This is a genomic window from Bacteroides faecium (assembly GCF_012113595.1).
In the GTDB taxonomy this organism is placed as follows: domain Bacteria; phylum Bacteroidota; class Bacteroidia; order Bacteroidales; family Bacteroidaceae; genus Bacteroides; species Bacteroides faecium.
The window spans coordinates 1-115,343 of record NZ_CP050831.1 but is presented as its reverse complement, the minus strand read 5'-3'; the positions used below and the strand labels follow the sequence as shown (position 1 = coordinate 115,343).

Below are 115,343 nucleotides of genomic sequence, written 5' to 3'. Positions count from 1 at the left end.
ACTATTAGTCCTGTTTTTATACATGCCATTGACTATCTGAAGTATATCTGCCAGGCGCTTTTGACTTACATATTGTAGGGGGTTGTTTTTATCCTGATACAATACATGAAAAATGACAGGAAGCTCATAATGATATTCTTCTGTTGTTTCATCGGCTCCTTTTTGAGTTATATTGAACGTTTTGCTGACTTTATTACTAATAATAGTGACAGTTGCAGTTCTCGAAGAGGATTCCGGATTTATATTGATAGATAAAGTAAGCTTTTCATCGTTTTCTCCTTTATTCTTATCGGGAATACACCATTGCTTGTTACTGACCACAGTCCACGAAGAACTGCAGGTTATGTCTATGGTTAAGGTTTCACCGCTTGCACTAATATCTTCAAATGTTGACTTGGATACCTCTAACGTGGCAGAATCAGAATCTTCGCAACTAGTAGCGAATAAGAATAAGAATGGAAGCAAAAGAATTAGTCTTGTTTTCATAAATAAGAGAGTTTTTTATATAAACGTACGTCTCAAAGATAATGTTTTAATCTGTCAGTCAATTATTTATTTCAATAAATATTCCACTTCCTTAAACATATAACCTCTTTGGTTCTGCGTCTCATCTTCTAAAATCAATCTACCTTCGGGCTCTACACAGACAATTCGTGCAAGAAATTCTCCGTTCGCATCTCTATATCGGTGCATCCCTTCTTTTCTGAAAAGCGACTTTTCATATTGGGTGACAATGGGTGCTGTTTCGTCTTTTTGGAGCAGTTTATAATAAGATTGGATACGCAACATAATATTCTTCAAGACCTCAAAAATATCATATTGTTTTCCTGTGATTTGGTATAGTGAAACAGGATTGGGTGCTAGGCTGTGAAACTCTTCCTGATTGATATTGATTCCGATTCCCGCAATACTCTGATTGATATTCCGTCCCATCAAGTCATTCTCTATCAGTATTCCGCATATTTTCTTCTCTTTCCAGTAAATATCATTCGGCCATTTGATAGAAATATCATCGGTATATGTATTCAATTCTTCCTTGATAGCTAAAGACACAATCTGCGAAATAAGAAACTGGCGTCGTGCTTCCAAAAACTCAGGAAAAAGCACAAAGCTGAAAAGGAGATTCTTGAATGGCTCCGATTCCCACGAATTTCCACGCTGTCCCCGTCCGGAAGTTTGGAAGTCGGCGACTACGGTCGTAAACTCTTCTACTTTTTCTTTGGCACAAAGAGTTTGCAGATAGTTGTTGGTAGAGTTCGTTTCTCTGATATGAATCAATGGAACCGGAAATAATTCAGGGGAGAGCATCATATTCTGCACGTAACTTTTTAGTAAACTTCTTGATTACTTCATCGTAGGAATGGTCTATAAGTTCTTTCATGAACTTGTCATCTACATCACTGTCAAAGCGGACACTATTCCAATACTTCTTGTTGAAATGGTAAGCTCCTTCAATTCCGGAATAATGTTCGCGCAGTTCAATCGCTTTCTCCGGGTCGCATTTCAATGCGATATGATTGGCTTCTTCCAAATCAATAAGAGCAAACATTTTATTCATTACCTTTATAACTAGTGATACGTCGTCAAAAGGAAAAGATTCGGTGGCACCTTTCTTACTCAAGCAATATTCTCTGACAGTTTCTACGTTCATAATAAATCAATTTATAATAAATCTGTGTACACTCTTTATGATTAGCATTAGAATAAGGGCGGATAAAACGCTTCCTTCATATGTTCAATCTTGAAATCCCCATTGTCGTTACCCACTACGGTAATAATATCGAAACGTACAGAGGCATCAATCTGAAACAGTTTCATGTACGTATCCGCAGCACGTACCGTACGTCTTATTTTGGGCAGGTCAACGGCATCTTCCGGTTCGGCAAACTGAGTGTTGCTGCGGGTTTTAACCTCAACTACAATCAACTCATTCTCCTTTGCGGCCACAATATCCAGTTCGAAATGCCCTTTTCGCCAATTCCGGTCACGAATGATATAACCATGCTGTTCGAGATAGGCTACAGCGGCATCTTCTCCGGCTTTACCCAATTCATTATGTTTAGCCATCTTTTTTTGCAAATTTACTGCTTTTATTCTTTGAATTTACAGAAGTAAAAGTAATTTTGCAGAAGATATGAGAAAAAGGAATAAGAAGTGCCTGAAAATGCACGTCGAGTGTACCAAAAGAGAACGACGGATGAGCATTTTGTTGAGCGACGAAGAGCAACTGATAGTTGATCGTTATCTTGAAAAATACAAGATATCGAATAAGTCACGTTGGCTTCGTGAAACCATTCTCATGTTTATCCATAAGAATATGGAAGAAGATTATCCCACCCTTTTCGGTGAACACGATATGAGACGATAAGAATATGCTGGACGATACTTACTTCATGAAACAAGCTTTGATAGAGGCGCGTAAAGCTGCCGACCGGGGAGAAGTTCCCGTGGGAGCTATCGTGGTTTGTAAAGAGCGGATTATCGCACGTGCTCACAATCTGACAGAAACATTGAATGATGTGACGGCTCATGCCGAAATGCAGGCGATTACTGCTGCAGCCAATGTACTTGGTGGTAAATATCTCAATGAATGCACCCTGTATGTCACCGTTGAACCTTGCGTGATGTGTGCCGGAGCTATTGCCTGGGCACAGACAGGCAGACTTGTATTTGGTGCCGAAGATGAGAAACGTGGTTATCAGAAATATGCCGGTTCGGCTCTGCATCCTAAAACTGTTGTTGTTAAAGGACTGATGGCTGACGAGTGTGCCACGCTTATGAAAGAGTTTTTTGCTGCGAAACGGAGATAAGTGATGACGTAAGTGATTAAACTATGTAGTGCAGCTATTAATCACTATTCCTTAATTTCCTCGAAGTCCACATATTCACCATCATCCTGCGTGAATATTTTCTTGTGCCTTCTTCCCGATACATTCTCCGAATATATCTCTTCTTCATTATCCGCCGGGTTCTGTGTTCCCTGATTGTAACTCTGTTGTCCCGTGGTACCATGTCCTGATTCAGCTTGCTTCGGACGCGACGACGATGACGACGAACGACGCCCTATCCCGAATATGGCTCTTAGCAGAAATCCTACAATCGAAAGACCAAATACGACAATGGCAATAATAAAGATGAGTATAAATAAAAGTATATGCATCGGGCTATGATTTTTATATTGTAACTTTGATAAAACTCATAGTACAACAAACGTGCCAAGAGATTGTTTATTTACTTTTTCTTGTAAAAAGTGAAAGTAAAATATACCATACAATAATGGCTGCAAAGCTACTGATTCCCAGGAAAACAAGTAAAGGAATACAAATAATCAAGAAAATAAAACTGACTTTATTGTCAGCCCATGACAGGCTTTTGAATTTCAGGGAAAACATCGGTATTTCGGATACCAGCAACCATGAAGACAGACAAACGAGTATAAAAAGATAGACAGGATGGCAGCTTTCGGAAATCAGCAAGTCATGTGTGCCTGCCACCAAAGAGCCCCAGAATAAAGCATTGGCAGGAACAGGAAGGCCGACAAAAGAGCTTGTCTGCCGGGTATCATTATTGAACTTTGCCAAGCGCAAAGCAGAGAATACGGAAATCAAAAATGCCGCATAAGGCAAGTAGGGAGCTATAAATTCCATATTTGCCGGATAGTACATCTCTTTAAACAAAGAGAATACAATCACTGAAGGCGCAAAGCCGAAGCTGACATCATCAGCCAGCGAATCCAAGTCTTTCCCGATGACGGAATGAGCGTTGAGCACACGTGCCAACAGTCCGTCGAAGAAATCGAAGATAGAGCTTAAAGCGATAAAAAGCAGTGCCAGTTCGTATTTTGCTTCAAAAGCCATGACGCAAGCAATACAACCGGAGAAAAGGTTCAGGCAGGTTACGGTATTCGGGATACTGTTTTTAATAACGTTTGTCATTGTGACAGAATTATTTAAGTTTGGCGATAACCGTTTGGTTACCGGTCGTTAATTGCCCCATGCTGACACAGACCTCTGTACCAATGGGCAAATATACATCCACACGGGAGCCGAATTTGATGAATCCCATGTGTTCGTCGATATAACATTCTTCGCCTACCTCAGCGTAGGTTACAATACGGCGTGCCACAGCACCGGCTATCTGGCGGGTGAGCACTTCCACACCTTCCGGTGTTTCAATCACTACCGTAGAACGTTCATTCTCTGTGCTGGCTTTCGGCAGCCAGGCTTTCATAAAGTTACCATTGTGATGAGCCACCTTCTTGATAGTGCCGTCCACCGGATACCAGTTGGCGTGAACATTCACAATGCTCATAAATATAGAAATCATCAAACGGCGATCATGGAAATATTCGTTTTCATCGACTTCTTCGATTACGACGATTTTCCCGTCGGCAGGTGCAACGACTATTTTCTCAGTGTCCTGCCCGAAGAGACGGATCGGACAACGGAAGAAATTCACCATTAGCAGATAGACTGCAATACTTGCTGCTGCTACCACATAAAATGGAATTTTGCAATCGATTCCCCAATAAAGAGCGGCATTAATCAATAGCAATAGCAAGAAGCTAGCCCATAATATATGTGTTCCTTCACGGTGAATACGTATTTTCTTCAATTTCTTTAGTCGGCTCATGAATGCTGTTTAATGATATTGACTGCAAAAATATACTTAATTTAAAATATCAGCAAGTAAATGGGCATAGAAATGCGAATGTTGATAACTTTTTGAGGATTATTTTTGTTTATAACCCAAGAGGTAGTAATTTTATGCCTTCAATTTAACTACTTATCATTATGCAGGATTTCGTTCATTTACATGTCCATACCCAATATTCTCTCTTGGATGGTCAGGCAAGCGTCGCTCGTCTGGTCGATAAAGCAATGAAGAATGGAATGAAGGGTATTGCTGTGACCGACCATGGAAATATGTTCGGTATCAAGGAATTTACGAACTACGTCAATAAAAAGAATAGCGGCCCGAAAGGTGAAATCAAAGACTTGAAGAAGCGAATAGCGGGAATCGAGGCCGGTACGATAGAATGTGAAGATAAAGAAGCGGAGATTGCCGCTTGCAAAGCCAAGATAGTAGAAGCGGAAAACAAACTCTTCAAACCCATCATCGGTTGTGAAATGTATGTGGCGCGCCGTACGATGGATCTGAAAGAGGGAAAACCCGACCAAAGCGGTTATCACCTGATCGTACTGGCAAAGAACGAGAAAGGTTATCATAACCTTATTAAGCTAGTATCGCACGCATGGACGCGAGGGTACTATATGCGTCCGCGTACAGACCGCAGCGAACTTGAAAAGTATCATGAAGGACTGATGGTATGTTCTGCCTGTCTCGGTGGTGAAATACCGAAACGGATTACTGCCGGGCAATTTGCAGAAGCTGAAGAAGCTATACAATGGTATAAGAACTTGTTTGGTGACGATTTCTATCTTGAGATGCAACGTCATAAGGCGACTGTTCCCCGTGCCAATCACGAATGTTACCCATTGCAGGTGAATGTGAACAAACACTTGATGGAGTATGCGCAGAAGTTCAACATCAAACTGATTTGTACGAACGACGTTCACTTCGTGGACGAAGAAAATGCCGAAGCGCACGACCGGCTGATTTGCTTGAGTACCGGCAAGGACCTGGATGATCCGGGCCGTATGCTTTACACAAAACAGGAGTGGATGAAGACGCGTGAAGAGATGAATGAACTCTTTGCAGACGTGCCTGAAGCACTGAGCAATACATTGGAACTCCTCAATAAAGTAGAATATTACTCCATCGACCATGCACCTATCATGCCTACTTTCGCCATTCCCGAAGACTTCGGAACGGAAGAAGGATACAGGGCAAAGCTAACGGAAAAAGACCTGTTCGATGAATTTACGCAGGACGAAAATGGAAATGTCGTTTTGAGTGAGGAGGATGCGAAAGATAAAATAAAACGTTTGGGAGGTTATGATAAACTCTATCGTATCAAACTCGAGGGAGACTATCTTGCCAAGTTAGCTTTCGACGGAGCGAAGCGGATATATGGTGACCCGCTGTCCGAAGAAGTCAAGGAACGTCTGAACTTCGAGTTGTACATCATGAAAACGATGGGTTTTCCCGGATACTTCTTGATTGTGCAGGACTTTATCAATGCGGCTCGTACAGAGTTAGGAGTGTCAGTAGGGCCGGGGCGTGGTTCGGCTGCCGGTTCGGCAGTGGCCTACTGTCTGGGTATTACGAAAATCGACCCTATCCAGTACGACTTGCTGTTCGAGCGTTTCCTGAATCCTGACCGTATCTCATTGCCCGATATTGATGTGGACTTCGATGATGACGGTCGTGGTGAAGTGCTCCGTTGGGTAACTAATAAATATGGACAGGAAAAGGTAGCCCATATCATCACTTATGGTACGATGGCTACGAAGCTGGCGATTAAGGACGTTGCTCGTGTACAGAAACTTCCTCTTTCCGAATCCGACCGCCTGGCAAAATTAGTGCCGGATAAGATTCCCGACAAGAAGCTGAACCTGCGCAATGCCATCGAATATGTTCCCGAATTGCAGGCGGCCGAAGTATCGCCGGACCCATTGGTGCGGGATACGCTCAAGTATGCCAAGATGCTCGAGGGTAATGTCCGTGGTACGGGTGTACACGCCTGTGGTACGATTATCTGCCGTGATGATATAACCGACTGGGTGCCTGTCAGCACTGCCGATGATAAAGAGACGGGTGAAAAGATGCTCGTCACGCAATATGAAGGCTCGGTGATCGAGGATACCGGATTGATTAAGATGGACTTCCTGGGACTGAAAACTTTGTCCATCATAAAAGAAGCCGTTGAAAATATCCGCCTGAGCCGTAGCATCTTAGTTGATGTAGATAGCATAGATATATGTGACCCCGCGACCTATAAACTATATAGTGACGGTCGAACAATCGGTACATTCCAGTTTGAATCTGCCGGTATGCAGAAGTACTTGCGCGAATTGCAGCCTTCTACATTCGAGGATTTGATTGCCATGAATGCTCTCTATCGTCCGGGACCGATGGATTATATCCCTGATTTTATCGACCGTAAGCACGGACGCAAGCCGATTGAGTATGATATTCCGGTAATGGAGAAATACTTGAGTGATACGTATGGCATCACGGTCTATCAGGAACAGGTGATGCTTTTGTCACGTCTGCTGGCGGATTTTACCCGTGGTGAATCCGATGCTCTTCGTAAAGCGATGGGTAAGAAGCTGCGTGACAAGCTGGATCACATGAAACCTAAATTTATCGAAGGCGGTCGAAAAAATGGACACAATCCGAAAGTCCTTGAAAAGATTTGGGCGGACTGGGAGAAATTTGCGTCCTACGCTTTCAATAAATCTCACGCAACCTGCTATTCATGGGTAGCTTATCAGACAGCTTATCTGAAAGCGAACTACCCTTCCGAATATATGGCGGCTGTAATGAGCCGAAGTTTGTCTAACATTACCGACATCACGAAACTGATGGACGAATGTAAGGCGATGGGTATTCTGACCTTGGGCCCGGATGTCAATGAGAGTAACTTGAAATTCACCGTAAACCATGACGGTAATATCCGTTTCGGGCTCGGTGCTGTGAAAGGAGTAGGCGAAGCCGCCGTGCAAAGTATTATGGAAGAACGTGAGAAGAACGGCCCTTTCACCGGAATATTCGACTTTGTACAGCGTGTCAACCTGAATGCCTGCAACAAGAAGAATATGGAATGTCTTGCTTTGGCCGGTGGTTTCGACAGTTTCCCGGAACTGAAACGCGAACAATACTTCGCCGTCAACTCCAAAGGGGAAGTCTTCCTTGAAACCCTGATGCGCTATGGTAACCGTTATCAGGCGGATAAGTCGGCTGCGGTCAACTCTCTGTTTGGCGGTGATAACGTGATTGACGTGGCAACTCCTGAAATACCGCAAGGAGTGGAACGCTGGAACGATCTTGACCGTCTGAACCGTGAACGTGATTTGGTAGGTATCTATTTGTCTGCCCACCCGTTGGATGAATTTGTGATTGTACTGGATCATGTCTGCAACACGCGTATGGCAGATTTGGAAGATAAGGCTGCGCTTGTCGGTCGTGAAATAACGATGGGCGGAATTGTGACCAGTGTTCGTCGTGGAATCAGCAAGAATGGAAACCCTTACGGCATCGCCAAGATAGAGGATTATTCCGGTTCTACCGAAATCCCATTTTGGGGAAATGACTGGGTGACTTATCAAGGATACCTCAACGAAGGAACTTTCCTGTATATCAAAGCCCGTTGTCAGGCAAAACAATGGCGGCAGGATGAGCTGGAAGTGAAAATTACTTCTATGGAACTTCTCCCGGACGTGAAGGATGAACTCGTACAGAAAATAACAATCATGATACCTCTGTCGGTATTGAACTCCGCTTTAATCAAGGAGCTTGCGTCGTTGACTAAAGAGCATCCGGGCAATACAGAACTCTATTTCAAGGTGACGGATGATGTCGATGTCAATCGTGTGTCGGTCGATTTGATTTCCCGCCCGATCAAGCTTTCGGTAGGCCGTGAGTTAATTACCTATTTAAAAGACCGTCCCGAACTGGGATTTCATATCAATTGATTGGGTGTCCATCCGGACTTGCTTGTTAAAACAAAAAAGAGTATACCTTGACATAAGAAAGGCATACTCTTTTTCAATCTATTATTTCTTTTTCAGCTCCTTATTTTCATTGGAGCCAATCGGCTGCTTGCCAGCAGGAACTCATTATCTAATGTGTTTATCACTTCTTTCACGCTGCGTATCTTATCAGAGAGGAAGGCGTTGCTTCCGGCAAATGCATATCCTCTTTTCATGTTTCCTTTGGCTGCGTTGTACAATGCCTTGATAATGCAATAAGGACTCTTCTGATAGTCGCATGTCTTGATGCAATGGAACGGGCAGCACTTGGGCTTTTCCTGTCCTTTTTCTACATTACGTATAAATTCTCCGTTGATAGCTCTTCCGGGCATTCCTACGGGGCTTTCAATAATGAGAACGTCTTCGGCTTTAGAGTCGATGTACACTTCTTTGAAGGTCTGCGAAGCATCACACTCCAGTGTAGTTACAAAAATACTTCCCATCTGCACAGCCGAGGCTCCCAATTGCATGAACCTCGCAATATCTTCGCCTGTGGAGATTCCGCCGGCGGCAATGACAGGGATATTCTTTTTTTCTTTGTAGCTCGATGCAATCGCTACCACTTCCGGTATCAATGCTTCCAGAGCATATTTCTCATCTTGCAACTGCTCTTTCTTGAATCCCAGATGCCCGCCGGTCTTGGGACCTTCCACTACGATGGCGTCAGGCAGATAATCGTGATTCTTCAGCCATTTCTCACATATAACCCTGGCAGCTCTTGAAGAAGATACGATGGGAACTAGTTTCGTTTTGCTTTCTTGTGTCAGGTATAGGGGCAGGTCAAGGGGTAATCCTGCTCCGGCAAAGATTACATCTATTTTCTCGTTTATGGCAGTGCGTACCATTTCGGCATAATTGGATAATGCCACCATGATATTCACCCCGATGATTCCTTTTGATTTCTGCCGTGCCTTGTGGATTTCTTCTTTCAGCCCGCAAATGCATTTCTCGGTGTAACTACCTTTCCCTTTCGGGTATAGCAAACCTAAGCCTGCGCATGAAATAACACCTATGCCGCCTTCGTTGGCTACGGCTGACGCCAGGCCGGATAATGAAATTCCGACTCCCATTCCACCTTGTATGATAGGTGTTTTTATTTCTATATTTCCAATAAAAAATGGTTTCATATAATTGATGTTGTGATAAGACAATAAGTGGATACATATACTTCCGGTATTCTATTCGTCCGGCAATCTCCTGAAATGTAAATGTTCATTTAAAAAAATAATTAATTGAATACTAAAAAAAGAATGAGGGAGATAATTAAAGGAGAGGTCTGCTTTATAAAAGGATATAAAAAGAAGAACTAAGCGATAACGATTCGTAACTCAAACAGTGGCAAAGGTAACACAATAGGCGGAAACTACAATTTTAAATTCACGATTTATTTGTAAAAAGCGATAATTGTTATTTATTAGCATTTTCTCTTTTCAGGTTGCGTCTCTTAAAAATGCCTGCGGATATAACCAAATGGAATAATTTGATTATATTTGTAGCGCAGTTGAATGCAAAAATATAGTTTAATAATTAATACTTAAAGAAATGGCTTTTGAAATTACAGACAGCAACTATAAAGAGGTGCTTGCAGAAGGCAAACCGGTTGTTGTAGATTTTTGGGCTCCTTGGTGCGGCCCTTGTAAAATGGTGGGTCCTATTATCGAAGAACTGGCAGCAGAGTTTGAAGGACAAGTAATCATCGGCAAATGCGATGTAGACGAAAATGGTGATGTGGCTGCCGAATATGGTATCCGTAACATTCCTACCGTACTGTTTTTCAAGAATGGTGAGATTGTAGACAAGCAGGTAGGTGCCGTAGGCAAACCTGTATTTGCAGAAAAAGTGAAGAAACTGCTCTAAGCGGTAATATTTGATACTTATCACTTAATACTTAAATTATCATGGGACTGGAAGAAGATTTTTTTATGGCGGATGCTGACGACGAAAAGACCGTCGAGTTTATCAAAAACTATCTGCCTCAGGAACTGAAGGAGAAATTCGTGGACGACGAGTTGTATTACTTCATCGACTTGATCGACGAATATTATGCTGAAAGTGGTGTTCTCGATTCTAATCCCGATGCCGACGGTTACGTTGTCATTGATCTGGAAGCGATTGTGGATTACATTGTGAAAGAAGCTAAGAGTGACGGGCAAGGAGAATACGATCCTGAAGAGATTCTTTTTGTGGTTCAGGGAGAAATGGAATATGGAAACTCTCTGGGGCAGGTGGATTAAAGAAATCTAGTTTCATTAGTTGATAAAAAGGATGAAAGCCTGAAAGATGAAAATCTTTCAGGCTTTCATCCTTTTTATCGACTGTATAAATAAGTTTCGTTTAAATAAGATGATTTATGCGCGGGATTATACGAACAATACTTTTCATGTAGACTGACAATATCATTATCTCATTAATGCATTGTAAAGAACTGCTGATAAATAGTATAAATTGCATTATTAAATTATGTTATAAGATAATTTCCCTTGTGGGGATAAGAAGAATTACTGTGTATTTATAACATTAAGGAATACTAATAAACTTTCGAACACAATGAAACACACATGGCAACCATTAAATCAAATTGTTCATCATCAATTATTATATAGTAGTTTTGAACGAAATATAGGGATATGTAAAGGCAAGATGGGCACAGTAATTTTATTCTTCCGCTATGCTCATCATACGGATAATAGACTGTATGAGGATTTTGCCGGAGAACTTCTGGATGAAATTTGTCAAAGTATAACTTTTGATACCGCATGGGGATTTGGTGATGGACTGATTGGTATTGGATGGGGAATAGAATATTTGGTACAACAAAAATTCATAGAGGGGGATACTGATGAAATCTTGTTGGATATAGATAAAAGAATTATGGAGAAAGATGTTCAGCGTATAGATGATATGTCTTTTCATAAAGGATTCGAAGGTTTGGCTTTTTATGTTTTAGCTCGTTTATTATCACCACGTGAGAAAGGAACCCCGTTTGATACAGCTTATTTGTCAGACATTGAAAAAAAATGTATTGATAGTTTGGGATTTGCAGGTGAAGGTATGAGACTTCTATTGGATTTTATGCAAGGAAAAAATGTTCACTATCCGTATTCCAGAGTTCTAGATAAAATAATAAGTGAAGATAATATGGAGAAAGAGGCATTGTCTTGGAGTGCTGGTTTGAAATTTCTTTGAAATGTGGAGCGATATACTATGAAACAAAATATATTGAAGTCTTTCTTAAAGAGCTTAGGAGTCAGACATACAAATCAGTTTTCTAATGAAATTTATATGAATCATCCGTATAAATATAGTTTATATGGGATTTCTAAGATGTTGGAAGAATATCATGTGACTAATGTAGGAGTACGGGTTAGTGATAAAGATATTGATAGGCTAAGCATTCCTTTTGTGGCACAATTAGATCAGGACTTTGTTGTAGTTAATCACATAAAGAGGAAAGATGGCAAAGTATGTCTTATGCGAAATGGGGTATTTTCTAGTGTGACGATGAACGAGTTCAAAGAACAATGGTCGGGAGCCGCTTTGATTGCAGAGCCGGATTTGATGTCTGTAGAACCTGAATATTGGAAACATAGGCTTAGTGAACTGATTTCTAAAGGATGCAATCTGCTTATAGGATTAATTGTTTGTGCTATTTTGTGTAGTACTATATATAAAAATTGGAGTTTCTATTCTTTTAAGGAAGCTATTCTGTTTTTCTTGAACTTGGCTGGGGGAGTATGCAGCTATCTATTGCTTTTGAAACAATTACATATTTCAAATGAATATGCGAATAAGTTTTGCTCTCTATTTCATCAAAAAGATTGTAGTAATGTAACAGATTCAAAAGCTGCAAAAATAATGGATATATTTAGTTGGAGTGAGATTGGCTTCGGCTATTTTGTTTCCAATATGATTATATTATTGTTTTTGCCGAAAATGATTACTTATTTGGCTTTAATAAATATGTGTACCTTACCTTATACACTATGGAGTATTTGGTATCAATATAAAAAGATAAAACAATGGTGTGTGCTTTGCGTAATTGTACAAGTCATATTATGGTGTATTTTCGCTGTTAATATACTTGTAAACAATTTCGTTCTATGTGATGTATTCTTCGACCACATTTTAGTTATTTCAGCAATCTATTTATTTCCTTTTTTAATTATAAATTTATTAGCGAGGCTTTTATCTGATAGAAATAAATATAGGACTAAGGCTTGGTTATTGAATGAATTTAAAATGAAAGATGGGGTATTTGAGACTTTATTAAAAAAACAACCATATTATTCCGTAAATAGATCGGATTCTAATCTTATTTGGGGGAATCCGAATGCCCAAATTGGCATAACAGTTTTAACCAATCCGCACTGTGAGCCCTGTGCTGAGGTTCACAAACAACTAAATGAGTTATTGGAAAAAGAGGGAAATAGAATCTATATACAATACATTTTCTCAGCTTTTAGTAATGAATTATTGCTAAGTAATAGATTTCTGATTGCAGCTTACTTTCAAAGTGACAGAAAACAAGCTACCACAATTTATAGTGATTGGTTCGAAAAAGAAAAATATCGTCCATTAGCATTTTTTGAACGATACGATTTCTTATTGAATACTGAGGATATACAGTTAGAAATAGACAACCATTTTCGTTGGAGAATGCACAATCGGCTTGTAGCAACTCCTGTCATACTTATAAATGGTTATAAGTTACCTCCAGAATATAGCATACAAGATTTAGGTTATAAAATAAATGAAATGCAATCAATTGATTGAAATAACTATTGTTATGCTGCAGGACAATAGGCAATGATGAAGCTGATTATTGCAATAATCTGTGGCTCATTTAAATGTAATTAAGATGAAAACTCTAAACAGGATTTTAGTACATGACAAAGTTGAAGTCATGGATGCTTCTGAAATGAAGCAGGTTCTCGGTGGTTCAGGCTCTTCTGGATTGTTGACTTGTGACTGTGTCTGTACACAGCCTAAATCTGGTCAATTGGATAATCAAGGCAAGATTCCTCCTGCTGAATATAGTACGGGAATACAAGCCAAAAGTGCAATGGACGCATATATCAAGTTGTCTAGCGGATATTGTGCGGTATATGATACAGTTAATTGCTCTAATTGCAGAACAAACTAATTGTTAAAAAGACTTTGGCATGCCTGTACTTAATTCCAAGGTTGTATATGGAGAATAGGTTGTAAGGCATGCCAAAATCGTAAAGTAATAATGACTTCAACTAATATTATATTCTATGAATACCAAGTTAATATTTTTATTTTCTTTCTTTTTAATATCATTAAAAAGTTACTCCAATGGAAGTGTTATCGTCTTCAAGACTGATCAAGAGATAACTGTGCGGGTGAAAAGGCCGATATCAGGTATGTATAACTCCTTGTATGTAAATGCTGCCCTGTCATTATTTCCTCATAAAGAAGTGTGTTACCTTTTGTCACCGGGCGACTATGGTTCTGTTTCCTGTGAGTATTCATCCGGTAGAAAGGTGGAATTTTATGTCTTTGAGTCAGATTCCGTTATTGTGAACTATCTGGATGGAAAAATAACATTTGAAGGCGACAATGCGGCAGGTAACCAATATTGGAATAATGGAAGGATTAGAGATGGTTGGAATTTTCAACAACAAATTAAAGGTGCTATCAATGATGCTTTAAAGCAGAATGAAGATTTATCTATTGCCCTGAACAGAGTGGCGCATTCACCTTTTAGTACTGAAACTCTTGCAAAAATAGAGCGAATGGCCACCGATAAGCTGATATCTGAGGACTTTTCAACGTTACTCAATAATTATATGAGGTCGACTTTAGCCAACACAACTTTAGATGAATTGGAAATAAAGTCAATGACAGATTCACTGGGGTCGGAGAAACTAAAGAGGATAGATCAATTAAAAGACTCCATATATCTATCATTGCATGTGGACGACGTGTTGCCTATAAAATTTTCTTCTCTTTATATATCCTCTTATTATCACCGTATATATGATAAGTTAGATAATATGGAAAAAAAACTATTATTAGGAAAGTTTGCTGAAGAAACTTTCGGTCCATATTCTCACTGGCTATTGTCTCCTCCCAAAGTGCAGTATCAAATGCTGTTTGATGTTTTTTTATTTACTCACTACTTTAAGACAAAAGAAATCAGTCTTTTAAAATTATACGAATATCTGAGTGAAAACTTTCCGGAAAGCGAAGCTATGTCTATTATGCTAAAATTCGCAGTAGAAGAAGAGCAAGAGAAGAGAATAAGAGAAAAACCGGTTTTGATAAAAGAACCCATTAAGAGCTTACACGGCTTGACGAACATTAAAGAACTAAAAGGTCAAACACTTTTGATTGATTTATGGGCTACTTGGTGTACACCGTGCAGATTGCAATTTCGCTACTTAGAAGACTTACATAAATTATTGAATAGCTATCAGAATGTTACGTCGATTTTTATTTCAATAGATAAACGAGAACAGGAAAAAGTTTGGGAAAGTGTAGTGAATGAAATGTCCGGTTTTCACTTGAGAGCTTCAGAAAGCCTGATAAAAGATATAAAAGAAAAAGTTTTTGACGGAAAAGAAACAATGCTGATTCCGCGGTATATACTCATTGACCCGACCGGGAAAGTGATAAATGCAAACTTGCCCAGACCTGACAAGCCGGATGAATTGAAATTGGAACTGGATAAATATTTAACACCCAAAAAGAAATGAAGAATATATATATTATTGATGAATCTAGAAGTTCTCTCAAGAATGGCATAGGAACTTTCCTTCAAGAGTTTCTTTTTTGTGTAGAGCGAATGGATACGAATATCTGTCTTGTTAGTTTTAATTCTGAACAATCAGAATTTTCTATAGAAGAAGGAGACAAAATAAGCGAAATGCGTTTTCCTGTTTTTCCTTCCGGCAATTTTATGACTCATCCTGAAGTTGCTATCCGTTTTTTTCGATTATATATAAAAGATTCATCGAATAATGTTTTTCTGATAAACTACTCTCCTTGTATTGCTTTTCTACAATTAATCCGGGAGTTTTTCCCATTATCTAAGATTATGTATATTATTCATGATCTGTCGTGGACATCTGTTTGTTTGGGTGACAAAAAGGAATGGAAAGCTTCGATTAAAGTTTCAGGAGATGATGTTTCCGAAAAGGAGCGTTGGCTGATTAATGCGTTTGAAGAAGAGAAAAAAATGTGCAATATGGTTGATATTGTAGTCTGTCTGTCATTAAGTACTTTCAATGTATTGAAGGAAATATACAAGATTGATGAAAAGTTAATCAGATTAATACCGAATGGATTACGAAAAAAGAATATGAAATTCTTGGATAAAGATTGCTTACGTCGGTCTGTCAATATTGATAAAGCAGAGAAAGTTCTTCTTTTTGTGGGACGAACCACAAAAGTGAAAGGCTTTTCGGCATTGATAGAAGCATTCCGCTTAGTTCTAAAAAAAGTACCCAATGCCAGATTGATAATTGCCGGGGCTATAGTTGATTTAACTTCTTATGGAGATGTTTCGTCAAGAATTACATATCTTGGGCATATTGAATCGGAACATTTAAGGAAGTGGTATCGTATATCGGATATTGGAGTGATATCTTCATACTCTGAGCAATGTAGCTATGCCGGTATAGAAATGATGCAAGCAGGATTACCGATTGTTTCTTCTGATGGCTTTGGTGTGGTTGATATGTTCCATGATGGTATAAATGCAAAGGTTGCTTCGATTGGGAATCGAAAAACAGACAAAGAGTATATTCAAAATATGGCTAAAGCAGTGTTGGATTTAATCGAATCTGAAATTTTGTGTGCAAAGTTGAAAATAACAGAGAGGGAATTAGCTTCTTCGATTTATGGTATCCGACGAATGAAAAAGAACTATCAAAAATTAATTGATGGAATTTGAGAACATAAGTTTTTGGCCGTAATATACAAATAGCTCTAATTAATGTTTGGATGTTAGTTTATATTTGTCAATGTAGTATTCGTCTTTTTCAGTTACTAATTTACTATTGAAAAGCCGATTTTTGTTTCTATAAATAGAAGAAAGTAATGAAGAGTTTTCCCCATTTTCTTCAACGGGATGCCATGGATTGCGGACCGACGTGCCTGCGTATGATAGCGAAATACTATGGTAGGACTTATTCGCTTCAGACACTTCGTGAGCATTCTTTCATCACTCGTGAAGGAGTTTCGATGCTTGGCATCAGCGATGCGGCAGAATCTATCGGCTTTCGGACTTCCGGTGTACGGATTTCATTCAAACAATTGGTGGAAGATGTTCCTCTTCCATGCGTTCTTCATTGGAATCAGAATCATTTTGTAGTTTGTTATGACATCCGTAAGAAGAAAGGTGGCTACCATATTTCTATAGCAGATCCCGCCAGTCAATTGGTGACTTATCAAGAAAGTGAATTTAAGAAATGTTGGCTTTCCACAAAAATGGAAGGAGAAGAAAAAGGGGCAGTTTTAGTATTGGACCCGACGCCAGATTTTTATGATGCGGAAGATGAGAAAAGAGTAGGGGAGCGTAGTTTGACTTTTTTCTTGAAATATTTGACTCCTTATAAGAAACAGTTACTGCAACTTATCTTGGGGATGTTGGTTATCAGTGTACTACAATTAATAGCTCCTTTTCTAACGCAGTCATTGGTCGATGTCGGTATTCATGGAGGTAATCTGTCCTTTATAACTTTGATATTGGTTGCACAACTGGTCGTTTCGGTTTCTCAATTATCTGTTGGCTTTATTCGCAGTTGGATCATGCTTCACATGAATGCACGAATCAATATAGCGTTGATTTCCGATTTCCTTATCAAGCTGATGAAACTTCCACTTCATTATTTCGATACGAAAATGATTGGCGACATCATGCAGCGAATCGGTGACCATGGGCGTATTGAATCATTTCTGACAGGATCGTCTATCAGTACATTGTTCTCGTTTGTCAATTTCTTTGTCTTTTCTTTCGTGTTGGCGTATTATAATTTAGGGATTCTGGCAATCTTTTTAGTTGGTAATGCTTTATACGTCTGCTGGATTCTGCTCTTTATGAAATACCGGCGAGAACTCGATATCCGGCGTTTTGCACAGGCAGCAGGAGAACAGAGTAGCCTGATACAGTTAATCACCGCCATGCAGGAGATTAAATTGAATAACTGTGAGAAACAGAAACGTTGGCAATGGGAGCGCATTCAAGTAAAGTTATTCAAAATCAGTGTGAAAGGATTGGCGTTAGGACAAGTTCAACAGGTGGGATCCGTTTTCTTTAGCCAAACGACCAACATCGTCATTTCATTCATTGCAGCCAAATCAGTGGTGGAAGGAGAAATGACACTTGGTATGATGATGTCATTGACGTATATTATCGGGCAACTTTCCGGTCCGATAAGTTCCTTTATAGGTTTTGTTCAACAATTTCAGGATGCTAAAATCAGTTTGGAGCGCTTGAATGAGGTACATGGTAGAAAAGACGAGGAACAGGATATAGATTCAAAACTGATAGTACTGTCCGAAAGGCGCGAGATACGGATAGAAGATTTATGTTTTAGTTATGATGGCGCCGACAGGGATTATGTATTGAAGGATATGAAGTTGACAATCCCGGAGAGGAAAATCACAGCCATTGTAGGAGCAAGTGGTAGCGGAAAAACAACGCTGCTTAAACTGCTACTTGGATTCTATCAGCCGAATAAAGGGAGGATTACGATCGGAGAAACTCCTTTGAATACTATTAACCCTCATTTGTGGCGTGCCCGCACTGGAGCGGTGATGCAGGATGGAGTTATTTTCTCCGATACTATCGCACAGAACATTGCTGTCGGTGAAGATCAGATTGACATCGAACATCTCCGGCATGCCGTTACGGTAGCTAATATTCGTGATTTTATCGATTCTCTTCCATTAGGATACAATACGAAAATTGGTATGGAAGGCAATGGAATCAGTCAGGGGCAGCGGCAGCGCATTTTGATAGCTAGAGCTGTCTACAAAAATCCTGAATATTTGTTTTTTGATGAAGCTACTAATGCATTGGATGCCAATAATGAAAAAGAAATAATGGAACATCTGAACGATTTTTACAAAGGTAAAACTGTGGTGGTTGTAGCCCATCGATTGAGTACTGTGAGACATGCGGATAAGATAGTGGTATTAGAAAAAGGCAGAATTGTCGAAGAGGGGAGTCATCAGGAATTGGCACAGAAGCAAGGATTGTATTTTAACTTGGTGAAGAACCAACTGGAACTCGGGCAATAAGGATTGAGAAAGGGAGAAAATACATGAAAGAGGAAAACGATACAAAGATTATTAAAGAAGAAGCGAAAAAATATAAAGAAATTGAACTCCGGAGTGAAGAAGTGCAGGAGGTGATGAATCATGTGCCTTCATGGATACTTCGTCAAGGAATCACTGTTTTATGTTGTATCGTTGTCGTTCTGTTGGTCGGTAGTTATCTTTTCAAGTATCCGGACATAGTAGAAGCGGAAATAACAGTGAGTACACAAACTCCTCCTGTATATATAGTGACGAAAGCAGCAGGGAGACTGGAAGAACTCCGTATATCTAACGGTGGAGAAGTAGAAAAAGAAACCATATTGGGCGTAATAGAAAACGCGGCTAAAACCAAAGATGTACTTTGGGTAAAAGAACGAATGAGGCAGTGGGAAACAAAAGACTACTTGTTAAGTGAAGGGAAGCGGCTTTTTGACGGGCGGTATCTTCAACTGGGAGAAGTACAGGCAATCTATGCTGCATTTGTGTTAGCACTGAATGAATATGTGGAATTTGTCGGGCAAGATTATTATAATAGAAAACTGGAAAACAGCCAAAAGAACTTGAGCAATAGAAAAGAGTATTACCGGTTGGCGAAAAAACAATACCTGTTGGCAGCGCAAGATCAAGTGCTGGCAAAACGTATGTATGGTCGCGATTCTATTTTGTACACACGAAAAGTAATCATGGATAACGAATATGATGAAGCGCAACGCAATTATTTGCAGCATCGTCAGACTCATGAAGGGATGTGTATGTCTTTATCCCAGATTGAAATACAGATTGAACAGGACAAGGGAACTTTGCTCGATCTTCATCATCAGGCTTTGACGGAAGAGCAAAAGTATGCGCTTAACCTGAAAAATGCAACTGAGCAATTGCAGGCAGGCATTATTTCATGGGAGCAACATTATCTGCTGGTAGCTCCCATATCCGGAAAGTTAACTTTTATGAGTGTATGGAGTGATAACCAGTATATGACTGCTGGTGAAAGCCTTTTTGTCATTGCTCCTAGAGTGGATTCACTGCCTGTAGGCAGGGCATTACTTCCCGTTCAAGGATCGGGCAAAGTAAAAGCTGGACAGCAAGTTAATGTTCGCTTGAATAACTATCCGGATCATGAGTTTGGTTATGTGAAAGGAAAGGTAATCAATGTTTCTCCTGTACCGACAGAAGAAGCGAAGTATGTGGTAGACATTGAGTTCCCTAAGGGGTTACGCACTAATTATGATAAAGAACTTCCTATTAGTAGAGAACTGAAAGGGAGTGCCGAGATTATTACGGAAGATATGAGATTGATAGAAAGGTTGTTTGCCCCTATTAAAATGTTGAAAGAGCATATTAAATAATCTCTACTATAAAGTTTGAAAAATGAAAAAATATCTGCCATCTGCAACAAAATCGAAATAACGAATTGATATATAGCTGATTATAGCGTTGCAGATACCTGTTGCAGATAGGTTGCAGATACCTTTATCTGCAACACAATATAAGCCTAAAATATTTTTCCACCGGACGGTAAGTTTTGTTCCTATATCCGAAGAGATGATTTCCAGCGTCGAAACTCCCGTTTCCAGCCTGGAAACTGGAGTATCCAAGTATGGAAACGGGAGTATCTGCTTATAGATACTGTAGTTTCTTAGTATGGAAACTATGGGACACTCCTAGCTGTTGTTTTCTTGCAAAGGAGATTTACGAGACTAGCCCCAGTTATATTCTTCCACGTAACCGTCAAAGTATTCTTGTTGAATGACACCAAGCTCTTTGGCTATGGTGATAACCCGTTGTTGCTCTGCCGGAGTAAGATTCATTTCTCCTCTACGTTTCAAATAGTAGTTCTTTCTACCCATATACTCAATCATACGATAGCGGAAAGTATCTGCCGCACGAACAGTAAGTGCATTAATCGTACGCATAAAGCCACGTGCATAACGTACTTTCTCATCGGAGCGGTAATAATCACACGTGCCTTTCATCGTTTTCAGCCGCTTGGGATTCATCATCGACAGGAAAACACGCTCTGCCGGAGCATACTCTAAGGCAATCCGCCGCAGGCAAGTTGCGGCACGCGGGCATTCTTCGGCTGCACACATACCGAAAGTATAGGGGACTAAGGAGTAATCGAACGGTTCTTTCATTGCTTTTTATCGGTTTTATTATTTTAAAATTCTACAAATGTAAGGATAAAAAGGATAAACAGAATAAAATATCGTGTTTATTTGCATGAGCAAACAAATATAGCTAACTTAGCAGAATATTATTAACAAATAAGATAATGAAGATTACTCAGTTAAGAGACAAGGATAAAACTACTGCGCTGACTACAATGGATATGGAAACGTGGATAGAAAAAACACGGACTGAAACTAAAATGCAGCCAGTATCGGCTTTCAGAGAAGTGTTGCGATATTCCCTGCCCGACTCACGCTGCTACGAGGCCGACAAGTTGCCAAAGATTCTTCCGGCTGCGGAATTTCGCAGGACGGAAGGTGGAAAACAATTGAAAAGTTATAACGGAATAGTTGAGCTGACAGTCGGCCCGCTATCGGGCAGATCGGAAGTTTCGCTGGTAAAACAATTGGCTTGGGAACAACCGCAAACCTACTGCGCTTTTACCGGATCCAGCGGGCGGACAGTGAAAATCTGGACGAGATTTACCCGTCCCGATAGTTCGCTTCCACAGAAAAGAGAGGAAGCGGAAATATTTCATGCACATGCTTATCGGTTGGCTGTGAAATGTTACCAGCCCCAAATCCCGTTCAATATTTTATCAAAAGAACCTGCTCTGGAACAATATTCACGATTATCATACGATCCGGAACTTATGTACAGACCGGATTCCGTTCCGTTTTATCTGTCGCAGCCGGGAGGGATGCCCGAAGAACTGTCTTATCGGGAAGTAGTGCATTCGGAAAAGTCTCCGTTGACACGAGCTGTGCCGGGGTATGATACGGAACGTGCCATATTCATGCTTTTTGAAGCGGCTTTGAGAAAGACGCATGAAGAAATCTACAGAGCGGAAGATGAAGGTGCTCTCCAAAGAGATGCAGACTTTCAGGCTGTAGTGACACAACTGGCCGTCAACTGCTTCCACTCGGGCATTCCCGAAGAAGAAACGGTGAAACGTACTATCTTTCACTATTACTTACATCGGGAAGAAACACTTATTCGCCAATTGGTCAAAAATGTATATAGCGAACAGGAAGGCTTCGGAAAGAAAAATAGTTTAGGAAAAGAGCAGTTCCTGTCACTGCAAACAGAGGAGTTTATGAAGCGGCGTTATGAATTCCGTTACAATACCCAAGTGGGCGAAGTAGAATACCGCGAGCGGAACTCATTCCGCTTTTATTTCAACGCAATCGACAAACGGGTGCTGAACAGTATCGCGCTGGATGCGCAAGCCGAAGGTATTCCGCTATGGGACAGGGATATCAGCCGGTATATTTACTCCAACCGCATCCCTGTATTCAATCCGTTGGAAGACTTCCTTTATCATCTTACCGCTTGGGACGGCAAAGACCGTATCCGCGGACTGGCGCAGACTGTGCCCTGCAACAACAAACATTGGGTGGAACTGTTTCACCGCTGGTTTCTCAATATGGTTGTTCACTGGCGTGGAACGGATAAAAAATATGCGAACAATGTTTCTCCCTTATTGGTAGGTGTGCAAGGTTGCCGTAAGTCGACTTTCTGCCGCAGTATCATTCCGCCTGCTATACGTGCATATTATACGGACAGCATTGACTTTTCACAGAAGAGAGATGCCGAAGTTTATCTCAATCGCTTTGCACTCATCAACATTGATGAATTCGACCAGATTAGTGCCACTCAACAAGGTTTCCTGAAGCATATCCTCCAGAAACCGATTATAAATATGCGCAAACGTTATGGCAACGCTGTATTGGAAATGCGCCGTTATGCTTCATTTATCGCAACGAGTAACCAGAAAGATTTGCTGACCGACCCTTCGGGAAGCCGCCGTTTTATCTGTATCGAAGTGAGTGGGACGATAGACACAAACAAGGCGATAGATTATGACCAACTTTATGCACAGGCTATGTATGAACTCGATCATGGTGAACGTTACTGGTTTGATCAGGCTGAAGAACGGATTATGATGGAGAATAATCGTGAGTTTGAGCAAGTTTCACTTGAAGAACAGTTGTTTTACCGGTATTTTCGTCCGGTCAAGGAAGAAGAGGACGGTGAATGGCTTTCGCCGGCAGAGATTCTGGAAGATATAAAGAAAAACAGTGCCATACCGTTATCAAACAAGCGGGTGAGTGTATTCGGACGAATACTCCGCAAACACGAAATACCGTCGAGACGTGTACGTAGCGGTACTGTCTATCATGTTGCCAGGCTTTCATAAAGCAAACGGATGTGTTGCAGATACTGCATCTGCAACACATCTGCAACAGGTATCTGCAACGCTGTAATTTGTTGTGAATAAGAAGAATACGACGGTTTTGTTGCAGATGGCAGATAATTGCTGTTTATATTTTCTTGTGTAGCTCTGAACTTTTACACTTCCCAACATTTATAGCCTTTATTCCCGCATATATATACTACATAGGCTCTGACCTTATAATTCGGAAATTTCCTTTTTGTGTCCGCCGCATATCCTTTCACTTGTTCCACATGTTCTGGAAGCGGTTCGGTGAGTACCAACATTTTTTCGGCTTCTTTATTGTGATAGTATTTGAACTCTACTACCCGGTCGTCCGTATAATAGTCTGTGCCGGGGATACCTGTCATTTCAAAGTCCGACCGGCCGGCAGCATTGTTTTGTTCAATGGCAAATGTGTAGCAACTGCTCAAGTAGCGGGAGATAAGTTCATAGAAAGAGCATCGGATAAAGTTCTCATTTATTTTATCAAATACTTGTGCGGGGAATTGTCCCAAGTATTGTTCGAAATAGTTCTCTATCAATGGTTCCAGGCGACGGTCACTATCATATTTTCGATATACAGGCACATATCGTTGAGCATTTCCTTCGATTTGATTGATTTGATTATAGTAATCCATGTACACGCTACGCATGGTCATGTTGGGTAATGTTGTTACGTAATTATCTTTCAGTGTTGTCATGCCCAGATAAAACAAACTGATGGGATAGAATTCTTTATTGAAGAATTTCTTTTTGTTGAATTTGCTCGAAAGGTCGGCAACGTTATAAGACAGTTCATCATCAATCACCAGTGCGTCCAGCATAGCTTTTGCATTATCCAGTGAAAGAGTGAGCCGACGTATCCAGTTGATATCTGTACGCAGATTCTCATCGACCAGTTCATCCGGTATACTGCCGGCATTGACAGCAAATTTCTTGAAGAAATAAGTCAGAATGGTAGAATTGAAAAGACGTTCTCCGTTGGGACGGAATCGGTAACCGTCGTAATTGTTCACAATCAGTTGCCAGATTTCATCAAAGCGGTCTTGACCGGATGTGTATTTGTCGAGGACGTAGCGCAAGTAGGTTTCCGTCTCCTGATAGGTGAAGCCCAACATGTTCAGGAAGGTAGGCTCCAGTGTCAGTATCTCGGCAATGTTGTATCCGCTGGTCAAATCGTCCATAGTGACCGGCAATACACCTGTACAGAAACAAGTACGAACGCTTCCTTCTCCTATACCTTTCTTTATCACTTTGAAGAAGGTACGCAGGAAACTGTCGTTAGTGGTTACTTCTTCATAAAGCGGATCATTATAAGCAGTGAGCAGTTGGTTGGTGAAGTTATCGTATTCGTCAATCAGGATATAGGCTTTAGGCAGTTCATGGGAACGGGCATACATCAGGACTTCTTCGAGCATTTTTGAAGCATCTCCTTTATTTGTAAATTGGAAGTCTCCGAACAAATCACGATTATGTTCCACCATTACTTCTACAGGAGCGCAATTCAAATCATTGAAGTTTTGGGCCAAGTTTTGCATATTGTTTGCCATTACCATTGCCGAGAAGTCGTAGCGGATAATCATGTAACGATTATGCTCGGGCGTGGGGTGGCTGCCAATCCATGTGCCGCCGAACAACTCTTCGAAACGATGTGCCTTCGTGCGGTCGTAATAACAAGCTAAGGTCGATATTAACAAACTCTTTCCAAAACGGCGGGGGCGCAAAAATACAGGGGCGTTATAATTTTCAAGCCTCGTAATATAGTTCGTTTTATCAACATAGTAGAAACCTCGTTCGCGAAGGTCTACAAAGTCTGCTATTGCATAAGGGATGGTTATTTTATCCATAATCGTTCTGCTTTTATTCTATACGAACAAAGGTAAGGATAAAAAACGAATTATATTTCTTCCAGCGCATAATATTGATAATCCCTCAGCACTGTCTGAAGAAACTTTTCCTGATTGCCCTCTCGCGGAGTAATGGAAAGGAGTGATTGCACTTTTTTTGCAAGTGCCGTGACGCGTCGTGTCCGGTCTTTCTCTCCGGATTCCAATGTCCGGGTAATCACATTCACCTGCTCCAGTGACAAGTCGGCGGATTGCGGATAGACTGGCTTGTAATTTTTTGTCAGGTAATCGAATTCGTCAAGACTGACATGTATCTTGCGATAGTTCTTTTCTTTAATTACCATAGTGCCGGCTGCGAGGTCACCCAGTCGCTGATTGTTTTTGGTGAGTAACACGACCAGAAGCCCTAAACCGCTGGTCAGTGGACCGTCAACTATGAAAAGAAGCCAGCGTAGCAGGTAAGAACTGACGGTAGGAGTGGAGCCGTCCACCTTGACGACGCGTATATTCATCAGTTTTTTTCCGAAGCTCTGTCCGTGATTGAACGTTTCGCACAAAAAAGAATAACCGAGTATCGGTAAATAGATGACACATAAGAAAAAGAATGCCCGGAATCCTGACGGCAACCGTAGTTCCATTAAGAGGACAGCTGTTGCATATACATAAAGTACAATCAGGAAATAATCAATGACTAATGCCAGAAATCGCTCGCCGATACTGGCGGGTGTTTGGCTGATACGGACGAATTGTCCGGTGATTATCGTAGATTCTGCCATTTTGGGTTAAACATTTTTAGGATTCCGTTGCAAATATATCATAATTCTCTTACTTTTGCTTCCGGTTTCGGACAAAACTTATCCGGAAACTATTGAAAAGCATGAAAGAAGTTACGTTTATCCGTCGGAACATTGAAAAATGGAAAGAGACTGAGAAGGTGGTGGAGCAGGCTGCAAACCTGTCCCCTGACCAGCTTGCCGATGCCTATACGGACTTGACTGCCGACCTGGCGTTTGCCCAGACGCATTTCCCGACTTCCCGCATTACGATTTATCTGAATAATCTGGCTTCGGCATTGCACAATGAAATCTACCGGAATAAACGTGAGAAGTGGACACGGATTATCACCTTTTGGACGCAGGAAGTCCCCCGTACCATGTATGACGCACGTCGGGAACTGCTGACTTCGTTTCTTATCTTTGTAGCCAGTGTGCTCATCGGAGTGCTGTCTGCTGCGAACGACCCGGATTTTGTCCGTTTGATTCTAGGAAACGGCTATGTGGACATGACATTGGAGAATATAGCCAATGGCGAACCGATGGCAGTATATGGCGGCTCTTCCGAAGTCCCGATGTTTCTGGGGATTACCCTCAATAACGTAATGGTATCTTTTAACTGCTTTGTAATGGGATTATTGACCAGCTTCGGAACGGGATATATGCTTCTTAGCAATGGGATTATGGTAGGAGCTTTTCAAACTTTCTTTTATCAACACGATTTGCTTTGGGAATCCAGCCTTGCCATTTGGCTGCACGGAACGCTTGAGATTTGGGCGATTATCGTAGCCGGTGCCGCCGGACTGGCTTTGGGCAACGGATGGTTGTTTCCCAGAACATATTCAAGACTGGAATCTTTTCGGAGAGGGGCGAAACGAGGACTGAAAATCGTAATCGGCACTGTTCCTGTATTTATCATGGCAGGTTTTATCGAGGGCTTTCTCACCCGTCACACCGAACTTCCTGATATGTTGAGGCTGGGCGTGATCCTTACTTCTCTGGCATTTATCATTTTCTACTATATTTATTTACCAAATAGAAAAAAACATGGAATCACAGAAACCTAAGATTGCGATGTACGTAAAACGCCCTTTCGGCGAAAAGTTGAACGCTTCTTTTGACTTTATAAAAGAGAATTGGAAACAGTTGTTCAAGTACTCAACGTATCTGGTACTCCCAATCTGTTTGCTCCAGGCCGCAAATTTTAGCGGACTGATGGGCGGTATGACAGACCTCACCGCCATGCAGGCATCAGGAAGTATGGGTGATAATCCTTTCGCAGCCTTGGGACCTACATTTGCATTGAACTATGCAGGGGTTATCTTCTTTTCTTGTTTGGGAGCCTTGTTGCTGACTTCCTTGATTTATGGAATGGTTCGCTTGTACAATGAACGTGAGGAACGCCTGAACGGTATTGTATTCAGTGACATAAAACCGTTGCTGCTTCACAATGTCAAGAGATTGTTTCTCATGGGGGTGGCTGTCAGCTTCTTATTCCTGTTTGTCATCATTATAATGGTGTTATTGGCAGTATTGACTCCTTTTACATTGCTGCTCACTTTCCCGTTGTTGTTTGCATTCATGATACCTATGGCTCTGATGGCTCCTATCTATTTGTTTGAAGATATTTCGCTGATGGAGGCGTTCAAGAAAACATTCCGGTTAGGGTTTGCCACTTGGGGAGGAGTTTTCCTGATTTTGATTGTGATGGGAATCATTGCCAGCGTATTGCAGGGGATTGTTTCGATACCGTGGTATGTTATCTATATCGTGAAAATGGTTTTTGCCATGAGTGACGGTGGTGAAGTCTCTTCGTCCGTCGGACTGAACTTTGCGCAATATCTGTTTTCTATTCTGATGTTGTACGGCTCTTACCTGTCGGCTATATTCAGTATTGTAGGACTGGTATATCAGTACGGTCATGCATCGGAAGTGGTGGACAGCATAACGGTAGAAAGTGATATTGACAACTTTGATAAACTCTAAAATAAATCCGGAATAGATGAATCTTACTTCCCCGGCTGATACATTGGTCTGTGATACGGCGAAGATTGCCCTTTGGCGGTCTGATCCGGCATACGACTATAACCGTGAACTGATTACTCCGGAGCTTAACCTCTTAGAGTGGATCAGTAAGCAGTTCGGGGAACTTCTGCGCAAGATATTCGGCAGCCGCTTTGCGGAAGAGTATTCGGGGCTTATCCTGATATGCATTGCCATCATTCTTCTGCTTCTGATTATCTGGTTCGTTTATAAAAAGCGTCCCGAACTGTTCATGCGTTCGCCTAAGAATGCATTGCCTTATACCGTAGGGGAAGATACGATTTATGGCGTAGATTTTCCGGGAGGAATTGCCGAAGCGCTTTCCCGCCAGGATTATCGGGAAGCGGTTCGTTTGCTTTATTTGCAGACATTGAAACAGCTCAGCGATGCGGAACGCATCGACTGGCAACTTTATAAAACGCCTACACAGTATCTGAATGAAGTCCGTTTGCCGGCTTTCCGCCAACTGACCAATCACTTTTTGCGGGTACGTTACGGAAACTTTGAGGCGACGGAAGAACTTTTCCGTACCATGCAGACGTTGCAGGAGGAAATAGGGAAAGGAGGCGTCTCATGAAAGGAAGCCGCTGGTTTATAATCTTTATTGTAGCTTTTCTGCTGGTTATGTTTGCGGTAGAGTATCATTTGCCTAAAAAGTTTGTGTGGACACCTACTTTCAGCCATTACGATGAGCAGCCGCTCGGTTGTGCGGTGTTCGACAGCCTGCTGTCTTCTTCTTTGCCAAATGGCTATTCCATATCTAAGGAGACGTTCTATCAGATGGAGGGGGATACGACGGACAATGGCAATAAGGGCATACTTGTGATTGCCAATAATTTGTCTATGGTAGAGGCAGACGTGAATGCTTTATTGAAAATGGCAGAACGGGGGAATAAGATTATGCTGGTAAGCAATAACTATCCTAAGTATTTGGAAGATACTTTGCGGTTTTATTGTACATATTCTCATTTTAGTGCGGCTGCTTTCAAGAAGTATGCTTCTTCTATCTTCAGGAAAGACAGTATTTATTGGATTGCCGATTCTGTCTATTCCCGGCAGCTATACCGTTGTTATCCGCAATTCTGTAATTCCTATTTCAGGAGTTATGATTCATTGCCGGTACGGAAGTTGGCGGAGAAAGATATGTCGGACGCTATCGGTGATGCGTTGGCTGATTCTGATTCTGTGAAAGCGTACAATAACTATCATCCGTTGATGGCAATGGTTCGTCCGTGGGGGAAAGGGGAAATCATGCTCGTCTCTACTCCGTTGTTGTTTACGAATTATGGCGTGTTGGACGGGAATAACGCAAATTATATCTTCCGTTTACTGTCGCAGATGGGGGAACTTCCTATCGTTCGTAGTGAAGGATATGTGAAAGCGACGGCACAGGTGCAACAGTCGCCTTTCCGTTATCTGCTTGCGCACCAGCCGCTCCGTTGGGCTTTGTACCTGACGATGATTACTATCCTGCTTTTTATGATATTCACGGCAAAAAGACGGCAACGTGCCATTCCTGTTGTTCGTGAGCCGGCAAACAAGTCTCTCGAATTTACAGAATTGATTGGTACGCTGTATTTCCAGAAGAAAGACCATGTCGACTTGGTTCGTAAGAAGTTTGCTTATTTGGCAGAAGTGTTGCGAAGAGAAATTCAGGTGGATATTGAGGAAGTGGCGGATGACAAACGCTCTTTCGAGAGGATTGCCCGGAAAACGGGGATGGATGCCGAAGATATTGCGAGGTTTATCCATGAAGTCAGACCGGTGCTTTACGGTGGACGCACTATCGACTCTGAACAGATGAAAGTGTTTATTGATAAAATGAATGAAATAATCAATCATATCTAAAGAAGAAATTTATGGAAGAGAATACAGAACAGCGAGTGGATTTAACTCTCTTTTCCGAGAAGATACAAGAGTTGAAAGACCGGATTGCTTCCGTCATTGTCGGACAGGAACAGACGGTGGATTTGGTGCTGACAGCCATTCTGGCTAATGGCCATGTGCTGATAGAAGGTGTGCCGGGAGTGGCAAAGACCTTGTTGGCTCGCCTGACGGCTCGTCTGATTGATGCTGACTTCAGCCGTATCCAGTTTACACCGGACTTGATGCCGAGTGATGTGTTGGGTACGACGGTGTTTAATATGAAAACCAATGGCTTTGACTTTCATCAGGGGCCGATTTTCGCGGATATCGTATTGGTGGACGAAATCAACCGTGCGCCTGCCAAAACGCAGGCTGCCTTGTTTGAGGTGATGGAAGAACGTCAGATCAGTATTGACGGAACTACACACCGGATGGGCGAACTATATACGATTCTTGCCACACAGAATCCTGTGGAACAGGAAGGTACGTACAAACTTCCCGAAGCGCAACTCGACCGTTTCCTGATGAAGATTACGATGGATTATCCTTCCCTTGAAGAGGAAGTGAATATCCTTGAACGTCATCATACCAATGCCGCATTGGTGAAACTGGACAACATAACGCCTTCCATCACCAAAGAAGAACTTCTGTCGCTCCGTGCTTTCATGAATCAGGTATTTGTAGACCGTACGCTGCTCCAATACATCGCATTGATTGTGCAGCAGACGCGTACCAGCAAGGCTGTGTATCTGGGAGCTTCTCCGCGTGCATCCGTAGCTATGCTGCAATCCTCGAAGGCCTATGCACTCTTGCAGGGACGGGATTTTGTGACGCCGGAAGATATTAAGTTCGTAGCTCCTTACGTACTTCAGCACCGCCTTATCTTGACGGCGGAAGCGGAAATGGAAGGATATTCTCCGGTGAAGGTGACGCAGCGCTTGATTGATAAGGTCGAAGTCCCGAAATAATGGGTAGTCGATTATTACCAGACTATGGTCTTTAGTTTTTAATCTTTAATATCTAATTGATAAATTGTACTTAACCCGTCGTTTCTATATTGCCCTTGTCGTAATTATCCTCTTGTTGGGTAGTGGATACGCCTTCGCTCCGCTCTTTGTTATCGGGCAGTGGGTGCTTTTTGCCTTTTTCCTGACTGTATTGGCGGATGGCTATCTGCTTTATAGTGTTCGTGGAATTCAGGCATTCCGCCAATGTGCCGACCGTTTCTCCAATGGGGACGAGAATGAGGTAAGTATCCGGGTAGAGAGTAGTTATCCCCGTCCTGTCGCTTTGGAAATCATTGACGAAATTCCTTTTATCTTTCAGAAGCGTGATATTGATTTTTGTGTCAGTCTTCGGGCAAACGAAGGGAAAACGGTTAGTTACCAGCTTCGTCCTACGCGTCGGGGCGTCTATTCTTTCGGACACATCCGGGTTTTCGTAACCGGGCGGATAGGCTTGGTTTCCCGGCGATATACTTGTGGTGAACCGTTGGATATTAAGGTGTATCCGTCTTATCTGATGCTGCACCAGTATGAATTGCTGGCTATCAGTGATAATCTTACCGAACTGGGAATAAAGCGTATTCGCCGGATAGGTCATCACACGGAGTTTGAGCAGATAAAGGAGTATGTGAAAGGCGATGATTACCGTACGATAAACTGGAAAGCGAGTGCCCGCCGGCACGAGCTTATGGTGAATGTTTATCAGGACGAACGTTCACAACAGATTTATAATGTGATAGATAAAGGCAGGGTGATGCAGCAGGCTTTTCGTGGAATGACTTTGCTCGATTATGCGATAAACGCTTCGCTGGTACTTTCGTACGTTGCGATGCAGAAAGAGGACAAGGCGGGTTTGGTGACTTTTGATGAGCATTTCGATACGTTTGTCCCTGCTTCCAAGCAACCAGGACATATGCAGACCTTGCTTGAGAAACTTTACAGCCAGAAGACTACTTTCGGGGAAACGGATTTCTCGGCTCTATGTGTGCATCTGAACAAGCATGTCAGCAAACGGAGCCTGTTGATATTATATACAAATTTCTCCGGTATATCCAGCATGAACCGTCAGTTGGCTTATCTGAAGCAATTGAACCGCCAACACCGTCTGCTTGTCGTCTTTTTCGAGGATGCCGAATTGAAGGAATACATTGCCACTCCTGCCAAAGATACGGAAGGCTATTACCGCCATGTGATTGCGGAAAAGTTCGCTTACGAAAAGCGGTTGGTTGTTTCTACCTTGAAACAGCATGGAATCTATTCTTTATTAACTACACCGGAGAATCTTTCGATAGATGTGATTAATAAGTATTTGGAGATGAAAGCGCGGCAGCTGCTATGATAAGTCTTTAATGATTTGTTCAACTGTCTCTTTTAAAGGAGGAAGATGTTTTTGTATGACTACCCAAATGATTTCGTAGTCAATATTGGCATATTCATGGGAGATAATATTTCTTAATCCAATAACTTTCGTCCATGGAATTTGAGGATAATCTTTAAGAAAATTCTTTTGTGTTTTATCATCAATCGCCTTGATTGTTTCTCCTATCACTTGAATTCTCATGATACATGCATCTAAGATGGTCATTCCCCAAGGTGATAATAGAAAATCATCTACCTGCTGAATATTCTTACACCTTTCTTCAATGATAGATATTGATTCTGATATTTGAAGAAACTTGTCTTGAATTTCTTCTTTAAGCGTATATTCCATCTTTTTCTATTCTTTGGGAAATGAGTGAACGGAGATTTTTACGTAATCGGAGAAGATCTATTTTGCAGTTACATATCTGTTCCAACTCTTCTTTTATATCGAACATAATAAAAGGATCCGGCTCTTTTAACTCAATAAAAACATCCAAATCGCTCTCTTCATGCTGTTCTCCACGAGCCACAGAACCGAAGATTCCGATAGAAATAATTCCGTATTTCTCGGCAAACTGTTGCTTGAACTGGCGAATCTTTGCAAGATATTCGTTGGTTGTTTTCATTCTTATATTCTCCTTCCAATACAAAAATAGTAAAAAAAGAGAAGATAGCAAATGTATTTCTTCAAAAAGAGATTATACTCCTGATGCTTTCCGTGTTTCCACAAAGAAGAAAATAGCCATGCCGATGATGATAACCCCCAGTATGCCGTAGAATAACCGTGTCCGGTTTCGTCCTACGTTCCGGATAATGGTCTGTGCATTGCGCGTTGTGAAAAACCAGTCCCAGTTGAGCAATGACGCCAGCAGGGAGACAATTCCTGCCAGCGCAAAGATTCCTTGTACGATATATTGTCCGGTCATAGCTTGATAACTCTGCTTCCGTCTTCCAGTTCTTCAATCGTTACTTTTACGGCATCACCCGGCAGCAGCTCTTCTACAAGCTCCGGCCATTCGATAAAGCAAAGGGCGCCGCTGTAGAAATAATCTTCATATCCCATGTCATACACTTCACTCAGTTTCTTGATACGGTAAAAGTCGAAGTGATAAATCAATTCCCCTGTTTCGTCCGAACGATATTCGTTGACGATGGCAAAGGTGGGAGAACTGATAACGTCTTCTACGCCCAATTCTTCGCAGAGTGCTTTGACAAATGTCGTTTTGCCGGCACCCATCTTTCCGTATAAAGCAAATACAGTGTTGTCGCCCATAGCAGCAATAAATTCGCGGGCTGCTTCATGGATACTTTCCAGTGATTGAATTTTGATTTCCATATACTAATTCTATTATGATGACTATTTCCTGCAACAACTCTTTCCTATTTTGCAAACAGCATAAATCAGGATAGAGAAGAATATGATCGAGGCTCCCGAAGGAACTTTCCAATGATAAGAAATAAACAGTCCGCCCAAGCATCCCAAGAAGCCGATACCGATGGACAGCCAGATTATTTTCTTGAAACTATACGTGAATAAGTTGGCAGTCATCTGCGGAATGGTGAGAAGGGAGATGGCTAATACGATACCTACCATGCGCAGACAGGCTACAATCGTCAGCGCGATAAACATCATCAATACATATTCAAATACCTCTACCGGAATCTTCTGTGAACGTGCAAACTCACGGTCGAAGGCGATATATACAATGGGACGGATAAACAGGTAAAAGAATCCGGTCAGCAGCAGTGCCAGTATGCCGAGCATCCATAAGTCGGCTTGATTGATGGTCAGGATATTCCCGAAAAGATAAGCTGACAGGTCGGGAGCGAATCCCGGCGACAGGAAGCTGAACATGATTCCCAATGCCATGCCCAACGTCCAGAATACGGCAATAGCAGAATCTTCGCGCATATCTTTCCGCCTGCTGAGCCATTCGACGCCAAAGGCGGACAATACGGAAAAGACGGCGGCGGAGAGTATCGGGGAAATTCCCGCAAACAATCCTAAGCCTATTCCACCGAAAGAAGCATGGGTGATACCCCCACTGATAAATACCAGGCGGCGGGTAACGATGTATGTTCCTATAATTCCACAGGCGATACTTGCCAGCAGGCTCCCTAGCAGGGCATGTTGAAAGAATGTATATTGTAGTAGATCCACTGATTTAATTTACTAATTACAAGTTCTAATTTACGAATCTGAGAAACTGGGTTTATACTTGTCAGGCTTCTTTCTTCTCTACGACTCTTCTTTCTCCGATAATCAGGAACACTTCGTCTTTAAGCTCGTCCGGCAATTCAATGCCGCGGAGCTGAAGGCTGCGTACCCATCCTGCCACTTCATCATCTTTGGTGGTATACAGTACATCCCGAAACATATCCGTCTCTTCTTCTGCGTATGCATTCCCTTCGCGACCGATGAATTGGTCCAGTTCCTCATCATCGTAATATTCTATTTTCTTGCTGACAGCAGCCAGCAGGCTATCCCGTTCGCATACTTCATGTTGTCCGCAACATTCTGTATCCACTTCCTTCACTTCCGGCATACGGTCCAGTTCGCCTCTCTCTATTTTCTTTTGCAGTCTTCTGTTGCGGATGATTCCGGCTATCAGTGCGATAACACCCAGCAATACCAGACCTATAATGAGTATCCACATAATCGTACTAAATCAAATTTCTGCAAAGTTACTTATAAATTTGCATTCTATAGGCGTATGATATCTATTTCTTTTCTTACTTTTGTGTGTTGCTAACTTAAATATAAAGCCATGAAATTTAATAAATTGTTCTCCGGTCTGGTAGGAATATGCTTGTTTTTCGGATTCACATCTTGTGCGGAAGATAAAAGAATCTTTGGAGATGATATTGAAATTCCTGAATTGACGGACGATAATACGGTGCAGTTTACAGTAGAGGTTGCCAGTGACTGGAAGCAGATAGAAGTGATTGCCGGTGGTGGAAGAATGGCTATTGAATGGGGCGACGGACGTCTGCAAAAGATAGAAGACCCGGGAACGACCGGACCTATCAATTACAAATATGGAAACAAGAAAAGTTATCAGGTAAGAATATGGGCGGAAGAACTGGATTTCCTCAGTATAAGTGGTCTGCTTCTTCCTACAACGAATCTCCGTATGGGATATTTGCCTGGAATAAGGAGTTTGAATCTAAACAGCTTTTCGGGCACCGCGGAACTTGACCTGAGTAGTTCTTGTCCTAATGTGGAAGATATAAATATCGGCAACTGGTCTGACTTGGAACGTCTAGAACTAAACCAGTGCAAGCAACTGGAAAGAGCGGACATCTACACAAATCCCCGATTGACTTCCTTGAATATAGTAAACCTGCCAAGGCTGAAGGACTTGAATTGTGCCGGAAACGGGTTAACCACTCTTTCTTTGAAAGGAACGCCCGCATTGCGGACTTTCTATTGTAATAACAACCCTCTGACTGCCATTGATTTTGAAGAGGATATGGCTATTACCGGATTGTTTATACAAAACTGCGCCTTTAGTTCATTGGCTTTTTTAGAAAAGCTGCCTTTGTTGTCAGAATTTAGCTGTCGCTCTAATAAACTGACAACGTTAGATTTATCAAATCATCAGTCGATTCGTTTTCTGGATTGTAGTTTCAATAGAAAACTGAACTATTTATCAATCCCGGCAAATAATCTGGTACAAATATTACGTTGCCATTCTTGTAACTTAGGGGCGAGTACATTAAATGAAATATTTGAAGTGCTGATTCCCCTTCCCAAGCCACCCACTTCTGAACAGGAAAAGGATTATCGAATATCTTTCTATGACAATCCGGGAGAGAAGACCTGTGATGTGAGCATACTTAAAAATAAATACTGGTACATAGACACAGATAAAAACTGATTATAAACATGAACTTGAATCTAATGAAAAGAAGATTTTATTTACTTATTTCTTTTTTGTTGGGCGGAACGATGCTTATCTCTGCCCAGTCTCCTGTAGACAAAGCCTTGAGTACTATCAACCGCTCTTCTGCTGAAGCCACTATCGGCTTTCTTGCAGCAGATGAGCTTCAAGGACGCGAAGCGGGATTTCATGGCTCGTATGTATCTTCGGAATACATAGCTTCTTTATTACAGTGGATGGGCGTACAGCCTTTGAACGACAGCTATTTCCAACCTTTCGAAGCCTATCGGAAAGAACGCCAGAAGAAAGGGCGTCTGGAAGTTCATCCCGATTCTATTGCCAAACTAAAAAAGGAAGTTCACCAAAAGCTTTCCATGAGGAATGTATTAGGAATGATTCCCGGCAAAAATACTAAGGAATATGTGATAGTAGGTGCTCATTTCGACCATCTGGGAATAGACCCTGCACTCGATGGCGACCAAATTTATAATGGCGCGGATGATAATGCATCCGGTGTATCGGCTGTATTACAAATAGCAAGAGCATTTGTAGCCAGTGGGCAGCAGCCGGAAAGAAATGTAATTTTCGCTTTTTGGGATGGAGAAGAAAAAGGATTGCTTGGTTCTAAATACTTTGTACAGACTTGTCCTTTTGTCTCTCAAATCAAAGGCTATTTGAATTTTGATATGATTGGCCGTAATAACAAACCTCAGCAACCCCGCCATGTGGTCTATTTCTATACGGCTGCCCATCCTGCTTTTGGTGATTGGTTGAAAGATGATATAAAGAAATACGGCTTGCGATTGGAACCGGACTACCGTGCATGGGACAATCCGATAGGCGGAAGTGATAACGGAACATTTGCAAAAGTAGGCATTCCTATCATTTGGTATCACACGGACGGGCATCCCGATTACCATCAGCCGTCCGATCATGCCGACCGGTTGAACTGGGATAAGATTGTAGAAATCACGAAAGCGTCTTTCCTTAATATGTGGAAAATGGCGAATGAGAAGTCATTTTAAAATTATCTGTCATCCTTAACGCGGTAGAAGAGTTCTCCTTTATTTATCAGGAGTGGGGGATTCTTCACTGCGTTCAGAATGACAGATAATCAGGCGATATATTTATAATATTAAGGTCGATTTATTTGTATAACATAACCCCGAAGGTCGGGCTTTAATCATTTTTGGGTTATTCTACTGGTTGTGCACCGGTATCTCCTTCAATCTTCCATCCAGGGTTCTGATAAACGACCGAACTGGCAAAGTCATTCTTATCCGAAGCTGTCTGGCGGAATACTGCCATACCTATCGGATTCAAATAGTGAGCCGGTGTGAAGAGGAAACCTTTCTGCCCTGCAATCAGATTATTCTTCGTAATCTTCTCGTACGGAAGGATATATTTACTTAAATCGGATGAGGACATATTACCTTCTGCCGGGTCTACTTTACATAAATCTTTCAGTTGCTCTTCATATTTACTTCCCCAGTACAACATACCTTCCACACGGTAAGGTTTGGATATCAACTGGTCACAAGCACGCCAGCGTTTCAAGTCTTCCCAGCGCAAGGCCTCTGCGCAAAGTTCGTTGCGGCGTTCGCGACGGATATTATATAATGTCGCATCTATCAGTTGACCGTGAGAATAAGCCGCGAAATCACCTTTGGCTTCTTCACTCATTATTGTTGCAGTGATTGTCTTATTATAGTCTTCATTCACTTTGGCACGTCGGCGTAAAGCCTTCCAATATCCGTCGGCCGTTCCGTCGATTCTACCATTTTTTTCATACGAAGCTTCCATGTAAATCAGCATAGCTTCCGCTGCACGGAAAACAATGCCGCCCGATGTCCCTGAACTATGGTCGTTGGCCATGTGGCTGGAGTAATGCTTGCCTTTTTTGATGATAAAACCTGTTGTCGCAAGGCTTCCCTTGTCGCCATAGATGAAACGGATTGTGCAGTAGCTGGGAGTACCGTCATTGCCGTAGTAGTTTACGTCACCTTTGTTTTCAGTGTTAGCGTCACCCGTTTTTTTGGTAAAGATGACAATACGTGAATCACGATTCTTTAAAGTAGAGTTTATGCCTTCTTTTTCCCATTCGGTATCATAACCCGAACCGGCTGCATAAATAGGAAGCCCGTTACGCATCAGGAAAGAGTTGACCATACCTCGCGTCCATCCGGAACCACCGCCGTTACGTTCCAGTTCCATCTGCAAGTTGCTGGTCACCAGTCCTTCCTTGAACTGTTTCCACATCAATATTTCATCATACCCTTCCATGTTTTCATCGCAGAACATGGTGTAATAAGGGTTGATAGAAACCAGACTGGAATTCATACCTTCGGGGGTGTCGGTATTATCAGCCAGTTTTCCGACGATATAGTCGCCTACTACTTTTGAAGATTTCATAGCTTCGTCAAGGAAATAAGCTATCTCGGTGTCAATATTGAAACCACTTACGTCTGCGGAATTGCCCGGCCATCCTTTTCCACCGGGTACAAATGCTGTTCCCTTATGATACTTCTCCCAGGTAGCTTCGAAGAGGGCGACACGTGCACGCAGCAAGTGTGCTACGTTTCTGCTGATACGATTCTTGCCGCCCGGAGCTTTATCAAGCAGTAACTCAGTCGCTTTCTGCAAATCGTCCAGGATGAAACGTGCTACCTTGTTACGTGGTTGGCGTTTGCTGGATTCAATCAACGTCTCTTCCACATCGGGTAGTGCAGTAGTGACGATAGGCAAATCTCCCAGAGAAGCCAGCAATTTATAATAATTGTATGCACGAATCACGTACATTTCACCGATATAATGTTTCACATTATCCTGATTACCAGTGATAGTACCCGCTTCAAAATTAGGCAAGGTGTTGTCAAAGAAATAGTTGCAGGCACGTATCTTCTTCCAGTCCCATTCGCCTTCACCCGATGGCACTTTCTTCTGTCCGGGTATCCAGAATTCCGGAGAGTCACCGCTGGCTTGGTTATCAGTATCGTTATCTTTGCCGAAGAAGTTGATGCCATACGCGTCCGTCACTGTTTCAAACGGATAAGCATTGATGGTGTATGCAGCCAAATCGCTTTCGGATGCGAAGTATTTTTCGGGAATAACCTTATCCAGTGGTTCCCTGTCCAGAAAATCATTGCAACCGGTCAGTCCGCCCAACAGCAATGTTCCTATTGTCAAAAGTTTGATATGTCTTTTCATAATCGTCTGTCATTTAAAATGTTGCACTTAAACCGAATGATACAGTCTTGGATAGTGGATAGGTACATCCGTCCCAGTTGCCGATACCGACAGTTTCGGGGTCGAACGTGTCAGCCAGGCTGGTAATAGTAAATAAGTTCTCTGCCGAAACAAAGAAACGCAGGTTATTCACACAGAATTTTTCTGTCAGTGATTTAGGTAACGTATAGCCTAAAGTCACATTCTTCAGACGGCAATAAGCTGCATTCTGCAAATAACGGGTTTGCGGGTTGCGGTTTCTGTCGTTTTCAAGAGGACGCGGATAATAACCGCCCAGGTTGGGACCCAACGGATTGGTTGTGCTTTCTCCACGGAAGTAATCCAGATGTTGCTTGAAGAAGTTGGTCTGCCAGTAGCCCACTGCTCCCCAGAACATAGTGGAACCGCCGTCCGGCATATAATCACGTTTCATGGTTCCCTGGAAGAATAATTTCAGGTCAAATCCTTTCCAGGCGGCATCCAGGTTCAGTCCGAAGTTATAGCGTGGCGTGCTGTTGCCTATCTTTTTCAAGTCGCCATGATCCGCCAAGGTTTTGTTCCCTCTGCTAATCTGGCCGTCTCCGTTCACATCGGCATACATGATATCACCGGCTCCCCATCCGGAACCCAGTACATCTTGTGCGCCATTGGTCATGGTGGCCAGATGGTCTTTCATTTCCTGGTCGGTCTTTGCGATGCCGATAGTCTGGAAGCCCCATATGTCGCCTACATGGGCTCCTGCATAATAGGTGTTTTTATTGTCCTTATCCAGAATTGTGTTTGACGGGTTGGGATATCTGTCGATAACAACCTGGTTGTCTGATAGTGACAAGGTGACACCATACTTGAAGTCACGAATCTGGTCGCGCCAGTTTACCTGTATTTCCCAACCTTTGGAAGTCATATCGAGGTTGTTTACTTTAGGCACGTCGATACCTAAGAGATTGGGAAGTTCGGGGGCAGGGCCTACCATATCTTTTGATTTGCGTTGGAAGTAGTCGAATGTCACGTTCAAGCGATTGTTGAGCATGGACAGGTCGAAGCCTAAATCCAATGTTTGTGTCTTTTCCCAAGTCAGCAAGGAAGATACCAATGCAGATTCTTTGGAAATATTCGGTTTTGCGCCATTCACCAGCCAGCCGCCTAATGCGTAATTTCCCCATTGGTCTTTGTTGATGTCGATGGTGCGATAGAACGGATACCAGTTGTCTGTATTCTGGTTGCCCAGTTCACCCCATGAACCACGAATTTTGAATGTGCTGATTAAGTCGGTCAGGTCTTCGAAGAATGCTTCGCGGGCAATGTTCCATCCCAAAGAGAATGACGGGAACAGATTCCAGCGGTTATCTCTGAGGAAACGTGATGTTCCGTCATAGCGCATGTTGACTTCTGCCAGATAACGTCCTTTGTAGTCATAGTTAACACGTCCGAAGAAACCGGCTGTTGCCCATTCGGAATACCCACCTCTGTTTTGTGCATTCGTCTGGGTGGTGTTCAAGGTGGCTACTCCCGACATGATGCCGTCTTGGGAAGCGGTGATATCACGTTGTTTGAATAGCTCGCTCTGGAAACCCAGCATTACTTTAAAGTTATGCCCGCTTTCCAATGATTTGTTGTATTCGGTAAAGATGTTCGGGTTGAAGAAGTTACTCTTATAAGCATATTCTGTAACACTGGAAGTCTGGTTTTCTACTATGTAAGGGTTCTTGTTCACATCATAGCCATAAACGGTTTGTTTGTCGGTATGGTCGAAATCATAGTTGGAACGGTAGTTCAGTTCCACATTGATTTTCCAGTCTTTGATAGGCTCTATAAGGAAAGCAAGTTGATGGGCCATCACGTCTTTCTGTGATTTATAGCGACCGCCTTCTGTCAATTGGTAAATCTTGGATTCAACGGTATAGTATCCATTCGGGTCTACTACCGGAATGACAGGCCAGTAACGGCATGCATCGAAATAGAATACATTACTCTTGATTTCACCCCCGGCATAGGAAGGCGCTTCATAGTCTGTACGGTTGAAACGCATACTATAACTAATCTTCAACCATTTGGTAAGGTCGGCATTGATTTTTGCCGTAAAAGAATAGCGTTGTTTGTTATCGTCGCCATACTCCAACAAACCGCCTTGGTCCAGATAATTGGCAGAAAGATAATATTGTATTTTATCCGTACCGCCGTTTACGCTCAGTGAGTGTTCGTGAGTGAAACTGTCGCCAAACAATGTTTTCAGCCAGTCGGTATTGCCGGTAGGCATCACATCCTTGCGTTGGGGGTCATCGAATGAATTCCATCTTCCTGCGTCGGTCGCCCACATATACTGTGTGCTTTTTCCTGCCTGATAATCCAGGATTTGTTGCAGTTTGGTGGAGCTATACATCGGTGTTTGTCCGCCATTGGTCAACTGGTCGTTGATGGCAAGGGCGAAATTGTAAGAATCTGCCATCTCCGGCATATTCAAAGGAGATACAAAGCGGAAGTTGTTGTTATAGTTGACAACTGTCTTTCCCGCTTTACCTTTCTTGGTTGTAATCAGGATAACGCCACCCGGTGCACGCGAACCATAGATGGAAGAAGCGGCAGCATCTTTCAGTACGGAAATATTCTCAATGTCTTGCGGATTGATGGCGTTCATGTCTCCTTCCATGCCATCAATGAGTACCAATGGTTCTACCTTCGAGCCGGCACCGATTGTTCCGACACCGCGGATGTTGAATTTTTTGTCAGAACCCAGGGAACCGCCGCCATCACCGGTTGAGATGTTCATGCCCGGAACTACTCCTTGTAGAGCTTCGATAGTAGAATTAACAGGACGTGCCGCAATTTCTTTCGCTCCTACGGTAGATACGGCTCCTGTCACATTCACTTTCTTTTGTGTACCGAAGGCGACAACGACAACTTCATCAAGTGTCTGTGTGTCGTCTTTTAGAATGATATTCAAGGATTGTCCTGTAAATTTGACTTCTTGAGTCTGATAACCTACGAAAGAGATTACGATAATGTCTCCTGTATTTACATTGTTTAAAGAGAAATCACCGTCAAGTCCGGTAATCGTACCGTTCGTTGTGCCTTTCACTACAACGGATGCGCCGATGATGGTTTCACCTGTTGCGTCTTTTACTACGCCTTTACAGACACGATTCTGCTGTACTGTGGAAACTTTGAGCGTGCTTCCACCAGTCTCCGAATAAACTGTTCCTGCCGGCACTGCCAGTAGAAACAGCAACATGCTAACTGACTTTAGTTGTTTTAACATAGCATTGAATTTAAAGTTTTTCCTGGAATCCGGAATTGCCTTTTAATAAGTTCTTCCAGAACTTATTACCCATCCTAAATGCGGAATCAACAAACTTAAATTCAAAAACTTAGTGCTCTGTCAGCCTTTTTTTTCGACTTGTTTTCTACCCATTTTATATCTATTTTCTACTTGTTTGTTTCGAATGAGATAATAATTATATAAAAAATGAAGGTCTACTAACAGCAAAAAAATATTGCAAAATCGACATTATAGTGCCATAAAAGAGAAATATAGTTGCTTAAATTGATATTTATTTCGTAAATAAGTGCGATGTATTAAAATATATTATATATTTGTGGTGTTAATTCTAATTTAATCAATCATCCTAGTTCTGGAAGAACTTATTACCCCGAAATTAATTATTGAATTTGTAAATCTATCCTATTTGTGATAAGATTGTTTCTTTGTGGATTAAGTGTAATTGTTGTAGATGATTTTCTGTTAGGGCTTCGGTCATGACTGGAATCTGGTAGCTACTGCTATCCATTTGAATAGTCAGGTTAGATGTTTTTTAAGAGATTAACTTGGACAACATACGATTTGAGGACGCTTGTTATTACATCCGGCAATAAATAGCTGATGGCAAATGGCGGAATAGAATAGCTACATATCTCCACCTTTTGGAGATGAAAGCCACTTTCCTTTTTTTGCGGATAGCTCTTTTTATCTGTTTCACGGCTTTGTCTACCGGGGTGACCCAAAATAATCCCTCTCCTTTTGCCATCGCGGTGTCTACAAATCCCGGACGGATATCTGTTGTGTGAATAGGGTAAGGGGACTTGGTTGCTTTCTGTCTTAATCCTTCCATATAGTTGATTTGATATGCTTTTGAAGCATTATAAGCAGGAGCTTCACCACTGCCACGCGTACCGCCTACGGAAGAAATAGTGACTAAATGTCCGCTTTTCTGCTGCTCAAAGTGCCGGAATCCCCAATCGGCTATGTTGGTGAACCCTATTACATTGGTCAATAAAGTAGGTTCTTCCAGTTGGTAAGAAAGTTCGGGGTTGAGTTCTCCCGTTCCGGCACAGATAATCAGTATATCCATTCCGCCCATTTCCTGTACGAGCGTTTCCAGACATTGGATAGTGGTTTGCGTATCGGTGATGTCGCATACTTGATAGAATAGTTTGTCTTTGTCCTGAGCGCAAATCTCTTGTAGCAGGTTTTCTCTGCGACCTGTAATGCCGATGAAGCAATCTTCTTGAACATATGCTTCCGCCAGCCCGCGGCCAATACCGGAAGTTGCGCCTATAATTAGTATTTTCTTCATCCGGGGAGTATCTTTCTTGAAATCTTCCACTATATCTGGCTATTAATCTTCGTTTATAATCTGAAATCCGGCTTGTTTCAAGTCTTTCCAATATCCGGGATATGATTTGGTAACGACTTGCGGGTCAGCAATCCGCATAGTAGGGTGGCAGATTATTGCCGGAGCAAATGCCATAGCCATCCGATGGTCTTCGTATGTTGTAATTACGGGAGTTTTTTCCGGTTCACATCGTCCGCCGTTCCACATTAATACGCTGTCATTCTCTTCTTCGATAAGGTATCCCAGCTTTTTCAGTTCATTCCTTAAAGCGGCAATACGGTCGGTTTCTTTTATTTTCAGACTTTGCAATCCTGTGAAGCGGAAAGGAATGTTAATTAGGGCACAAGTAACCACGAATGTCTGTGCCAAATCAGGTATATCAATGAAGTCTTCTTCCAATCTTTCCGGTGCTTTCCCTGTCTTTTTGAGCTTAACTCCTTTAGCGGTAAACTCTGTGGTTATTCCCAACCGTGAGAAAACTTCCGCACCGCGACTGTCTCCCTGATAACTATTGCGGAATAATCCCAATAACTCAATTTCTGCTTTGGGGGATAATGCTGCAATTTGATACCAATAAGAAGCTGCGCTCCAGTCGCTTTCTACTGTAAACGGAATGCTTGTATAAAGCTGTGGAGCTACGGAGATACTGTCCGAAGAAGTCCATGCTGCTTTGGCACCGAAATCCTGCATTAACTGTAATGTCAGGTTGATGTAAGGACGCGAGATAATCTCTCCGCTCAGATGTAGAACCAACCCGTTTTTAAGTGCCGGACCTATCATCAACAAAGCTGAAATATATTGGGAGCTGACATTCCCTTTCAACGTAATCTCGTTCCCTTTCAGTTCTGCGCCTTTTATGCGTAAAGGGGGGAATCCTTCATTATGGGTATAGCTTATTTCCGCTCCCAATTCACGAAGGGCATTGACCAATATTTGTATGGGGCGCTGCTGCATACGTGCTGTGCCTGTGATAATCCGTTCTCCCGGTGTGACACTCAGATAGGCTGTCAGAAAGCGCATGGCGGTTCCGGCGGCCATGATGTCAATCGTTTCTTTACTTTCGATGAGGGCTTTTATCATCACACATGTATCGTCACAATCGGACAGGTTTTCCGGTGGATAACTCCCTTTACCCAGCGCATTGATAATTAATGCGCGGTTACTGATACTTTTGGAAGCCGGCAACTGAATCGTTGCTTTGACCGCTGGAGGAGGGATGAGTTTATAGAGCATCATTTCTATCTTCTTTGGTTTGAGGTGACAAAAATAGTCATAAATTGCTATATATGCAGCCATAAGGTTAGAAAAAGAATAGAAAAATTAGAATAGGGGAATTACAATCGTATTTGAAATAGAGAATAAAATATCAGAAAACTTCAATCGTATTTAAAATAAATGCTATATTTGTGATGGATTACAATTATATTTAAAAAGAAAGATGATGAAAACTCCTCGAATAATAAAACAGAGAAACACTTATGTTGACCGCATTAAACCTTTTATGAGGAAAACATTAGTGAAAGTATTGGTTGGTCATCGCCGTGTCGGCAAAAGTTTTATTTTGTATCAATTGATGGAACTGATACGAAAAGAAGAGAGCGATGCGAATATTATCTATATAAATAAGGAAGATGTCAATTTCGTGGATATAAAGACTTATAAAGAATTGAATGATTATATCCTTTCAAAATCGGTAGATGATAGAATGAATTATATCTTTGTAGATGAAATACAGGAAATACAAGATTTTAGATTGGCTATTCGTTCGTTGGCATTGGATGATAACAATGATATATATGTAACAGGAAGTAATTCGGAAATATTTTCCAGTGATTTGGCGAACGAGTTGGGAGGTCGGTATATCGAGTTTGTGGTTTATAGTTTGTCGTATATAGAATTTTTAGATTTCCATGAACTGGAGAATACGGATGCGTCATTGGAAAAATACATTCATTACGGAGGGTTGCCTTATCTGATACATTTGCCGATGGAAGAATTTGTTGTTATGGAGTATTTGAGGAGTATTTACTCTACTATTATATTAAAAGATGTGATTCAAAGAAAGAATATAAGGAATACGGTCTTTTTGGAACAGCTAGTTTCGTTTTTGGCAGGTAATATTGGCAACTTATTTTCCAGCAAGAGTATCAGTGACTTTCTGAAAAGCCAAAAAGTCGATATTTCTCCTTACGTCGTGAGTGAGTATGCAATGGCTTTATCGGATGCTTTTATTGTACACAGAGTAGGAAGATATGATATTGTAGGAAAGAAACTATTCGAGAGGGGAGAGAAATACTATTTTGAAAATATGGGAGTTCGCAATGTGATAGCGGGATATAAGCCGCAGGACCGGGCGATGCGTTTGGAAAATCTGGTATATAACCACTTAGTGTATAGTGGATATGATGTGAAAATTGGGACATTTGGTACAGAAGAAATTGATTTTGTCTGTAAGCGGAACGGAGAGATTCTTTATGTACAAGTCTCTCTGGAACTTTCTAAACCGGAAACTATTGAAAGGGAATTCGGAAATTTGCTGAGGATTAAAGATAATTATCCGAAAGTAGTAGTGTCTGGAGAAAAACTGTTTGAAAATACTTATGAAGGTATCGAGCATATTTATATCAGAGACTTCTTGTCATCTGTTTTATCACATTCCATTACTCGTGTTATTTGACCAAGGGACAGTAGCATTTTTACCAATCTAAAATAAATTAGTATGATGAAAATACCGAATATCCGTTTACAGAACCAGCAGTTGTTGAATCCACTTTTCTGCCAACCGAAGGAACTTGTGTCCTGGATGGGAGCTATGCAGGCGCAAAATTATCCCATGGTAAAATGGGCGGTGGGAATGCGATTAAAGTCGGCTACTATTCAGACTGTGGAGAAGGCTTTGCGAGATGGTGAGATTCTGCGAACACATGTAATGCGTCCGACGTGGCATCTTGTAGCTGCCGAGGATATTCGCTGGATGTTGAAATTGTCCGCCCAGCGTATCAAGTCGGCTAATGATTCTTTTGCCAAAGGGTATGATTTGGAAATAACTGATGAGCTTTATTCTAAAAGTTATAATCTGTTGGAGAAGATTCTTTGCGGAAATAAAAGTCTGACCAAGCAGGAGATTACTGAGCACTTTTGTCGTTCGGGGATTCTGGCTGAGGCTGATAATCATCGCATGACCCGCTTTATGGCACGTGCGGAGCAGGAAGGTATTATTTGTAGCGGAGAAGATAAAGGCGGAAAATGTACTTATGCTCTTTTGGAGGAACGGGTGCCGCCAAAGCCGGAAATTACAAAAGATGAAGCGTTGGCACGTTTGGCGAGGAGCTATTTCCGCAGTCATGCTCCGGCGGTGTTGCAGGATTTTATTTGGTGGTCGGGGCTGCCCGTGTCGGATGCCAGGCAGGCTATCTATCTAATTGATTCGGAATTGACGGCAGAACAATGGAATGGACAGACATGGTATATTCATGAGACGTGCCGGACGCGCGGCAAAGTCTCCGGTAGTTTGCATCTTCTTCCTTCGTACGATGAGTATCTGCTGGGATACAAAGACCGGACGGATGTTTTGCCAAAAGAGCATTATCCGAAAGCATTTACCAATAATGGCCTGTTTTATCCGGTTATTCTTCATGAGGGACAGGTGATAGGAAATTGGAGTAAGTCTGCTAAAAAAGGAAGTGCAGCGATAGAACATTCGTGGTTTCGGTCAAATGATTGTGTAGAAGAAGTTGAACTGAATCAGGAGAAAGATAAGTATATACGATTTTTAGGATAGTATGAAAAAACGTATATTTTATCATTGCATTTTCTCAAATATACAAACAATATTCAGAAAGAATAGAAAAATGGGAATGAATTCTGTTTGATGAATGTCTATATGATATTAGAATTTGGTAATAATAAGCTAAAATGATTATTTGTTGTTCTGAAATGAATAGATTGTATCTGATATAGTTGCTGTCTGTTTCGAATTGTTATATGGATTCCGACCTGTATTTGATGTCTATTAGAGTTGAAATAGTGGCTGAACTATGATTTTATATGTTTCTTTAGAAGAAATGATTTGTTCCTCGGTGTGAAACAGTTTGTTTCTCACCGAGGAACAGATAGTTTCACACCGAGAAACCACTTACTATATACTTGTAAATAGTGTATATTTTAACCTTTTTCATGCGAAAAGTTCTCTGAAACCGCATAATCTTGCAATATTTTATGCGGAAATTATTCTGTTTGGCAAAACTAATATCAACTTTATTGTCTGTTAATCTTAAAAATAGAACATTTTTAGATGGAGCTTTTATTTATTTTGTTGCTTCTTTGCCCACTCCAGTCTTCGCTGGTCAGCTAACGGAGTTACTTTGAATTCTTCGAATGTAGCGGTAAATCCCTTTCCGTCCGGACAAGCGCCCATCAGACCTACCATGACAGGACAATTATCCTGCAACCAGCAAGTGCGCATCATGGTATATTCTTTGTCATCACGCGAGAAGAATATTTCCACAGCATCCAGTCGGCGGATTGCTTTTATCCATAAAGAGCGGGGAGCATCCGGTAATTGTACTACGCTCCAGTCGCTCGTGCGGTGTGTTACCACGGCACTTACATTCTGTTTGCCGTCAACGTATTCCACTCCGGCCTTTATCCAGTTTTCATGGTCAATGCGCAGCATTAGTCCCATTTGGTCGAAAGTGGTCACGTAGTTGCCGGTGATTTTTACTTTCACTTCGAATTCTCCGCCATAAGTAGCATAATAGAAAGGTCCGTCATCTACGGTAAATCCATAGTGGGAGATTCTCCAGAAGTCGGTTTTTGCCGGCACGTCCATAACTAAGGTTTTACCTTCTTTTATCTCCCATTGTTGAGGCTCATTCAGCCAGTTCATTTTATTCAGATTTTGTCCCATAGTCGAAGTTGTTATTGCCAGCAAGGCTATTGACATGATTTTGGTTTTTAAAAGTTTCATGGTTGTTTCTTATTTGATTATCTTTGTGGGACAAAGGTAGTGCACGCCTTTTTGTGTAACAATACTGAATAATAACCATTTTGCAGGATGGACGTATTACAAAAAGAAATTGATGAAGTGTATGCTACGCAGCCGATAGCTCACGAAACACTGAATAATGAAACCGTTGAACGTCATCGGCAATTCATTCGTTCATTAACGGAGATAAACGGCGGGTGTGCTGTGATTTCTGACCTTTCAAACAGGAAAAGCTATGTTTCTGTCCATCCGTGGGCGCATTTCTTAGGGCTGACTCCTGAAGAAGCGGCATTAAGCGTCATTGACTCGATGGATGAAGATTGTATCTATCGGCGCATTCATCCTGAAGATTTGGTAGAGAAACGTTTGTTGGAATATAAATTCTTTCAGAAAACTTTTTCGTCATCACCCGAAGAACGCTTGAAGTATCGTGGAAGGTGCAGGTTGCGTATGATGAATGAGAAAGGGGAATATCAGTATATAGACAATCTGGTTCAAATCATGGAAAATACTCCTTCCGGGAGTGTGTGGCTGATATTCTGTCTTTATACCTTGGCGGCAGACCAGCGGACAGAGAAAGGAATATATCCTACAATTACTCATATGGAACACGGAGAAGTAGAGACGTTTTTCCTCTCGGAAGAACATACCCACATACTATCCGAACGTGAAAAGGAGATACTTCGTTGTATACGCAAAGGACTGTCAAGCAAGGAGATAGCTGCCACTCTATATATTAGTGTGAATACAGTCAACCGACACCGGCAGAATATCCTGGAAAAACTTTCTGTCGGTAATTCGATTGAAGCGTGCCGGGCCGCTGAATTGATGAAGTTGTTGTAAAAAGAATAATTGTATCTGTCTACTCAAATACTGCCGGTAATTCATCCAGGCTTTTCACTTGCTTGAGGTGTGCATGAATGAATGTTTCCACCACTTCATGTTGCCACATTACTTCGAAAGGAACATGTATCCCGTATCCGCCTAAGGATAAAACGGGTTGGATATCCGATTTCAATGAATTGCCGACCATTACAAATTCAGAAGGAGCGATTTGCAGGATATTCAATAACCGGAGATATTCTTTCTCCGTTTTATCGGACATCACCTCTATATGGTCAAAATAAGAAGCTAAACCGGAACGTTCCAATTTATTTTCTTGATCCAGCAAATCGCCCTTAGTGGCAACTACCAGTTTATATTTTCCTTGTTCTTTTAAAGCTTTGAGTGTTTCCTTTACTCCCGGCAATAATTCAATGGGCATTTCTAATAATGACTTTCCCAAAGCAATGATCTGTTGAATAGTATCGGCCGAAATCTTTTGTTCACTAATTCGCAAGGCTGTTTCAATCATAGAAATAGTGAAAGCTTTGGCGCCATATCCGAGAATCTTCAGGTTATTCATTTCCGTTTGAAATAATGCGGCTGAAATTTCTTTTGGGATACCATAAGGCTCCAACAGGCGGACATATTGCTGTTCTACTTCCTGAAAAAAGGGTTCATTGCTCCACAGAGTGTCGTCAGCATCAAAGGCTATCACTTTAATAAATTCTTTCATTGATTCTTAGTGTGATTTATCGGACTTTTTTTAGATATAAGTTTTTTCTTTTAATGTTGCAAAGTTAAAATAAAAAGACGAATATAGATGCGAATCTTGTTTTTAGCAACGAATCCCGATTTAATTTCATAGAAATACCTATCTTTGTTACTCGTTTTTTAGTTTGAACTTTAATTGAATGTACAACGATGAAAATAGGAGATAAAGTACGCTTCCTCAGTGAGGTAGGCGGTGGAATTGTGACAGGATTCAAAGGAAAGGATTTTGTTTTGGTTGAAGATGCGGATGGATTTGATATTCCTATGCCGATACGTGAGTGTGTAGTGATTGAAACAGATGACTATAATATAAAACATAAATCAAGCACATCGACTCCGAAACCGCAAGAACCTGTGAAACCGTCAAAACCGGAAATGCCTGTCATTCAGCGTCAGCCGGAAGTGCGTGGAGGAGATACCTTGAATGTATTTCTTGCTTATGTGCCCGAAGATGCAAAGGCTATGATGACTACTCCTTTCGAGACTTATCTGGTGAACGATAGTAATTATTATCTGTATTATACCTATTTGAGTGCGGAAGGAAAGGCTTGGAAAAACCGTTCGCATGGTTTGGTGGAACCAAATACAAAGTTGCTGCTGGAAGAGTTTACGAAAGACATGTTGAATGAAATGGAACGGGTGGCTGTACAACTGATAGCTTTCAAGGACGGTAAGCCTGCGGCTATCAAACCGGTTGCCAGCGTTGAGATACGGATTGATACTGTGAAGTTCTATAAACTGCATACATTCAGTAATTCCGACTTCTTTGAAGAACCTGCTTTGATTTACGATATTGTGAAGGATGATATGCCTGCAAAGCAAGTCTATGTTTCGGCGGAAGAAATTCAAGTTGCTTTGTTGCAGAAAAAAACGGCAGATAAACCGAAGTCGCAACCTATCGTGAAACCTAACCATGCCCATGGTGGAAAAAGTGGAATTGTTGAAATAGACCTTCACATTGATTCTTTGCTGGATGATACTCTAGGTATGGGGAATGCCGAAATCTTGAATTATCAATTGGATAAGTTTCGTGAAGTGATGGAAAACTATAAAAATAAGCGTGAGCAGAAAATTGTTTTTATTCATGGCAAGGGAGATGGAGTGCTTCGGAAAGCTATCCTTGATGAACTGAAACGGAAGTATAGCAATTGCCGCTATCAAGATGCTTCTTTTCAGGAATATGGATTCGGGGCTACGATGGTGACTATTAAATAACGTTTGTCGATTGAATGATACTTACCATATATAAAAAGAAAAGGGTGGAAGCCGATTATCAGCTTCCACCCTTTCTCTCTCTTTTACATATTAATCATTTTACTTATTCAGTTCAATACCTTTGTTCATCAAGGTAATGTTCATCAAAGCAGCATATTTGGCATACTGTTCGGCGCTGAGCGTCTTTTTCATCAGCTTCAAGTTACCATAAACAGCATTGCGCAATTTTGCTTCTTTATCTTTCTTCGCTGTTGTGGCTTTTGACATCTGTGTAGAGAAGTAATCGCAAATGTTTGCTACTTCTTCGCTCTGAACGGAATTTAAATTCAAATATTTGCCTAATTTACTTACGTTGATGTTACCTTCCCATTTTGCAGTTGTAGGCTGATTTCCTGCTGCAAAAGTCGTAGCAGTCAGACAGAGTGCTGCCACTAATGTTAATCCTATACGTTTCATAATACCTACTTTTTAATTGTTATACCTAAAAACTATTCCTAAAAACAAATCTAATACCTATTGAAAATACTATCTAAGCGCTTAGTTTTTTCTTTTTACCTATGCAAATGTAGGAATATGTTTTATAACACAAAAATAAAGAAAAGGAAAAGATTCTATTTGGGCTGATTTCTTGATGTAAATCAAGAAGGAGTATGCTTTTTGATACAAAAACGCTTCTTTATGAAACGTTTTTGTAATACGTGTGCGGAAACGATGATGGAAAACTATTGTGTTTTAGGATTTGTTGCTATTAAAATGATATTAGATTGCTTTCGTCGGTAAACATGATATTACTAATGATAAGTATTGTGTCTACTTACTTTTGTCTGCAAGATCTTATTGGAAGTTTCTTATACCTAGCTCTCGCTTCCTGCACTCTCTTCTTTATTCAGGGGTAGTCTTTTCTCCTTTAAGAAGTCACTTGCATTTTTTCCATAGTATTTCTTAAAAACAATACTGAAATACTTAGGATCAGAAAAGCCTACCATATATGCTACATCGCTCACATTATAATTTTCCGATTGAAGAAGTTCAACGGATTTTTTAAGTCGATAATGTTGAACGAACTCAAGTGGAGTCGTATTAAATATCTTTTTAAATTTTCGGTATAGTCCGGCATGGCTTATTCCAATTTCACGTTCTAAGTCTTCAGTAGAATAATTGGGATTGGAAATATTTCTTTCGGTCATCTTCATTACTTGGTCTACGAATTTCCTATCTGTGTCATTGAGACTATCTGTTGCTATAGCTTCATTTTTGATAAATTTTTCCTTTATTTTTTCTCTGTTTATAAGCAGATTCTTAATACAGTTAATGAGTAAATCGATGTCGACAGGTTTGTCCATATAAACATCAGCTCCAATTTTATATCCTTCAGTTTTATGTTCGTTAGAACTAAGTGCTGTTAAAAGGATAAAAGGTATGTGACTGGTCTTTATATCATTTTTCACCTCGAAGCAGAATTCCGTACCTTCCATTATTGGCATCATTATATCCGATACTATTGCGTCGACAGAGGTTTTATTAACGACTTTCAGACCTTCTGCTCCATTCTTGACAGCAATTATTTTGAACTCATCTTTCATCTGCGAAACCATCAGGTTTCTTAATTCATCATTATCCTCTGCGATAATAATTTTGGGACGACGATTATTGGGCAATTCCTCTTCATTAGTAAGTTCAGATGTGGGAGCATTGTCAGGCGATTCTGTTTGGACATGAACTTCTTTATCAGTTGCTGGAATAACATTTATTGGAAATGTCAGGTAAAAAGTCGTTCCTTTATTAACTGTACTTTCAAACCAGATTTCCCCGCCATGAAGTTCTATCAGTTCTTTGGCTATCATTAATCCGATACCGAAGCCTGTATTGTTTGAGTTTGTCGCATTTTTTACTCTGAAATATCTTTTGAAGATATATTTCTGTTCTTTTTGAGGAATGCCAATGCCATCATCCGCAATAGATATAAGGAACTTCTTGTGTACAATGCTGGTTTCTAAATGTATATGCCCCTTTTCTTTAGTATATTTCACTGCATTGGAGAGGAGATTGAAAAGGATTTTATCTAATTTGTCGATATCGACAGGTAGGATTGTTTCTGTCTGTTGATGATTTTGTGTTAATATGATTCCTCTTTGTTCCATTAACGGTATAAAGTTCTCGCAAATACGGTTTAAAGTTTGTTCGATATTTACATAGGATAATTTTAGCTTGGACTTTTTCAGGTCTTTGCTGTCAAAGTCTAACAACTGGTCAACAAGTTTTGTTAATTGAATAACATTATTGTTAGCTTTCTTAAGCACCTCCAATGTTTCATCAGAGAAGTCCTTCTTTTTTATTGCTATTTTTAATGGTGCTTTGATGAGAGACAGCGGAGTACGAATGTCATGCACGATATTTACAAAGAATTTGATTCTATCTTTTGCCTGGTTTTCACTCAGTTTTGTCAGGTAGAATTTGATTGCGATATAAAAGGCTCCTGCAATCAGAATAAAGTAAATTAGATATGCATAAATTGTTTTCCAGAATGGAGGGGCTATTTCAATATCTATTTGTCGTGTATTTTTTATTATTTCCGACTGTATATTGGTATTGATGGACTGGACAATAAATGTGTATTTTCCAGGTTTGAGATTTGTGTAGTTGGCATAATTCTCTTTGGTGATAGGTGACCATTCGTGTTCCAACCCTTCCAGTTTCCATCGATAGTAATTTGCTTTATTCACTAGATTGACAGACGAAAACTCAAAAGTAATGGAACTTTGGTTGTATGCAAGTTTAATAGATTTCGTTTCATCAATAGACTTGCTCAAAGGAGAGCCTTCCGCACCTATAGGTACTTTCTTATTGAATATTTTGAAGTCGGTAAAGATGAGATTTGTTTTTAAATCAAAATCCAACAGTTCTTTAGGATTGAATATAAGGAAGCCATTATTGCTGCCAAACAGGATTTCACCGTTTTCTGCCTGTCCGTAGGAACCGTACGTAAACTCTTTGATTGGAAGTCCGTCATCTGGTGTGTAATTTCTGAATATCTCTTGTTGGATATTGAAACAGGATATTCCTTTTGTTGTACTGAGCCACAGATTTCCATACGTATCCGGTAAGATTCCGTAGACAAGATCTGAAAGCAAACCATCAGCCGAAGTATATTTCTTGAATGATTCGTTTGCTAAATTAAACTTTATGAGTCCTTGACCTTCTGATGCTAACCACAAATTGTGTTCGTTGTCCTCGACAATACAAAAGATGGAACCTATATTGTACTTGCTTGCGTCATAGTTCTTGATATCGTTTTTGTGTGATATGAGGTGAATTCCATTATGTCCACCAGTGATTATTCTTCCATTTTTACTTTTTATAATGCACAATACATTAGTAACAGGGAAAGTTTGCACAATGCCTGATTTTAGATTTTTACAACCGAGGTATGAGCCTGCGCCGCCATACCATAACTCGTCGTCATCTATGAGAAGATCGTTGATTCCGGTTTTATAAACTCCATAGCCGTTAGTACCTATTAATGTTACAGAATGGTGGGAGTCTATCTCTATGATTTCGCCTTGTGAAGTCCCGGCAATGATATTGCCTGAATCATCCATGGTCAGTGCTGTTATTTTATTACTCGACAATTTGTTGTTAATATCATGAAGACTCAGGTTACTCCAGGTTTTCCTGTCATTGCTCAGAATGCTGATCCCTGAATTTGTACCTATCCACAAATTATTATTCTTGTCTTCGATAAAAGAACGCACCTCATTGTGATATAGACAATTCGTAGCATGTACATTATTCTTGTAATATTGAAAGTTCAGTTCCTTGCTGTTTAGATATGAAATGCCATATCCTGATATCCATAAGCGGTTGTTTTCCTCTATAAATATGTCACTAACTTCATTGGTATTTGTATTCTCAATTTTCGTATAGTAGGATATTTGCAGATTGAGAAGTGAGTCTATTTGTAGCAATCCTTTGCCGGGAGTTCCTAAAAATATAGCTCCATTTTTATCTGCTACTATTTTAGTAATAACGGTTTTATCAATTTCTTTATTTAATAGAGGATTGGTTCTTAGTTGTGTGTCATGCGGTTTGAATAAACTGACTTGTCCCAATGATGCCAGATATATATTCTTGTTTTTATCAATGCATGCGCCGGAAATGTCACGAAGCTTCGATATTTGATTAATAAGTTCAGTCGATAAAATTTCTTTTTCAATTTGTTTGGTCTTGATATTCAGAAAACTGATGGCATTGTTATGTACTGATATCAATAGGTCTTCGGAATATTTGGTAAAAGTTATAATAGGGAAACTCAAATCCGGATAAGTATATGAAATATTTTTATTGTAATCATAGCATATCAATCCTTTGTCCGTAGCAAGAAAAACTATTCCTTGCTTGTTGTCTACAAATAAATCTCTGATAGTATTATTGTTGTCAACTGAATATTTTTTATCAAACTTGTCTTTTTGTCGGTTATAGATGAATACTTCATAGAAATTATATACCCAGATGTTCATGTTATCATCATTATAGAATTTATTCCTTCTTAGACCGTACTTAGTTATTTCTGTGGGTTTATATAGAACATAATTTTTAAACTGAGTGCCGTCATATCTGTCTATACCTTCTTTTGTAGAAAACCACATCAATCCTTTCTCATCTTTGATAACTGAAAAAGTTGTGCTGTTGCTTAATCCCATTTCTACTGTAATATGATGGAAACTGAAAGCTGTAATAGTTTCAGCCATTAGTGTAAATATTAGTATAAAGAAGAATTTGCTAATCATAGAAAGAAGTGTTCTTTTTAAAAAGGATATTTATTGTTTTAGATATAAAGTGGTCATAAATATACGATAAAAAATAGAAATCATCAGATTCATCCGAATGAAAACTGAAATTTAACACTCCGGACGATTTTTCCTTTGTTTCTATTAGCTATATTCATGCCCTGTTCCCAAGATAAAATGCGGATTGATATTATTTTCATAAACCTTGATATGAAATTACCCCTTACTTTTTAGTCGCATTGACTATCATTGCAAACGAAAATGTAGAGCGTAATTCCATGCGGTTGTTCTATACAGGGAAATAAAACGAAGTTTGGCCGTGACATTTTATTAATCAAATCTAAATACTATTTTATGAACAATTTTTATTTTAGAATGAGTATTAATCGTAAATCTGTTATTCTGCTGATTCTTCTTGCTTTGCAGATCTATAACAGTGGATTGGTATTTGCTCAGAACAGAGCCAAAAGTAAAGCGCCTATTACAGGAACAGTATCAGGCATTGTTTCGGCGGACGGCTTTTCTATGCCGGGTGCAACTGTAAAGAATGTGACTACAGGACTTGGGGTTATTACCGATGATAAGGGATTTTATAAAATTGGAATCACTGGTCCGAAAGACATCCTGCAATTCAGTTTTTTAGGTTATCAGCAAGTAGACCGCGTGGTAGGTGTATCGAAAAAGATTGATGTTACTCTGGAAGATGCATCCAAAGAATTGAATGAGGTTGTAGTAGTAGGCTATGGAGTAACAAAAAAAAGAGACATTACCGGTTCTATCGTTTCTGTGAGCAAAGAAGACATTGAACAGAAAATGCCGACTAGTATCTTCGATGCTTTGCAAGGTTCAGCCGCGGGAGTTATGATTTCGAGCGGATCGGGGCAACCGGGTGAAGGTGCTTCGGTTATAATCAGAGGTATATCGACCATGAATGATGCCGGCATTACTCCGCTATGGGTAGTAGATGGAGTTCCCACTACTGATATTGATAATATCAATCCTTATGATATTGAGTCGATGGAGGTGTTGAAGGATGCGGCATCAGCCGCAATATATGGGGCACGTTCTGCTAATGGAGTAATTATAGTCACTACTAAAAAAGGGACGGAAAAAGCTCCTGTATTGGAAGTAAGGTATCAGCACTCTTTGAGTAATCTTACGCATAAGTTGCCTCAACTGAACACAAACGAGTATCGCAGAATGCAAAAAGGATTGTTGGAATATGCTAATGGAGAAGGAAATGGACTTGTGTCGACAGCAGTGAAAAATGTATTGACCGCACAAATGAATGACTCTCTTAACGTATTGTTAAGTAATGATAATGACTATCAGGATATAGCTTTCCGAACTGCAAGAAAGGATCAGTTGGATTTAAGTTTTGGGGGTGGTTCTTCCAAACTGAAATATATGCTAATGACGGGTTTCCTGAATGAGCAGGGGATTATCAAGAATACATCCTTTAAAAGACTTTCCGCTCGTCTGAATGCTGACTATATTGCCACTTCCTATTTAACTCTGGGTACTAAAATCAGTTTTAGTTATGCGAAAAAGTCGGGAGTAGATGAAGGAGGATTCTTGAACAGTCTGCTTTCCCGTAAACCTAATCTGGCTCTTTATTACCCTGACGGAACACTTATTGGAACGTTGTGGGGAATTAATCCTATAGCTGCGAATCTGCAAACCAACTTTACAGATATATACAGAGGCTCGTTTTATCAATTTATAGAATTTAAGATCAATAAGAATCTGAAATTCACTACCAACTTTAACGTCAATATGTCGTTGCACAGATACAATTATATGAAGCCTACACTATTGAGTGATAGTTATCTTAATAATTTTGGTTCGCATAATAGTACGCTGAATTATGACTGGATGAATGAAAATTATTTTAATTATACAAAATCAATCAAAGATATACATAATTTCTCTGCTATGCTTGGTATTAGTTTGCAGGGCTGGAAGACGGAGACAGATTATTTCAGTGGCAAGAACTCGGCTACTGATGCGGTTTATACACAAAATGCATTTGCTGCGAATTTTGACCTTACTAAAACTGGTACAAAAGAAACAGCTCATAATATGGCTTCGGCTTTTGCAAGGGTCACCTACAATTACAAATCGAAATATCTCTTCGCTGCCAATCTGAGAGCTGACGGTTCATCCCGGTTTGCTAAAAATAAAAAGATTGGTTATTTCCCCTCTGCTTCGGCTGCATGGCGTATTTCTGATGAACGGTTTATGCAATGGGCTAGGAAAATCAAACTTAATGATGCTAAGTTACGGCTTAGTTATGGGGTCACCGGAAATGAAGCGATAGGTGATTATGACTCGCAGCTTTCTTATGATATAGGTGGAATTTATGATGGCATATCAGGAGTGACCGCTGCAAGAATTGCCGTAAATGACTTAGGTTGGGAACAAACGGCTCAAATGAACGTGGGTATCGACTTGTCCTTTAATAAAGGCAAGTATCAGATCACTGTAGATTATTTTGATAAAACGACTGATAATCTATTGGCAAATTATGAAATTCCCAAGGAATGGGGATTCAATACAGTGAGAAAGAATATTGGTTCTATTACAAATAAAGGATTGGAGTTATCTTTCACCGGTAATATAATAAATACTCAGAAAATCAGTCTGAATCTGAGTGCGAACATTGCTTTTAACAAGAATAAGGTAAAGGCATTGGCGGAAGGTGCTTCATATATCCACAACGATAAGTGGTGGATTTCAGAGGGACGTCCTCTTGGCGACTTCTATGGCTACACTTATATAGATGTATTTCAGTATGACCAGTCAAATGCCTTTGATTCTAATTGGGAACAACTTACTCCAATATTCCGGACAGATGGAAATGGAAATGCTGTAATCGATGCCAATGGTAAACATATACTTGACCATTACGAACTGGGTGGTGTTGTTTATGAAGGAGAGGTGAACCAGAAAAAACTGCCGGACGGTACTCCATTCCGTGGGGGAGATATAAATTGGAAAGAAAATCCGGAACAGAAAGATGGAATTATTGATGATAAGGACCGGACAGTTATCGGTAATGCCCAACCTGATTTTACCGGTGGTTTTTCTTTCAACTTCAGATATAAAAACTGGACCCTGTTTGCATCTGCTTATTATTCTATTGGCGGAAAGGTGTACAATCAGGCTAAATATAACCAGGACCAAGCTAGTATGTGGGCATTCTCAACAATTCCTTCTGTAGGTTGGTTGGATAACTTCTGGGTACGTCAGGGAGATAAGGTTACCTATCCAAGACCCTATCGGGATAGCTACCAGAACGATAGGGCTGTCAATTCATTCTATATTGAAGATGGTTCTTATTTAAAAATACGTAATATCCGGCTGAGTTATAGATTCAATCCACAGTTAGTAAATAAAGTGAACTTAAAAGGGTTGAATATCTATGCCTATGTCAATAACCCTTTTACATTTACCGGTTATTCGGGTTACGATCCTGAATTCTCTTCTTATAGCGCATTGTCCATAGGTGAAGATACAAACAGATTTCCTCGTAAGCGTGAGTATGGAATGGGGATAACAGCAAATTTCTAAAAACATCATTTATTAAAAATAATAGATATGAAGAAAATATATTTCAAATCATTACTAACAACAGTGATAATAGGATGTGTCAGCATATCATTCTCTTCTTGTAACTTTCTGGAACTTGACCCTATAAGTGAGATTCCTGCAGATAATATGTGGCAGAATCAACGGGATGTGAATGCCGGAATTGCTGAAATCTATTCTTCTTTCAGGACAGCCATGAAAACAAACTATTTTTCATGGGGGGAAATGAGATCGGACAACTTCGTGTTGTTCAATGAACTTCCTTCTGAATACTCTAATCTGATATCCAACCAGATGACAACTGATTTGCCATGTACCAACTGGGCTAGTCTGTACAAAGTGATAAGTAATACGAATTTTGCAATTCAGAATATACCTAATTCAAACATTACGGATTTAGCGCTAAAGAATGACTATCTGGCACAGGCTTATGCTATGAGAGCTTTATGTTATTTCTATGCTGTGCGGGTCTGGGGGGATGTTCCTGTATATCTGGAACCTGTAGACAATCTGGATAAAGGAGTGTATAAGACTAGAACGTCCAAGGAGGAAATTTATAATAATGTGATATTGCCAGACTTGAAACAGGCAGAGTTGCTTATTAATCCGGGAAATGTAGAAAGAAAAAGAATTTCACGAAATGCGATATACGCTATCCTGGCGGATGTTCAGATGTGGCTACAAGATTATGAAGGCGCTGAACAGACAATAGATAAGTTGATGTCGAATACTACATATACAGCGTTTGAGCCGGATATGGATAAAATGAAAAAAACATTCGTTGAAGACTTGAATAATAAAGTCTCAGATAATTCTCCGACTGTGGATGAATATGGCCCGGGCGCTAACGAGCTTATTTTTGTGATACATCAAAATATAGCAGAGGCTGGTTTGAATAACTACAGTCATATATGGACGGTGTTGGGGTGTGGCTCAGGACAAGGCTCGACCGTTGTATTGTCTCCCGGACTACAAAAAAAATATGAAGATGCAAAGGCAGCCAATCCAAGTGATATTCGTTTTGACAATTATCTGGCGGCTTCGGGAGGAGGAACGACCACCTATCAAGTTCATAAATATATTGCGAATGGAGCCAGAATCCCTTATCAGAATTATTTGAACTGCCAGATGGCATATCCTGTATATCGCTTTACGGATATCCTGCTGATGCAGGCAGAGGTAAAGGCATATCTTGATAAATGGCAAGAGGCTTTGAATATTATTGCCAGTACTGTAAGAGCCAGAGCAGGTGTCCAAACATTGACGCGTCCTTTGAGTAGTTTCGCATCACGAAAAGAGGTGGTCGATTATATATTGGAAGAGAAGCAGATAGAACAGGTAGGCGAAGGCAAACGATGGTTCGATTTAGTCAGAAATAATAGAGTACTGGAGGTGATGGGACCTATCAATGGAATGAAAAATGAAAATCAGGCATTGTTCCCTATCAATCAAACTTTGATTAACCAAAATTCTTCTTTGGAACAAAATGAAGGATATTAAAAAACGAAAAGCCATGAAACATATAAAATTTAATTTGTGTAATCTGTTTGTCTTGTTTTCTTTTGTCCTTGTTTACTCTTCCTGTGATAAACTGGAATTGCAAAAAGACTATGACTATAAGGGTGAAGCACTGGACCCTCATGTGGATATGACAGCATGGGAATTTATGAATAGCCGCCCGGATATTTTTTCTATTATGAAGGAGGCTGTTGAATATGCTGGTATGCAAGAGTATTACTCACAAACAGACTCTTTGATGACATATTTGTTTATTAATGATACGGGTATGCAGACTTTTATCAATAGCCGTGGCGGGTTGGTAATTACGCATGTCGATGTTGAGGTAGTCAGGAAGTTTTTGCAGTATCACATCATAAGAGGAGAGTATCATGCATATAATAAGAAATTGCCTGTTGAACCTATTTATGTAAAAACGATGCTGAAAGGAGAAGACGGGCTGCTGACTATTAAGGTTAACAAGTCTTCTGCCAATTCCGTAGGTTCTCCGATTGCTAACGGAAACATAGTGGTTAATGAAAGCGCCAGCAATTTTAAAAGTAAGAGAATAAGCTCTGTTACTTCCAATATATTGCCTGTGAATGGGGCTATTCATGTATTTTCCGATTATGCATACTATAGAAAAGATGCAAATTATACGCCTGCTTTTTAATATTTAATGACTGAATTATGAAAAGAATATACGAAATATTAATGTGTCTCTGTATTTTATTTATGCTGATATTGAATGGGTGCGGAGATAACGATACTGATTACTCAAATACGAGTAAACCGGAATTTTCTTTGATTCTGGATGAAATTAAGCCTGATATGAACACCGCTGATAATATTCCATTGGTGTGTGTCATCTTGTCTGAGGCGGGGTTACAATCTGTACAGATGCTGATTACTAAAGACGGAGTGGAAACTCCCTATAAAGAGGTGACAAGTTTCTACGATAAAACACAATACTCGGTGAAAGAACTGCCCTTATGGGAAGAAGGTATGACATCTTTCAGGCTGATAGCCACAGATGTGGCGAACAGGACAAGTGAAGTGTCCATACCTATTTCAGTAATCAAATACAAAGCTCCGCCTGTGATTACTTTTGAAAAAGAGGAAATTGTAATTGATGAGAATACAGGATCGATTGAAATCCCTATTACTAAATTTGAAGTGAAGGGGGCTACCAAACTTGTCAGTGTAGAAGTTAAGCTGTTCAGAAAATCCTCTATTGAGGATATTGTACTGACTCCGGCATTTGTGCAGAAAGACTCTTATAGTTTTGAGCAAGAAATAATATATACGGAAGGCGATAATGCACTGCAAGTGAAAGCTACGGATGAATATGGAAAGTCCAAGATAGAGACGTTGCCGATTAAGTATATTTCAATACCGGCTCCGGTACTTACAGTATCAGGTAGTACTACAATGGATGCAATTGTTGCCAATAGCGGAACGAATAAAACACTCACCTTTAATGCCAAGTCAAGCATTGGAATCATGGCAATAAATGTTTATAAGGTAGAGAAAGATGTTGAGACAGAACTTACATCGGTATCGAAAACCTATAATTCGGAGGAAGACGTTGACTTTACAGCAGAACTTCCAGATTTCGAACCTACATGGAATGCAGTTAAAGTGGTGGCATATGACCGGCTCGGACGTTCTTCGTCAATAGCGATAAATACTATAATCGATTTGAGTTATAAATCAAATATGAGAATAGGGTCGCAATATTATTCGAAAGTAGCAGATCCTGCATATCCTGATGCATATTGTTTCTTCTCAGTGAAAGACATAAAGACATATAGCCTGAGTGAATTCTATGCGAATATCCCTAATATAGATATGTATTTCTATTTCTTTACCGGAAATGTACGTTTGTATGAAGCTGTCACAAACCGTCCGGAAGGTGGATGGTCGGAAGATGCCGCAAATAATATACCTTCATTCTATACTTGGCCAGGTAGAAACACGATGAAGATAAAGAAATTTAAATCTGGTGTCTGGTCATTCAATTTCGATAATGTGACCTCTGCCGATCTCCAAAGTACCGCGGTGCAGAATTATCTGAATACGCCTCGGGTGACTGAAGACTTTGCGAATTATGTAGCCGGTGAAACTGCTTTCTTCCAGACATCAGCTTCTTCTACTGCTCCGTCAAGAATAGGTATCATGCGTATAGAATCTTTCACGGTAGATTCAAAAGATACTACTAAGGGATTTTATGTAATGTCCTTCAAGATTCTCCAGTGATTACTATTAGTAACAAATATTGAATGAAAAATATTGTAAACTTATTGGCTTTAGTCATTTTATTTTCCTCTTTCGGAATTGTTCCGAAAGAGGAAAAGTATGACCTCATTGTATATGGGGGAACCTCGTCCGGCATTATTGCCGCCTATGCAGCTTCAAAAGGAGGTTTGAAAGTTGCTATATTGGAACCGGGAAAACATATTGGAGGACTTACGACTAGTGGATTAGGTCATGTGGACATTGGTAATCCGGAGACAGTAGGCGGTTATGCCAGGGAATTTTTGAAAAGAGTGGGCAGTCATTATGGAAAAACTAAAATTCAGGTTGACATGGAAAGCTCTGTTGCAGAAAATGTTTTTCAGCAAATGTTGAAAGAAACCGGTGTGGATGTCTATTATCATTCACGGCTGTTATCTCGAAGAGGAGTTGTCAGACAGGGAAATAAGATTCAGAACCTCATCTTGGAAGATGGGCGGGAGTTTTCAGCCCGCATCTATATTGATGCAACTTACGAAGGTGATCTTATGGCTCAAAGTGGCGTTTCATATACGGTTGGTCGTGAAGCGATAAAGAAATATAACGAATCATCGGCCGGTATCCAGCCATATAAATTAGTCCGGAAATATAATGATACCCAATTGAAAGAAGTGAAACAACTGAGTGACGCCTTTCCTCTTGACTATGTGTTTTCGGATAGAGAGCAAGTGGGAGATGCCGATCATAGGGTGCAAGCTTATGTGTATAGACTATGTATAACCACGAATAAAGAGAATCAGGTGCCTTTTACTAAACCTGGCGGTTATGATCCGCAAAGATATGCCAATGTTCTTACCCGGATAAACAGGTTGAAACTCTTAACGTTGGACAAAGCTTTGACTTTGTATAAGTTGCCTAATCAGAAGTTTGATGTGAATCACATGGATTTGGTGAATGCATCATGGAAATATGCGGAAGCATCATATGAAGACAGGAACTATATAGAAAGCTATCATAAACATTATCAGCAAGGGCTGCTCTACTTTTTATCCAATGATGAAAAGGTGCCGGAACAGTTGCGGAATGATACAAAACGATATGGTTATGCTGCCGACGAGTTTGCAGACAATGATAATTGGCCTTATATGCTATATGTCAGAGAAGGACGCAGGATGATCGGAAAATATGTGATGAGGCAACAAGATGCATGGGATAATCCTCATAAAGAAGATGCCATAGCAATCGGCTCATATTTTATGGATTGTCATACTGTACAGCGTTTTATCACACCAGCAGGAGAAATGTTGGAAGAGGGAGAAATGAAACATGCTCCCTTCAGGCCATACGAGATTTCTTATGGAGCTATCATTCCCAAGCAGAAAGAGTGTGAGAACCTGTTTGTATCAGTATGTATGTCCGCCACTCATACTATTTATGGCTCATTACGTATGGAACCGGTTTTTATGATGACAGGTCACGCAGCCGGTGCGGCATCAGTTTTGGCTATAAGGGATAACCTGGCTATACAACAGGTTGATATACAACAGTTGCAGAAAGAGTTGATTTCGCAAGGACAAATCCTGCACTATACACCTGAAGACGAGTTTTATATTGATAAAGAAACGGTCACCGGATATGTTATGGATGATGCTGATGCAATCTTGACAGGACATTGGGGGCATTCTGTCAGTGCCGGTCCTTTTTTAATGTACGACTATCGGTTTGTGAACCAGTCGGCAACGGAAACTGCGGTCGCAGTGTTTGAACCCGATTTGCCCGGGAACGGTATTTATGAGATTCAAATTATGTATTCACCCGACCAGAATAGAAGTAAAGCTGTTCGTGTAGTGATAGAAACTGATGATGGAGAAAAAATAGTATTTGTTGATATGACACAGCAGATAGAATCTCCTGATTATTGGTTTAGTCTTGGAACTTATAAGTTTTCGAAAGTCGGAAAGCCGAAAGTTATCATTTCCAATCAAGGTACGGGTGGTATTGTAGTAGCCGATGGTATAAGGTTTATTAAAAAGTAAAATCGAATGGGAAAGAATCTGATTTATATATTATTATTGACCGTTTGGGTGGTGACGATGTCCTCTTTTACGCAAAGGACAGAAGTGGTGGTATATCCGATTCCTGAAGGTGAACCGGTAAGCAAAGCTTTTAGTCTTGAAGCGGGAGGTGAGGACATACCTGTGTATATAGCAAAAGTAGCTCCATTGGATAAGAAACTTCGCTATAAAGCGATGGATGATAAAATAAATTCGGCAAAATACTTTGATGAAGCGTCATTTGCTTATTTTGATATAGCTAAGAAGACAAAAATCAAAGTAAAAGCCGCAATTAAAATCAATACTTTTAAGATACTGCCTTCCTCGGCTAATATTGATGCCGGAATTAACGGTGATGAAATAGAATTTACTATTCATGCGGGGCAGAAACTAACTGTTGAAATCAATGATGATATAATTCATTCGCTGCATATATTTGCCAATTGCATTGAGAAGGATAGACCTGATCCGAACGATCCTGATGTTATTTACTTCGGACCGGGAATACATACTGTCAGCAGGCTGATTGTGAGGGATAATCAAACCTTGTATCTAGCAGGAGGGGCGATTCTGAAGACTATTGTCAGCGAACAGGAAAGGGAAGGGGCTGACCCGGTGACCGGGCTGAAAAAACAGCCTTATCATCCTTCGATAAGTCTTATCGGACAAAATATAAAAGTAAAGGGGCGGGGGATTATCGATGCCTCGCAATGTCCTACCCATGCACGGAATATGCTGATGGTAGAGGGACAGAATATTAGCATAGAGGGAGTGATACTCCGTGATGCGAGTGTTTGGACTGTTCCTGTAAGGATGTCCGACAATGTGCACATTAATAATATAAAGTTAATAGGTTATCGTGCAAATTCTGACGGGATAGATATCTGCAACAGTAAGAATGTACTGGTTGAGAATTGCTTTATTCGCACACTTGACGATTTGATAGTCGTGAAGACTTTGAGAGGGAAAGGAGAATGTAAGAATATAGTAGTTAGAAAGAATGTATTGTGGAATGAAGTGGCGCATGCCCTGAGTGTCGGTGCTGAAATAAACGATGACATAAGTGATGTTTTCTTCTCCGATTGTGACATAATCCATGATCAAGGCAGGGAATGGTCTTTGAGAATATATCATTGTGATGCCGCTAAAGTGAAGAATGTTCATTTTGAGAATATAAGAATCGAAGAATGCCGGAAATTAATCTCGTTATGGATTAATAAAGATGTTTGGACATCGGACACACATAGAGGACATATCGATGATGTCTATTTTAAGAACATTGTGGCAACCGGCAGTCCGGCGAATGTACAATTGCTTGGATATGGAGAATCCAATCTTGTCAATCATGTAGTCTTTAAAAATATTAGAATTAATGGGGCGGTTCTATTGGACGGGCAGATTGAAAAAAATGAATATGTAACCAATGTGATTATTGAAAAATAAACGAAATCATTAAAATAGAATTAGTTATGAAGAAATTAGTTTTGATAGTTATGTTAGCTGTAGGATCACTATCGGCTACTTATGCACAAGTGTTTGAAGAAAGTATGGGAACCGTTACCAAAAATGTAAGTATAGCCGGCCATTATGCTGCTAAAGGCTTTAAAAACTGTGAGTTTTTAAAATTTAGTGGTAGTGCTGAGGTGCAGTTGCAGGGTGCATCACCTCGCAATAGTATATATGCCACTCTTTTTGGAGAGGCGTCCAGAGGAGCAAATATCCGTATCGCTGATGTTCCGGGCACTGACTTTGTGATAAGTGGAATTAATACGAAAGATATTCAGTCACCGGTACTTGGTTTTGGCATACTCAAAGGAGTGGTTAAATCCAATGGTTCGGATTTAGCTGTGGAATATAGTCTGGATGGAAAGAAATGGAACCGTTTAAAATTTGATCCGCTGTCTGTTGAAGAAGGATCTGCGTTGGTATGGACATACCGTGTGACTTCGGAATTACCTCAGGCAAAGGAACTTGCTATACGTTTCAGACAGACTGGCGGCGGTTGTGTATTTCGTATAGATGATGTTGGTATTTCTTCTAAAAAAGACTAAATATGAAGAATAAAAGATATGCAATTGTTATATTGTTCTTTATCTGTACAGGTGTTTTTGCGCACAAAAAGTATGAAATAGTCTCGCCGGATGGAAAACTGAAGGTAAATGTGACGATAGATAAGACAATCAATTACTCTGTAGTACACGAGACTGATACGATGCTGTACTCTTCTGCTATTTCGATGGAAACCGATAATTACATATTTGGTAAAACGTCCGGAGTAAAAAGAACTGTTAGAAATTCTGTTGACCAGATGATCGTCTCTCCATTTTATAAAAGAGATAAGATACACGACTATTATAATGAACTGCTAATTCAGTTTAAGGAGCAATTTAACTTGGTATTCAGGGTATATAATGAAGGGATGGCTTATCGCTTTGTCTCTACCGGAACGAAGCCTTTTATAGTAAAAAATGAAGAGGCTAATTTTAATTTGGGTAAAAATAGAAAGGCTTATATCCCTTATGTAAGGAAAAGTGGTTCGTTTGAAGAACAGTATTTCAACACTTTTGAAAATACTTATGAGTATAAACCGGTAAATGAATGGAAAAGTGGACAGTTGGCTTTTCTTCCTCTCTTGGTGGAAGCAGACAAGGGGAAGAAGATATGCATAACTGAAGCTGACTTGGAAAGCTATCCTGGTATGTATTTACTCAATTCAAAAGGAAATAGTGTACTTCAATCTATGTTTGCACCCTATCCTAAACGTACGGCGCAGGGGAGTCATGATAAGTCAACTACGGTTGGAGGGCATAATAAAGTTGTTTTAGAACGCGAGCCTTTTATTGCAAAATGCAAAGGAGGACAAGCTTTTCCGTGGCGTGTTGTTATAGTGAGCGAAGAGGATAAGGAGTTGGTCGATAATGATATGGTCTATAAACTTGCCGAACCGTCTCGTTTGGACGATACATCGTGGATAGAGCCGGGGCAGGTTGCCTGGGAATGGTGGAATGACTGGAATATATCCGGTGTGGACTTTAAGAGCGGTGTTAACAACGAGACATATAAATATTATATTGATTTTGCCGCAAAAAACAAAATTAAGTATGTCATCCTTGATGATGGATGGTATGATAGAATGGAAGGAAGTGTATTTGCCGTGGCACCTGACATCAACCTTGAAGAACTTATCCACTATGCTTTGCAACGTGACGTAGGGCTGATATTATGGATGGGGTATTTTGTATTTGATAAAGATTTGGAGAAAGCTATAAAGCATTATGCGGGAATGGGAATCAAAGGATTCAAATTGGATGCTGTGGGACGGGATGACCAGCTTACTAACGAGTTCTATTACAAAAGTGCCAGGTTGGCTGCCGAACATAAATTGATTATTGATTTTCATGGCGGAGCCAAACCTGCGGGAATCAACCGTACCTATCCGAATGTCTTAAACTTTGAGGGGGTACATGGACTGGAACAGTTGAAGAATAAAAATTATGACTGTGATATGGTGACGTATGATGTAACTTTTCCCTTCATACGTATGGTGGCAGGAGCGGTTGACTATACACAGGGAGCTATGAAAAACGGTACAAAGGCAGATTATCGTTCCGTATGGTCGGAGCCAATGAGCCAAGGTACACGTTGCCGGCAGTTGGCAGAGTATGTTGTTTTCGAATCACCTTTGAATATGCTGTGTGATAGTCCGACAAATTATATGAAGGAACAGGAGTGTACATCATTTATTACTTCCATTCCTACCATATGGGATGACACTGTAGTCATGGACGGGGAGATAGGCGAATATATTTCTTTGGCCCGCAGGCGGGGAGATTCCTGGTATGTAGGTGCATTGACTAATTGGGATACACGTAGCCTTGAACTTGACTTGTCCTTTCTAGGGGAAGGTGCTTTTAAGGCAGAAGTTTTCAGAGACGGCATCAATGCAAATCGTATGGCGAGTGATTACGTGAAAGAAGTAGTGGATATATCCCCTGATAAGAGAATGAAGATATGTATGGCTCCCGGTGGAGGATACGTAATGAGAATAACTAAAAAATGAGGTAATGATTAAGAAAAAATCCTTGCTTATATCCCTTGTTCTGTTGTTTCCCTTTGTATTGTATGCGCAGCAGAGGAGGATTAATAGATACGGTTTGGACTTGGTAGCCGTTGGTGATAGTTATAAACTAAAAGACGAAAAGAAAATAAGGGAACTGAATGTGTTCAATCCAGACTCTGTGCCGGCAGATATGTATATTCCATATAAGAACGCAAGGTTGTTCATAAATGAATCGGAATATCATAAATGCATCACGAAGATTTTTACGTTTAAAACATATCCCGGTTATGAGTTGAAACTGGCGGTCGATTTGCCGGAAGAATCAGAGGGAAAACTTCCTTTTATTATCTGGATTCACGGTGGCGGATGGCATATGGGGGATTATAACGGGCATAGTTTACAATCGAGGTACCTGGCTTCGAACGGTATTGCCGGAGTGAGAATTTCCTATTCTTTATTGACGCAGAATGCCACATTTAAAGATACATGGCAAGATATACAAGATGCGCTTGCATTTATAAAAGTGCATGCGGACGAATTTGGGCTCGACCCGTCACGTTTCGGTTTCGCCGGTCATTCGGCTGGTGGACATCTATCTGCGTATGCGGCGATGCGTATTCCGGAAACGAAGCTGCTTGTCAGTTTCAATGGAATATATGATCTGGAACATACAGTTCCGGGATTTGTACCTTCAAGCCGGCACGATACCTATTTCGGTTTGTCCTCGATAGAAGACCGTAAATATGCTTCACCCATAACATTTGTCCATTCGGATGCACCTTATTGTGTGTTGACTTACAGTTCGGGTGATTTCCTCATTGACAAACAACAGATTGTAAGTTTTGAGGAAACCTTGAAGAAACATGATGTGAGCTATGAGATACTGAAAAAAGATTATTATGCCCATACCGCATTTGTCGGTACGGATTTATATGAGCCAATGCTGATGAAAGTCTTGATTTTGGCTCGCAAATACCTTTAAATAAGTAAGAATATGAAGCGCTTATATCATTTTATAGCTTGTATATTATTTCTATACACTCTATCTGCACAGAATAAGAACTACGATGTAGTTATTGTAGGCGGAACTCCCGGTGGAATCATGACTGCAATTGCTGCGGCACGCGAAGGAAAGAGTGTTTTGCTGTTGGAACGTACATCTCATATAGGCGGATTGCCTGCTAATGGTTTGGGAGCAACTGATATTACGACGAGAAATGCGACAACCGGCTTATTCCATGAGTTTGTATCCCGAAACAAGCAATACTATATTGATAAATACGGGAATAGTTCTCAGCAGGTCAAAGATTGCAGTGATGGATATCATTTTGAACCTTCGGTAGCCGAACAAACTTTCCATAGTATGATAAATACTCAAGGAGATAGAATAACTGTTTTATATAATCGTCAGTTTGACTCCGAGCCTCAGAATATAAAACGGAGTGGAAAAGTTATAGAAGCTGTCAGGATACTGAATAGAGATAATAGGCAAATAGAGACTTATATGGGCAAAGTTTTTGTTGATGCAACTTACGAAGGAGATTTGGGGGCGGCAGCGAATATACCTTTCAGGGTAGGGCGTGAGAGTCGTGATGAATTCAACGAAATTTGTGCCGGAAAGATCTATCGTCATTGGGGTGTACAGTTTGGCAGGGGGATAAAAAGCCATTTCAACGGCTACGAAGGTTATGAGTCGGAAGGTACTACTTATCAAGGAGATAATGCAGTGCAGGCTTATAACTACCGTCTGTGTCTGACTAATGATAAGAGTCAGATGAGGCCTGTTTTGCGACCTGAAAATTATAACAGAAATGAATATATATCTCTTATAGAAGATGTCTGGACGGGAAGAAATACCGGAGTAGATATGCAGAATATAACCCGGGAACAGATGGAAGCAAATCGTGAAAGTCTGAAGAAAGGAAATAAGACGATTATTCCGGGAGATCCGTGGGGAATTGCTAAAATAACTAATATGGTGAAGTTGCCCAATGCAAAAACAGATGCCAATAACCAGCACATGGCTTTTATATCGACAGATTTGCCCGAAGAAAACTGGCCTTGGCCTACCGCTGGTTGGGAGTGGCGCGACAACTATGCAAAGAGGCTTAAAGATTATACTCTCGGTCTGATTTGGTTTGCGCAGAACGATAAAGAACTGCCTCGGCATTTTCGTGAAGCTTGCAAAGAATGGGGTTTGTCTACTTCCGAATATCTTGATAATGAAAATTTCCCTCGTCAGGTTTATGTCCGTGAGGGGAGACGCTTTGAAGGCATTTATTTCTTTACGGCGAATGACGCTCTGCCTGTAACTTTGGGACAGCGTCCGCCAATTCATAAACAAAGTATAGCTGCCAGCCATTATGCCCTTGATTCGCATGCTGTTCTTAAACGTGAAGAAGGACGGGCGCATCTTGAAGGCTTTTTCGGATATGAGTCCGTGCCATATACCATTCCATTTGGCGTTATGGCATCCGGAAAGGTTGATAATCTTCTGTTTCCTGTTCCTGTATCGGGAAGTCATATCGGCTTTTCAACATTGAGAATGGAACCATGTTGGATGGCATTGGGTGAAGCCGCTGGAATAGCTGCTGCGCAGATGATAGAACAAAAAAAGCCGGCACAGGAACTGGATATTGAGACTGTCCAGCAGAAACTGATAGCCAACAAAGCGACTTTGATGTACTTTAAAGATATATCTATAGATTCTCCGGACTTTGCAATGGTACAATATATGGGAATATCCGGTTATATATCCGCTTGGAATGCTTCATTGGAAGATATGGCAGATAAAGAACTTGTGAAGGATTGGACTACGATGTCGGGATTGAAAATCCCGGTACATATGACTAAACGTAAAGAAATTCTATACTTTATTTATAACCAGAAAATTAAACAATCATGGGACAATTAAATGATATGATGAAAAGGAGAAGTTTAACTCTATTGCTGACAAGTGCTATATTGTTTATGGCAGCATGTTCCGCAAATAAGAAAGACTCCGTGGATTATTGCAAATATGTCAATACTTTTATTGGAGGAGCTGACAATGGACATACCTTTCCCGGAGCTTGTGTACCTTTCGGACTTATACAGGCCAGTCCTGAAACGGGTAATGACTCATGGCGTTATTGTTCCGGATTCAATTTCGCAGATGATTCCATTATCGGATTTGCACAAACTCATCTCAATGGTACAGGTTGCCAGGATTTGGGAGATATTCTTATTTTACCCTTTAGTGGTACAATAAAAGACGGAGTATATAAGAACAAGTTTGATAAGTCGACTCAAAAAGCTACCCCGGGATACTATTCGGTAACTTTCCCGGATTATAATATCAATGTAGAAGTAACATCTACCGAAAGAACTAGCTTTTATAATTTCACTTATAATGAGGATGCTCCTTCAAGGCTTTTGGTAGATATGCAAAGCGGTATTGTGTGGCACGACAGGGCTTTGAGGAAACACGTTCGTGAAGCAGAAATTCATATGCCTGATGAATATACGATCACCGGGCACCAAACTGTGAGCAATTGGGTAAAAAGAGATTATTATTATATTATCAAGTTTGATAAACCTTATGTTGTCAAAGAAGAGTTACCGATGAGGGAATATGAAAAAGCCAAGCGTCTGGTACTGGAATTTGACATGAAGAAAGGTGAAAAATTGCAGGCTAAGATTGCCATGTCGACTGTAAGCGTAGAAGGTGCAACCGCATCTTTGGAGAAGGAAAATCCGGCATGGGACTTCAAGCAAATAAAGGCACAGGCACATGATAAATGGAATAAACTATTGTCTGTTGCCGATATAGAAGGAACGGATGAGCAGAAAATCAATTTCTACACATCGCTTTATCACCTTTATATCCAACCGAATAATATAGCTGATACTGACGGGCGTTACAGAGGAGTGAATGATAGTGTATTTACTTCTGCCACAGGCGCCTATTATTCTACTTTCTCTCTTTGGGATACGTATCGTGCCGCTCATCCGTTATATACGATACTGAATCCTGATAAAGTAGATGATTTTGTACAGTCAATGCTTGACCATCATCAAGTGCAAGGCTTTTTACCTATATGGACGTTATGGGGCAAAGATAATTATGCCATGATAGGTAATCATGCCGTTCCTGTTATTGTAGAAGCATATCTCAAAGGATTTAGAGGTTTCGATGTTGAAGAAGCGTTCGAAGCGATTAAAACTTCTTTGACTGTCAGCCATCGTAAGTCGGACTGGGAAGTGTATATGGAGTATGGATATTATCCGTTTGATAAAATTGAGGTAGAATCGGTTTCCCGGACATTGGAGTCTTCTTATGATGATTATTGTGCTGCTATGATGGCAAAAGCACTTGGTAAGCAGGAGGATTATGAATATTTCATTAAACGTTCCCGGTTTTATGAAAATCTTTTTGACCCTGAGACAAAACTGATGCGTGGAAAAGATTCCAAAGGCAAATGGCGTACTCCGTTCGACCAATTCGCTTTATCTCATGCTGCAACATCCGGAGGAGATTATACAGAAGGAAACGCATGGCAATATACATGGCATGTGCAGCATGAACCGGAAAAACTGATTGATATGATGGGCGGCAAAGAAACATTTGCTTCGAAACTTGATTCTTTATTTTTTCTTGACACAGTGAGTGAGAGTGAGAATACAGGTTTTGTATCTGACGTTACCGGATTGATAGGACAGTATGCTCATGGCAACGAACCGAGCCATCACGTGACATATCTCTATCAATATGTAGAACAGCCATGGAAAACACAGGAACTTGTCAGAGAAATATTTGACCGTTTTTATCAGCCCAAAGCTGACGGATTATGCGGGAATGATGATTGTGGTCAGATGTCTGCATGGTATATATTTTCGGCAATGGGATTTTATCCGGTGGATCCGGTTAGCTTGGAATATATAATTGGTGCTCCACAAATAGATAAAGTCAGTTTGAAATTACCTGATGATAAGGTGTTTGTAATGAAAGCAACCGGATTGTCAAAGACAAATAAATATGTGAAGTCAGTTTCTCTAAATGGAAAAACTTTGGAAGAGTTCAAGATAAAACACTCTGATATCATGGAAGGAGGGACGCTGGAGTTTGTAATGACAGACAAACCTGTAAGTAAATAATTGTTATGGTTAAATATAGCGTGAAGATGAAGAAGAAAATAAGATTGGGGGTATTGATATGGTTGTTGATAGGCGGACCAGGCTCTGTAATGAGCCTGACTGCTGCCTCTTATGTGAAAAATCCGGTTGACTATGTGAATCCGTATATAGGTAATATTAGTCATTTGCTAGTCCCTACATATCCGTTAGTGCATCTGCCGAACAGTATGTTGCGGGTTTATCCCCAAAAAGAAGAATATGGCTCGGATAAAGTTCGAGGATTGCCTTTACTTCAAATTAGCCATCGTGGTTCCTTTGCTTTCAATCTTTCTCCTTTTCAAGGCAAGGAGTGCGAGCTTTCACAATGCTTCGATTTCGATTATGATAATGAAGTAATAAAACCTTATTATTATAAAGTTGATTTATGCAAGCAACAGCTTCATGTTGAATTTGCTCCTTCCCATCAATCTGCGATTTACCATATTGATTATAGGCAGAAGACAACGACGCCTTATCTGATATTAAATGGTGGAAGTGGAAAATTGGAAATCAATAAGAACGTAATTTCCGGTTATCAAAATATGCAAGATAACTTTCGGGTATATATTTATATGGAAATGGATGTAGAGCCGAAGAGTACAGGTGTTTTTAGCGCTGGTAAATTGAATAAGGATAAGCGGATATCAGAAGGGGATGATGTTTGTGTGGTTGCTGCGTGGGATATAACTTCATTATCTTTGGGTGTACGTTATGGAGTTTCATACATTAGTGTTGACCAGGCAAAGAAGAATCTGAGACGGGAAATTAAGAATTTTAATTTGGAGAAAGTAGCCGATGAAGGCCGCCGCATATGGAATAGGAAACTAAGTAAAATACAGGTTTCCGGAGGTACTCAAAATGACCGTTGTGTGTTTTACACTTCTTTATACCGTTGCCTGGAACGTCCGGTTAATATCAGTGAGGACGGGCGTTATTTCAGTGCATATGATAATAAAATACATGAAGATGATGGTTACGACTATTACACGGACGATTGGATTTGGGATAGTTACAGGGCAGCTCATCCATTAAGAGTTTTGATAGACCGGAAGAAACAGGTTGATATTATACGCTCTTATTTAAGAATGGCAGAGTCAGCTTCCGAATATTGGCTTCCTACCTTTCCGGAAGTGACAGGCGATTCTCGACGAATGAATTGTAATCATGGAGTAGCCGTAATAGCGGATGCCTGGTATAAAGGAGTACGTGACTTTGATTTGCAGAAAGCATATGATTATGCCAAAAGGGGGATGGAAGAGAAAACACTAGCACCTTGGTCAAGTGCAAGAGCAGGTTGGTTGGATAAGTTTTATAAAGAGCAGGGATATATTCCCGCACTTGTTCCCGGTGAAGAAGAGGGCGTCTTGGAGGTTAATTCTTTTGAGAGGAGACAATCCGTGGCTGTTACCTTAGGCACTTCTTATGATCAATGGTGTCTGTCACGCCTTGCTGAAGCGCTAGGGTTGAAGAAAGAAGCCGATTATTATAATTCATGCTCCTATAATTATCGTAAATTATTCAATCCGGCAACTTCTTTTTTCCATCCGAAAGATAAAAATGGGAATTTTATAGAACCGTTTGATTATCGTTTTTCTGGTGGGATAGGGGCTCGTGAGTATTATGGTGAGAATAATGGTTGGACTTATCGTTGGGATGTCCAGCATAATATTGATGATTTAGTCAGACTGATGGGGGGAGCTGACAATTTTATTAGAAATCTAGATACTACGTTCAGAGAGCCGCTTGGCAAGCCTAAATATAAGTTTTACGCCCAGCTTCCCGATCATACGGGAAATGTGGGTCAGTTCTCTATGGGAAATGAGCCGTCTTTGCATATTCCTTATTTGTATAATTATGTACAAGCTCCGTGGAAGACACAACAGCGTATCCGTTCTTTGATTCATCAATGGTTCAGAAATGATTTGATGGGAATGCCCGGTGATGAAGATGGTGGCGGTCTTTCTTCCTTTGTCGTTTTTTCTATGATGGGTTTTTATCCTGTTACACCTGGATTGCCGGTTTATCAGATAGGTAGCCCTTTCTTTTCATCTGTTAAACTGCAATTGGATGATGGGAAGATTATGGAAATTACTGCCCGTAATTGCTCAATGGATAATAAATATATTCAATCTGCTAAATTAAATGGAGAAACCTGGTCAAAATCTTGGTTCACTCATGAAGATATTGTAAATGGTGGTAAGTTAGAATTTGTTATGGGGAATCAATGTAATATACATTGGGGAAAGAACACTGATGCTGTTCCATCTCTGTCATTGCTATTAAAATGATATCGAGCAAAGAAACGTAACCAGGAAAGGAACACTGAAATCGACAACAAAACCATGAAAGATGGAAATGATTACAAATTCCTTTCCTGAATATCGGGTAATGATAGGAAGAGTGGTATCCATAGTCGTAGCTCCACCAACGGAGATGGGGGCAAGTTTTCCGAAATACTTCACTAGCAGCGGGGCACATAGTAAAGCTATGATTTCGCGCATGATATTGGAAAGCAGTGCGATAGTTCCCAGTTCGGGACCTTTGTATTCGGTGATAAAAATGCTGGAGAGCGAATAATAACCGAATCCAGCTCCTACAGCCATACAATCCACAGCACCCCGTTGGCTCATAAAAGCTCCGGCTACCGCGCACCCTGCTAATGTACCGAGTATTGTCATGATAGGAAGAAATACAAGTCGGGGATTCAGTGAACGGAAACTTTTCAGCGTGTTCGGGTCGTTGCCGATACTAATCCCTACGCAGAACATCAAGCCGCAGAGGGCATAATAACTGAGTTTACTGTCGGTGAAATCATACGGGATGAGATGATACACTCCGCAGAGAGTACCGATAATGAAGAAAGAAACGATAATCAGGCTGCCTTTCATGCTTCTGTCTCCTTTCCCCTATTCCTTATATATAACAAGTACCATAGCCCCCATGCGCATAGGGTACTTCCTATGACAGCGGCTAGAGTAATGATGACAGCTTCCAGTCCGAGAGTAGGCAGTCCTTTGATGATCGTTTCGTTTCCGCCTACATCAATCCCGAGCAGGAATAGCAGCGTCCATATCAGAAAAGTAATGATTTTGTGTATCCATGTCAACCGTTTGCTGCGTAGAAGGTAACCAATGAGCATACCTGTCAGCATGATTCCGATGATAATAAACATAATTCGTATCTGTTTTTGTTTGCAAAGATAATTGAAAATGTATGTTCTCATCCTTCTTTGGAGTAAAATAAGTATTAAAGAACCGTTTGGTTGGAAATAACCGGATTTATTAATATATTTATTGCGGCAATTAATATCCTGTTTGATGCGGAGATTAAAACTATATCATCTGTTTTTCCTCAGTACGTTAAAAATAAACGTTCCGCTGTCCTTGTTGGCCTGTCTGCTCATATCAAAGGGCGACTGGACTATCTTTTTTGACTCCCTTCCGTATATGTTGGGCGGTGTGGGGATTATAACAAGCCTGCTTTATAAAGAAGTCATGGAGAAAGAGGCCTATTACTTTTATTATAATTCCGGCATTCCGAAAAGGAATTTGATCGTCTTTACATTTATTGTTTATTGGTTCATCCTTTGGATTATAAGATTATGCGTCATCAGCTTGAGATAGATAGTGTTATCAAAAACTTCGGCACCAGGCAGTTGCTGACAGATGTTTACCTGAAGATAAATACGGGTGACATCGTCGGGCTGTTCGGCAGGAATGGTACGGGAAAGTCTGTGCTTATGCAAATAATCTTCGGAACAATGAAAGCCGACCGAAAATTTATCCGCTTGGATGAAAGTAAAATTCTTCCTGTTCCTTATCAATATCCCGGGGTGATTGCTTTTCTGCCACAGTGCGGTTATCTTCCCAGGCATCAGAAGATAAGGCAATTGGTTAGCTACTACCTGAAGGAAAAGGAAGCAGACGACTTCTACAAAGACGATGAAGTGGCACAATCGTGCATGGAACGGCGCGTATCACAACTTTCCGGTGGTGAAAGGCGCTATTTGGAAGCCAAATTGTTACTATTTGGCAACACCAAGTTTGTATTACTTGACGAACCGTTTGATTACCTTTCTTTCCATTTGGCGGAAAAATTGATAGAACAAATCAATATACATTCGGCAGACAAAGGTATTGTGATTACTGACCATAACTATGAAAAAGTGTTGGAAGTAGTAACCCGGCTCACTCTGATCCGGGACGGTGCATTGATGGAACTTACCGATAAACAGGGACTGATAGAACAAGGTTATCTTTTACGGTTGTGATATTTGGGAAGGATGATAGGGATTGTTGCGCTTACTTCCGTACTGATTCCTACTATTCCTGTGCCACCGTGCACATTGCCGGGATATTTGATTGGTTCGTCGATTGTCTCGTCATAAATGTCGGAATCTACAAGGTTAAGTGCTTTTAGATAATAATATTCTACTTCCGTGATGCTTCTTAAACGGATAATGACATCCATTGCATTAAAATATCCCTCTTCGCCGGCAGTTTCGATGTGTGTGCTGTTATATACTGTCATTGTATAAGATGTGTCTTTGAACCGGGAGTCGTCGAATACCCCGTAGATATTCCTTGCCGTGTCAAATATTCCGTTATCCTCGTCTTCTCCGGTAGACGGTTGCCCGTCTGTCAGTACAATGTCTTCACGCCCGATGAATGAGTAACTGTGTTTTGTCCAGAAGATGTACTCGCCTTTTCCCTCTTCTTCATAATTATATTTCCATAGAGTAGTTTGTTTGTCCACCACAATGCGATAATAATTAGTTTCACCGGGACGGTCTTTGAGGGTTATCCGGTAACGAAGATAATTCATTTTGTGACCATATTCCAACATTGGGACGGTGAGGGTGTCTATGTTTTCTATTTCGGCAGGGCGTTGAGGAACCGTTACTTCTGCCCACGCATGATATTTCCCGTCATCAGTAAGTGCGTCGATACGTACCACGTCACCGGGAGTAAATTTGCTTGTAATGTTGAAGCGGCATTGCGGATCTCCTTCCTGTTCCGGTGGAAGAGGACGCAGGCTTTCTGCCAGTTGCCCGTTGACGCGTACCTCTATCGTTGCGTTTTGAATATGAGTTGTAGCTTCCTTACCTGTGACGTTGAGGAAAAGAAGATTAGTCTGGCTTTCAGTATTAATCAGTGCGTTCATCACCAGTTTGGGCGGATTGTCCTTGATGCTGAAAGGAAGCTCGTTTTCACAAGAAACGATTGTCAATGTTACAATCAGTGCGGATAAATAGTATATATAACTTTTCATTGTCGGTTTAGAATTTATAAGTATAAGTAAATGAGGGTATTATTGGCAATAATGTATATTTCTTGATGACACCGTGACCTTCTTTGTTGTGCCCCCGGTAAATCCATGCCGGATTCATCGCGTTATACACATTGTATAAACTGATGTTCCAGGTTCGTATTCCATGCCTGGTCTTTTTATTGAAATTGATGCCGATATTGAGCCGGTGGCTTGCAGGCAGGCGAAAGTTGTTCCGGTGCTCCACGTAGTTAGTTTCTCCGATAGTGGGAGATGTATTAGTAAAGCTAGGTTCGTAAGGGATTACCCATCCCCCGCCCGAACCGTTGTTTATGCCGTCGTTAGGACGGATAACTGCTGTCTTTTCTTCGGGAATAGTACTTGTTCCCCCTGTATAGAACACCCAGGAAGCCCCGATGTCGATGCGGTCGTTGAAACGGTGGTTGACCGTCAGGTTGATATTGTGTCGACGGTCATACTTGTATGGAAACCGTTCTCCATTATTTATGCCACCTTTGGCGAACTTGCGGTCACTTTTGGAGAGGGTATAGGACAGCCATCCTGTAGTCTTGCCGATAGTCTTTTGCGCCATAAGCTCGATTCCCATTGAGCGACCTTTCCCCATTTCTACTTTATTTTCCCAGCCTGCCGAAGTTCCGAAGAAACTGACTCCGTCTTTGTATTCCAGCACATTGCGCATATCCTTATAATAACCTTCAACCGAGAACTCCCAACCTTTGATTCCTGTATAATATTCGCCCAGTGAAAACTGGTGGGATTGCATAGGTTTGATTTTTTTAGTTACAGGTACCCATAAATCAGTCGGCATACTGATGGGCATGGATGAAAGCAGATGTACGTACTGGCTCATTTGGGTATAAGATGCTTTCAGGGCAATATCCTTCACCAACTGATAACGGGCGGATATGCGTGGTTGAAAGGAGAAGTAGCTTTTATCCTGTACGTGGAATAAAGAAAGATGTACTCCCATATTCAGCCGGAAACGTGTGTTGATCCTGAAATTATCTTCCGCATAAGCTGATATCTCATGCGCGTAAAGATGGTTGTTGTTTATGCTGTGGTATGTTTTCTCCTGTCCGTCTTGTTCGTTGGCCTGATCTGAAATTTTGGATGTCATGACTTCCGGACGAAAGATATGATACATATATTTTGTGCCGAACTTTATGCGATGGATAGGGCTGGGATTGAATTCAAAGTCTATCTTGTAGCTCCAGTCCTGAATGCCGGAACGGTAGTCGGCGGAATATCTGTTGACTTCTTTTCCGGTTGTTCCACCGAATTGACTGGTCGTGTATGAATGAATGCCAAGCTGGTAATTGTTGAAGGAGACCGTTGTGTTACTGAACAGGCGGTTGTTGAATATATAATTCCATCGGGCAGAGGCAATCGTGTTTCCCCAGTTCATTTTTGTACCATCTTCATAATCGGTATTTACGTCAAATTTAGTGGAGAAGTGGTCTTTACCATTGTATATGCTCAAGAAGAGACGGCTACGGTCGGAGAATTTGTGATTGATTTTGGCATTGACATCATAAAAATAATAGCTGTATTTCTCGTCGTCAGGCATGAATGGCTTGGCAAGCAAATCAAGATACGAGCGTCGGGCAGAGATATTAAAGGATGTTTTCCCTTTCACAATCGGGCCTTCCAGATTGAATTTGCTGGTCAGTAAACCAATGCTGAATGTACCATGAAATTTCTGCATATCTCCATCATTGGTACGGACATCAATCACCGAAGAAAGCCGGCCGCCAAAGCGTGCCGGAAAAGAACTTTTGAATAGCGTTACCTTCTTGACTGCTTCGGGAGTAAAAACGGAGAAGAAGCCGAACATATGATCTACATTATATACCGGAACTCCGTCCAGTAAGATAAGATTTTGGTCGGGACTACCGCCACGTATATACAATCCCGCAGAACCATCCACACCTGCCTGTACTCCGGGCATGAGTTGGATGGCTTTCATCACGTCGGCTTCCCCCAATATACTCGGAGTACTTTTGATTTGTGTCATGGGGATTTCAATAGATCCCATCTGTGTAGCCATAGCTCCTGCTTCCGCTCTGTCGGAGACAACAACAACTTCCTGCAATTGCGTATTCCCCTGCATGCGGATATCCATCAATGTATCCTTCGATAGTGTGAACTGACGAGTCTCTGTGGCATAGCCCAAATAGGAGAAACGCAGGCTGGTTTCTCCTTCAGGCAGAGTGATACTGTAAAAACCGTAAGGATTGGTAGTAGTTCCCTGATTCTGATGACTCTCAAAGATATTTGTTCCAATCAACGTCTCGGAGGACGTTCCGTCAGTGACATATCCGCTGATAGTAAACTTGCGGCTTACGCTTTTAATCTTTTTCTTTTTTTGCAGCAAGATGTAGCGACCGGAAAACTGGTAGCTGACCGCTTCATTCTTGAATACAAGATCAAGTATCTCGTGCAGAGGTTTTTCTTTAACTTTCAGGTTGATTTTATGTTTGATACTGATTTCTTCGCTGTATATGAAAGAATAACCGGTTGAGTTTTCAATCATTTTGGTGAACTCTTTCAATGTAGCGTTTCGTAGTGTCAGTGTGAGCCGGGCGTTTGCATTTTGTGCATAGGCGCGGGTGGTGATAAGGAGCACCATACCTATCAGAACAATTGTTCTGACAGGCAGGTGTCCCTGGTGAATAGTTCTCATTTTAAGTCTGGTTTAGTAGTAATAATAATCTGTTTATCGTTTTGTGAATAGTCGAAATAGCCGGCATTGTGTAATACGGACAGAATCGTTTCCAAATCCTCTCCATTGCGGAATCGGGCTGTAATTCGGTAATCCTGCAAAGCTGTGCCGGATATACGGATGCTTGTTCCGAATGAGTTGGATAGTTCGCGGACAATTTCCTGTAAAGGCAAATCATCGAATATAAACTCTCCGTGCCGCCAGGAGATTTCATCTTTTGCATTTTCCAGGGCTTTGCGGGTGAGCTTTTGCTCTACCTTATTATATATAGCAATTTCATTCGGCTTTAATACCATGCGGACAGAGTTGTTTTTATTGCTGACAGCCACCGAACCTGTTAATAACGTTGTTCTTACGTCAGGATTGTCACGATAGGCATCCACATTGAAATGAGTTCCCAATACCTGCACGTCAATTGTCTCGGTCTGCACAATAAACGGATGCTTATTGTCCTTGCTTACTTCAAAGTAGGCTTCTCCATTCAGTTCCACTTCCCGGTTATCCGATTTGAACTTCTCCGGATAAGAAATTGAAGAATAATGGTTTAGGGTGACAGTGCTACCGTCAGGGAGATGAACTGTCCGTGTTTCCGCCAATGTAGAAACCGTCTCTATCGAGACAGGCTGCATATATAAATAAACTGTCCATGCCGACAGGCAGAGTAGAAGTACTGCCGCTGCTGCTGAGAATGTACGTATCAAGGTCAGACGCCGGGTATGGGACTTTAGCTTTTTCTCTAACTCCGGATAGCCGGCTGCTGCGGAAAAACGTCCCCGCGGTGAACACGTGGAAGCAATGAGCTTGTTCAGTATTTCTTCTAATTCCCTATCGGTGTATTTCATTCTTTTTCTGTATTACTTCGTTCATCATTTCTGACTAATTAGTGATTAATCGGGTTATTTGCTGATAAAGACAGAAGATTGACAGAAACTCCCTACGCTTTTTATGCGAATAAATGTTAATCTATCTCGACCCGGCTAATCATCTCCTTCAGGCGTGTTATTGCTTTTTGTAGCTGGGCATCTACTGTATTTGTGCTGATACCCAATTCTTCCGCTACTTGTGCATAACTCTGTTTTTCTTCACGGATGCGGATAAATATCTCCCTGCAACGTTCGGGAAGTCGGTCGAGTGCTTTCACATAGAGGGCAAACAGTTCTTCGCTGATTAATGATTCTTCCGGTGAGTAACTTTGTTCCTGCGGTTCGGGAAGGGAGTCGGCATGAATAAACGTATGCTTGGATTCTTTTTCCAAATAATTGAGTGAAGCATTCTTGACCAGGATAAAGCAATAATCTTCAATATTTCTCACGTCGAGTAACGTGCTGCGCTGTTTCCAGAGTTTCAGGAATACATCGAGTACGATTTCTTGCGACCATTCTTCTTGCTTTACATAGTAGTAAGCAATGCGGAAAAGGCGGTCGTATGTCATGTCATAAAAGTCCCGGAACGCGGTTTGCGAATCCAGTTCCTTCATTTGCCGTAATAACTTTCTTACTTCTGATTCGGTCATCGGCTTGCCGTTTATTTTATTAATCTACCCAAAGCAAATCACTCATTATACTGTCGGAAATGAAAATACCTTCACGGGTCAGGCGCAGAGCGCCATCGTGCTCTTCCAGTTTTCCATTTTCCAAATAGGGCGCAGCCATCTTCCGGCAGTACTCCCATAGTTCATTGCCAAATGTCTGTTTTAGCTTTTCTATGGGTGTGCCCCACACTGTGCGTATGGTAGTGATGATAAATTCATTGTAACGGGTGACTTGATCCAGGTGTTCGATTTCAAAAGCACGGCGGTTCTCCTCTATATCTTTTATATATAGGTCGATGGATGAAACATTCCATTCCCGTGTCATTCCGTCGAAAGAGTGTGCCGATGGCCCACAACCCAGATAAGAGATACCTTGCCAATACGAAGTATTGTGGCGGGAGTATTTGCCGGGTCGGCAGAAATTAGAGATTTCATAATGCTCGAATCCTGCTTTTTGCAGACGCTCTATCAGCAACGTAAAAAACTCCAGGCTGGAATCTTCGTCTACTTCGGATACCTGGTGCTGCTTCAACATCTTATATATAGGTGTATCTTCTTCGTAAATCAAGTGATAGGCAGAAATATGCTCCACATTCAGGTCGATAGCCTGTCGGAGATCGTTCTCCCAACGCTCTTTCGTTTCTCCCGGCAGTCCATATATAAGGTCGATGCTGATATTGCTGAATCCGGCTTGCCGGCATCTGTCGACAGCTTCGATGGCAGTCCGGGCATCATGGCGGCGTTTCAGCAATTTGAGGGTAGCGTCATCGAAAGTCTGTATTCCCATGCTGAGGCGGTTGAATGGGAGAGTAGACAACATTTGCAGATATTCCTTTGATAAGTCGTCCGGATTGGCTTCCAGAGTGATTTCGCGGCAAGATTCCACTCCATAACACTTCTGTATGGTTTCGAACAGTTGTCTGAAATCTCCTTCTTCCAGTTGCGACGGCGTTCCGCCCCCGAAATAAATAGTTTCTACCCGTTCTCCCTTCAAATATTCTTTCCGCATTTCCAGTTCACTGCAAAGGGCGCGTACATAGCGTGTTTTTAGTTCACTACGGGTAGTCGAATAAAAATCGCAATAGATGCAACGAGTCTTGCAGAAAGGAATATGAAGATAGATACCTGCCATAGCTATGCTGTTTGAGTTTTGTGGATACAAAAGTAAAACTATTATCGGATAATATATCAAAGATTTGTTTTCTCTTAACAGAAAAGAGTGCACGTGCCCGAATAAAACAATTTTTATTTCAGCCGAAACTATTTGTACAAGTACTACTCGATTATCGTTCAACAACTGTTGAACGAATGCTCTACAAATATAGAACTGTCGTCCAACAACTGTTGAACGATAATTCAGCAGGCAATAAATTATTTCTGAATAAGCGATGGACGGCTTGTTTGTTTCTAACGGGAAAACAATTTTATACTAAGCAGAATTGTTCGCGATAAAGATGTGTTACATAACATTGTTTAGTAACACTACCGCAAGTGTTGCTTTTCCCCCAATTAATCCCTAATTTGCGCATCACAAAATTAATGGTATGTGAGAAACATACTGAGTAATTATTTAAAATCTTATATATTATGAAAGTATATCAGACTAATGAAATCAAGAACATTGCCTTGTTGGGAAGTTCTGGCTCTGGGAAAACCACTCTCGTGGAAGCGATGCTTTTCGAGAGTGGTGTTATAAAACGTCGCGGTTCTGTTGCCGCTAAAAACACTGTTAGTGATTATTTCCCTGTTGAACAAGAGTATGGTTACTCCGTTTTCTCCACCGTTCTCCATGTAGAATGGAACAATAAAAAGCTTAATATTATTGACTGTCCGGGTTCGGACGACTTCGTAGGCAGTACAGTAACTGCATTAAACGTGACCGACACTGCAATTATCCTTCTCAATGGCCAATACGGCGTCGAAGTCGGTACACAAAATCATTTCCGATATACAGAAAAATTGAATAAGCCAGTTATTTTTCTAGTCAACCAGCTTGATAATGAAAAATGCGACTATGATAATATCCTTGAGCAATTAAAAGAAGCTTATGGCTCTAAAGTTGTTCCCATCCAATATCCTATCAGTACCGGTCCGGGCTTTAACTCTCTGATTGACGTATTGCTGATGAAGAAATATTCGTGGAAGCCCGAAGGCGGTGCTCCTGTAATTGAGGACATTCCTGCTGAAGAAATGGAAAAAGCGATGGAAATGAACAAAGCCTTGATAGAAGCCGCTGCCGAAAATGATGAAGGCCTGATGGAGAAATTCTTCGAACAGGAATCCCTTTCGGAAGACGAAATGCGCGAAGGTATCCGCAAAGGTTTGATTGCCAGAGGTATGTTCCCTGTATTCTGCGTTTGTGGCGGTAAGGATATGGGCGTTCGCCGCTTGATGGAATTCCTGGGTAATGTGGTTCCTTTTGTTTCTGAAATGCCGAAGGCAGAGAATACGGATGGCAAAGAAGTGGCTCCTGACTCGAACGGGCCGGAATCTCTTTATTTCTTCAAGACAAGCGTGGAACCGCATATCGGTGAAGTATCTTATTTCAAAGTAATGAGCGGCAAAGTTCATGAAGGAGACGATTTGCTGAATGCTGACCGTGGCTCGAAAGAACGTATTGCGCAGATTTATGTGGTAGCCGGTGGTAATCGTGTGAAAGTGGAAGAATTGCGGGCCGGTGATATTGGTGCTGCCGTGAAACTGAAAGACGTAAAGACTGGTAATACATTGAATGGCAAGGATTGCGATTATAAATTCAACTTTATCAAATATCCGAATTCCAAATATACGCGTGCCATCAAGCCGGTCAATGAAGCGGATGTGGAAAAGATGATGACCATCTTGAACCGTATGCGTGAAGAAGACCCGACGTGGGTAATCGAGCAATCAAAGGAATTGAAACAGACTTTGGTACACGGACAGGGAGAATTCCATCTTCGTACATTGAAATGGCGTTTGGAAAATAATGAAAAACTCCAGGTAAAATATGAAGAACCGAAGATTCCGTATCGTGAAACAATCACAAAACCGTCTCGTGCAGACTATCGTCATAAGAAACAGTCCGGTGGTGCCGGTCAATTCGGTGAAGTTCACTTGATTGTAGAACCTTATAAAGAAGGTATGCCTGTGCCCGATACTTACAAGTTCAACGGACAGGAATTTAAGATTACCGTAAGAGGTACGGAAGAAATTCCATTGGAATGGGGTGGTAAACTCGTGTTTATCAACAGTATTGTCGGTGGTTCTATTGATGCCCGTTTCTTGCCTGCTATTATGAAAGGTATCATGGCTCGTCTGGAGCAAGGCCCGTTGACAGGTTCGTATGCCCGTGATGTACGCGTGATCGTTTACGATGGTAAGATGCACCCGGTAGATTCCAATGAAATCTCCTTCATGCTTGCCGGACGTAACGCCTTCAGTGAAGCGTTCAAGAATGCAGGCCCGAAGATTCTGGAGCCGATTTATGATGTTGAAGTGTTTGTACCATCCGATAGAATGGGAGATGTGATGGGTGACCTTCAAGGACGTCGCGCCATGATTATGGGTATGAGTAGCGAAAAAGGTTTCGAGAAACTGGTTGCTAAAGTACCTTTGAAAGAAATGTCTTCTTACTCGACAGCACTTAGCTCACTCACGGGCGGACGTGCTTCGTTTATCATGAAATTCTCGAGTTATGAGCTTGTTCCGGCAGATGTTCAGGATAAGTTAATTAAAGATTTTGAAGCTAAACAAACCGAAGAATAGTCCGTAAATTTCTTAATAGTGTTAAAATCGTCCTCTTTTTTAAGTAAAAGAGGACGGTTTTTGTTTAACTATGATTAATAAAGATGGAAAAACACAAGGAGAAGATTTAATTTTTTATTAAATTTGCAAACCAAAGGAGGGTTTATATTGTTGTAGTAATCAGAATACGACCTAAATAACTCCTTTCGGTTAATTTCCGGGAAGTTCCGGTTAAATCAAGTTAATGCATTAGGAGTGTTAATTAGGGAGTGTTAATTTTGTTGCTATGAAGAAGTCAACAATTTGGATATTAGGTATTGTAATGGGGCTTTCTTTCCTCAGTTTACTGTATTTACAGGTCAGTTATATAGAGGAAATGATGAAAACCCGTAAGGAACAGTTTGATTCGGCTGTACGCAATAGCCTGGATCAGGTTTCTAAGGATGTGGAATATGCAGAAACGCAACGTTGGTTAATTGAAGATGTTTCTGATGCTGAACGGAAGGCTTTGATTGAGAACAACGCTTCATTGCAGCAGAATGATTTAGTTCAGCAGACGCAGCGGTTTACGATGAAGTCTAAAGATGGAAAGGTATATACGGATTTTGAATTGAAAGTGATGACTACCAAACCATCCGAACTTCCGAAAGCGATGATTTCTCCTTATAGAGGAACCAAAACGATTCCGGAAACCTCGCGCTCGTTGATAGAGGCTATCAAAAACCGATATATGTATCAGCGTGAATTGCTTAATGAAGTGGTTTGGCAGATGATTTATCGGGCAAGTGACAAGTCTATTGGAGATAGAGTAAGGTTTGGTGACTTGAACGGTTATCTGAAATCGAACCTATATAATAATGGTATAGACTTACCTTTTCACTTTATGGTGATTGATAAGGATGGACGGGAAGTCTACCGTTGTGCGGATTATGACGGAAAGGGGAGTGATGAATTCTATCAGCAGGCATTGTTCAAGAACGATCCACCTGCTAAGATGAGTGTACTGAAAGTGCATTTCCCGGGAAGAAGAGATTATCTTTTTGATTCGATCAGCTTCATGATTCCGTCGTTGATATTTACAATGGTATTGTTAGTGACATTCATCTTTACGATTTATATCGTATTCCGTCAGAAGAAGTTGACAGAAATGAAGAATGACTTCATCAACAATATGACACACGAATTTAAAACACCGATATCCACCATTTCGTTGGCAGCACAGATGCTGAAAGACCCTGCAGTGGGAAAATCACCGCAGATGTTCCAGCATATATCGGGAGTGATAAATGATGAAACCAAGCGCTTGCGCTTCCAGGTAGAGAAGGTACTCCAAATGTCGATGTTCGACCGTCAGAAGTCGACTTTGAAGATGAAGGAGATTGATGCGAATGAACTGATAACGGGAGTTATCAATACATTTACCCTGAAAGTGGAAAGATATAATGGTAAGATAACATCGAACCTTGAGGCCACTGATCCTGTTATATTTGCAGATGAGATGCATATCACCAATGTAATCTTTAATCTGATGGACAACGCGGTGAAATATAAGAAACCGGAAGAGGATCTGGAACTGAAAGTGAGAACATGGAATGAATCGGGTAAACTGATGATTTCGATACAGGATAACGGTATCGGCATCAAGAAGGAAAACCTGAAAAAGATATTTGAAAAGTTCTATCGTGTACATACGGGTAATCTGCACGATGTGAAGGGCTTTGGACTGGGATTGGCTTATGTGAAGAAGATTATCGTCGAGCATAAGGGAACCATCCGGGCAGAAAGCGACCTGAACGTGGGAACTAAATTTATTATTGCATTACCTTTATTAAAAAATAATTGATATGGACGAGAAACTGCGTATTTTATTATGCGAGGATGACGAAAATCTTGGCATGCTTTTAAGAGAATATTTACAGGCAAAAGGTTATTCTGCTGAGTTATTTCCTGATGGCGAAGCCGGTTATAAGGCTTTCTTGAAGAATAAATATGACTTGTGCGTGTTTGACGTAATGATGCCTAAGAAAGATGGCTTCACTCTGGCACAAGATGTCCGTGCGGCGAATGCTGAAATTCCTATTATCTTCCTGACGGCTAAGACGCTGAAAGAAGATATCCTGGAAGGATTTAAGATTGGTGCGGATGATTATATCACCAAACCTTTCAGCATGGAAGAATTGACGTTCAGAATTGAAGCAATCCTGAGACGTGTTCGCGGAAAGAAGAACAAAGAAAGTAATATCTATAAGATCGGTAAGTTTACTTTCGATACCCAGAAACAAATTCTGGCTTCGGAAGGCAAGCAGACTAAGCTGACTACAAAAGAATCTGAATTGCTCGGATTGCTTTGCGCTCACGCTAATGAGATTCTGCAACGTGACTTCGCGTTGAAGACTATCTGGATTGATGATAACTATTTCAATGCCCGCAGTATGGACGTGTATATCACGAAACTGCGTAAGCACCTGAAAGAAGATGACTCTATCGAAATTATCAACATCCACGGAAAAGGCTATAAGCTAATCACGCCGGAAGTTGAATCTTAATGAGATTACATTCGATAACTACAAATAAAAAATCCCGGAAACATTCGTTTCCGGGATTTTTTATTGATTTCTACGAAATTAATCAGCGATCTTCTTATTGATAATGATATAAGAAATGAGTCCCAGTACTACCAGTACTACCGAGGTACCCAAGAGAGCGTTGTCATTCACATTACCTGTAAAGGAACAGCCCAGCAGGATAACTACTCCGACCAAGATTAAGATCAATCCCAAGTTCTTTAATAAACTTTTCATGTGTGTGTATTTTAATAGATTATTATATTCCAGTCACAAATTAAAGCATAATTCTTTAACGGGCGAAATTATTTAAATAAAAAATCCATTATAAAGATAGGATTTAGTGGATTTTATGATTTAAAGGGCTGTTTCTCTGCCTAATCCTTCGTGTTGTAGAATACCTTTTTCAATACTTCCTGTCCGATGCTTAGTTCCTCAAGCGTAATGCCGTGAAGTGCTTCCTTCAAAGTCTGCCCGGCGATGATACGTGCTTTTTCTTCCAGCTCTTTCCCGTCTTTGGTGAGGTGGATGAGGTTGGTGCGGCGGTCTTTTTTATCAGAGATGCGTACAACGAGGTGTTGCCGTTCCATATTGTCAATCAAACGGGTCATGCTGGGCTTGTCCTTAAAAGTTGCATTGCACAACTCTTGTTGCGTCACACCGTCTTTTTCCCACAGGAAAATAAGTACAGTCCACTGCTCCGGACTGATTTCCAGACCGTTCTGACGGAAGTTGCGGTACAGTTTACGGTTGATTGCCGCAGAAACCTTACCATTCAATATGGCAAAAATAAGCCGGATGTCGAAGTTGAATTGCTCTATCATGAAATTATTGTTTAAACAACTTTGCAAAGGTAAGCCACTTCGCGGATAATTCCTACATTAGGATACAAAAAAAGATTAAATATTTGTAGTTCAAAATAAATTGCCTAACTTTGCACCCGCATTTAAAAATAAAAAATTATTTATTTAATTAAACGAAGTATGAATCAATACGAAACCGTTTTCATTTTAACTCCCGTTTTGTCTGATGTTCAGATGAAGGAAGCGGTAGAAAAATTCAAAGGTATTCTTCAAGCTGAAGGTGCTGAGATTATCAATGAGGAAAACTGGGGACTGAAGAAATTGGCTTATCCAATTCAGAAGAAGTCTACAGGTTTTTATCAGTTGGTTGAGTTCAATGCAGATCCTACTGTAATTGACAAGCTGGAACTAAACTTCCGTCGTGACGAACGCGTTATCCGCTTCTTGACTTTCAAGATGGATAAGTATGCTGCAGAATATGCTGCTAAAAGAAGAAGTGTTAAATCAAACAAAAAGGAGGATTAAATCATGGCACAACAGACTCAATCAGAAATCAGATATTTAACTCCGCCGTCAGTAGACGTTAAGAAGAAAAAATACTGCCGTTTCAAAAAGAGCGGTATTCGTTACATCGACTACAAAGATCCTGAATTCTTGAAGAAATTCTTGAATGAACAAGGTAAAATCCTTCCGCGTCGTATCACAGGTACTTCTTTGAAGTTCCAACGTCGTATCGCGCAGGCTGTGAAGAGAGCTCGTCACTTGGCATTACTGCCTTATGTAACTGACATGATGAAATAAGAAGGAGGAAAAGTATGGAAATTATTTTAAAAGAAGACGTAGTAAACTTGGGATATAAGAACGATATCGTAAACGTGAAATCCGGATACGGTCGTAATTATCTGATCCCGACTGGAAAAGCTGTTATCGCTTCTCCTTCTGCAAAGAAAATGTTGGCTGAAGAACTGAAACAACGCGCTCACAAGCTTGAGAAAATCAAGAAGGATGCTGAAGCTGCTGCTGCTAAGTTGGAAGGCGTAACTTTGACTATTGCAACTAAAGTTAGCTCAACTGGTACTATCTTCGGTTCTGTTGGTAACATCCAGATCGCTGAAGCATTGACTAAGCTGGGTCACGAAATCGACAGAAAGATCATCGTTGTAAAAGACGCTGTGAAAGAAGTTGGTAGCTACAAGGCGATAGTTAAACTTCACAAGGAAGTTTCGGTAGAAATTCCTTTCGAGGTAGTTGCTGAATAAGAGCAAATTTACTTCAATATATGAAAAAGCGATTTGTTCTTTGAACGAATCGCTTTTTTTATTATACTTGCGCTAATATTATGAAACTCAACAATTGTTTTTTGAAGAAGAAATTTTTGCTTCTACTGATTGCTTTAGGAATCGGTAGTATTCTTTATGCGAACAATGAGTTGAAACTATTGACTGATTCTTTGCGCAGGGTGATAGATGAAAAACATATCTTTGTCCAAAAGAAAGAGGATAGAATCAACCGGATAAAATGTATGTTGAAAAGCCCCGGTTTGACACTTGAGGGAGAGTATAGGATAAATCTTCGGTTGTATGACGAATATAAAAAATTTCATATTGATTCTGCCATTCATTATGTCGATCGCAATATTGAAATCTCCCGTCAGTTGAATAAAACCTATTTAATCAATCAGTCGTCTTTGAATCTGAGTTTTTTATATTCGATGTGTGGCAGGTTTAGGGAGGCGGAAATAATATTGAAGAGCATAAGGTCATCAGAACTTCCCAAAGATTTGTTGATTGTTTATTATCAGACTTATGCTAGTTTTTGGGGACATTATTCTATCTCGGTTGCCAACAACCTGTATGGAAAACAACAATCAGCTTATCAGGATTCGCTATTTGCTCTCATCGATCACACTTCTTTAGATTATAGAATGTATCAGGCATCTTATTATATATGGCGGGATACCATAAAATCGAAAGAGATTTTCAAGGAATTGCTGGAAATAGAGGAGGTGGGAACACCTACCTATGCTATGATTACTCATTCGTATTCGGGATTATGCAGGCATCAGAAGAAATATGATGAGGCGAAAAAATACCTGATATTATCTGCTATTGCCGATACCCGGAATGCAACGAGGGAAAATGCTTCTCTGCAAGCTCTTGCATTGATACAGTATGAAGAGCAGAATTTAGCTGATGCATTCAAGTTTACACAGTCTGCTATTGACGATGTAATATCTTCGGGTATTCATTTCAGGGCAATTGAAATTTATAAGTTTAATGCCATTATTAATACTGCTTATCAGACAGAGCAGGCCAGGTCCAGGTCGAATTTGACTACCTTTCTTATTTCTACAAGTATTATCCTATTTCTTTTAGTCTTGTTGGTGATATGTATTTATATTCAGATGAAGAAGATTTTAAGGATTAAGCAGGCATTGGCGCAGAGTAATGAGAAACTCTTGAGATTGAACGATAAGCTGAACCATATGAATAACCAACTGAATGATACGAACAATCAGTTGTGCGAAATTAGTAATGTAAAGGAGCATTATATTGCTGAATTTTTCGATGTTTGTTTTAGTTATATCAGTAAGATGGAGAAATATCAGAATACATTGTATAAGTATGCGATTAATAAATACTATGAGGAATTGATTAAGAAATTGAAATCATCCGCACTTATTGATGAAGAACTAACTGCCTTATATGCTCGTTTCGATAAAGTATTTTTGGGGTTGTATCCGACTTTCGTTTCTGATTTTAATGCTTTGCTGAAAGATGAGGAGAAAATTATCCTGAAACCGGATGCACTTTTGAACCGGGAACTTCGCATTTATGCCCTCTTGCGTTTGGGGATTACGGACAGCGGAAAGATAGCCAATTTCCTTCGTTGCTCTACAAGTACGGTGTACAACTATCGTACGAAAATGAGAAATAAAGCGGCAGTAGACAGAGACGAATTTGAGAATGAAATTATGAAAATAAGTTCAACTCAGGAGAAATAGTTGCCGTTATAAAGAAAAAACGATTCCAAATCATCTACATTTTTTAGGTCTTGTAAAAGTAGTAAATGCCTTATTATTAGGTGTTTAATGGATTATTATATCTACATAAAATAGTGTAAGGCGAATAAAGCGTTGCTTATTTGGTTAGTTTTGCATTATCGGTTTCCGATTCATCTGCCCGATGACAGAGATTGATAACCTATCTATTTATTGTACTTAAATTCACTATGTTTTATGGACACGCAATCTGCAGTAGACACAAAAGTCAAGGTCGGTATAATCGGTTTCGGTAGAATGGGAAGATTCTATTGGGAAGCGATGCGGAAAAGTGGGCGATGGAATATTGCTTATATTTGTGATACCGATCCGGAATCACGTCAATTAGCTAAAGAATTATCTCCGGAATCTCTTATAGTAGAAAATAATCAATGTATTTTTGAGGATGAAAGTGTGCAAGTTGTCGGACTTTTCACTTTGGCAGACTCACGAATGGAGCAGATTGAAAAAGCCATCCGCTACGGAAAACATATTATTTCAGAAAAACCTGTTGCGGATACGATGGAGAATGAGTGGAAGGTCGTGGAAATGACGGAAAACTCAAATCTTATTTCTACCGTGAACCTGTATCTGCGAAATTCCTGGTATCATAAACAGATGAAGGAATATATTCAAAAAGGAGAAATCGGGGAGTTGGCTATTATCCGTATCTGCCATATGACTCCCGGACTGGCACCGGGCGAAGGTCACGAATATGAAGGACCCGCCTTCCATGATTGCGGAATGCACTATGTAGACATTGCCCGTTGGTATGCCGGATGCGATTACCGGACATGGAATGCGCAAGGAGTGAATATGTGGAATTATAAAGATCCCTGGTGGGTGCAATGCCACGGTACTTTTCAGAATGGTGTAGTCTTTGATATTACCCAAGGCTTTGTTTATGGACAATTGTCTAAAGACCAGACACATAATTCATACGTAGATATAATCGGAACGAAAGGTGTGGTGCGCATGACGCATGACTTCAATACTGCTGTGGTCGATCTGCACGGGGTGAATCAGACACTTCGGGTGGAGCAGCCTTTCGGTGGCAAGAATATCGACGTATTATGCGACTTGTTTGCTGATTCGGTAGTGACCGGACAACGTAGTCCTCGCCTGCCGCTAATGCGTGATTCGGCCATTGCATCCGAATATGCATGGACATTCCTGAAAGATACACGTACACATGATCTGCCGGCTATCGGTAATCTGCGCACGTTGGAACAAATTCGTGAACGGAGAAGAAATATGAAAAATGGATATGGGTTGCTGCACAGTAATCTTCCACAAATAACGAACCCTTAAAACAGATAATTATGTCAGACATTTCAAGGAGAGACTTTCTCAAAACGGGCGCTATGGCTTTGGCAGGCATTACCATTGCTCCGAGTTCTATTTTAGGAATGAGTCACGGTCATGTGGCTCCCAGTGATAAATTGAATCTTGCAGCCGTGGGGATTGGTGGCATGGGACATGCCAATATTAATAAAGTGAAGGGCACTGAAAACATTGTGGCTCTTTGCGATGTGGACTGGAGATATGCAAAAGGTGTGTTCGACGAATTCCCGAAAGCAAAGAAATATTGGGACTATCGTAAGATGTACGATGAAATGGGTAAATCTATCGACGGGGTAATTATTGCTACTGCCGACCATACTCATGCTATTATTACCGCCGATGCGATGACAATGGGTAAGCACGTATTCTGTCAGAAGCCGTTGACTCACTCGGTTTATGAATCACGTTTGCTGACTAACCTGGCTGCTTCGACCGGTGTTGTTACTCAGATGGGTAATCAGGGGGCATCCGACGAAGGCACGGATTTGGTTTGCGAATGGATATGGAATGGTGAAATCGGTGAAGTGACTAAGGTGGAATGTGCTACCGACCGTCCTATCTGGCCGCAAGGATTGAATGCTCCTGAAAAGGCAGACCGTATCCCAAGTACATTGAACTGGGATTTGTTTACCGGCCCGGCTAAGTTGAATCCGTATAATGAAATTTATCATCCTTGGAACTGGCGCGGATGGTGGGATTATGGAACAGGTGCATTGGGTGATATGGCGTGCCATATCCTGCATCAACCGTTCAGAGCCTTAAAACTGGGTTATCCTACTAAGGTGGAAGGTTCTTCTACTTTGTTGCTGAGTGCTTGTGCTCCGCAGGCGCAGCATGTGAAAATGATTTTCCCTGCCCGTGATAATATGCCGAAAGTGGCCCTTCCGGAAGTTGAAATCCATTGGTATGATGGTGGTATGATGCCTGAACGTCCGAAAGGATTCCCACAAGGTAAACAACTGATGCAAAGTGGTGGTGGTCTGACTATTTTCCACGGAACGAAAGATACTTTGATTTGCGGATGTTATGGACAGAATCCTTGGCTGCTTTCCGGTCGTACACCTAATGCTCCGAAAGTTTGCCGTCGTGTACCTAATGCTATGAATGGTGGTCACGAAATGGACTGGGTGCGTGCTTGTAAAGAAGATAAGTCAAGCCGTGTCATGACTAAATCTGATTTCTCCGAAGCAGGGCCGATGAATGAAATGGTAGTAATGGGAGTATTGGCTATCCGTCTGCAAGCTTTGAACAAGACTTTGGAGTGGGATGGTGCTAATATGTGTTTTACCAACATCGGTGATAATGAAACTATCAGAACTTGTATAAAAGATGGCTTTAAGATTCATAACGGTCATCCTACTTTTGATAAGACTTGGACAGAACCGGTGAACGCGAAACAATTCGCTGCCGAACTGGTGAAGCACAACTATCGTGAAGGCTGGAGACTGCCTGATATGCCGAGATAAAAAGAATATCCTAATCAAATAACAGAATAATATCATGAAAAAAGTATTTTATCCTTTGGCTTGTTGCCTGGTTGCGGGAGTTTTCACTTCTTGTGGCGGTCAGAAAGCCGGAAATGCTCAAGGCGAGCAGACATCAGACAAGGTTGCATTGTCTTATTCTAAATCATTGAAAGCAGTGGAAGCAGACAGCTTGAATTTACCTGTCGATAAGGATGGTTACATCACTATCTTTGACGGTGAAACGTTTAACGGATGGCGTGGTTATGGTAAGGACCGTGTTCCTACCAAGTGGACAATTGAAGATGGCTGCATCAAATTCAATGGAACCGGTGGCGGTGAAGCGCAGGACGGTGACGGTGGCGACTTGATTTTTGCGCATAAGTTTAAAAACTTTGAACTGGAACTGGAATGGAAAGTTGCTAAAGGCAGTAATTCAGGTATCTTGTATCTGGCTCAGGAAATTACTTCTAAGGATAAAGATGGTAACGACGTGCTCGAACCTATTTATATCTCTGCGCCCGAATATCAGATATTGGACAATACCAATCATCCGGATGCCAAATTGGGTAAGGATAACAACCGCCAGTCAGCTTCTCTGTATGACATGATTCCGGCAGTTCCTCAAAACTCTAAACCGTTCGGTGAATGGAACAAGGCGAAGGTTATGGTTTATAAAGGCACGGTTGTTCATGGACAAAACGATGAAAACGTATTGGAATATCACCTGTGGACAAAACAGTGGACGGATATGTTGCAGGCAAGCAAGTTTAGCGAAGACAAATGGCCTTTGGCATTTGAATTGCTGAACAATTGCGGTGGCGAAAACCATGAAGGATTTATCGGATTGCAAGATCACGGTGATGATGTTTGGTTCCGCAATATCCGCGTGAAGATTTTAGACTAATCACATAAATAGGAAAAAGGCACGGATTACACGGATAACACGGTTTTTCTGACTATCGTTATTATATAACAACCGTGTAATTCCGTGTAATCCGTGCCTTTTTTCATAAAAAATTGAATAATTATAATCCCTGATATCTATTATATGAGAACCCGAATTTATTTATGTGCCTTGGCTGTTCTTCTCATGATTCCGGTTGCGATGACCGCGCAGACGAAGAAAAAAGCTAAAAAAGCAAAGAAAGAAGTAGCTATTCAGCTCTATTCCGTTAGAGATATATTGAATAAGGTGGACAATAAGGACGGTAAATGTGATCCGACTTATACTGCTATTCTCGAGAAATTGGCAAAAATGGGTTATACCGGTGTTGAAGCGGCCAATTATAATAATGGAAAATTTTACGATAGAACTCCCCGGCAATTTAAGAAAGATGTCGAATCGGCAGGAATGAAAGTCTTGTCTTCGCATTGTACACGTGGATTATCGAAGGAAGAATTGGCTTCCGGTAATTATTCAAAATCGCTTGAATGGTGGGAGCAGTGTATTGCAGACCATAAGGCAGCCGGTATGAAATATATCGTAGCTCCCTGGATGGATGTTCCTAAAACACTGAAGGATCTGGAAACTTACTGTGCTTATTATAATGAAATAGGCAAACGCTGTAAACAACAGGGCTTGCAGTTCGGCTACCATAATCATGCCCATGAATTCCAAAAAGTGGAAGGTAACGTGATGTATGACTATATGCTGGAACATACGAATCCCGAATACGTTTTCTTCCAGATGGATGTTTACTGGGTGGTTCGCGGTCAGAATAGTCCGGTAGATTATTTTAATAAATATCCGGGCAGATTCAAGATATTCCATATCAAAGACCACAGGGAAATCGGTCAGAGTGGAATGGTAGGTTTCGATGCAATCTTTAATAATGCGAAGACGGCAGGTGTAAACTATCTTGTTGCTGAAATCGAGAAATATAGTATTCCGGTAGAGGAAAGTGTGGAAGTGAGTCTGGATTACTTATTGGACGCTCCTTTTGTGAAAAGCTCCTATTCCAAATAACTTCTATTCCAAATAGTATAAACTGCTTACGATAAGGCATAAAAAAAAGTCTGTGCATGCTTTGCGCATGTCAGACTTTCAATTCTCTCTAGGCTGTTACTGAATTATTCAGCTACAGTTTCAGTTACTTCTACTGCAACGCTATCAGTTGTTGTAGTATCTGCTGCTGCTTGTTCTGCTTCAAGAGCTGCTGCTTCCACTGCTGCGATTGAGTCAGCGATACGGATAGAATCTGCAGTTGCTTTTGCTGCGTCAGCTGCTTTGTTACCACATGATGCGAATGATACTGCTACGATAGCTACGGCCATCAAAACTAATTTTTTCATTTTCTTTGCTTTTTAAAAACGTAATACAATCAATTGCTTTATTAAAACGATGCAAAGGTATGTACTTTTTCAATATGTTGTTCTCGAAAAGCCAACTTTTTTTATATATTTTTTGGTAACTGGCCCTTTTCTTACTCTTTCCCTATGTTTTAGAACATATTAATCGACAGCTATACTGTTATATAGGTATCTTTTGATACTTCTTTTCGGCGTTTTTTCAAATTCCGTGGGGTAGAGTTGTATCTTGCTGATTTTTTCGTAAGCGGCTACATTTGCGTTCAGATTCTTGAGATTCTCGTTCATGATTGTTTTTAGGTTGTCCGGGTTGTTCAGTCCGAGTGAATCCAGTGCTTCGTAGTCGGCATAGACAAGGGCGACCAGCTTCTTGTTGCGTTCGATGACGATACTTTCGAGAACGAACGGCAGGTTGTTGAGCTTTGTTTCCAACTCTTCCGGGAAGATATTCTGTCCGCTTGAGCTCAAAATCATGGTCTTGAGACGTCCGCGAATAAAAATATTGCCGTTGGCATCCATTGTTCCGAGGTCACCGGTGCGCAGCCAGTTGTCTTCGGTGAATACTTCTTGTGTGGCTTCCGGATTCTTGTAATAACCCACCATTGTGTTCTCACCGCGTACCTGTATTTCTCCCACTTCCGATTCCGGATTTTCCTTGTAGATACGGGCTTCCATAATATCCAGTATCTTTCCCGAAGAACCCAGTACAAATTCATTCCACGGAGCATAGCTGATAAGTGGCCCGCATTCCGTCATTCCGTAACCGATGGTGAAAGGGAATTTGATTTTGTAGAAAAACTCTTCCACTTCTTTATCCATGGCGGCACCGCCGATGATAATCTCCTTGAAACGACCGCCCAGTGCGTCGATCAGCCGTTTGCGTATCTGATTATAAATCTGCGTGTCGAGCAAAGGAATATTAAGCGCCCATTTCATTCCTTTCTTATTAATAAGAGGTTGGATGATATTCTTATATATCTTCTCGATCACGAGCGGTACGGTGATAATCAGGTTTGGTTTCACTTCCTCAAAAGCCTTCATAATGATTTTGGGCGAAGGAGTTTTTCCAAGCAGGGTGACATGGGTGCCGACGGCTGTTGCTGTCAGAAAGTCGAATGCGCAACCGTAGGCATGGGCAAGCGGAAGGAAAGAAAGTACTTTATCTCCTTTTTTAAGCAATTCGGTGCGAATGCCGAAAGTAACGTTGCCGGCGAGACTGTTGCCTGTTAGCATGACTCCCTTGCTGAAGCCGGTAGTACCGGAAGTATAGTTCAGGAGCATTACTTTATCATTGGAGAGGGTAGTGTACTGCACATCTTCGCGGGTAAATCCTTTCGGATAGCAAGAATGCATCTCTTTATCGGTATTCTTCAGAAACTTCTGTATGGTCTCTCCGTCGCGTTGATACAGGCAACGGAAGTCGGTCAGTGAGAAGACTCCCCTTAATCCCTGTAGTTTCTCTTCTTCCAAGTTATCCCAAATACTGTCGCTTGTGAACAGGAAGACAGATTCGGAATGATTGACGATATGATGAACATCGTTGGGAGTAAAGTCCTGAAGGATGGGTACGACGATTGCGCCATATGTGATAGTTGCCATATAGGCGATGCACCAATGTGCATTATTTTTGCCGATAACTGATATCTTATCTCCTCTGCGAAGGCTACAATGCTTGAATAACAAGTGTAAACGGGCGATTTCTTCAGCTACTTGTCCATACGTATATTGGGTATTTTCTCCGTAATCAGTATAACAAGGTAAATCCCAATTCTCACGAAAACTATTTTCGTATAGTTTAATGAAATTCTCTTTAATCATTGCACGTTTTTTAGTGAATTGTGCAAAAATAGGAATAAACTTTCGTATCCAAAAGGGTTTTACTAATAATAATGTGTAACTTTGCAAAGTTAATGTGTTTATAACAGCTTATGATAGATACCACTGTATTTCAAAATAAGACAGCCGTTTATTATACACTAGGCTGCAAATTAAATTTTTCAGAGACTTCGACTATTGGTAAAATACTGCGTGAGGCAGGTGTGCGGACTGTCCGTAAGGGTGAGAAAGCGGATATCTGTGTGGTGAATACCTGCTCGGTGACTGAGATGGCGGATAAGAAATGCCGGCAGGCCATTCATCGGTTGGTGAAGCAGCATCCTGGTGCTTTTGTGGTGGTGACCGGATGTTATGCGCAGTTGAAACCCGGCGATGTGGCAAAGATAGACGGAGTGGACGTAGTACTGGGAGCCGAACAGAAAGGCGAGTTGCTCCAATATTTGGGCGACTTGCAAAAACATGAAAAAGGCGAAGCCGTTACTACTGCAACCAAAGATATTCGTTCCTTTTCTCCTTCGTGTTCGCGGGGTGACCGTACGCGCTTTTTCCTGAAAGTGCAGGATGGCTGTGATTACTTCTGTTCATACTGCACCATTCCTTTTGCCCGTGGGCGGAGCCGCAATGGAACTATTGCTTCTATGGTGGAGCAGGCAAAGAGTGCCGCTGCCGAAGGCGGAAAAGAAATCGTCCTGACCGGAGTAAATATCGGAGATTTCGGCAAGACAACGGGAGAAACTTTCTTTGACCTGGTGAAAGCACTGGATGAAGTGGAAGGAATCGAACGTTATCGTATATCCTCTATCGAACCCAACCTGCTGACGGATGAAATCATCGAATTCGTATCTCGCTCCCGTCGCTTTATGCCTCATTTCCATGTTCCTTTGCAATCGGGATGCGACGAAGTGTTGAAGTTGATGCGCCGTCGGTATGATACCGCTCTCTTTGCTTCGAAAGTGAAGAAGATAAAAGAGGTGATGCCGGACGCTTTTATCGGCGTGGATGTGATTGTGGGAACCCGTGGTGAGACGACAGAATATTTCGAGCAAGCCTGTCAGTTCATTGCCGGATTGGATGTGACTCAACTGCATGTGTTCAGCTATTCCGAACGACCGGGAACACAGGCGCTGAAGATAGACTATGTCGTTTCACCTGAAGAAAAGCATCAGCGCAGCCAACGACTATTGACGCTTTCGGATGAAAAGACGCAGGCTTTTTATGCCCGTCATATCGGGCAGACCATGCCGGTGCTGATGGAGAAATCGAAAGCAGGCACTCCGATGCATGGATTTACGGAAAACTATATCCGTGTGGAAGTGGATAGTGACAACTCGCTCGACAATCAGGTAGTCAATGTACGTTTGGGGGAATTTAACGAAGATAAGACAGCCTTAAAAGGTACAATTCTGATATAAGTATGAAATCAAAATTTATCTATTGGCTCGTATCTACGGGGATGTGGCTCTTTTCAGCCCTTCCGTTCAGAATATTGTATATTCTTTCGGATTTCAATTATCTGTTGATGTACCGTGTGGGAAAATATCGTCGGAAAGTCGTCCGGGAGAACTTGAAGAGGTCATTCCCGGAAAAGACCGATGCGGAAAGATTACAGATAGAGCGCAAATTTTATCGTTATCTTTCGGATTATATGCTGGAAGATTTGAAGTTGCTGCATATGTCTGCCGAAGACCTTTGCGAAAGGATGACTTATAAGAATACGGAACAGTATTTGGAACTGACGGAAAAGTATGGCGGAATTATCGTGATGATTCCCCATTATGCCAATTATGAATGGCTGATAGGGATGGGGGCGATCATGAAGCCGGGAGATGTTCCCGTGCAGGTGTATAAGCCTTTGAAAGATAAATATTTGGACGAACTGTTCAAACGCATACGTTCCCGTTTTGGCGGATACAATATACCGAAACATTCTACTGCCCGCGAGATTATTAAATTGAAACGTGAAGGCAAAAAGATGGTGGTCGGACTGATTACCGACCAGTGGCCTAGCGGTGATAGATATTGGACTACCTTCCTGGGACAGCAAACCGCTTTCCTGAATGGTGCGGAACGCATTGCCAAAATGATGAACTTCCCTGTTTTCTATTGTGAACTGACGAAGAATCGTAGAGGATATTGCGAAGCCGAATTTAAATTGATGACGGAAACTCCCAAGGAAACAGCCGAGGGAGAGATAACCGAAATGTTTGCACAGCGTTTGGAACAAACCCTTCGCAGAGAACCTGCTTACTGGCTATGGTCGCATAAACGATGGAAATTTACTCAGGAAGAATGTGCGCGGAATGAACAGGAAGAACAGAACAAGAGAAAAGAAGGAAAATGAAAGTATCAGTTGTCATTCTGAATTGGAACGGATGCGATATGCTTCGTACTTTTCTTCCGTCTGTAATTCGTTATTCGGAAGGAGAGGGGATAGAGGTCTGTGTGGCGGATAATGGTTCTACGGATGATTCCGTGAATATGCTCCATCGGGAATTTCCTTCTGTCAGGACAATCATACTCGAACAGAATCATGGTTTCGCGGACGGATACAATTTGGCTTTGCAACAGGTAGATGCTGAATATGTAGTACTTCTGAACTCCGATGTGGAAGTGACGGAGCATTGGCTGGAACCGATGATTGCCTATTTGGATGCTCATCCGGAAATAGCTGCTTGCCAGCCGAAGATACGGAGCCAGCGGCAAAAAGAATATTTTGAATATGCCGGGGCATCGGGCGGATTTATAGATAAGTATGGTTATCCTTTCTGTCGTGGCCGCATCATGGGAGTAGTTGAAAAAGACGAAGGTCAGTATGATAAGATACTTCCCGTATTTTGGGCGACGGGGGCGGCTTTGTTTATCCGCCGTGCCGATTATCTGAATGTCGGCGGACTGGACGGGCGTTTCTTTGCACATATGGAAGAGATTGACTTCTGCTGGCGACTTCGTTCCCGTGGACGTGAGATTGTTTGTATTCCTCAAAGTGTTGTCTATCATGTAGGCGGGGCTACCCTCAAAAAAGAGAACCCTCGTAAGACTTTTCTTAATTTCCGTAATAATCTTGTCATGCTCTATAAGAATCTTCCGCAGGAAGAGTTAAATAAAGTGATGCGTATCCGGGCTTGCCTTGATTATGTAGCGGCACTTACTTTTCTGCTGAAAGGTGATGTAGGTAATGCTCGTGCAGTGGTAAGTGCACGTAAGGAATATAAGAAGATATGTCCATCATTTTCTTCATCCCGTGAAGAGAATCAAAGAAAAAAAACTTTGAATCCGATTCCCGAACAAACAAAAAGTAGTATCTTGTGGCAGTTTTATGCGAGAGGATGCAAACGGTTCTCTCAATTGTCGGACTTAAAAGGATAACAAGATGGAATCATCAAAAGTTAGAAGAGGTATCGGGCTGGTAGCGCACGATGCTATGAAAAAAGACCTCATCGAATGGGTACTGTGGAACTCTGAATTATTGATGGGGAATAAATTCTACTGTACAGGTACTACCGGTACATTGATATTGGAAGCGTTGAAAGAGAAACATCCCGAACAGGAGTGGGATTTTACGATTTTGAAATCCGGGCCTTTGGGGGGCGACCAGCAGATGGGTTCGCGCATTGTGGACGGACAGATTGATTATCTTTTCTTTTTCACTGACCCAATGACTTTACAGCCACATGATACGGATGTGAAGGCGTTAACCCGCCTGGCAGGTGTAGAAAATATCGTTTTCTGCTGTAACCGTTCAACGGCGGATCATATTATTTCCAGCCCGTTGTTTATGGATCCTGATTACGAACGTATTCATCCTGATTATTCCAGTTATACTAAACGTTTCCAGGATAAAACTGTGGTAACGGAAGCTGTGGAATCAGTGAACAAAAGAAAGAAGAAAAGAAAATAAGAATTTTAAGATAATGACGGGCTGACCTGTCAGATAATTCTACATAAAAATGTAAATCAGGCACAGATTACGTGGATTACACGGTTCCAATTAACTTAAAACCGCGAAATCCGTGTAATCCGTGCCTGAATAAAAATTAGATGTTTCTGTTTTATTTTCTGCTGCAATGCAGTTCTATCCCCGCTGACTCTATATCTGCCCCCATTGGCGGATTTCTTTTAGAAAGTCGGAGCTCGATTTCTTCAATAGTCGGGAACTGTTCAAACAGTTTTTTTATAATTCTTCCACCTACATGTTCCAGTAACTTTGACGGAACAGCCATCTCTGTCATTATCACATGATGTACTTCGGCGTAGTTAACGGTATCGGCAACTTCATCCGTTTGTGCGGCTTTACTGATATTTACTTTCAGTTTCAAGTCAATGAGGTATTCGTTTCCGATAAGATTCTCTTGTGGTGCGACTCCGTGATAAGCGTAGCAGCGAATCTTTTCCAAAAGAATATAGCTATTGTTTATCTTCATATGATGGATTGTTAGTCTGATTTTGTTTTACTTTCAATAAGTCTTTCTGCGCAACCATTTGCGGGATTACTTTCAGAAATACGGGGGTGAGCAAGATACAGATACTCAACGTTATGAACAGGAGTGCAATAGCCTGTGCCCAGTCATTATGAATGTATCGTGCTACCAATGGTCTTAAAAAATGAAGAATAGGCCCGTGAATACTCAAGGTGATAATAGAATATCTCCCCAGGTAAGAAACCACCTTCAGCCTTTTCACTTTTTTGCAAAGTAACATAATCATAAATATTCCTGCAAATGCTGCGATATAAACTTGGAAGATATTTCCTGAATAGTTGTTTGTGCGCATTCCCAGTGTAGTCGAGGTGAAATACATCACCACTAATGCCAATAGAACAAAAACAGGAATCAATTTGTCGAACCGATGGCTTGGAAACAGGAAAAAGTTATATCTGCGAATCCAAAAACCTGCTACATAAAAAGGCAGAGCAGTCATGGAAACATCTATATAGAGAGGTAGTTCTATCTGTAACTTTCCGAGATAAAATCCTGCACAGCCTATCAACAGTGTAAGGGCGAACATGAGGGACAAATGCTTTTCCCGCAAGAAATGTATCAGATAAAACAGAATATTACAGTTGAACAATGCAAGCAGGAACCAAATGGGGGGATTGAACTTGATAAGGTCGTGCCCGTGGAATACCACCAAAAGCTCTTTCCATGATACGGGGATTTGAAAAACTCCCGGTGCTATTTTCCAAACGATATATTTCAGTAGAAAAGCACTTAGATAAAAAAACAGGAAAGGGATAATCAGCTTATTTATTTTTCGGACGATGAATCCCAATAACCCTTCGTATGATTTAAAAAAGACTCCCGATATAAAAAAATAGAGCGGCATGCGGAAACAAGATAACATAGAATCCTTGTCGAGTTTATCGAAAGCCCCGCCAATATGTGCCATGACTACAAGAATGATGCAGACTCCTTTGGTTAAGTCCACAAAATCAATACGTTTACCCGGGTTGCCTTCCATTCTCTCTTTTAATATCTTTTATTTCGCAATTCGGGCGCAAAGATACTTGATAAATTGGAATAAAATGGAGAAGACGAAGAAAATAAAAAGACGACTGCGTAAAGCGAAACAATAAAATGAATACCGATTCGATTATTGCAAAAAAAGAATATCAGAGATATGAATAACGCGGATAATTCAAGGTTCTGATATCCTTACCCCTGTATTATCCGCGCATTATCCATATTGTTTTATAGTACTTTATCTATATCTATTTTTCAGGATTTCTTCCGGTATACTTAATCAACTCACCTATCTTATCATTGAGCCCCTGTGCTTTCATCAACTGCTCCAGTGTGATATGCATCCGATACCGCCAATAATTCCGGGGATTGGACGGAACATTGATTCGTTCTTCCTGCACATTCGGATTCCGCAAGTTCCCGTCTATGGACAACCAGTCCTGGAATGACAAAATGCAGAGAATGGAATTACTGTTAAGATGCTTGCGTACTATTTCTTCGCACAGTTCAGGAGTCGCAACAGTAGGCGCAATACCATAATGTCCCAGCATTGTATTGTAATAACGTTGCGTCTGCTGATAATCTTCTTCCCACCAACCGCGCAGCGTAGACATATCATGCGTGGAAATCGTGCAAACCGACCGGTACGGGTATTCTTCCAGATGTCCGAACTCATACATCGGATTCTTAGGCATCCGTTGAATCTCCAGGCTAAGAATACGCAAATCATTCATCACGGACGGCACACAAGCAGGAATCATACCCAAATCTTCTCCGCATACCAACATACGAGTGGACTGCGTTAGTTGAGGTAACTTCTTCATCGCCTGCTGATACCAAAACTCATTGTGACGATGATAATAATACTGATCATATAGTTTATTAAAAGCGTTCTTATCCTCTTCGCTCAATGCCCGGAAGATAAAGTCACGTTGTACACCAATGCGGGGATGATATTTGCCTTCTTCTTTCTTGTCCGGTACAAACAATACATTACTGATTAAAGAATACAATCCGTCCCGAATCCAGATGCTGTCTTCGTCGTTCTTCCCGGCAAAGAACTGTTTCACTTCCTGTTGCGTTTCAAACCCCGGCTTCATGCGATAAATTCCGGACTCATCTGCCAACTCGAGAAAATCTTGTTTCACAGTATTCGTATAGGGCCCGAATAGCTGTCCGAGGAACGACTCATGGATATATGGGTTCAGATATTCTTTCCGGAATGTGAAACCGTAACTTTCTATCTCTTCCCGGCTCATTGGCAGGGAAGGTGCAAACTGGCCTAACAATCCGTGTACGGCATTCATCGGTATTTCCCAAATACGGAAAAATCCGAGAATATGGTCAATCCGGTAGGCGTCAAAGTATTCAGCCATCTTCTGGAAACGCTTCATCCACCAGCGGTATCCGTCTTTCTCCATTACATCCCAGTTGTAAGTGGGGAATCCCCAATTCTGCCCATTCACAGAGAAATCATCGGGCGGAGCTCCTGCCTGTCCGTTCAGATTGAAATAATGCGGTTCTGTCCAGGCTTCCACGCTGTTACGGCTGATACCGATAGGAATATCCCCTTTCAGTACGACACCCTTCTCACGGGCATACTTCGTAGCTGCCAGTAATTGCAGATGCAGATGATACTGGATGAAATAATATAAAGCGATATGCGGATAATCTGCCGTCTCCGGCTGGCACATCTTTTCTATTTCCTCTGCATTATAAACAGAGTATTTCGGCCATTCACGGAAATTAGGCGTCCGGTAAGCATCACGCAGATAGCTAAATACAGCATAAGGCTGTAACCATTCCTTATTTGCTTCAAAGAAATCTTTGAACCCTTTGGAAGCCAAAACCTTTTCTCCTTCCTGCCGGAAAATTAAACGGAAGAACTCCCATTTCGTCTGATTGACCGCTTCATAATCAATGGCAGTCAGACTATTCAATTCCTTTTGTTTTTTATTGAATCCGGATGCGGCTTCTTTATCTTTCAGTGTTCCCATTTGCTTCATATCCGCATACATCGGATGGAAAGCATAGATAGAAATACTGTTGTAAGGATAAGAATCCGTCCATGCATGCGTCATGGTTGTGTCGTTGATAGGTAAAATCTGAATCACCTTCTGATGGGTGCGTACAGCCCAGTCGATCATACGTTTCAAATCTCCGAAATCACCGACTCCGAAACTCTTTTCCGATTTCAACGAGAACACAGGAATAGCCATACCTGCTCCCTTCCAAGCAGGAATATCAAAATAAGCGTACCGATCGGAAATCACGAGCGTTTCGTTCGTCTTTATTTCCGGGTCTGCCAGGTAGCGGTTGGGATTATTTTCCCAACAGTCCACTTTCTTTTCCAGCTTGTTGTAAAGAACGAATTTATATTCCAGCGGATATTTGAGTTTACTGGCATCCAGTTCCACCTGCCATTCCGGGAAGTTGGCGTCACTCATCAGAACAGCCTTTTCCGGCTCCCAGTTGCCTAATGCCTTCTGATTGCCACAAATCCCCAAACAGTAATCCTTGTTAATGCGTGGAGCATAAGCTTTGATTACCAGTCCCTTCTTGTGACCTTGCGGAATACTTTCCCTTTCGGGATGCGACAATAATGCTTCCGTAAAAGCCGAACTGTAAAGGTACAGTTGCTCCGGAATATTTTTCCAGCAATCATTGATTCTGTATTTCTTTCTGGGGACGCCGGACAGGAAAATACATCGTGGGAAATTGTCCCATTCCTTGCGGATAACGCTCCCGTTTTGTTCTATCTGATAGTTATAATTGATAGTTAACCCTTCCTGGGGAACTTCCACTTCCAGTTCTGCCGTCCAGTATATACCATCTGTTGTGTGCATGGGGACAGACTCCGTGGACAAGCCGGCAAGCCTGACTTCTTCCCCCCAGTTGGTGCGATATTCGATATTAAATGATAAAATCATATATATTAGATTTTGATTGAATATTTAAGACACTGCAAGTATAAGACATTTTTTTGAATAAAAAATAAAAGGAACCCTCGCGGACTCCTTTTAACCTTTTGTTTATATATTAATTAACATACGTAAGATGTTTATCCACATCTGGAAGCACCGCAGCTAGTGCAGATCAGGCAACCTTCCTGATAAATTAATGTCTCATTGCCGCAGTTCGGACATTTCTTTCCTTTGGCTTCGGTTCCATCCTGAATATACTTCTTCAAAGCACGTTCCACACCATTTTTCCAGGTGTTGATACTTTCACTGTTCAATTGCAGAGAGCCTACCAACTTGATAACCTGCTCAATCGGCATCCGGTAGCGAAGTACTCCCGAAATTAATTTCGCATAGTTCCAATATTCCTTGTTAAACTTCTCTGACAGTCCTTCAATGGTCGTCTTATATCCACGTTTGTTCTCAAATTGGAAGTCGTAACGTTTTGTACCGTCTTCATCAACATTCTTGATGATACGTCCGGAAGTTATGCTCTTAGGCAACAGGATGCCTTCGTCGTCATCCTGCAAACCGGTGAAGATTTCGTAAGGATGTCCGTCCAGCAGGCCGACGAAAGCCACCCATTTCTCCTTGTTATTTTGGAAACGTACCACGTCAGCTTCCAAAATTCTCGGACGTACCTCTACAACCGTAGGCGGTTTGCAAGGCGGTAAATCTTCTTTCTTTTCCGACTTCGTAGAAATCAATACGCCGGACCGTGAACCGTCACGATATACGGTACATCCTTTACAGCCGGATTTCCATGCTTCCACATACAGACGGTTTACTAAATCCTCGTCTACGTCATTCGGCAGATTGATAGTCACGCTGATGGAGTGGTCCACCCATTTTTGGATTCTTCCCTGCATCTTCACTTTCATCAACCAGTCTACATCGTTGGAAGTAGCCTTGTAATAAGGAGACTTAGCTACCAACTCGTCGATTTCTTCCTGTGAATAGCGTTTTGACGGGTCATATCCGTTAGCTTCCATCCAGGTAACGAACTTATGGTGGAATACGATATATTCTTCAAAAGCATCCCCTGTCTCGTCAACAAAGTCCACATGAACGTTCGTATCGTTCGGATTCACCTTTCTTCTGCGCTTGTAAACAGGCAGGAACACAGGTTCGATACCCGAAGTAGTCTGCGTCATCAGACTGGTTGTTCCGGTAGGAGCGATAGTCAGACAAGCGATGTTACGGCGTCCGTACTTCTTCATATCTTCGTACAGTGTCGGATCTGCTTCCGCCAAACGTTGGATGAACGGATTGTTCTGTTCGCGTTTGCTGTCGTACACCTCGAAAGCGCCACGTTCTTTCGCCATTTCTACTGACGAACGGTATGCTCCGAGAGCTACTGCCTTGTGTACTTTTTCTGAGAATTCCGTTGCTTCTTCCGTTCCGTAGCGCAGTCCCAAAGCAGCGAGCATGTCACCTTCGGCAGTGATACCTACACCAGTACGGCGACCTTGTCCGCTCTTCTTATATATCTTGTCCCAAAGTACACGTTCCGCACGTTTTACTTCTTCGTTCTCCGGGTCATCATCAATCTTGTTCATGATGCGCTCGATCTTTTCCAGTTCAAGGTCGATGATGTCGTCCATGATACGTTGAGCCAAAGCTACATGCTTGTGGAACAAATCGAAATCAAAGTAAGCATCCGGTTTGAACGGATTCACTACATAAGAATATAGATTGATAGCCAACAGACGGCAAGAGTCATACGGACACAATGGAATTTCTCCACACGGATTAGTAGATACGGTCTTGTAACCCAGGTCTGCATAGCAATCGGGCACAGATTCGCGGATAATCGTATCCCAGAACAGGACACCCGGTTCTGCTGATTTCCATGCGTTATGAACAATCTTCTTCCATAGGGTAGAAGCGTCGATTTCTTTAGTAAATGACGGATTAGCCGAGTCGATAGGATACTGCTGTACGTAAGGTTTTTCCTCTACGGCAGCCTGCATGAAAGCGTCGTCCAGTTTAACCGAAACGTTTGCGCCTGTCACCTTTCCTTCTGTCATCTTGGCGTCGATGAAAGCTTCGGAATCCGGATGCTTGATAGATACGCTCAACATCAATGCGCCACGGCGTCCGTCCTGGGCTACTTCACGGGTCGAATTAGAATACCGTTCCATGAACGGAACAAGACCGGTAGAAGTCAAAGCGGAGTTTTTAACCGGAGAACCTTTCGGACGGATGTGCGACAAGTCATGACCCACGCCACCACGTCTTTTCATTAGTTGTACCTGTTCTTCGTCGATTTTGATGATCGCCCCGTATGAGTCGGCAGCGCCATCTACTCCGATAACGAAGCAATTGGATAGTGAAGCAACCTGGTAGTCGTTACCGATTCCTGTCATCGGGCTACCTTGGGGAACGATGTATCTGAAGTGATCCAGTAAATCGTACAGTTCTTTTGCTGTCAGCGCATTCGGATACTTTGATTCGACACGTGCCACTTCATTAGCAATTCTCCAATGCATGTCTTCCGGAGACTTTTCATAGATATTTCCGAAAGAATCCTTTACTGCGTATTTGTTTACCCAAACCCTTGCAGCAAGCTCGTCGCCTTGAAAATATCGTAAAGATTCTTCGTAGGCTTCGTCATAAGAATAAATTTGTTTTTCCACGATTCAATTTGTGCTAAATCTGATTTTTAATAAGTAATGTGTAGAAGTTTACTTATCGTTAACAAATGTAGCTGCAAAGCTAAGAATGTTTTTTCATCTATCAAAATAAAAATGAAATAATTTATTAACAGGTTGCAAGTTTTCCATTTGTGTGCGCTAAGTATTTGATAAACAGATAAATTTGATTTTTGTTCAAAGGTTAAAGTTTTCCAAAAAGAAAACTATTCTTTTCTATCAGTATGGTGGAATAGTTTTTTCTTTTTATATCTTTGCAAAAAAAAGATATGTTTGAAACCGTAAAGAACAGAAGAACAATCAGGAAATACCAGTCGAAGGATATTGCTCCTGATTTGTTAAATGATTTGCTTGAAACCTCTTTCCGTGCTTCTACGATGGGGGGGATGCAACTTTATAGTGTAATTGTCACTCGCGACACGAAAATGAAGGAGAAACTTTCGCCCGCTCATTTTAACCAGCCGATGGTAAAAAATGCACCGGTGGTACTTACTTTTTGTGCTGATTTCCGTCGCTTCAGCAAGTGGTGCGAACAGCGGAAAGCTGTGCCGGGCTATGATAATTTAATGTCTTTTATGAATGCGTCTATGGATACTTTGCTGGTTGCGCAGACTTTCTGTACGCTGGCTGAAGAAGTAGGACTCGGTATTTGCTATTTGGGTACTACTACTTATAATCCCCAAATGATTATTGATACTCTTCAATTGCCCGAACTGGTATTCCCTCTTACGACGATAACGGTAGGTTATCCCGATGGTATTCCCGCGCAAGTAGACCGCCTGCCCTTGGAAGCTGCCGTGCACGATGAAAAATACCACGATTATACGCCGGAAGAGATAGAGAAGCTCTACGCATACAAAGAATCATTGCCGGAAAATAAACAGTTTATCGAAGAAAACAAGAAAGAAACTTTAGCCCAGGTATTTACAGATGTACGTTACACAAAGAAAGATAACGAATTTATGTCTGAAAATCTATTGGAAGTACTTCGTCAGCAAGGATTCTTGAAATAAGTATTAAAGAAAGTATTAAGTATTACCGTAGCTGCGTGAAATACATATAAAGCGTATCCGCACGGATAATACTTAATACTTTAAACACTTGTATTTTAATTTCTTTTCTTCAGTAATGACTCAATCTCCTGTACCTCTGCGCTAAAGCTCTTGTCCACCTCTAATTGTCCTTTTACGGTTTTGCAGGCGTGAAGTACGGTTGCATGATCCTTGTTACCGATGAATTTACCTATCTTGGATGTTGAAAAGTCTGTGTGATTTTTGGCGAGATACATGGCGATCTGCCTTGCTTGAACTACTTCTCTCTTTCTGGATTTTGTGTGTATGGCAGCCGGTTCCAGGTCGAAATGCTTGCATACCACTTTGAGGATATCATCAATGGTAACAGCCTTTGTCTCATTATGAACCACCCCATGCACGATGTGTTGTGCCAAATCCATATCTATTTCCTTGTTGAAAATAGTAGAGCGTGCCATGATTGCGATAACGATACCTTCCAGGTCGCGTACACTTTCGTTCACGTTCTCGGCAATATAATCGATTACTTCCGGTGGGAACTGTAATCCGTCGCGGTGTATCTTATTGCGCAGAATGTTTTTACGAAGTTCTACAGTCGGCTTTTCGAGCTCTGCCACCATGCCCCATTTGAAACGGGTGAGCAGGCGTTCTTCAATACCTTGCAATAACACGGGAGCGCGGTCGGAAGTCAATATGAGCTGTCTGCCGTTTTGATGTAAATGATTGAAGATATGGAAGAAATTGTTCTGCGTCTTGGTGACACCGGCAAATTCCTGGATATCATCGATAATCAATACATCAATCGTCTGATAGAAGTTGATGAAATCGTTCGTCGTATTATTACGTACAGAATCCGTATATTGTACCTGGAACAAATGTGCCGAAACGTACAATACTCTTTTCTCAGGATTCGTTTCTTTGATTTTCGTGCCTATTGCGTTTGCGAGGTGCGTTTTTCCCACTCCGGATGCTCCATAAAGGAACAACGGGTTGAAAGCAGTGCCCCCGGGTTTTTGTGCTACGGCTTCGGCTACACTTCTCGACAGCTTGTTGCTGTATCCTTCAATGAAGTTTTCGAAGTTATAATTGGGGTTCAAATGCGGGTCTAAGTCTTGAACAGCAGGAGCCTTCAAGAAGTTAGGCGCTTTGTTACCGTCAAATATGCTTTTGGGAGTAATAGCCGTAGAGCGATTGCTTGCTTCGAGATTCACGGTTTGATTCGGAATCGAAGTCTTGTCTACCATAACGTTGTACATCAACTTGGTGCCTTCGCCAATGACTTTATACAATGTCTTGCGGATAAGATCTACGAATCTCTCTTCCAGTATTTCATAGAAAAACTGGCTGGGGATTTGTAAAATCAATGTTTTGTCCTCATATTTTAATGGAACAATAGGGGCAAACCAAGTATTATATGTCGTCTCAGGAACATTGTCTTTTATAACGTCGAGACAGCGGTTCCAAAGTACGACATGATTTGATTCAATCAT

General features: G+C 41.1%; 95 protein-coding genes (1 of these 95 running past the window's edge). 54 read left to right on the top strand and 41 right to left on the bottom strand.

Annotated features, from left to right (window positions below; translation table 11 throughout):
- The 4 genes from BacF7301_RS00475 to BacF7301_RS00460 form a co-directional block, all read right to left on the bottom strand.
- Positions 1-486 carry the 5' portion of a zinc-dependent metalloproteinase lipoprotein gene (locus tag BacF7301_RS00475; RefSeq protein ID WP_167959481.1) on the bottom strand. Its footprint begins 822 nt before the window's first position, so the window shows 486 of its 1,308 coding nt (coding positions 1-486); the start codon lies at positions 484-486; the stop codon falls past the left edge of the window.
- A 66-nt stretch (positions 487-552) separates the two neighbouring features.
- The gene (locus tag BacF7301_RS00470; protein WP_167959480.1) at positions 553-1,311 is read right to left on the bottom strand and encodes a biotin--[acetyl-CoA-carboxylase] ligase; all 759 of its coding nucleotides are present in this window, start codon (positions 1,309-1,311) and stop codon (positions 553-555) included.
- On the bottom strand, positions 1,295-1,651 hold the full coding sequence (locus tag BacF7301_RS00465) for an MmcQ/YjbR family DNA-binding protein (protein WP_167959479.1): 357 nt from the start codon (positions 1,649-1,651) through the stop codon (positions 1,295-1,297). Before BacF7301_RS00465 ends, BacF7301_RS00470 begins: the two co-directional genes overlap by 17 nt.
- 47 nt (positions 1,652-1,698) lie before the next feature.
- The gene (locus BacF7301_RS00460; protein ID WP_167959478.1) at positions 1,699-2,067 is read right to left on the bottom strand and encodes a YraN family protein; all 369 of its coding nucleotides are present in this window, start codon (positions 2,065-2,067) and stop codon (positions 1,699-1,701) included.
- A gap of 67 nt (positions 2,068-2,134) precedes the next feature.
- On the opposite strand from BacF7301_RS00460, the gene BacF7301_RS00455 reads away from it, so the two are divergent.
- Both BacF7301_RS00455 and BacF7301_RS00450 read left to right on the top strand, forming a co-directional pair.
- Positions 2,135-2,368: a hypothetical protein gene (locus tag BacF7301_RS00455; protein ID WP_167959477.1), complete on the top strand. Its 234-nt coding sequence runs from the start codon at positions 2,135-2,137 to the stop codon at positions 2,366-2,368.
- A gap of 4 nt (positions 2,369-2,372) precedes the next feature.
- Positions 2,373-2,810 carry a nucleoside deaminase gene (locus BacF7301_RS00450; RefSeq protein ID WP_167959476.1) on the top strand — a complete coding sequence of 146 codons (438 nt, stop codon included), beginning with the start codon at positions 2,373-2,375 and terminating at the stop codon, positions 2,808-2,810.
- A 44-nt stretch (positions 2,811-2,854) separates the two neighbouring features.
- Here BacF7301_RS00450 and BacF7301_RS00445 read toward each other — a convergent pair whose 3' ends face one another.
- From BacF7301_RS00445 to BacF7301_RS00435, 3 genes are all read right to left on the bottom strand, one after another.
- The gene (locus tag BacF7301_RS00445; RefSeq protein WP_167959475.1) at positions 2,855-3,160 is read right to left on the bottom strand and encodes a DUF4834 family protein; all 306 of its coding nucleotides are present in this window, start codon (positions 3,158-3,160) and stop codon (positions 2,855-2,857) included.
- A 67-nt stretch (positions 3,161-3,227) separates the two neighbouring features.
- Entirely contained in the window at positions 3,228-3,935 is a 708-nt protein-coding gene (gene pssA / locus BacF7301_RS00440) for a CDP-diacylglycerol--serine O-phosphatidyltransferase (RefSeq protein ID WP_167959474.1), read from the bottom strand.
- A 10-nt stretch (positions 3,936-3,945) separates the two neighbouring features.
- On the bottom strand, positions 3,946-4,632 hold the full coding sequence (locus BacF7301_RS00435; protein WP_167959473.1) for a phosphatidylserine decarboxylase family protein: 687 nt from the start codon (positions 4,630-4,632) through the stop codon (positions 3,946-3,948).
- Between the two features lie 161 nt (positions 4,633-4,793).
- On the opposite strand from BacF7301_RS00435, the gene dnaE reads away from it, so the two are divergent.
- On the top strand, positions 4,794-8,600 hold the full coding sequence (dnaE, locus tag BacF7301_RS00430; protein WP_167959472.1) for a DNA polymerase III subunit alpha: 3,807 nt from the start codon (positions 4,794-4,796) through the stop codon (positions 8,598-8,600).
- A 92-nt stretch (positions 8,601-8,692) separates the two neighbouring features.
- Here dnaE and BacF7301_RS00425 read toward each other — a convergent pair whose 3' ends face one another.
- On the bottom strand, positions 8,693-9,784 hold the full coding sequence (locus BacF7301_RS00425) for an NAD(P)H-dependent flavin oxidoreductase (protein ID WP_167959471.1): 1,092 nt from the start codon (positions 9,782-9,784) through the stop codon (positions 8,693-8,695).
- Between the two features lie 415 nt (positions 9,785-10,199).
- Between BacF7301_RS00425 and trxA the strand changes: the two genes are divergently transcribed.
- The 9 genes from trxA (at position 10,200) to BacF7301_RS00380 (ending at position 20,293) form a co-directional block, all read left to right on the top strand.
- A complete protein-coding gene (trxA, locus tag BacF7301_RS00420) occupies positions 10,200-10,514 on the top strand; it encodes a thioredoxin (protein WP_167959470.1) in 315 nt (104 codons plus the stop codon).
- A 41-nt stretch (positions 10,515-10,555) separates the two neighbouring features.
- Complete coding sequence (locus BacF7301_RS00415) at positions 10,556-10,891, top strand: hypothetical protein (protein WP_167959469.1); 336 nt, start codon at positions 10,556-10,558, stop codon at positions 10,889-10,891.
- Positions 10,892-11,204: 313 nt separating this feature from the next.
- Positions 11,205-11,843 (top strand): glycoside hydrolase family protein, encoded by a 639-nt coding sequence (locus tag BacF7301_RS00410; protein WP_167959468.1) that lies wholly within the window; start codon positions 11,205-11,207, stop codon positions 11,841-11,843.
- Between the two features lie 18 nt (positions 11,844-11,861).
- Positions 11,862-13,430, top strand: coding sequence for a vitamin K epoxide reductase family protein (locus BacF7301_RS00405; protein ID WP_167959467.1), 1,569 nt, complete (start codon positions 11,862-11,864; stop codon positions 13,428-13,430).
- A gap of 85 nt (positions 13,431-13,515) precedes the next feature.
- On the top strand, positions 13,516-13,800 hold the full coding sequence (locus tag BacF7301_RS00400; RefSeq protein ID WP_167959466.1) for a hypothetical protein: 285 nt from the start codon (positions 13,516-13,518) through the stop codon (positions 13,798-13,800).
- A 115-nt stretch (positions 13,801-13,915) separates the two neighbouring features.
- A complete protein-coding gene (locus tag BacF7301_RS00395; RefSeq protein ID WP_167959465.1) occupies positions 13,916-15,379 on the top strand; it encodes a TlpA family protein disulfide reductase in 1,464 nt (487 codons plus the stop codon).
- The gene (locus BacF7301_RS00390) at positions 15,376-16,578 is read left to right on the top strand and encodes a glycosyltransferase (RefSeq protein ID WP_167959464.1); all 1,203 of its coding nucleotides are present in this window, start codon (positions 15,376-15,378) and stop codon (positions 16,576-16,578) included. The genes BacF7301_RS00395 and BacF7301_RS00390 overlap by 4 nt, the downstream gene beginning before the upstream one ends.
- Positions 16,579-16,724: 146 nt before the next feature.
- Entirely contained in the window at positions 16,725-18,929 is a 2,205-nt protein-coding gene (locus tag BacF7301_RS00385; RefSeq protein ID WP_167959463.1) for a peptidase domain-containing ABC transporter, read from the top strand.
- 23 nt (positions 18,930-18,952) lie between these two features.
- Complete coding sequence (locus tag BacF7301_RS00380; protein ID WP_167959462.1) at positions 18,953-20,293, top strand: HlyD family secretion protein; 1,341 nt, start codon at positions 18,953-18,955, stop codon at positions 20,291-20,293.
- A gap of 351 nt (positions 20,294-20,644) precedes the next feature.
- On the opposite strand, the gene BacF7301_RS00375 is transcribed toward BacF7301_RS00380, so the two are convergent.
- The gene (locus tag BacF7301_RS00375) at positions 20,645-21,082 is read right to left on the bottom strand and encodes a DUF6078 family protein (protein WP_167959461.1); all 438 of its coding nucleotides are present in this window, start codon (positions 21,080-21,082) and stop codon (positions 20,645-20,647) included.
- Positions 21,083-21,219: 137 nt separating this feature from the next.
- On the opposite strand from BacF7301_RS00375, the gene BacF7301_RS00370 reads away from it, so the two are divergent.
- A complete protein-coding gene (locus tag BacF7301_RS00370; RefSeq protein WP_167959460.1) occupies positions 21,220-23,316 on the top strand; it encodes a BT4734/BF3469 family protein in 2,097 nt (698 codons plus the stop codon).
- Positions 23,317-23,468: 152 nt separating this feature from the next.
- Here BacF7301_RS00370 and BacF7301_RS00365 read toward each other — a convergent pair whose 3' ends face one another.
- On the bottom strand, positions 23,469-25,181 hold the full coding sequence (locus tag BacF7301_RS00365) for an ATP-binding protein (protein WP_167959459.1): 1,713 nt from the start codon (positions 25,179-25,181) through the stop codon (positions 23,469-23,471).
- 50 nt (positions 25,182-25,231) lie between these two features.
- Positions 25,232-25,957 carry an RDD family protein gene (locus BacF7301_RS00360; protein ID WP_167959458.1) on the bottom strand — a complete coding sequence of 242 codons (726 nt, stop codon included), beginning with the start codon at positions 25,955-25,957 and terminating at the stop codon, positions 25,232-25,234.
- Positions 25,958-26,058: 101 nt separating this feature from the next.
- On the opposite strand from BacF7301_RS00360, the gene BacF7301_RS00355 reads away from it, so the two are divergent.
- The 6 genes from BacF7301_RS00355 (at position 26,059) to BacF7301_RS00330 (ending at position 32,206) form a co-directional block, all read left to right on the top strand.
- Positions 26,059-27,021, top strand: a complete 963-nt coding sequence (locus BacF7301_RS00355; protein ID WP_167959457.1) for a stage II sporulation protein M — start codon at positions 26,059-26,061, stop codon at positions 27,019-27,021.
- The gene (locus BacF7301_RS00350; RefSeq protein ID WP_167959456.1) at positions 27,002-27,940 is read left to right on the top strand and encodes a hypothetical protein; all 939 of its coding nucleotides are present in this window, start codon (positions 27,002-27,004) and stop codon (positions 27,938-27,940) included. The genes BacF7301_RS00355 and BacF7301_RS00350 overlap by 20 nt, the downstream gene beginning before the upstream one ends.
- 16 nt (positions 27,941-27,956) lie before the next feature.
- Positions 27,957-28,574: a DUF4129 domain-containing protein gene (locus BacF7301_RS00345; protein ID WP_167959455.1), complete on the top strand. Its 618-nt coding sequence runs from the start codon at positions 27,957-27,959 to the stop codon at positions 28,572-28,574.
- Positions 28,571-29,845, top strand: coding sequence for a DUF4350 domain-containing protein (locus BacF7301_RS00340; RefSeq protein WP_167959454.1), 1,275 nt, complete (start codon positions 28,571-28,573; stop codon positions 29,843-29,845). Before BacF7301_RS00345 ends, BacF7301_RS00340 begins: the two co-directional genes overlap by 4 nt.
- An 11-nt stretch (positions 29,846-29,856) precedes the next feature.
- Positions 29,857-30,831, top strand: coding sequence for an AAA family ATPase (locus BacF7301_RS00335; protein WP_167959453.1), 975 nt, complete (start codon positions 29,857-29,859; stop codon positions 30,829-30,831).
- A gap of 64 nt (positions 30,832-30,895) precedes the next feature.
- Positions 30,896-32,206: a DUF58 domain-containing protein gene (locus tag BacF7301_RS00330; RefSeq protein ID WP_167959452.1), complete on the top strand. Its 1,311-nt coding sequence runs from the start codon at positions 30,896-30,898 to the stop codon at positions 32,204-32,206.
- Here the strand turns inward: BacF7301_RS00330 and BacF7301_RS00325 are convergent.
- From BacF7301_RS00325 to BacF7301_RS00300, 6 genes are all read right to left on the bottom strand, one after another.
- Positions 32,201-32,578, bottom strand: coding sequence for a HepT-like ribonuclease domain-containing protein (locus tag BacF7301_RS00325; protein ID WP_167959451.1), 378 nt, complete (start codon positions 32,576-32,578; stop codon positions 32,201-32,203). The two genes, BacF7301_RS00330 and BacF7301_RS00325, sit on opposite strands and share 6 nt — an antisense overlap.
- Positions 32,562-32,855, bottom strand: coding sequence for a nucleotidyltransferase family protein (locus BacF7301_RS00320; RefSeq protein ID WP_167959450.1), 294 nt, complete (start codon positions 32,853-32,855; stop codon positions 32,562-32,564). The genes BacF7301_RS00325 and BacF7301_RS00320 overlap by 17 nt, the downstream gene beginning before the upstream one ends.
- A gap of 72 nt (positions 32,856-32,927) precedes the next feature.
- Entirely contained in the window at positions 32,928-33,155 is a 228-nt protein-coding gene (locus BacF7301_RS00315; protein WP_167959449.1) for an immunity 17 family protein, read from the bottom strand.
- A complete protein-coding gene (gene tsaE / locus BacF7301_RS00310; protein ID WP_073344159.1) occupies positions 33,152-33,565 on the bottom strand; it encodes a tRNA (adenosine(37)-N6)-threonylcarbamoyltransferase complex ATPase subunit type 1 TsaE in 414 nt (137 codons plus the stop codon). The genes BacF7301_RS00315 and tsaE overlap by 4 nt, the downstream gene beginning before the upstream one ends.
- A gap of 21 nt (positions 33,566-33,586) precedes the next feature.
- Positions 33,587-34,390 carry a metal ABC transporter permease gene (locus BacF7301_RS00305; protein WP_167959448.1) on the bottom strand — a complete coding sequence of 268 codons (804 nt, stop codon included), beginning with the start codon at positions 34,388-34,390 and terminating at the stop codon, positions 33,587-33,589.
- 61 nt (positions 34,391-34,451) lie between these two features.
- Positions 34,452-34,886: a phospholipase gene (locus BacF7301_RS00300; RefSeq protein ID WP_167959447.1), complete on the bottom strand. Its 435-nt coding sequence runs from the start codon at positions 34,884-34,886 to the stop codon at positions 34,452-34,454.
- 111 nt (positions 34,887-34,997) lie between these two features.
- On the opposite strand from BacF7301_RS00300, the gene BacF7301_RS00295 reads away from it, so the two are divergent.
- Together BacF7301_RS00295 and BacF7301_RS00290 are read left to right on the top strand one after the other, a co-directional pair.
- Complete coding sequence (locus tag BacF7301_RS00295; protein WP_167959446.1) at positions 34,998-36,110, top strand: leucine-rich repeat domain-containing protein; 1,113 nt, start codon at positions 34,998-35,000, stop codon at positions 36,108-36,110.
- 23 nt (positions 36,111-36,133) lie between these two features.
- Positions 36,134-37,138 (top strand): M20/M25/M40 family metallo-hydrolase, encoded by a 1,005-nt coding sequence (locus BacF7301_RS00290; protein ID WP_167959445.1) that lies wholly within the window; start codon positions 36,134-36,136, stop codon positions 37,136-37,138.
- Positions 37,139-37,307: 169 nt separating this feature from the next.
- Here BacF7301_RS00290 and BacF7301_RS00285 read toward each other — a convergent pair whose 3' ends face one another.
- From BacF7301_RS00285 to BacF7301_RS00270, 4 genes are all read right to left on the bottom strand, one after another.
- The gene (locus BacF7301_RS00285; RefSeq protein WP_167959444.1) at positions 37,308-39,320 is read right to left on the bottom strand and encodes a RagB/SusD family nutrient uptake outer membrane protein; all 2,013 of its coding nucleotides are present in this window, start codon (positions 39,318-39,320) and stop codon (positions 37,308-37,310) included.
- Positions 39,321-39,333: 13 nt separating this feature from the next.
- The gene (locus BacF7301_RS00280) at positions 39,334-42,567 is read right to left on the bottom strand and encodes a SusC/RagA family TonB-linked outer membrane protein (RefSeq protein ID WP_167967062.1); all 3,234 of its coding nucleotides are present in this window, start codon (positions 42,565-42,567) and stop codon (positions 39,334-39,336) included.
- Positions 42,568-43,192: 625 nt separating this feature from the next.
- Entirely contained in the window at positions 43,193-43,909 is a 717-nt protein-coding gene (locus tag BacF7301_RS00275; RefSeq protein WP_167959443.1) for an SDR family NAD(P)-dependent oxidoreductase, read from the bottom strand.
- 42 nt (positions 43,910-43,951) lie between these two features.
- Positions 43,952-45,184, bottom strand: a complete 1,233-nt coding sequence (locus BacF7301_RS00270) for a 3-phosphoshikimate 1-carboxyvinyltransferase (protein WP_209319525.1) — start codon at positions 45,182-45,184, stop codon at positions 43,952-43,954.
- 205 nt (positions 45,185-45,389) lie between these two features.
- On the opposite strand from BacF7301_RS00270, the gene BacF7301_RS00265 reads away from it, so the two are divergent.
- Complete coding sequence (locus BacF7301_RS00265; protein WP_167967060.1) at positions 45,390-46,625, top strand: ATP-binding protein; 1,236 nt, start codon at positions 45,390-45,392, stop codon at positions 46,623-46,625.
- Between the two features lie 45 nt (positions 46,626-46,670).
- Complete coding sequence (locus BacF7301_RS00260; RefSeq protein WP_167967059.1) at positions 46,671-47,729, top strand: winged helix DNA-binding domain-containing protein; 1,059 nt, start codon at positions 46,671-46,673, stop codon at positions 47,727-47,729.
- A 522-nt stretch (positions 47,730-48,251) separates the two neighbouring features.
- On the opposite strand, the gene BacF7301_RS00255 is transcribed toward BacF7301_RS00260, so the two are convergent.
- Positions 48,252-48,893, bottom strand: coding sequence for a DUF1349 domain-containing protein (locus tag BacF7301_RS00255; RefSeq protein WP_167967058.1), 642 nt, complete (start codon positions 48,891-48,893; stop codon positions 48,252-48,254).
- A gap of 111 nt (positions 48,894-49,004) precedes the next feature.
- Between BacF7301_RS00255 and BacF7301_RS00250 the strand changes: the two genes are divergently transcribed.
- Positions 49,005-49,778 (top strand): response regulator transcription factor, encoded by a 774-nt coding sequence (locus BacF7301_RS00250; RefSeq protein ID WP_167959442.1) that lies wholly within the window; start codon positions 49,005-49,007, stop codon positions 49,776-49,778.
- Positions 49,779-49,797: 19 nt separating this feature from the next.
- On the opposite strand, the gene BacF7301_RS00245 is transcribed toward BacF7301_RS00250, so the two are convergent.
- Positions 49,798-50,493 (bottom strand): HAD family hydrolase, encoded by a 696-nt coding sequence (locus BacF7301_RS00245; RefSeq protein WP_167959441.1) that lies wholly within the window; start codon positions 50,491-50,493, stop codon positions 49,798-49,800.
- A 188-nt stretch (positions 50,494-50,681) separates the two neighbouring features.
- Between BacF7301_RS00245 and BacF7301_RS00240 the strand changes: the two genes are divergently transcribed.
- Positions 50,682-51,746 carry a DUF2027 domain-containing protein gene (locus BacF7301_RS00240; protein ID WP_167959440.1) on the top strand — a complete coding sequence of 355 codons (1,065 nt, stop codon included), beginning with the start codon at positions 50,682-50,684 and terminating at the stop codon, positions 51,744-51,746.
- Positions 51,747-51,845: 99 nt separating this feature from the next.
- On the opposite strand, the gene BacF7301_RS00235 is transcribed toward BacF7301_RS00240, so the two are convergent.
- Together BacF7301_RS00235 and BacF7301_RS00230 are read right to left on the bottom strand one after the other, a co-directional pair.
- A complete protein-coding gene (locus BacF7301_RS00235; protein ID WP_167959439.1) occupies positions 51,846-52,202 on the bottom strand; it encodes a hypothetical protein in 357 nt (118 codons plus the stop codon).
- 398 nt (positions 52,203-52,600) lie between these two features.
- On the bottom strand, positions 52,601-56,494 hold the full coding sequence (locus BacF7301_RS00230; RefSeq protein ID WP_167959438.1) for a hybrid sensor histidine kinase/response regulator transcription factor: 3,894 nt from the start codon (positions 56,492-56,494) through the stop codon (positions 52,601-52,603).
- A gap of 393 nt (positions 56,495-56,887) precedes the next feature.
- On the opposite strand from BacF7301_RS00230, the gene BacF7301_RS00225 reads away from it, so the two are divergent.
- From BacF7301_RS00225 to BacF7301_RS00170, 12 genes are read left to right on the top strand one after another with little or no spacing between them, the layout of a single operon-like run.
- Positions 56,888-60,106: a SusC/RagA family TonB-linked outer membrane protein gene (locus tag BacF7301_RS00225; RefSeq protein WP_167959437.1), complete on the top strand. Its 3,219-nt coding sequence runs from the start codon at positions 56,888-56,890 to the stop codon at positions 60,104-60,106.
- Positions 60,107-60,133: 27 nt separating this feature from the next.
- A complete protein-coding gene (locus BacF7301_RS00220) occupies positions 60,134-61,624 on the top strand; it encodes a RagB/SusD family nutrient uptake outer membrane protein (protein WP_167959436.1) in 1,491 nt (496 codons plus the stop codon).
- 13 nt (positions 61,625-61,637) lie between these two features.
- Positions 61,638-62,294 (top strand): hypothetical protein, encoded by a 657-nt coding sequence (locus BacF7301_RS00215; RefSeq protein WP_245208302.1) that lies wholly within the window; start codon positions 61,638-61,640, stop codon positions 62,292-62,294.
- 17 nt (positions 62,295-62,311) lie between these two features.
- Positions 62,312-63,880: a hypothetical protein gene (locus BacF7301_RS00210; protein WP_167959435.1), complete on the top strand. Its 1,569-nt coding sequence runs from the start codon at positions 62,312-62,314 to the stop codon at positions 63,878-63,880.
- A 23-nt stretch (positions 63,881-63,903) separates the two neighbouring features.
- Complete coding sequence (locus tag BacF7301_RS00205; protein ID WP_167959434.1) at positions 63,904-65,892, top strand: FAD-dependent oxidoreductase; 1,989 nt, start codon at positions 63,904-63,906, stop codon at positions 65,890-65,892.
- A gap of 6 nt (positions 65,893-65,898) precedes the next feature.
- Positions 65,899-67,353 carry a glycosyl hydrolase family 28 protein gene (locus BacF7301_RS00200; protein WP_167959433.1) on the top strand — a complete coding sequence of 485 codons (1,455 nt, stop codon included), beginning with the start codon at positions 65,899-65,901 and terminating at the stop codon, positions 67,351-67,353.
- A 26-nt stretch (positions 67,354-67,379) separates the two neighbouring features.
- Complete coding sequence (locus BacF7301_RS00195; protein ID WP_167959432.1) at positions 67,380-67,961, top strand: hypothetical protein; 582 nt, start codon at positions 67,380-67,382, stop codon at positions 67,959-67,961.
- 2 nt (positions 67,962-67,963) lie between these two features.
- Complete coding sequence (locus BacF7301_RS00190; RefSeq protein WP_167959431.1) at positions 67,964-69,970, top strand: retaining alpha-galactosidase; 2,007 nt, start codon at positions 67,964-67,966, stop codon at positions 69,968-69,970.
- Positions 69,971-69,974: 4 nt separating this feature from the next.
- Positions 69,975-70,952, top strand: a complete 978-nt coding sequence (locus BacF7301_RS00185; RefSeq protein WP_167959430.1) for an alpha/beta hydrolase — start codon at positions 69,975-69,977, stop codon at positions 70,950-70,952.
- Between the two features lie 12 nt (positions 70,953-70,964).
- Positions 70,965-72,884, top strand: a complete 1,920-nt coding sequence (locus BacF7301_RS00180) for an FAD-dependent oxidoreductase (protein ID WP_167959429.1) — start codon at positions 70,965-70,967, stop codon at positions 72,882-72,884.
- An 8-nt stretch (positions 72,885-72,892) separates the two neighbouring features.
- Positions 72,893-75,106 (top strand): GH92 family glycosyl hydrolase, encoded by a 2,214-nt coding sequence (locus tag BacF7301_RS00175; RefSeq protein WP_167967056.1) that lies wholly within the window; start codon positions 72,893-72,895, stop codon positions 75,104-75,106.
- 26 nt (positions 75,107-75,132) lie between these two features.
- Positions 75,133-77,412, top strand: a complete 2,280-nt coding sequence (locus BacF7301_RS00170; protein WP_209319484.1) for a GH92 family glycosyl hydrolase — start codon at positions 75,133-75,135, stop codon at positions 77,410-77,412.
- On the opposite strand, the gene BacF7301_RS00165 is transcribed toward BacF7301_RS00170, so the two are convergent.
- Together BacF7301_RS00165 and BacF7301_RS00160 are read right to left on the bottom strand one after the other, a co-directional pair.
- The gene (locus BacF7301_RS00165) at positions 77,404-78,012 is read right to left on the bottom strand and encodes a LysO family transporter (protein ID WP_167959428.1); all 609 of its coding nucleotides are present in this window, start codon (positions 78,010-78,012) and stop codon (positions 77,404-77,406) included. The two genes, BacF7301_RS00170 and BacF7301_RS00165, sit on opposite strands and share 9 nt — an antisense overlap.
- Entirely contained in the window at positions 78,009-78,296 is a 288-nt protein-coding gene (locus BacF7301_RS00160; RefSeq protein ID WP_167959427.1) for a LysO family transporter, read from the bottom strand. The genes BacF7301_RS00165 and BacF7301_RS00160 overlap by 4 nt, the downstream gene beginning before the upstream one ends.
- Positions 78,297-78,725: 429 nt before the next feature.
- Here BacF7301_RS00160 and BacF7301_RS00155 point away from each other — a divergent pair, with 429 nt between their 5' ends.
- Positions 78,726-79,394, top strand: a complete 669-nt coding sequence (locus BacF7301_RS00155) for an ATP-binding cassette domain-containing protein (RefSeq protein WP_167959426.1) — start codon at positions 78,726-78,728, stop codon at positions 79,392-79,394.
- On the opposite strand, the gene BacF7301_RS00150 is transcribed toward BacF7301_RS00155, so the two are convergent.
- From BacF7301_RS00150 to hemW, 5 genes are all read right to left on the bottom strand, one after another.
- Complete coding sequence (locus tag BacF7301_RS00150; protein ID WP_167959425.1) at positions 79,376-80,395, bottom strand: DUF4249 domain-containing protein; 1,020 nt, start codon at positions 80,393-80,395, stop codon at positions 79,376-79,378. The genes BacF7301_RS00155 and BacF7301_RS00150 overlap by 19 nt on opposite strands.
- A 7-nt stretch (positions 80,396-80,402) precedes the next feature.
- A complete protein-coding gene (locus tag BacF7301_RS00145) occupies positions 80,403-83,096 on the bottom strand; it encodes a TonB-dependent receptor (protein WP_167959424.1) in 2,694 nt (897 codons plus the stop codon).
- A complete protein-coding gene (locus BacF7301_RS00140; RefSeq protein WP_167959423.1) occupies positions 83,093-83,977 on the bottom strand; it encodes a FecR family protein in 885 nt (294 codons plus the stop codon). The genes BacF7301_RS00145 and BacF7301_RS00140 overlap by 4 nt, the downstream gene beginning before the upstream one ends.
- A gap of 116 nt (positions 83,978-84,093) precedes the next feature.
- Positions 84,094-84,648, bottom strand: coding sequence for an RNA polymerase sigma-70 factor (locus BacF7301_RS00135; RefSeq protein ID WP_167959422.1), 555 nt, complete (start codon positions 84,646-84,648; stop codon positions 84,094-84,096).
- Between the two features lie 19 nt (positions 84,649-84,667).
- Positions 84,668-85,798, bottom strand: coding sequence for a radical SAM family heme chaperone HemW (hemW, locus tag BacF7301_RS00130; protein WP_167959421.1), 1,131 nt, complete (start codon positions 85,796-85,798; stop codon positions 84,668-84,670).
- Between the two features lie 455 nt (positions 85,799-86,253).
- Here hemW and fusA2 point away from each other — a divergent pair, with 455 nt between their 5' ends.
- The 3 genes from fusA2 to rprY all read left to right on the top strand — a co-directional run bounded on the left by fusA2 (position 86,254) and on the right by rprY (position 90,935).
- A complete protein-coding gene (gene fusA2 / locus BacF7301_RS00125; protein WP_167959420.1) occupies positions 86,254-88,410 on the top strand; it encodes an elongation factor G2 in 2,157 nt (718 codons plus the stop codon).
- A 265-nt stretch (positions 88,411-88,675) separates the two neighbouring features.
- Positions 88,676-90,232 carry a sensor histidine kinase gene (locus BacF7301_RS00120; RefSeq protein WP_044656166.1) on the top strand — a complete coding sequence of 519 codons (1,557 nt, stop codon included), beginning with the start codon at positions 88,676-88,678 and terminating at the stop codon, positions 90,230-90,232.
- Position 90,233: 1 nt separating this feature from the next.
- Entirely contained in the window at positions 90,234-90,935 is a 702-nt protein-coding gene (rprY, locus tag BacF7301_RS00115) for a response regulator transcription factor RprY (protein WP_024987200.1), read from the top strand.
- Between the two features lie 78 nt (positions 90,936-91,013).
- On the opposite strand, the gene BacF7301_RS00110 is transcribed toward rprY, so the two are convergent.
- Positions 91,014-91,190 carry a hypothetical protein gene (locus BacF7301_RS00110; protein WP_167959419.1) on the bottom strand — a complete coding sequence of 59 codons (177 nt, stop codon included), beginning with the start codon at positions 91,188-91,190 and terminating at the stop codon, positions 91,014-91,016.
- 140 nt (positions 91,191-91,330) lie between these two features.
- Positions 91,331-91,777: a MarR family winged helix-turn-helix transcriptional regulator gene (locus BacF7301_RS00105; RefSeq protein WP_008759738.1), complete on the bottom strand. Its 447-nt coding sequence runs from the start codon at positions 91,775-91,777 to the stop codon at positions 91,331-91,333.
- Positions 91,778-91,936: 159 nt separating this feature from the next.
- Between BacF7301_RS00105 and rpsF the strand changes: the two genes are divergently transcribed.
- From rpsF to BacF7301_RS00065, 8 genes are all read left to right on the top strand, one after another.
- Positions 91,937-92,281 (top strand): 30S ribosomal protein S6, encoded by a 345-nt coding sequence (gene rpsF, locus BacF7301_RS00100; protein WP_008759739.1) that lies wholly within the window; start codon positions 91,937-91,939, stop codon positions 92,279-92,281.
- A gap of 3 nt (positions 92,282-92,284) precedes the next feature.
- The gene (rpsR, locus tag BacF7301_RS00095; protein ID WP_008759740.1) at positions 92,285-92,557 is read left to right on the top strand and encodes a 30S ribosomal protein S18; all 273 of its coding nucleotides are present in this window, start codon (positions 92,285-92,287) and stop codon (positions 92,555-92,557) included.
- Positions 92,558-92,571: 14 nt separating this feature from the next.
- Positions 92,572-93,015 (top strand): 50S ribosomal protein L9, encoded by a 444-nt coding sequence (gene rplI / locus BacF7301_RS00090; protein ID WP_167959418.1) that lies wholly within the window; start codon positions 92,572-92,574, stop codon positions 93,013-93,015.
- Between the two features lie 80 nt (positions 93,016-93,095).
- Positions 93,096-94,760 (top strand): SusR family glycan utilization regulator, encoded by a 1,665-nt coding sequence (susR, locus tag BacF7301_RS00085; protein WP_167959417.1) that lies wholly within the window; start codon positions 93,096-93,098, stop codon positions 94,758-94,760.
- 234 nt (positions 94,761-94,994) lie between these two features.
- Entirely contained in the window at positions 94,995-96,107 is a 1,113-nt protein-coding gene (locus BacF7301_RS00080) for a disaccharide 3-dehydrogenase (protein WP_167959416.1), read from the top strand.
- An 11-nt stretch (positions 96,108-96,118) separates the two neighbouring features.
- Entirely contained in the window at positions 96,119-97,606 is a 1,488-nt protein-coding gene (locus tag BacF7301_RS00075; RefSeq protein WP_167959415.1) for a glycoside 3-dehydrogenase, read from the top strand.
- Positions 97,607-97,640: 34 nt separating this feature from the next.
- A complete protein-coding gene (locus BacF7301_RS00070) occupies positions 97,641-98,510 on the top strand; it encodes a 3-keto-alpha-glucoside-1,2-lyase-like domain-containing protein (protein ID WP_167959414.1) in 870 nt (289 codons plus the stop codon).
- A gap of 144 nt (positions 98,511-98,654) precedes the next feature.
- Positions 98,655-99,572 carry a sugar phosphate isomerase/epimerase family protein gene (locus tag BacF7301_RS00065; RefSeq protein WP_167959413.1) on the top strand — a complete coding sequence of 306 codons (918 nt, stop codon included), beginning with the start codon at positions 98,655-98,657 and terminating at the stop codon, positions 99,570-99,572.
- Between the two features lie 104 nt (positions 99,573-99,676).
- Here the strand turns inward: BacF7301_RS00065 and BacF7301_RS00060 are convergent, their stop codons facing one another.
- Entirely contained in the window at positions 99,677-99,898 is a 222-nt protein-coding gene (locus BacF7301_RS00060) for a hypothetical protein (protein WP_022136938.1), read from the bottom strand.
- A 159-nt stretch (positions 99,899-100,057) separates the two neighbouring features.
- On the bottom strand, positions 100,058-101,731 hold the full coding sequence (locus BacF7301_RS00055; RefSeq protein ID WP_167959412.1) for a long-chain fatty acid--CoA ligase: 1,674 nt from the start codon (positions 101,729-101,731) through the stop codon (positions 100,058-100,060).
- A 110-nt stretch (positions 101,732-101,841) separates the two neighbouring features.
- Between BacF7301_RS00055 and mtaB the strand changes: the two genes are divergently transcribed.
- Genes mtaB through BacF7301_RS00035 form a run of 4 tightly spaced genes read left to right on the top strand, consistent with a single transcriptional unit; the run spans position 101,842 to position 105,647 of the window.
- Positions 101,842-103,161, top strand: a complete 1,320-nt coding sequence (mtaB, locus tag BacF7301_RS00050) for a tRNA (N(6)-L-threonylcarbamoyladenosine(37)-C(2))-methylthiotransferase MtaB (protein WP_167959411.1) — start codon at positions 101,842-101,844, stop codon at positions 103,159-103,161.
- 2 nt (positions 103,162-103,163) lie between these two features.
- Positions 103,164-104,090, top strand: coding sequence for a lysophospholipid acyltransferase family protein (locus tag BacF7301_RS00045; RefSeq protein WP_167959410.1), 927 nt, complete (start codon positions 103,164-103,166; stop codon positions 104,088-104,090).
- Complete coding sequence (locus BacF7301_RS00040) at positions 104,087-105,115, top strand: glycosyltransferase family 2 protein (protein WP_167959409.1); 1,029 nt, start codon at positions 104,087-104,089, stop codon at positions 105,113-105,115. Before BacF7301_RS00045 ends, BacF7301_RS00040 begins: the two co-directional genes overlap by 4 nt.
- A 4-nt stretch (positions 105,116-105,119) precedes the next feature.
- Positions 105,120-105,647 (top strand): methylglyoxal synthase, encoded by a 528-nt coding sequence (locus BacF7301_RS00035; RefSeq protein ID WP_167959408.1) that lies wholly within the window; start codon positions 105,120-105,122, stop codon positions 105,645-105,647.
- 151 nt (positions 105,648-105,798) lie between these two features.
- On the opposite strand, the gene folB is transcribed toward BacF7301_RS00035, so the two are convergent.
- The 4 genes from folB to BacF7301_RS00015 all read right to left on the bottom strand — a co-directional run bounded on the left by folB (position 105,799) and on the right by BacF7301_RS00015 (position 112,807).
- Complete coding sequence (gene folB / locus BacF7301_RS00030) at positions 105,799-106,170, bottom strand: dihydroneopterin aldolase (RefSeq protein WP_167959407.1); 372 nt, start codon at positions 106,168-106,170, stop codon at positions 105,799-105,801.
- Complete coding sequence (locus BacF7301_RS00025; protein WP_167959406.1) at positions 106,154-107,206, bottom strand: acyltransferase family protein; 1,053 nt, start codon at positions 107,204-107,206, stop codon at positions 106,154-106,156. The genes folB and BacF7301_RS00025 overlap by 17 nt, the downstream gene beginning before the upstream one ends.
- A gap of 250 nt (positions 107,207-107,456) precedes the next feature.
- Positions 107,457-110,138, bottom strand: a complete 2,682-nt coding sequence (locus BacF7301_RS00020) for a 4-alpha-glucanotransferase (RefSeq protein ID WP_167959405.1) — start codon at positions 110,136-110,138, stop codon at positions 107,457-107,459.
- 131 nt (positions 110,139-110,269) lie between these two features.
- A complete protein-coding gene (locus tag BacF7301_RS00015) occupies positions 110,270-112,807 on the bottom strand; it encodes an adenosylcobalamin-dependent ribonucleoside-diphosphate reductase (RefSeq protein ID WP_167959404.1) in 2,538 nt (845 codons plus the stop codon).
- A gap of 284 nt (positions 112,808-113,091) precedes the next feature.
- Between BacF7301_RS00015 and BacF7301_RS00010 the strand changes: the two genes are divergently transcribed.
- Positions 113,092-113,835: an NADPH-dependent oxidoreductase gene (locus tag BacF7301_RS00010; protein WP_167959403.1), complete on the top strand. Its 744-nt coding sequence runs from the start codon at positions 113,092-113,094 to the stop codon at positions 113,833-113,835.
- 95 nt (positions 113,836-113,930) lie between these two features.
- Here the strand turns inward: BacF7301_RS00010 and dnaA are convergent, their stop codons facing one another.
- Positions 113,931-115,343 carry a chromosomal replication initiator protein DnaA gene (gene dnaA / locus BacF7301_RS00005; protein WP_167959402.1) on the bottom strand — a complete coding sequence of 471 codons (1,413 nt, stop codon included), beginning with the start codon at positions 115,341-115,343 and terminating at the stop codon, positions 113,931-113,933.

What these genes read in the sequence shown, in the direction of transcription:
- BacF7301_RS00470 (WP_167959480.1), bottom strand. Translation starts at nt 1,311, where the DNA reads ATGATGCTCTCCCCTGAATTATTTCCGGTTCCATTGATTCATATCAGA.
- BacF7301_RS00465 (WP_167959479.1), bottom strand. Translation starts at nt 1,651, where the DNA reads ATGAACGTAGAAACTGTCAGAGAATATTGCTTGAGTAAGAAAGGTGCC.
- BacF7301_RS00460 (WP_167959478.1), bottom strand. Translation starts at nt 2,067, where the DNA reads ATGGCTAAACATAATGAATTGGGTAAAGCCGGAGAAGATGCCGCTGTA.
- BacF7301_RS00455 (WP_167959477.1), top strand. Translation starts at nt 2,135, where the DNA reads ATGAGAAAAAGGAATAAGAAGTGCCTGAAAATGCACGTCGAGTGTACC.
- BacF7301_RS00450 (WP_167959476.1), top strand. Translation starts at nt 2,373, where the DNA reads ATGCTGGACGATACTTACTTCATGAAACAAGCTTTGATAGAGGCGCGT.
- BacF7301_RS00445 (WP_167959475.1), bottom strand. Translation starts at nt 3,160, where the DNA reads ATGCATATACTTTTATTTATACTCATCTTTATTATTGCCATTGTCGTA.
- pssA (WP_167959474.1), bottom strand. Translation starts at nt 3,935, where the DNA reads ATGACAAACGTTATTAAAAACAGTATCCCGAATACCGTAACCTGCCTG.
- BacF7301_RS00435 (WP_167959473.1), bottom strand. Translation starts at nt 4,632, where the DNA reads ATGAGCCGACTAAAGAAATTGAAGAAAATACGTATTCACCGTGAAGGA.
- dnaE (WP_167959472.1), top strand. Translation starts at nt 4,794, where the DNA reads ATGCAGGATTTCGTTCATTTACATGTCCATACCCAATATTCTCTCTTG.
- BacF7301_RS00425 (WP_167959471.1), bottom strand. Translation starts at nt 9,784, where the DNA reads ATGAAACCATTTTTTATTGGAAATATAGAAATAAAAACACCTATCATA.
- trxA (WP_167959470.1), top strand. Translation starts at nt 10,200, where the DNA reads ATGGCTTTTGAAATTACAGACAGCAACTATAAAGAGGTGCTTGCAGAA.
- BacF7301_RS00415 (WP_167959469.1), top strand. Translation starts at nt 10,556, where the DNA reads ATGGGACTGGAAGAAGATTTTTTTATGGCGGATGCTGACGACGAAAAG.
- BacF7301_RS00410 (WP_167959468.1), top strand. Translation starts at nt 11,205, where the DNA reads ATGAAACACACATGGCAACCATTAAATCAAATTGTTCATCATCAATTA.
- BacF7301_RS00405 (WP_167959467.1), top strand. Translation starts at nt 11,862, where the DNA reads ATGAAACAAAATATATTGAAGTCTTTCTTAAAGAGCTTAGGAGTCAGA.
- BacF7301_RS00400 (WP_167959466.1), top strand. Translation starts at nt 13,516, where the DNA reads ATGAAAACTCTAAACAGGATTTTAGTACATGACAAAGTTGAAGTCATG.
- BacF7301_RS00395 (WP_167959465.1), top strand. Translation starts at nt 13,916, where the DNA reads ATGAATACCAAGTTAATATTTTTATTTTCTTTCTTTTTAATATCATTA.
- BacF7301_RS00390 (WP_167959464.1), top strand. Translation starts at nt 15,376, where the DNA reads ATGAAGAATATATATATTATTGATGAATCTAGAAGTTCTCTCAAGAAT.
- BacF7301_RS00385 (WP_167959463.1), top strand. Translation starts at nt 16,725, where the DNA reads ATGAAGAGTTTTCCCCATTTTCTTCAACGGGATGCCATGGATTGCGGA.
- BacF7301_RS00380 (WP_167959462.1), top strand. Translation starts at nt 18,953, where the DNA reads ATGAAAGAGGAAAACGATACAAAGATTATTAAAGAAGAAGCGAAAAAA.
- BacF7301_RS00375 (WP_167959461.1), bottom strand. Translation starts at nt 21,082, where the DNA reads ATGAAAGAACCGTTCGATTACTCCTTAGTCCCCTATACTTTCGGTATG.
- BacF7301_RS00370 (WP_167959460.1), top strand. Translation starts at nt 21,220, where the DNA reads ATGAAGATTACTCAGTTAAGAGACAAGGATAAAACTACTGCGCTGACT.
- BacF7301_RS00365 (WP_167959459.1), bottom strand. Translation starts at nt 25,181, where the DNA reads ATGGATAAAATAACCATCCCTTATGCAATAGCAGACTTTGTAGACCTT.
- BacF7301_RS00360 (WP_167959458.1), bottom strand. Translation starts at nt 25,957, where the DNA reads ATGGCAGAATCTACGATAATCACCGGACAATTCGTCCGTATCAGCCAA.
- BacF7301_RS00355 (WP_167959457.1), top strand. Translation starts at nt 26,059, where the DNA reads ATGAAAGAAGTTACGTTTATCCGTCGGAACATTGAAAAATGGAAAGAG.
- BacF7301_RS00350 (WP_167959456.1), top strand. Translation starts at nt 27,002, where the DNA reads ATGGAATCACAGAAACCTAAGATTGCGATGTACGTAAAACGCCCTTTC.
- BacF7301_RS00345 (WP_167959455.1), top strand. Translation starts at nt 27,957, where the DNA reads ATGAATCTTACTTCCCCGGCTGATACATTGGTCTGTGATACGGCGAAG.
- BacF7301_RS00340 (WP_167959454.1), top strand. Translation starts at nt 28,571, where the DNA reads ATGAAAGGAAGCCGCTGGTTTATAATCTTTATTGTAGCTTTTCTGCTG.
- BacF7301_RS00335 (WP_167959453.1), top strand. Translation starts at nt 29,857, where the DNA reads ATGGAAGAGAATACAGAACAGCGAGTGGATTTAACTCTCTTTTCCGAG.
- BacF7301_RS00325 (WP_167959451.1), bottom strand. Translation starts at nt 32,578, where the DNA reads ATGGAATATACGCTTAAAGAAGAAATTCAAGACAAGTTTCTTCAAATA.
- BacF7301_RS00320 (WP_167959450.1), bottom strand. Translation starts at nt 32,855, where the DNA reads ATGAAAACAACCAACGAATATCTTGCAAAGATTCGCCAGTTCAAGCAA.
- BacF7301_RS00315 (WP_167959449.1), bottom strand. Translation starts at nt 33,155, where the DNA reads ATGACCGGACAATATATCGTACAAGGAATCTTTGCGCTGGCAGGAATT.
- tsaE (WP_073344159.1), bottom strand. Translation starts at nt 33,565, where the DNA reads ATGGAAATCAAAATTCAATCACTGGAAAGTATCCATGAAGCAGCCCGC.
- BacF7301_RS00300 (WP_167959447.1), bottom strand. Translation starts at nt 34,886, where the DNA reads ATGTGGATACTCATTATAGGTCTGGTATTGCTGGGTGTTATCGCACTG.
- BacF7301_RS00295 (WP_167959446.1), top strand. Translation starts at nt 34,998, where the DNA reads ATGAAATTTAATAAATTGTTCTCCGGTCTGGTAGGAATATGCTTGTTT.
- BacF7301_RS00290 (WP_167959445.1), top strand. Translation starts at nt 36,134, where the DNA reads ATGAAAAGAAGATTTTATTTACTTATTTCTTTTTTGTTGGGCGGAACG.
- BacF7301_RS00285 (WP_167959444.1), bottom strand. Translation starts at nt 39,320, where the DNA reads ATGAAAAGACATATCAAACTTTTGACAATAGGAACATTGCTGTTGGGC.
- BacF7301_RS00280 (WP_167967062.1), bottom strand. Translation starts at nt 42,567, where the DNA reads ATGTTGCTGTTTCTACTGGCAGTGCCGGCAGGAACAGTTTATTCGGAG.
- BacF7301_RS00275 (WP_167959443.1), bottom strand. Translation starts at nt 43,909, where the DNA reads ATGAAGAAAATACTAATTATAGGCGCAACTTCCGGTATTGGCCGCGGG.
- BacF7301_RS00270 (WP_209319525.1), bottom strand. Translation starts at nt 45,184, where the DNA reads ATGATGCTCTATAAACTCATCCCTCCTCCAGCGGTCAAAGCAACGATT.
- BacF7301_RS00265 (WP_167967060.1), top strand. Translation starts at nt 45,390, where the DNA reads ATGAAAACTCCTCGAATAATAAAACAGAGAAACACTTATGTTGACCGC.
- BacF7301_RS00260 (WP_167967059.1), top strand. Translation starts at nt 46,671, where the DNA reads ATGAAAATACCGAATATCCGTTTACAGAACCAGCAGTTGTTGAATCCA.
- BacF7301_RS00255 (WP_167967058.1), bottom strand. Translation starts at nt 48,893, where the DNA reads ATGTCAATAGCCTTGCTGGCAATAACAACTTCGACTATGGGACAAAAT.
- BacF7301_RS00250 (WP_167959442.1), top strand. Translation starts at nt 49,005, where the DNA reads ATGGACGTATTACAAAAAGAAATTGATGAAGTGTATGCTACGCAGCCG.
- BacF7301_RS00245 (WP_167959441.1), bottom strand. Translation starts at nt 50,493, where the DNA reads ATGAAAGAATTTATTAAAGTGATAGCCTTTGATGCTGACGACACTCTG.
- BacF7301_RS00240 (WP_167959440.1), top strand. Translation starts at nt 50,682, where the DNA reads ATGAAAATAGGAGATAAAGTACGCTTCCTCAGTGAGGTAGGCGGTGGA.
- BacF7301_RS00235 (WP_167959439.1), bottom strand. Translation starts at nt 52,202, where the DNA reads ATGAAACGTATAGGATTAACATTAGTGGCAGCACTCTGTCTGACTGCT.
- BacF7301_RS00230 (WP_167959438.1), bottom strand. Translation starts at nt 56,494, where the DNA reads ATGGCTGAAACTATTACAGCTTTCAGTTTCCATCATATTACAGTAGAA.
- BacF7301_RS00225 (WP_167959437.1), top strand. Translation starts at nt 56,888, where the DNA reads ATGAACAATTTTTATTTTAGAATGAGTATTAATCGTAAATCTGTTATT.
- BacF7301_RS00220 (WP_167959436.1), top strand. Translation starts at nt 60,134, where the DNA reads ATGAAGAAAATATATTTCAAATCATTACTAACAACAGTGATAATAGGA.
- BacF7301_RS00215 (WP_245208302.1), top strand. Translation starts at nt 61,638, where the DNA reads ATGAAACATATAAAATTTAATTTGTGTAATCTGTTTGTCTTGTTTTCT.
- BacF7301_RS00210 (WP_167959435.1), top strand. Translation starts at nt 62,312, where the DNA reads ATGAAAAGAATATACGAAATATTAATGTGTCTCTGTATTTTATTTATG.
- BacF7301_RS00205 (WP_167959434.1), top strand. Translation starts at nt 63,904, where the DNA reads ATGAAAAATATTGTAAACTTATTGGCTTTAGTCATTTTATTTTCCTCT.
- BacF7301_RS00200 (WP_167959433.1), top strand. Translation starts at nt 65,899, where the DNA reads ATGGGAAAGAATCTGATTTATATATTATTATTGACCGTTTGGGTGGTG.
- BacF7301_RS00195 (WP_167959432.1), top strand. Translation starts at nt 67,380, where the DNA reads ATGAAGAAATTAGTTTTGATAGTTATGTTAGCTGTAGGATCACTATCG.
- BacF7301_RS00190 (WP_167959431.1), top strand. Translation starts at nt 67,964, where the DNA reads ATGAAGAATAAAAGATATGCAATTGTTATATTGTTCTTTATCTGTACA.
- BacF7301_RS00185 (WP_167959430.1), top strand. Translation starts at nt 69,975, where the DNA reads ATGATTAAGAAAAAATCCTTGCTTATATCCCTTGTTCTGTTGTTTCCC.
- BacF7301_RS00180 (WP_167959429.1), top strand. Translation starts at nt 70,965, where the DNA reads ATGAAGCGCTTATATCATTTTATAGCTTGTATATTATTTCTATACACT.
- BacF7301_RS00175 (WP_167967056.1), top strand. Translation starts at nt 72,893, where the DNA reads ATGAAAAGGAGAAGTTTAACTCTATTGCTGACAAGTGCTATATTGTTT.
- BacF7301_RS00170 (WP_209319484.1), top strand. Translation starts at nt 75,133, where the DNA reads ATGAAGAAGAAAATAAGATTGGGGGTATTGATATGGTTGTTGATAGGC.
- BacF7301_RS00165 (WP_167959428.1), bottom strand. Translation starts at nt 78,012, where the DNA reads ATGAAAGGCAGCCTGATTATCGTTTCTTTCTTCATTATCGGTACTCTC.
- BacF7301_RS00160 (WP_167959427.1), bottom strand. Translation starts at nt 78,296, where the DNA reads ATGTTTATTATCATCGGAATCATGCTGACAGGTATGCTCATTGGTTAC.
- BacF7301_RS00155 (WP_167959426.1), top strand. Translation starts at nt 78,726, where the DNA reads ATGCGTCATCAGCTTGAGATAGATAGTGTTATCAAAAACTTCGGCACC.
- BacF7301_RS00150 (WP_167959425.1), bottom strand. Translation starts at nt 80,395, where the DNA reads ATGAAAAGTTATATATACTATTTATCCGCACTGATTGTAACATTGACA.
- BacF7301_RS00145 (WP_167959424.1), bottom strand. Translation starts at nt 83,096, where the DNA reads ATGAGAACTATTCACCAGGGACACCTGCCTGTCAGAACAATTGTTCTG.
- BacF7301_RS00140 (WP_167959423.1), bottom strand. Translation starts at nt 83,977, where the DNA reads ATGAAATACACCGATAGGGAATTAGAAGAAATACTGAACAAGCTCATT.
- BacF7301_RS00135 (WP_167959422.1), bottom strand. Translation starts at nt 84,648, where the DNA reads ATGACCGAATCAGAAGTAAGAAAGTTATTACGGCAAATGAAGGAACTG.
- hemW (WP_167959421.1), bottom strand. Translation starts at nt 85,798, where the DNA reads ATGGCAGGTATCTATCTTCATATTCCTTTCTGCAAGACTCGTTGCATC.
- fusA2 (WP_167959420.1), top strand. Translation starts at nt 86,254, where the DNA reads ATGAAAGTATATCAGACTAATGAAATCAAGAACATTGCCTTGTTGGGA.
- BacF7301_RS00120 (WP_044656166.1), top strand. Translation starts at nt 88,676, where the DNA reads ATGAAGAAGTCAACAATTTGGATATTAGGTATTGTAATGGGGCTTTCT.
- rprY (WP_024987200.1), top strand. Translation starts at nt 90,234, where the DNA reads ATGGACGAGAAACTGCGTATTTTATTATGCGAGGATGACGAAAATCTT.
- BacF7301_RS00110 (WP_167959419.1), bottom strand. Translation starts at nt 91,190, where the DNA reads ATGAAAAGTTTATTAAAGAACTTGGGATTGATCTTAATCTTGGTCGGA.
- BacF7301_RS00105 (WP_008759738.1), bottom strand. Translation starts at nt 91,777, where the DNA reads ATGATAGAGCAATTCAACTTCGACATCCGGCTTATTTTTGCCATATTG.
- rpsF (WP_008759739.1), top strand. Translation starts at nt 91,937, where the DNA reads ATGAATCAATACGAAACCGTTTTCATTTTAACTCCCGTTTTGTCTGAT.
- rpsR (WP_008759740.1), top strand. Translation starts at nt 92,285, where the DNA reads ATGGCACAACAGACTCAATCAGAAATCAGATATTTAACTCCGCCGTCA.
- rplI (WP_167959418.1), top strand. Translation starts at nt 92,572, where the DNA reads ATGGAAATTATTTTAAAAGAAGACGTAGTAAACTTGGGATATAAGAAC.
- susR (WP_167959417.1), top strand. Translation starts at nt 93,096, where the DNA reads ATGAAACTCAACAATTGTTTTTTGAAGAAGAAATTTTTGCTTCTACTG.
- BacF7301_RS00080 (WP_167959416.1), top strand. Translation starts at nt 94,995, where the DNA reads ATGGACACGCAATCTGCAGTAGACACAAAAGTCAAGGTCGGTATAATC.
- BacF7301_RS00075 (WP_167959415.1), top strand. Translation starts at nt 96,119, where the DNA reads ATGTCAGACATTTCAAGGAGAGACTTTCTCAAAACGGGCGCTATGGCT.
- BacF7301_RS00070 (WP_167959414.1), top strand. Translation starts at nt 97,641, where the DNA reads ATGAAAAAAGTATTTTATCCTTTGGCTTGTTGCCTGGTTGCGGGAGTT.
- BacF7301_RS00065 (WP_167959413.1), top strand. Translation starts at nt 98,655, where the DNA reads ATGAGAACCCGAATTTATTTATGTGCCTTGGCTGTTCTTCTCATGATT.
- BacF7301_RS00060 (WP_022136938.1), bottom strand. Translation starts at nt 99,898, where the DNA reads ATGAAAAAATTAGTTTTGATGGCCGTAGCTATCGTAGCAGTATCATTC.
- BacF7301_RS00055 (WP_167959412.1), bottom strand. Translation starts at nt 101,731, where the DNA reads ATGATTAAAGAGAATTTCATTAAACTATACGAAAATAGTTTTCGTGAG.
- mtaB (WP_167959411.1), top strand. Translation starts at nt 101,842, where the DNA reads ATGATAGATACCACTGTATTTCAAAATAAGACAGCCGTTTATTATACA.
- BacF7301_RS00045 (WP_167959410.1), top strand. Translation starts at nt 103,164, where the DNA reads ATGAAATCAAAATTTATCTATTGGCTCGTATCTACGGGGATGTGGCTC.
- BacF7301_RS00040 (WP_167959409.1), top strand. Translation starts at nt 104,087, where the DNA reads ATGAAAGTATCAGTTGTCATTCTGAATTGGAACGGATGCGATATGCTT.
- BacF7301_RS00035 (WP_167959408.1), top strand. Translation starts at nt 105,120, where the DNA reads ATGGAATCATCAAAAGTTAGAAGAGGTATCGGGCTGGTAGCGCACGAT.
- folB (WP_167959407.1), bottom strand. Translation starts at nt 106,170, where the DNA reads ATGAAGATAAACAATAGCTATATTCTTTTGGAAAAGATTCGCTGCTAC.
- BacF7301_RS00025 (WP_167959406.1), bottom strand. Translation starts at nt 107,206, where the DNA reads ATGGAAGGCAACCCGGGTAAACGTATTGATTTTGTGGACTTAACCAAA.
- BacF7301_RS00020 (WP_167959405.1), bottom strand. Translation starts at nt 110,138, where the DNA reads ATGATTTTATCATTTAATATCGAATATCGCACCAACTGGGGGGAAGAA.
- BacF7301_RS00010 (WP_167959403.1), top strand. Translation starts at nt 113,092, where the DNA reads ATGTTTGAAACCGTAAAGAACAGAAGAACAATCAGGAAATACCAGTCG.
- dnaA (WP_167959402.1), bottom strand. Translation starts at nt 115,343, where the DNA reads ATGATTGAATCAAATCATGTCGTACTTTGGAACCGCTGTCTCGACGTT.